The sequence below is a fragment of the Streptomyces sp. NPDC014891 genome (genome assembly GCF_043081085.1).
GTDB lineage: Bacteria > Actinomycetota > Actinomycetes > Streptomycetales > Streptomycetaceae > Streptomyces.
Genome location: NZ_JBIBWF010000017.1, coordinates 1 through 104,073, shown reverse-complemented (window position 1 = coordinate 104,073; position 104,073 = coordinate 1). Strand labels below are relative to the sequence as shown.

Below are 104,073 nucleotides of genomic sequence, written 5' to 3'. Positions count from 1 at the left end.
CACCCCGGCCCCCGCGCCCACCCGGGTCACTACCCCCCGCCCCGGCCTCCCCCCCGCCCCGGTCCCCCCCTGCGGGCGGCGGGCGGGGCGCCCCGGGGCGCCGCGGCCCCCACCGCTCCCCTCAGCGGGCGCCGAAGACCTGGGTCCAGTACGGGCCGCCCTGGGAGTGGATGCCGACGCCTATCTCCTTGAAGTCGCAGTTCAGGATGTTCGCGCGGTGGCCCGGGCTGTTCATCCAGGACTCCATGACCTGCTCGGGCGAGCTCTGCCCCATGGCGATGTTCTCGCCGTACGTCGACCACGGGTACCCGGCCGCCGTCACCCGCTCCCCCGGGCCGGCGCCGTCGGGGTTGGTGTGGTCGAAGAAGTCGCGGGCCGCCATGTCGTCGGAGTGGCCCTGCGCCGCCCGGGTGAGGGTCGCGTTCGCGCTCAGCGGGCCGCAGCCGGCCTTGGCGCGCTCCGCGTTGACCAGGGCGACGACCTGGTCGGCCTCGGAGCTCGGGCCCTGGTCGTTCTGACCGGCGCCCGTCCCGGTCCCGGCCTCGTCGCCGGAGCCGGTGCCCGAGCCGGGCCTGCTCGGGCGGGTGTCGGGGGTGGGCGCCGCGGTGCGCGGCGGGGTGGTCTTCACCGGGGCGGGCTTGGCGGTGCGGACCGGACGGGGGGAGGCGGTGGTGGGACGCGCGCTGGGCGTGGCCGACGCGGAGGGGCGCGCGGTGGCGGACTTCGAGGCGGACGGCGAGCCGCTCGGGGTCGCCTCGGTCGGCGTCCCGGAGTGGGTGGACGGATCCTGGTCGAGGGGCAGGTCGAGCTCGGGTGCGGTCACCCGGTTCGCCTCCAGGACCTCGTCGTCCCCGCCGCGGCCTCCCGACAGCGAGAACGCCCCGCCCGTGACCGCCATGACGACGACGCCGGCCGCGATGACGGCGCGGCGCCGGCTCCGCTCCTGCGTCTGGCGGCGGCGCCGGAGGGCCGCGCGCGTGCCGTGCCGGCCGGGCGCCGCGGAGGCGGGGGCCGAGCGCGGCGGGTGGGGGCGTCCGTGGCCCGCCTGGCCGGCCAGGACGAACGGCTCGGTCAAGTCGGCCGTCTGCTCGTGCCCGGACCCGCCGAGGGGGGCGGTCGCGGAGGGGTCGGCGTACTCCGGGGCGGGGTACGGGGCGGCATCGGCGGCCACGTACGCGTCGGGGGCGAAGCCGTGGGCGGCGGGCGCGGCGGCGGAGGCGGCCGCCCGTCCGCGCGCGGCCTCGTCCGCTCCGGCCGCCCCCACGGGGGAGGCGGCGGACAGCAGGACCTCGGCGGGGACCAGGGCGTGCCAGCGGGGGGCGCAGTGCCCGCAGCCGAGGGTGTGGTGGGCGAGGTGGTCGCGCCACGGGGCGGAGGGCCGGCCGTCCCAGTCCGCGGCCTCCCGGCCGAGGAAGGGGCAGGCGGGGTTCCCGGCGAGGGCGGCGGCGACGACCCGGCCGGCGTCGAGCCGGGCCCGTACGGCCTCGAACCGGGCCGGCGCCTCCTCGGCGGGCCACCTGAGTGCGGCCGCCGTCTCGTAGCGGGTCAGTTCGCCCGCGCACTCCAGCCACCACAGGGCCAGCAGTTCCCCGTCGTCCGGGTCGAGCCAGCGGGCCGCCTCGGTGATCTCGTGGGCCGGTCCGTGCCCGGGCCCCTGCCCGCCGGGCGTGCCGTCCCCGTGGGCGTACCCGGCCGGCTGCTGGTGCCGGTGGCGCCGGATCCCGTCCACGGCGATGGCGACCAGCCAGGGCCGGAAGACCCCGGGGTCGGTCAGGGCGGGGAGGCCGTCGAGGGCGCGCAGCATCGTCTCCCGTACGACGTGCTCGACGTGATCGGCACCGTGGCGGCCGTTCATGGCGACCGCCACGGTGGTGTGGACCAGGGGCAGGTGGGCGGTGACCAGCTGCTCACGCGCCCACGGGTCGCCGTTCCGCGCCGCGAGGACCAGCTCCGTGTCCCGCTCGATTCCTGTGCTCTGCCGCACGCCGACCGTCCCGTTCGTTGGAGGTGATTGCGCATGGGAGAGCCTGGAGCGGGACGCGGATAACGGAAACCCGGGAGACGGCGAAAGTGACGTGAGTCACTCGGGCCCCATGGGACCTGTGGGGTCGGCCGGGTCAGTGGTGGTGGGCGCCCCCGGAGGTCCCGGCGGCGGGTTCGCCCGCCGCCTCCGTCCTCGCCGCCCCGTGCGTCCCGTGGTCGCCGTGACCCGGCACGGTGCCGTCCGGCTTGGCCACCAGGAACAGCCCGGCCATGCCCATGTCGGAGTGGCTCTGGACGTGGCAGTGGTACATCCAGGCGCCGGCGCCGACGTGTTCGCCGGCGATGACCTGGAAGCCGAACGAGTCCGCGGGTCCGGTGATCTTGTTGTCGATGATCCGGCTCACGTCCTCGGGGCCGGCGAGGAGCCCGGTGCGGTTGTCGGCCCACCGGTGACCGTGCATGTGGAACGTGTGGTAGTACTCGCCGTGCGTGATCATGACGATCTCCACCCGGTCGCCCACGGTGGCCAGGAAGTCGGGCGGCTCCGCAGCCGGCCGGTTGTTGATCGTCATGTCGTTGAAGACGATGGTGAACTGCCTGTCCGGCAGGATGTCGCCCTTGCGGCGCACCACCAGGCCGCCGTAGAGGCCCTTGCGGATGCCGCCGGTGCCGTGGTCCGTGCCCACGACGTGGTCGTGGTAGTGCCAGTAACCGGCACTCCCGGGCCGCCAGGTTCCGTCGGGGCGGCGGCCGGGGGCATGGGTCCGCCAGGTGTACGTGCGGGTGGCGCCCGCCTCGACGTGGCTCCCGCTCATCCGGGTGCCGTCGTTGTCGATGTCGTAGTCCACGCCGTGCGCGTGGAGGCTGACGGGGACGTCCATCAGGTTCTCGAACGCGATGTGGAGGGTGTCGCCCTCGTTGAGCTCGATGAGCGGGCCGGGCACGGAGGCCTTGCCCTTCTCCAGGCCGTACCCCATACGTCCGTCGGCCAACTTCTCGGCGTACAGCGTGAGATGGCGTACCTGGCCGCCGGCCGGGGCAGTCCTCAGCGGGGCCGCCGCGGCGGTGGCGTCGGGTGCGGCACTGGAGGCGGATGCGAGGGACAACGATGTCACGCCGGTCGCGGCGACGGCCCCGCCCGCGAGCAGGCGGCGGTTGAAGCTGCGTCTGTCCATGTCGAACTCTCCGGTCTTCAGAGGAGATTGACGGGCTGCGGGGCCGACGGGGGCTCCTGGGGACGGCCCACACCGTAGCGGGGCGCCGACTGTTTATCCACACTCAGGACAAAGTTCGTCCGGTTGCGGTCATAGCCCTTGGCGAACCGTGCAAAGAGGTCTAGCTTCAACGGCTGTCGTTGTGACCTCAGAGGGATGGGTGACCCATGAAGCGCACACCACATCACCGGTCGAGAGCGAGAACGGGCCTCTTCGTGGCGGCACTCGGGGCGGGAGCCCTGACCGCCTCGCTGCTCGGCGGCGGCCCCGCCGCCGCCAAGCCGGATCCGGGCCCGCCGTCGGCCGAGGCGGCGACAACGTTATCGCTGCCGTCGCCACCCGGCGGCGCGAACGTCCGGGTCCTCGTCTTCCACGGGTCCGCGACGGCCGAGTCCCCGACGGTCGACGCGGGCATCGCGGCCGTCGAGAGCATCGGCCTCACCGGCCCGGCCGCCGGCCGCTTCCGTACGGTGGCCACCGACGACCCGGCCGTCTTCACCGACGCCGAGCGGCTCGGCACGTACAACGCGGTGGTCTTCCTGACCGGCGGCGGCGATGTGCTGGACCCCGAGCAGGAAGCGGGCCTGGAGGCCTACATGGAGGCGGGCGGCGGCTTCGTCGGCGTCCACGAGGCCGCCCGCACCGAGCCCTACTCCAGCTGGTTCACCGGCCTGATCGGGGCCCGGCCGACCGGCGCGCCGAGCGGCACGCAGCGCGCGGTCGTGGAGGTCGGCGACCGGCAGCACCCGGCGACGAAGTCCCTTCCGCTGGAGTGGAAGCGGCCCGACAAGTGGTTCAACTGGGACCGCAACCCGTCCGGCACCGTGCACACCGTCGCACGCGTCCGGGAGGCCTCCTACCAGCCCGCGGCCCGACCCAACGGCTGGGACCACCCGGTCTCCTGGTGCCGCGACTACGACGGCGGCCGGTCCTTCTACACCGCCATGGGCGGCACCGTCGACAGCTACGCCGAGGCGGACTTCCGCGACCACCTGCGCGGCGCGATCGCCTGGACCGCGCGGATCTCCCGGGCGGACTGCAAGGCGACCATCGACGCGAACTACACGGCGGAGCGCGTCACCAAGCCCAACCAGCCCGGCCAGAACGACCAGATCGGCGAACCGCACGGTCTCGTCGCCGCTCCCGACGGCCGCGTCCTGTACATCGGCCGCGGCGGCGCGGACGCGAGCGTGCCGGTGGTCACCGACTGGAACGACCCGGACATCGGCAAGGGCAACGGCGAGATCCACGTCTACGACCCGAGGACCAAACAGGTCACCAAGGCCGGGGCGCTCACCGTCTTCGGCAACAAGGGCGGCGGCGACGAACTCGTCAAGAACGAGGAGGGGCTGCTCGGCATCGAGCTCGACCCCGCCTTCATGACCAACGGCTGGGTCTACCTCCACTACACACCGCACTCCCGGATCGACCGCGTGGAGCACATGGGCGAACGACGGGTCTCCCGCTTCACCCTCGACCTCGCGACGAACCGGCTCGACCTGGCGAGCGAGAAGGTGCTGCTGAGCTGGCCGGTCCAGATCCACAGCTGCTGCCACGCGGGCGGCGGGATGGCCTGGGACTCCAAGGGCAATCTGTACATCGCCACCGGGGACACCAACTCGTCCGGTTCCAGCGGCGGTTACTCGGGCAACAACCCCGCCCCGAACTTCCGGGGCGTCTCCTTCGCGGACGCCCGCCGCACCGCGGGCAACACCAACGACCTCAACGGGAAGATCCTGCGGATCCACCCCGAGCCCGACGGCACGTACACCCTCCCCGCCGGCAACCTCTTCACCGGCGAGGAGAGCGACGAGGGCGGCGGCAGGACCCGGGGCGAGATCTACGTGATGGGGGTCCGCAACCCCGCGCGGATCTCCGTCGACCGGCAGACCGACATCCTCTACGCGGGCTGGGTCGGCCCCGACGCGGGCGCGCCGTCGACGACCTGGGGCCCGGCGAAGTACGACACGTTCGCCGCGATCACCAGGGCGGGCAACCACGGCTGGCCGTACTGCATGGGCAACAAGCAGCCGTACCGCGACCGGGGCCTCGCCGACCCGGCCAAGCCGCTCGGCTGGTACGACTGCGACGCCCCGAGGAACGAGTCGCCGAACAACGACGGCCTGGTGAAGCTGCCGCCGGTGACCGGGAACACCATCTGGTACTCGCCCCAGGGCGGCGGCGTCGACTACCCCAGGGACGCGAACGGCGTCCCGAGCTACAAGCAGGAGGAGCAGAGGCTGCTGCTGCCCTGGCTCAAGGGCGGCGGGCAGGCGACCATGAACGGTCCGCTGTACCGGTACGACGCGGCGAGCGACTCGACGGTCAAGTGGCCCTCGTACTGGGACGGCAAGTGGTTCGTCGGCGACTTCTACGACGGCGACCAGCCGCGGCACGCCGTGCTCACCGATCCCAGGACCGTCGGCAGGGGCGGGCTGCCGGTGCACGCCGAGTCCCTCAAGAAGATCATCCCGGTCGGGCAGGGCGGCATCCGCAACCTGATGGACTGGAAGTTCGCCCCGGACGGTTCGCTGTACGTCCTCGACTACGGGCGGGGCTTCTTCACCTCCCACCCCGACTCCGCGCTATGGCGCGTGACCTACACGGGCGGCGGGCCCACCCCCGCCGCGGACCAGCTGGCAAGGAGGGCGGCGCGGTGATGCTCACGAGAAGCGGAGGCGCGAGGCTGTGGGCGGCGCTGCTGGCCGCCGTGGCGATGGTCGTCGGCCTGACCTCGGCCGCCGCCTACGGCAGGGCGGACGACGCCCGCCGCGGCGGGGACGGGACCCGGGCCGCCGCCCAGGTGCTGACCTGGAAGGCCGGCGACCCCATCGACCACTACCTGGAGTTCCCCACCACGGCGACGGCCGGTCCGACGACCATCGTCTTCGAGAACAGCACGACCACGGGCAACACGACCGGCATGCCGCACACCCTGACGTTCGACGTCTCCGACCCGGAGTACAACAACGACGTCCCGCTCAACATCCTGGCCAACCCGGGCGACGCGAACGGCGGCCGGCACACGGCCGAGGTGACGCTGACCCCGGGCCGCTACCTGTTCAAGTGCACCATCCCCGGGCACGGCCAGATGCAGGGCGTCCTCACCGTCACCGAGGGCGGCGGAGAGGACACCACCGCACCGGACACCACCGCGAAGGTCGAGGGCGACCGCAACGCCGACGGCGCCTACGTCGGCCAGGCGACGGTCACCCTGGCCGCGACGGACGCCGGGTCGGGCGTGGAACGGGTCGAGTACGCGGTCGGCGCGGACGGCCCGTGGCAGCCGTACACGGTCCCGGTCGTCGTCGACACGGTCGGCGCGCACACCCTGCGCTACCGGGCCACCGACAAGGCGGGCAACACCGCCGCCGAGAAGACGGCCGTGTTCTCGGTCGTCGCCCGGCCCACCGACGACACGACCGCGCCGGAGACCTCGGCGACCGTGTCGGGCGAGCGCGACGACCAGGGCCGCTACCTCGACATGGCGACCGTGACGGTGACCGCCTCCGACACCGGCTCGGGCGTCAACACCATCGAGTACGCGATCGGCGACGGCGCCTGGCAGCCGTACACCGCTCCCGTGATGGTGCACCAGGTCGGCGACCACACCGTCCGCTACCGGGCGACGGACAAGGCTGGCAACAGCGCCGCGGTGAAGTCGGCGGCCTTCACGGTCGTCGCGCAGCCCGATCCCGACACCACCGCACCCGAGGCGGCCGCCTCCGTCACCGGGACGCGCGACTCCGGCGGCGCGTACCTCACCAGCGCCACCGTCACCGTGTCGGCGTTCGACGCGGACTCGGGCGTCGACCGGATCGAGTACTCGCTCGACGCCGGCCCGTACCTGGCGTACACCACCCCGGTGATCGTCGACCGCGTCGGCCACCACACGGTGCTGTACCGGGCGACGGACAAGGCCGGCAACACCTCCGCGGCCCGGAGCGCCTCCTTCACCGTCGCCGAGGGCGGCGGGGTGCCGGCGCCGGACTGCCCGGAGTTCGACGAGCGCCCGACGGTCTCCGTCGGGACGGTCGACACCGGTGTCCCGAACCGGATGACCAACCGCCGCTGCACCGTCAACGAGCTCATCGAGGACGAGAAGGACTGGTCCTCGCACGCGCTGTTCCTCAAGCACGTCGACACGGTGGTCGACCGGCTCCTCGCCGACGGTGTCATCGACACCCGCGAGCACCGCAGGATCTATCGCGCCGCCAAGGAGTCGGGCATCGGGAAGCCGGGACGGACGGAGGGGTACCGCGACCTGTTCGACGGCTCCGCGGCGAGCTTCTCGAAGTGGCAGCACGTCGGCGGCGGAAAGTTCGGGCTGAGCGCGGACAGGGCCATGACCAGCAGCACCACGGTGCCGGGCATGGGCATGCTGTGGTTCCCGCAGCGGCAGTACGGCGACTTCTCGCTCAAGCTCCAGTGGCGCGACGACGCCCCCGGCGCCGGCAACGCCAACGGCGGGGTCTTCGTCCGCTTCCCGTGGGTCCACGACAACCCGGAGGAGCCCCGCCCCGAGTGGGTCGCCATCAAGTACGGCCATGAGATCCAGGTCCTCGACCGGCCCGACGGCGACATGTACAAGACGGGCTCGCTGTACGGCTTCGACCGGGTCGGCCTCGCCGGTGCCGGGGTGACGCCCAAGGGCACCTGGAACGACTACGAGATCCGGGTGGAGAGCCAGCACTACTCGGTCTTCCGCAACGGCCGGCTGATCAACGAGTTCGACAACACCGGCGGCCGGGTCTTCGAACCGCCGCGCGGCGACGACCCGGGCACCGACGGCCGGCGCTACGCCTCCGGCTACATCGGGCTCCAGGTCCACGGCACGACGGACGTGATCTCCTACCGCGACATCCGGATCAAGGAACTCTAGAAGGAGCGACCGCGCGAGGGCCCCTCTCCCGGACGGGAGGAGGGGTCCTCGTGGTGCGTGCGTCACGTGGGCAGGTTCTGCTCCGCCCACACCACCTTCCCGGAGACCGTCCGGCAGGAGCCCCAGCGGCGGCACAGCATGTTGATGAGCTGGAGGCCCCGGCCCCCCTCGTCGCTGAGATCGGCGTGCTGGATCTGGGGCAGGTCGGGGCCCGTGTCCGAGACCTCCACGACGAGGCGCTCCCCGCGGAGCAGGCGGAGGCGGCCGGGTCCGTTGCCGTAGCGCAGTGCGTTGCCCACGAGTTCCGAGACGACCAGTTCGCAGACGTCGGCGAGCTCCGCCAGGTCCCAGGCGTCCAGCTGGTCGGTGACCAGTCCGCGGGCGACGGACGCGGCCCGGCCCTCCCGCGGCAGCTGCCATTCGCGCAGCTCGCCCGGGGTGGATCCGGCCGTGGTCGTCGCGACGAGGAGCACGGCCTCGTCGAAGCGGCTGGAGTCGGTCGGGGCGCGGTCGGTCAGACCGCCGCGTTCCAGGGCCTCGGGGGTGAGGCCGCGGGCCGCCGAGCGCAGCAGCTCCAGCTGGTGGTCGAGGTCGGCGTGCCGGGACTTGACGAGGCCGTCGGTGTACATGACGAGATGGGCGCCGGCCGGGACCTCCAGGCGGACCGGGTCGTACGGGATGACCCCCGCGCCGAGGGGCGCGCCGATCGGTACGTCCACGAAGGCCGCGGATCCCTCGCCGTCGACGAGCAGCGGGGGCAGATGGCCGGCGCTGGCCAGCGTGTAGGTGGAGTCGGCCGGGTCGTGGACCGCGCAGAGGAAGGTGGCGACCTGCTCGTCCTCCAGGTCGCGGGTGGCGAGGTCGAGCCGGGCGAGGACGCGCTCCGGCGCCATGTCGAGGGTCATCAGGGTCCGGGCGACGGCGCGCAGCCGCCCCATGGTGGCGGCGGCGGGCAGTCCGTGGCCCATGACGTCGCCGACCATGAGGGCCGTCCGTCCGCCGGGCAGGGCCATCACGTCGTACCAGTCGCCTCCCACTCCGTGGTGGGCCGTCGACGGGGTGTACTCGGCGTGGATCCGCAGGCCCGGCGTCACCGGGGTCGCGCGGGGCAGGAGGCTGCGCTGGAGGGAGACGACGTGCTCGCGCTCGCGTCCGTACAGCCGGGCGTTGTCGATGTAGACGGCGGCCTGGGAGGCGAGCTGCTCGGCCACGGCGAGGTCCGTCGAGGAGAACGGGGGCGTCCCCCGGCCGCGTACGAAGTCCGCGCTGCCGAGCAGCAGCCCGCGGGCGATCAGCGGCACCGCCAGGTAGCTGTGGACGCCCGCGGCGCGCATCTTCGCCGCGGCGCTCTCGGTGGGCGCGACGCGCAGGAAGTCCTCGTGGCGCATGCGGCTGAGCAGGACGGGCCGGCCCTGTCGCAGGCAGTAGCGGTGGAGGAGGGTCTCGTGGGCCTCCTCGGTGCGGACGAAGGTCTCGCCGACCGGGGTGGGCTCCAGGGAGGCCAGCTCGTCGACGAAGCTGAGCGCGGTGGCGCGGAGGACCGGGATGCCCGTCCCCGTCCAGCGCGAGCCCTCCTCGCCCCGCAGGACGCTCTCCAGGATGTCGACGGCGGCGCCGTCGGCCAGGACGGGCACGGTGAAGTCGGCCAGTTCCCGGGCGGTCCGCTCCAGGTCGAGCGTGGTGCCGATCCTGGCGCCCGCGGAGTTCAGCCAGGCGAGCCGGCCGCGGGTGGTGAGGCGGTCGAGGGGGACCTCGCCGTGGCTGCGGCCGAGCCGTCCGCGGGCGCCGGCCGAGCGGAGGACCGAAGCGCCCTTTCCGGCCGAGGCACGGCGGGCAAGGCTCCGCCGTCCGTTGCCATCGTTCACTCTTTCGGCCTCCAGACAGAAACTCGTCCGCTGTTGGTGCACATCATGCACCCGCCTCCCCCTCCTGGCCGATCATCGCGACACGTCCTTTCACTGCCTTGCGGCGCAAGACAGTGCCCGACTACCATGCACCGCATGACAAAGGAGCCGTCGAACGCCGGTGACCAGCGGCGCAGCCAGCTCCTGCGCGGCGTCCTCGACCTGTGCCTGCTGTCGCTCATCGCCGAACGGCCCCGGTACGGATACGAGTTCGTCGAGGCGCTCACGGAGAGCGGGCTGGAACTCGTCGGTGAGGGCAGCATCTATCCGCTGCTGGCCCGGATGGAGCGGGCGGGGCTCGTCGAGCCGTTCCGCGCGCCGTCGTCCAGCGGCGGGGCGCCGCGCAAGTACTACCGGCTGTCCGAGGCGGGCCGGGCCGAGCTGGAGCACGGCCGGGCCGTGTGGCAGGGATTCACCGCCCAGGCCGACCGGATCCTCACTCGAACGACCCACGGGGGAACGACACCATGACCAACGAGCACGTCCTCGCGGTCTGCCGCAGCAACTGGGAGTACCGGGGCCTGGACGACGCGGCGGTCCGCGAGATGCTGGCCGAGCTCCGGGCCCACCTGGAGGACGCCGAGGCCGCCGGCCGCACCCCGGAGGACGTCGTCGGACAGGACGTCAAGGCCTTCGCCGCGTCCTGGGCCCGGGCCCGGACACCGCTGCGCCTGCGGCTGCTGAGGATGGCGGCGCTGGTCCCGCTCGTCGTCGGCGTCCTGCTGCTGCTCTCCCACCTCGTGCACCGGACGACGGTCGTGGACATCGACGCGGGACGGCTCGCCTTCTGGCTGAGCATCGGCGCGGCCACCGTGGTCCTCGAACTGCGCCGGGGCAGCCTCGGCTTCGGCAAGGGGTGGCTCGTCGCGCTGGCCGTGGGACTTCCGGTGCTGTTCCTGACGCAGCGCCTGGTGGGCGAGGAGACGCTGTTCCTGCTGCCCCTGTGGGGCACCGTCCTGCTGACCCTGCCCGGCCTCGCGTACCTCGTCGCCGAGCGGCGGAGGCGCGCGCCCCGCACCGCGGCGTCCTGAGCCGCCCCCGGGCTCACCCGCACGGCCCGGCAGGGATGCCCGACGGCCGCCCAGCGTGAACGCTGGAGGCACGGGCCGGGCCGAGAGGTGGGACACGGGATGAGCCAGGACGGCAGCGGCGGCAAGCGGGCGACGGGATCCGGCAGGCGTGCCGCCGCGCGGCTCCTGGCCCGGATCGCGGTGCTCGCCGCGGTCGGCTCGCTGGTCCTCCTGGGGTTCGCGATCGGCGACGGCGGCCTCGTGGTCCTGCTGGCCGGTCTGCTCGGGATCGTCCTATGCGCCGCCGGAGCCTGGTGGTTCGTGGCGCACCGCGGCGCGGTCCGTCTCCTCGGCGCGTTCGTCGCGATCGCCGCGCCGGTCGGCTTCGTGACGCTCCTCTCCCATGACGGCCTCTGGCGCCCCGCGCTGGCGCTGGTCCTGTGCTGGGGCGTCGTGGTGGCCTGCGCGCGGGCCGCGCTCCGCAAGGCCCGCCCACGGCGCAGGACCCGCGTCTTCCCGGCCTCCCCGCCCCGTCGGGCCTTCCTCATCATGAACCCGAGGTCGGGGGGCGGGAAGGTCGGCCGCTTCCAGCTCGTCGAGCGGGCCGAGGCCCTGGGAGCCCGGGTGACCGTGCTCGATCCCGACGCCCCTGCCGACGTGGCCGAGCTGGCCCGCGAGGCGGTGGCCGGGGGCGCCGACCTGCTCGGCGTCGCCGGCGGCGACGGCACCCAGGCCCTGGTCGCGGCCGTCGCCGCCGAGCACGACCTGCCGTTCCTCGTCATCTCCGCCGGGACCCGCAACCACTTCGCCATGGACCTCGGCCTCGACCGCGCCGATCCCGCGCGCTGCCTCGACGCGCTGACGGCCGGCGAGGAACTGCGGGTCGACCTCGGCGACGTCGACGGCCGGCCGTTCGTCAACACCGTGTCGTTCGGCGTCTACGCCGACGTCGTGCAGCACCCCGACTACCGCGACGCCAAGGCGGGCACGGCCCTGACCATGATGCCGGACCTGCTGGTCGGCGAAGGGGTGCGCCGCCTCGACGCGCGGATCGACGACGCGCCGCTGGCGTCCCAGCAGGCGCTCCTCGTCAGCAACAACGCGTACACCTCGCCCGACGTGCTCAGCGGCGGCGGCCGCCGGCCCAGCCTCGACGACGGCGAGCTGGGCGTGCTGGGCATCAGGGTGGAGGGCGCCGCCGAGGCCGCGGACCTCGCGGTGCGCGGCGCGCAGTCCACCGGGCTGACCGTCACGACCGCCCGCCGCGTCGAGGTGACGGCCACCGTCGCGGGCGACGAGGGGACGGGCGGCGCGGAGACGGACGCCGCCGCGGCGGAGGACCCGGGGCCGGACCGCGCCGGTGCGGACGGCCCGGGCTCCGGCGGGTCCGGAGCGGACGTCTCCCGTACGGACGAGATCCCCGTGGCGGTCGACGGCGAGGCCCTGCGCATGGCCACACCGGTCGTCTGCACCCTGCGCCCGGGCGCCCTGCGGGTCCTCGTGCCGCGCGACCGTCCCGGCGTCGCCGATCCCGCCCCGCGGGTGGACTGGCGGCGGCTGGTCGACCTCGCCTTCGGCCGCCCCGTGCCGGACGTCCCGGGGCGGGACGGCTGAGCATCCGCGGAGACCGCGGGCCCCCGCGTCGCCCCGCACGGTACGGCCCGGGAGAATGGCCGCCCGGGTGTGCCGCGGACGGACGCGGTCGTGGCCCGGTCGAGCGGAGAGACGAAGGATCGATGACGCTGACAGTGGGCCGGCGCGTGCGGCTGGCGGTGGAGCTCGCCCTGGCGGGGCAGGCGGCACCGGTCGGGGAGGACCCCGCGGAGCCCGCGGCCGCGGTGGGCTTCCTGGCCCTGCCGGCGGGGACGGAGGGCACCGTGGAAGAGGTGGCCGACGACCGCCGGGAGAGCGAGGAGGTGCGTGAGTACGCACGGCTCGCCTCGCTGCTCGACTCCTTCGGCCACCAGATGCCCCCGGCCAGCAGGGCGCAGCTGGAGGAGAGGATCGCCTCCCTGGAGCCGGCGTGGACCGCCCACCAGGAGGCGGAGGTCCCCGTGCGGGTGCGCGTCCGGCTGGACAACGGTTTCGTCCTGCGCGACACGGCCGGGCACGTCTTCGTCGCGCTCTGACGCCCCGACACCCACTGGGGGGTCGGCTCCGGCGTCCCCGTCCGCCGGAGCGGTCACCGCCCGCCGGTCGGCACGGGCCGCCTGATCAGATAGGCGGCGGCGGAGGCGACGAGCACCAGCATGCAGGCGATGAACACCAGCCCCGCCCCCTCCAGGCCGAGCGGGTCGGCCAGCACGCCGACGCCGATCACCGGGATGGAGATGCCGGTGTACGCGACGACGAACAGCGTCGAGATCACCGCCGCCCGCCGGTCCGGGGGCGCCGCGGCGGCGACCGAGGCCAGGGCCGCGCGGAAGGCGAGGCCCTGGCCCACGCCGCCCACCACCGCGGCGAGGACGACGAACGCCAGGACGTCCGTGAAGAGGGCCACGGCGAGGAGGACCAGTCCGCCGAAGAGCACCGCGCACCCCAGCGGCAGCGAGCGGGCCACCCCGACCCGGTCGACGGCGAGCTGCCCGGCGGTGGACGCGAAGAACGCGAGGGCGACGACGACCCCGCTCACCGCGTGGTTGTCGACGTGCAGGTAGCGGGCGAGGAACGCGGGGCTCACCGAGGTGAAGACCCCGAACAGGGCGAATCCCACGAACGACGCGATCGCCGCCGGCACGAACACCGCCCGCACCTGCGGCGGCAGCGCGGGCGGCCGGGGCCTTACGGCCGCCGGTCCGCGCCGGTCGCGTACGGTCTCGGGGAGCCACACCAGCACGCCCAGGGAGACCGCCACCAGGCCGAGGTGCACGGCGAACGGCAGGACGAGGGGCTCGGGGGCGTACTCCGCGAGCAGTCCGGCGAGCAGCGGCCCGCACCCGAGTCCGCCCATGTTGGCGGCCGTCGCCACCAGGGTCGCCCGCGACCCGCCGCCCTGAGGCGCGAGTTCCATGACGTACGCCGTGGCGGCCCCGGTGAAGAGGCCGGCCGATAGACCGGAGAGGAGCCGGCCCGCGTACAGCCAGCCCAGGGCGTCGGCGATCAGGAAGCAGACCGCGCTGGCCGCCGCGAACCCCAGGCCGAGGAAGAGAGCCGGGCGTCTGCCGACGGTGTCCGAGGCGTTGCCCGCGAGGAGGAGCACCCCGATGACCCCGAAGGCGTACACGGCGTAGACGACCGTCACCGTCAGCTCGGAGAACCCGAACTTCTCCTGGTAGAGCGGATACAGCGGGGTCGGCAGCGTGGTGCCGGCCATGCACACGACGAACACGGCACCGGCGAGCAGGCAGCGCAGCCAGCCCCGGCGGTCCTCCTCCGTGCCCCGGTCGTCCGTCGCCCCACGATCGCGCTCCACGTCCCGCTCACCTTCCATGCAGCGGACCGTATCCCCGACGGCGGCCGCCCCGCGGGTGCGAACTGCGGCAACCGCGCGGACGTCACCCGGTCGAGGAGCCGGCGCGGTGACGCGGAGGTGCCGCACCGCCCGGCCCCGGAGGGATCGGGGCGGTGCCGCGGACCCGCCGTCGCCGCCGCCGGACGGCCGCTCCGGCGGCGTGCGGCGGCCCCTCGGCGCCGGGGTCCGGCCGGTCCGCTACGAGGCGGCCGGCTCGCGCTCGCGCGGGATGCGCTCCCCGGCCTCGACCGCGACCGGCAGCCGGTTCTCGGCCGGCGGCAGCGGGCAGGTCGCGAAGTCGGTGTACGCGCACGGGAGGTTGGTGGCGCGGTTGAAGTCGAGCAGGACCTCGCCGTCGGGTCCGGGCGCGTCGATCCGCAGGCTGCGGTTGGCCGCGTACGTGGTGACGCCCGAGGTCTCGTCGGTGAAGAGGACCGTGAAGCCGCCGGGGGTGTAGCCGTTGAAGGCGATCAGTTCCAGGTCCCGTCCTGCCAGCCGGAAGGTGATGCTGCCGGGTGCGTCGTAGACGTGCTGCAGTCCCTCGACGGAGGCGCCGACCGTGGTCGGCCGGGGCGCGTCGAAGGGGACGTAGCGGCCGGTGACGGCCCAGCGCGGTGCGGGCGCGTACGCCGGGGTCCCGGCGAACGCGACCCGCAGCGGGTGCCCGGGGTGCCGGGGCCGGACGATGTCGTGGCCGCCTCGCCGGGCGACCTCGATCACGGCGACGCCCCAGACGGCGTCGACGCCGCCGCGTTCCGGGATGGCGCCGAAGGCGTACCGCCCCCGCACGACCGCCCCGTCGACGACGAGTTCCTCCCCCTCGCCGAGCTCCACGGTCACGCCGTCGGGGCCGGTCGACCAGAGCCCGGGGGCGTCCGGGAGGCGCTGTGCCTCGTCGGTGAGCCAGTGCAGGCCGGTGATCGCGAGGAAGCCGTGCTCGGCGGCGAGCCGGGCGTCCTTGTCGCGGTGCCACTCCTCCCATGCCGCGGTGAAGGCCTCGGCGTCGGGGTCCGCCGCCTCGGTGGCGGGCGCGGGGGTGTCGTTGACGGTCATGGGCGGGTCCTCCTGGTGTCGTCTGCTGCGTCGCGAACGGGGGTGCACCGGGAGGCCCTCGCGCCCGCCCGTGGCGACGGGCCGGGACGGGCGGGTCGCACGGTGGTGCTCGGGGGTGACGGGGGCTCGGAGGTCGCGCGGGCGACGGCCGGCTGCCGGGACGAGGGCCTCGGGTCAGCCGGAACAGGACGTGGTCGTGACGCGCACGTAGTCCACGTGGCGGCGCGTCACGAGCAGGGTCATGCCGCAAGCAAAGCACAACCGCCCGGCCCCGGACCAGTGGTCCCCGTCGCGGGATGGCCGGGCGGGTGGCCGGCGTAGGCCGTACGGGGGCCGGTACCGCTCCTGTCCGGCCCCGCCCGGACAGCAGCGACCGGAGCCGCCGGTCCGCCCGGCGGCTCCGGCGGCTCCGGGGGCTCCGGGGGCTCCGGCGGCTCCGAGGGCTCCGGGGGCTCCGGCGGGTGCTAACGGCCCTGGAGTGCCTTCACGTTGTCGCCGAAGGTCCAGCCCTTGGACCCGTCCCAGTTCGCCGACCAGGTCATCAGGCCCTTGAGCGCCCCGCCGTAGTGGTTCCACGCCTGCGCCACGAGCGACGGGGCCATGTGGCCGCCGCCCGCGCCCGGCTGGGCGGGGAGGCCGGGGACCTGCTTGTCGTACGGCACCCGGATCGTGGTGCCCTGGATCACGAGGCCCCGGTTCAGGCAGTCGGTCTGCGCGACGAACCCGGCGACGGTCCCCGCCGCGTAGGAGTCGCCCGAGCATCCGTACATGCTGCCGTTGTAGTACTGCATGTTGAGCCACCAGAGGCGCCCGTTGTCCGCGTACTTCTTCACGATCGGCAGGTACGCGCCCCAGATCGAGCCGTAGACGACGCTGCCTCCGGTGACGTACGCCGTCTCCGGTGCCATCGTCAGCCCGAACCCGGCGGGCATGCGGGCGAGGACGCCGTCGATGATGTACACCAGGTTGGCCTGCGAGGTGGACAGGGTGCCGATGCTGCCGCTGCCGACCAGGCCGGTCTCGATGTCGATGTCGATCCCGTCGAAGTTGTACGTCTTGAGGATCGGCACGACGGTCGCGATGAACCGGTCGGCGACGGCACGGGAGTTGAGGTCGATGCCCGCGGTCGCCCCGCCGATCGACAGGAGGAGCGTCGCCCCCGCCGCCTTGGCGTTGCACATCTGCGCCGGGGTGGAGACCCGGACCGTGCTGTCCATGCCGTCCTCCCACAGCACCGTTCCGTCCGAACGGATCACGGGGAAGGCGGCGTTGATGACGTTGTAGCCGTGGGCCTTGAAGCGCGGGTCGTCGATGGGCGCCCAGCCGAAGGGCGGGTGGACGCCGTTGGCCGCCCCGTCCCAGTTCTCCCAGTAGCCCTGGAGCACCTTGCCGGTGGGCTTCTGCTTGAGGGCACAGGTGTCCGCGGTGGGGGCGGACGGGGCGGCCGTGGCGGAGGGCGCCGCGAGGGCGGCGGCCGCGAGCAGGGTGGCGAGGCCCGCTCCGAGGAGTCGGGCGATCCGGGGCGCTGGCATGCGTGCTCCTGGGGACGTGGGGGGATGGTCCTGGGCGATGGCGCGCGCTCCAGCAGACCGTAGGTTGGTCCAGACCATTCGTCAACCACCCTCGCGGTCAGCGGCGTTGGACCGGAGCCCCCCACTCCCCCGCCCCGTCAGCGCGTCACGCGGTGTGCAGGGTCAGGCCGTAGCGGCCGAGGATCTCGTTCACCGGCTGGAACCACGTCTCCCCGCCGGACGAGCAGTTGCCCCAGCCGCCGGAGGTGACGCCCTGCGCCTGGTCGCCGCTGATGAACGCGCCGCCGGAGTCGCCGCCCTCCGCGCACACACTGGTCTTGGTCATCTGGTGTACCGCGCCCTGGCTGTAGTTCACCGTCTCGTTCTTGGCCAGCACGCTGCCGCAGTGCCACTTGGTCGTGGAACCGGAGCGGCAGATCGACGCGCCGATCGGGGCCTCGGCCGAGCCCCTGACGAGCCGGTCCGACGTCACCCCCCAGCCGAACACCACGGGCACCGTCCACCAGCCGCTGTGGATGCTCACGTACGCGTAGTCGTTCCCGGGGAACGAGGAGCCCTGGAAGGTGCCCATCGCGGAGCCGTCCCACCCGCGGACCGCCGCACCGGCGCCGCCGCAGTGCCCCGCGGTGACGAAGCCGCCGTGCACGGAGAAGCCGATGGAACAGCGGACGTTGCCGGTGTAGTAGGGGTCTCCGCCGACGGTCCCGGCGGCGTAGGTGCGGGGTGCCGCGGCCGTCTCGGCGACGGTGACGGGTCCGGTCGCGCGGGCCCGCTCGACGAAGGCGCGGACGGCCGGGGCGTTCCGGTCGGCGCGCACGACGGTGACCACGACGCTGTTGGAGCGCGGGTCCACGTGCCAGCCGGCCACGCCGCTCGGGGCGGACCGGGCGTCGAGCCGGGCCTTGGCGCGGTCGAGCGCGGCGGCGCTGTGCCGGACGAGCCTGGTGTCGGCGCCGAGCGCCTCGACCTCGGCCCGCTCCGCGCGGTCGGTGAGGGCGACGACGAGACGCCCGGTGCCGGCGTCGAACCACGAGCCTCCGTAGCTGCCGCCGGCGGTCTTCCTGGCCGCCGACTCGACGCGCGTCGCGGTGCGTTCGGCCGCCAGCCGCTCCTCGGCCTGCCGCTCGGTGAGCCCGAGGTCCTGGCGCATGGCGTCGAGCAGTCCCGCCGAGGCGGTGGGCGGGGCCGCGGTGGGGACGGCGCTCGCGGGCATCGCCTGGGCGGCGCCGAGTCCGACGGTGAGCAGCAGGGCCGCCGCGGCGGCGCGCAGGGCGGACGTTCGTTTCACAGGAGCCTCCTAGTGGGGTGAGCAGGCGCTGAGAGCGCTCTCAAGCGAGCGCGGAAGCCACCGTAGCGATACTCCACTTGTCAGGTCCATACCATGACCGGAGATTCCGGCCCTGCACCGTCCCCGCGACCGGGAGCGAGGCCGCCGACCGCGCGGGGCGGCTCGGCGGCCTCGCGGCAGGCCGGAGGGGCCCGGCCCGTCACGACGACGGACCGGGCCCCCCTCGGTTCCCCGGGGACCGGCCGGGTCAGACCCGGTCGGCCGCGATCAGGACGTACTGGAAGGAGCCGTCCTTGTACGAGTTGATGAACGCCTCCTCGATGCCGGTGACCAGGGACGAGGTGGCACGCAGCTCCCAGTAGGGCAGCGTGTCCGGGGTCAGGTCGATGACGGCCTGCGGGACCAGCCGGTTGTCGGCCATCGCGCGCAGGTACTCGCGGCGGGAGTGGATGTTGCACTCGAAGTGCGCGTTGATCTGGGAGACCCACTTCGAGGGCTGGCCGTACCGCGGGTTCCAGCAGCCGGTGATGGTCACGTAGCGGCCGCCGACCTTCAGGAACCGGGAGTGCTCGGCGAAGAGGTCGTCGAGGTCGACGTACATGCTCGACTCGTTGTTCCACGAGGCGGCGATGCTGCCCTTCTCGAACGGCGTGTCCAGCATGTTGCACACCTGGGCGTGGACGTGGTCGTCGATGCCCAGCTCCTTCGCGCGCCGGTTGCCGAAGTCGGCCTGCGTGGAGGAGAGCGTGACGCCCTCCACCTTGCAACCGAAGCGCTGGTGGGCCATCACGCTCGAACCGCCGCGCCCGCAGCCGGCGTCCACGAGCGTGTCCTCCCGGCCGATGACCCCCAGGTTGTCCAGGAGGACCTCGGTCTGCGCCGACTCCAGCCGGTGCAGCTCGGCGATCAGCCGCTTCTCGTAGGCGCCGTCCTCGGTGCTGCCGAGGGCGGCGTGGTCGACGTCGCCGATGCCGTAGTGGTGGTGGTAGAGCCCGTCGACGTCGCCCAGGCGCAGGTTGACCGGCCTGGCCTCGTCGTTCCAGTAGCGGGCGATGTCGCCCTGGTACGGCGTCGCCGGGGACGGGATGAACGCGGAGGTGCCGGAGACGGAGGTGAACTCGGTGCTGGTCACAGATAATTCCATTTCTTACCAGAAGTCGGGCAGGCTGTAGCGGTAGGTGTTGGTCTGGTGCCAGTAGTGGTTGCCGTCGACCCACACGGCCACGCCCCGCAGGAACCGCTGCACGGTCGGGACGGGGCAGGCTGCGGCGAGGGCGGCGGCCTCGGCCTCGAAGTCGCGCATGAGGTCGTTGTGGACCTCCACGGCCTTCAGATAGCCCTCGCGGTCGGAGACGCCCTCGCGGTCGGCGATCACCACGGGCAGGTTGAGGTGCCGGCCGGGGCTGTCGAGCTCCTTCATGTACGAGTACAGGTCGTTCACGATGGTGGTCGCGTTCCCGGCGAGCGCGAGGACGCGCTGCATGGCGGGCTGGGCGTGCAGGTCCGCCGGCAGTTCGTAGCCGCCGACGGTGTCCGTGATGGTGGGGCAGGGGCGGAAGTTGTTGAACTGGCGCATCGCCAGGTACTCCCACACCTCCGGCATGTGGTCCGTCTCCGTCCAGGCCGCCTCGGCGAGGTACCCCAGGTGGAGCCGGGCCATGTCGTGCCGGTACCGGTCGGCCTGGGAGGGGCTCGCCCGGTCGACGAAGTAGCCCATGGCGGAGCGGTACGCGCGCCGCGGGGCGTCGGCGTGGAGCGACTCGGCCCACCGCGGCTGGTACTCGGCGGTCGTGTGGAGCGGGTCCAGGGCGGTGTGCGCCAGGAGGAGCCGTCCGCCGAGGCCGACGGGTGAGCCGCCGTGGTCCTCGCAGTAGCAGTCGTCGACGGCGTTCTCGGCGACCATCAGGCGGGTCGCGAGCATCAGGTGCTCGACGGACGGGGCGTCGGGGTGACACGCGACCATGTAGCGGCCGACGGAGAACCCGTCGAACTCCCCCTCCCAGTCGTCGGGGTAGAGCTGCACCTCGTCCAGCGCCCAGGCCTTGATCCGGCGGCTGACCTCGTCCACCCGCACCGGGTCGGGTTCGGGCACGGGGTGGTGGTAGAGCCCCGGGACGGGGCGCCCCGCGGCCGGCGCCGGGGGCTCCGGCAGGACGGACGCCCCCGCGCCGCGGGCCAGGGACAGCGCCGCCGTGCCCAGACCGGTGGGCCCCGGCAGGGCGAACCCCGGCAGGGGCACGGGCGGCGCGGACGCGGCCGGCGCGGCAGGTGCGGCGAGTGCGAGGGCGGCGGCACCCGGGGCCGTGGGGAGGAGCGTGGTCGCGGCGGGTGCCGGGGCGACCGGCGCGGGCGGCGCGGTTCGCGGGGTGACGGGAGCGGGCGCGGCGACACCGGGGGCGACCGGTGCGGCTCCGGCGGCGTCCGCCGCACCGGCCGCCCCTGCCGCGGCCGTCGGGGCGGCCGCCGACCCGAGGACATGGGCGCCGAAGTGGGCGGCCGCGCCGGGCAGGCTCGATGGCAGGGGCGAGGGCCCTGGTTCGGGCATCCGTGTCTCCTTGCTGGGGGGGGTGGGGGCGGTCCGGGGTGCCGGGGGGGCGGTCGATCGGTACGGTCCGGACCGGCGCGGCCTGCGGGGCGGCGGCCGCGGGAGAGCGGCTGGGCCGGATCCGGAGAGCGGCGCCGTCCGCCGGCGGGCGGGGCTCGCGGCGTGCGGTACGGGCGGCCACCGGGCGGGCGCCTTCGTGGGGGGCGACGCTCTCGCCCGGTGATGCGGACGACCCGGAGCGCGGGCCGTCGGGCCTCTCGGCCGGGCCGCACGGTCCGGATGCGGCCCGGGGCCCGTCGTCGCACTCCCGCCGCCGCCCGCGGGACGGACGGGAGTGATGCGCAACCCCTAGTGCCTGCGGGCGATCTCCACGTTCTCCAGCACGCCCAGCGCGTTCGGCACCAGGATCGCGGCGGAGTAGTAGGTCGTGACGAGGTACGACATGATCGCCTGCTCGCTGATGCCCATGAAGCGCACCGAGAGGCCGGGCTCGTACTCCTCCGGAAGGCCGGTCTGGCGGAGGCCGATCACGCCCTGGTTGTCCTCGCCCAGACGCATGGCCAGGATCGAGCTGGTGTTCTCCTTGGTAATCGGGATCTTGTTGCAGGGCAGCAGCGGGACGCCCCGCCAGCCGAGGACCTGCTGCCCTTCGAGCTCGACGGTGCCGGGGTTGAGGCCGCGCGCGTTCCATTCGCGCCCGATCGCGGCGATCGTCCGGGGGTGGGCCAGGAAGAGCTTGGTGCCGCGGCGGCGGCAGAGGAGCTCGTCGAGGTCGTCCGGGGTGGGCGGGCCGGAGTGGGTCTGGATCCGCTGCTTGAAGTCGGCGTTGTGCAGGAGCCCGAACTCCCGGTTGTTGATCAGCTCGTGCTCCTGGCGCTCGCGCAGCGCCTCGATGGTGAGCCTGAGCTGCTCCGCCGTCTGGTTCATCGGGCCGTTGTAGAGGTCGGCGACCCGGGTGTGGACCTTCAGGACCGTCTGCGCGACGGAGAGTTCGTACTCGCGCGGCTTGAGCTCGTAGTCGACGAAGGCGCCGGGCAGCGCGGCCTCGCCGACGTGGCCCGCCGACATCGCGATCTCGGCCTCCCCGTGGCGGTTCTGGCGCTGGAGCGGGAGCGAGCTGAAGGCCTCGATGTGGGCCTGGAGGGCGGACGAGGAGGCGAGCACCGCGGCGAACTCGGCGCGGGAGAGGGTGAGCAGCGTGCCGGCGGTCTCGGCGGTCGCGGTGTAGTCCCATCGGGCGTCGGCGTCCAGCAGGGCGTTCTCACCGAAGCGGTCGCCGTCGGCGAGGACCGCGACGGCCACCTCGTCGTCGTACTTGCCGAGCGAGGTCTGGTTGACGCGCCCGTGGGCGACGAGGTGGATCTCCTCGGCGGGGGTGCCGCGCGAGACGAGGACCTCGCCGGCGACGAAGTCGCGCTGCACGCACCGGGCGGCCAGCGCGTTCAGCACCTCGTCGTCCTCGAAGCCGCGCAGCAGGGCGAGTTCGCCGAGTTCGCGGGGGATGACCCGGACGCGGGCCCCGTCCTGCACGAACTCGATGCGCCCGTCGCCGACGGTGTAGCTGAGCCGCCGGTTGACCCGGTAGGCGCCGCCCTTGGTCTCCACCCAGGGGAGCATCCGCAGCAGCCAGCGGGAGCTGATCTCCTGCATCTGCGGGGCGGACTTGGCCGTGTGGGCCAGGTTCCGGGCGGCGGCGGTACTGAGGCTGGACTGCTTCGGGGTGTCCTGCTGTACGGCCGGGCCGGTGTCGACGGTCATGGAGCGGGCTCTCCTTCGCAGGGGGGTGGTGACCGGCGCACGGGCGCCCCGGTCGGTGAAAGAGGAGGGACACGGGAAAGACGAGGAGAAAGCAGAGGGCGAGAAGGCGTGAAAGCTCGGAAAGAGGTGTGAACAAGGAGGAAGGTCCGGGAATCCGTCCAGATCCCGGGGAACACTAACGGCCGTCGACCCGGGCGCACCCCACGAGTTCGAGGGCATTACCTCGAAGCGGCGATCTTGCTCCATTCGAGGTTTAACCCGATGATCTGCGGTATTCGGGCCACATGGCCGAGAGCTCATGGTTCCCGCCACCAGATCTCGCACATTCCGTTCGGGAGTGACGCCGCCGTTCGATTCGTTTGCGTGCGGACGCCCGCGCACCTCTCCGCCGGTGCGGCGCACCTTGCCGTACAGGGACAAAACGCCACCATCCGGCTAGATTCGGCTTTCAGTCGTCTCCCGTCGCTCCAAGGGGTGGGCATGCAGGCCGGCGAACCCGCCGCAGAGGACCGAACCCCGCGGGAGCCGACGCCCGCTCGGGCCCTCCCCACCCTTCCGGCGGCAGGCGCGCCGCACGCCGTGCGGCGCCTCCCCCGCACCGGCTCCGGCCGGAGCCGCCCCCTCCCGACGTACGCCCCTCCGGCAGCTCCCCCCACGTCGGCCCCACGGAAGGCAGGTCATGTCGCACGCTGATACCGGTCCAGGCGCCACCACCGCCGGGTCCCCGCCCACGGCCAAACTGACGCTCGTCACGCTGACCGCGATGGTCGTCGGCTCCATGGTCGGCGCCGGCGTCTTCTCGCTGCCCCGGCGGTTCGCCCAGGAGACGGGGGTCGCCGGCGCGCTGATCGCCTGGGCGATCGCCGGCTTCGGCATGCTGATGCTGGCCTTCGTCTTCCAGGCCCTCGCCGTGCGGCGCCCGGACCTGGACGCCGGCGTCTACGCGTACGCGAAGGCGGGGTTCGGCGAGTACCTGGGCTTCTTCTCGGCGTTCGGCTACTGGGCGAGCGCCTGCGTCGGCAACGTGACGTACTGGGTGCTCATCATGTCGACGATCGGCGCGATCTGGCCGGCGCTCGGGGACGGCGACACCGCCCTCTCGATCATCCTGTCCTCGGCCGGACTCTGGGCGTTCTTCCTGCTCATCCGGCGCGGGGTGAAGGAGGCCGCCGCGATCAACCGGATCGTGACGGTGGCCAAGATCGTGCCGATCCTCGTCTTCGTCGTCCTCGCCCTGTTCTGCTTCGACGCCTCCGTCTTCGCCGACAACTGGGGCGGCGCCGACTACGCCGGCTCGCTGTTCAACCAGGTCCGCGGGACCATGCTCGCCACCGTCTTCGTCTTCCTCGGGGTCGAGGGCGCCAGCGTGTACTCGCGGCACGCCAAGCGCCGCGAGGACGTCGGCCGGGCGACGATCCTCGGCTTCCTCAGCGTCTTCGCCGTCTTCGCCTCCGTGACCATCGTGTCGTACGGGATCCTGCCGATGAGCGAGATCGCCGAGCTGCGCCAGCCCTCCATGGCGGGGGTCCTGGAAGCGGCCGTCGGCAACTGGGGCCAGGTCTTCGTCAGCGTCGGCCTCATCGTCTCCGTCCTCGGCGCCTACCTGGCCTGGACCCTGATGGCGGCCGAGGTGCTCTTCGTGGCGGCCAAGGACGAGGACATGCCGCGCTTCCTGGGACGCTCCTCCGGCGACGACGTCCCCGTGCCCGCCCTGCTGCTGAGCACGGCCCTCAGCCAGGTCGTCCTCGTGGTGACGGCCTTCTCCGACGACGCCTTCAACTTCGCCCTCGACCTGACGAGCGCGCTCAGCCTGATCCCGTTCCTGCTCGCCGCCGCGTTCGCGGTGAAGATCGCGCTGCGGCCCGCGCAGGAGAAGGCGGTCGGCCGGTCCACCCGGGGCGAACTGGTGGTGGCCCTCCTCGCCACGGTGTACACGGCCTTCCTGCTGTTCGCCGCCGGGCTCAAGTTCGTCCTGGTCTCCTTCATCCTCTACGCGCCGGCGACGTTCCTGTTCGTCAAGGCCCGGCGCGAGCAGGGCAGGACGCTCTTCTCCCCGCGCGAGCTGGTGATCCTCGCCGTCTCGGTCGCCGGCGCCGTCGTGGGCGTCGTCGCCCTCGCGGCCGGCTGGATCAGCCTCTGAGCCGCCCCTCCGGCCCGTGCCGCTCCCCGGCCCGTGCCGCTCCCCGAACCCCGACCCTCGCCCGCCCCTTCGCCTCCGTACCCGAAAGGCCCCGCATGACCAGCAACGACGCGTCCGCCCAGCCCGCGCTCGGCGTGTACTCCGAGGTCGGACGGCTCCGCAAGGTCCTCGTCTGCTCCCCGGGGCTCGCCCACCGCCGGCTCACCCCGACCAACTCGGACGACCTGCTGTTCGACGACGTCATGTGGGTGGAGAACGCCCAGCGCGACCACGCCGACTTCGTCGACGAGCTGGTCCGGCGGGGCGTCGAGGTCGTGGAGCTGCACGACCTGCTCACCGAGACCATGGCCCTGCCCGAGGCGCGCTCCTGGCTGCTCGACCGGAAGATCGTCGCCAACGAGGTCGGCCTCGGCCTGATCGACGACACCCGCGCCTTCCTGGACTCGGTGTCGGCCCGCGACCTGGCCGAGTACCTCATCGGCGGGCTGGCGACCACCGACCTCCCCGACGCGTACCGCTCGGGGTACCTCTCCCTCGCCCGCGAGGCCACCGGGGTACGCGAGTACCTGATGCCGCCGCTGCCGAACACCCTCTACACCCGGGACACCACGTGCTGGCTGTACGGCGGCGTCACCCTCAACCCGCTCTACTGGCCGGCGCGGCACGGCGAGACCCTGCTCATGAAGGCGGTCTACCGCTTCCACCCCGACTACCGGGACGCGACCGTCTGGTGGGGCGACCCCGAGCGGGACTGGGGCCAGGCCACCTTCGAGGGCGGCGACATCATGCCCGTCGGCAACGGCGTCGTCCTGATGGGCATGAGCGAGCGGACCTCGCGCCAGGCCATCACCCAGGTCGCCGCCTCCCTGTTCGAGAACGGCGCGGCCGACCGGGTCATCGTCGCGGGGATGCCGAAGCTGCGCTCCGCGATGCACCTGGACACCGTCTTCACCTTCGCCGACCGGGACATCGTCACGCTCTACCCGACGATCATGGACTCGGTGCACACCTTCACCCTGCGGCCCGGCGGCAAGCCGTCGGGCGTGGACATCACCGACGAGGGCGCCACCCCGTTCGTGGACGTGGTGGCGAAGGGCCTGGGACTGCCCGGGCTGCGGGTCATCGAGACCGGGGGCGACGTGTACGCCTCCGAGCGGCAGCAGTGGGACAGCGGGAACAACGCGGTCGCCCTCGAACCCGGCGTGGTCTTCACCTACGACCGCAACACCCAGACGAACGCGCTGCTCCGCAAGGCGGGCGTCGAGGTCATCACCATCGTGGGGGCCGAGCTCGGCCGGGGCCGCGGCGGCGGGCACTGCATGACCTGCCCGCTGATCAGGGACGCGGTCGACTTCTGACGGCGCGCCCGGGACCCGGCACCGCGGCGCGGTGCCGGGTCCCGTGACGTTCCGTGCGGCCGGCCGGCGGCAGGGCGCGGTGGCCGGCCCGCGCGTCCCGGGCGGTCCCGGTCAGGCGGCCGGGTCCGGGCCGGCCAGCTGCTCGGCCAGCTCGCGCTCGCTCTCCTCCGGCAGGGTGGTCTTGAGCACGGTGCCGCCGAACGGCTCGACCGCCGCGGCGAACCTGTCCTCGGCCAGCCGCGAGGCCATCACCACGACGGCGGACGAGCCGGGCGCCAGCAGCTCCTGGACCTTGTCGCGGAAGGCGTTGTCGACGCCCATCCGGTTGAGCCTGCCGATGAGCCCGCCCACGGCGGCACCCACGACGCCGAGCCCCGGCGTCAGAACGATCATGCCGAGGACCAGGCCCCAGAGGGCGCCGGCGGTGGCCGAGAGCGCGGTCTCCCCCTTCCGCCGGGCCGGGGTGTCCACATGGGTCCTGCCGTCCTCGTCCACCGACACGACGGCGAGTCCGGTCAGCTCGACCGCATCGCTCTCCCCGAGCTCCTGCACCGCGGCGAACGCCCGGTTCGCGACGGCCTGGTCGTCGTAGCCGAGGACGATGAGTTCGGACATGCGGCTCTCCTCCTGTGTCAGTACCGCTGCGCCTTGACGAGCTTCGGGGTGAGCACCGGGTCGGCCGGCTGGCGGCTGATGACCAGCGGCTGCCTGCGTTCGCCCGGTTCGAGGTCCTCCTCGCCGACGAACTGCGTCTCGACGACCTTGCCCGAGGGGTCGAGGAAGTCGACCTGCACGGCGTACGAGGCCTCCTCGTCGGTGGTGTTGGTGATGTTCAGGACGACGGTGAGCACGCCGCCGGTCTCCGCGCGCGGCTTGCCCGTCATCGCGACCTCGTCGCCCGCGTTCCCCGGGGCCCGCACGTCCTTCAGCTCCTCCTCGGCCTCTTGGCGGCTGCGCTCGGCCTCGGCCCCGATGGACGCCTTGCGCTCGGCCTCGCGTGCGGAGGCGGAGGCCGCCGCGGAGGACGCGGACGCGCGGGCCGACTCGATCGCCGCCTGCCCGGAGGAGGCGACGGAGGAGGGGAGTTCGCCCGTGAAACCGGCCGTGTCGGGGGCGGTGGGGCGCTCACTGACGGCGGTGCCTCCGGTGTCGTCGTCGCTGCCGCAGGACACGAGGCCGACGGCGCCGAGGGCCGTGACGACGACGGCCGCGGCCGCGCTCACCGCGCGTGCGCGGACCGGCCTGCGGCCGCGCTCCGATGTGGGGTTCACAGGATCCGTCCTCTTTCTCGTGGGCGTTCGTGGTGGGGCCGGACGGTGTCCGGAGGGTGTCGGCCGTGGCGCCGGTGCGCGGCCGCGGCGCGGGGCGTGGTCAGTACCGGAGGACTCCGGCGATGCGGCCCATGTCGAGCAGGGCGTCGTCGTGGACGAACTGGACCTCGGCGCCGGTGTCGAGGGCGCGCTCCACGATCTCGTCGACCATGTCGTCCCGGGTGCCGGGCTCGGCGGGCTCCGCGGGTTCCAGGTGGCCGCCCTCGTCGCGTACGACGGTCCGGTAGTGGTCCTCGACGGCGAGCAGCCGGATCCGGCCCTCCTTGACGGCCTGCCACACCTCGTCGATGCCGCCGGCGAACTCGCGGCGTCCCCGGGCGGCGTCGAGTTCGGCCAGGACGGTGGTGGCCGTGGCGGCCTCCCGGGCGGCGCGGGCGGGCTCGACGGCCTCGTGCACCGCGGCGGCCGGGCCCTTGGCGAGGCCACCGTGGTGCAGGGTCGTGGCGCCCCGCGGGAGCGGCCCGGTGTCCTCGAGGAGCGCGACGGCGGCGGGTTCGCCGAGCACGTAGAGCGGCCGGGGGGCGAAGGCGAGGACGGCGCGCAGGGCCGTGTGGGCCTCGCGCAGGAACTGGCGGGTGGCCTCGTCCTGGAAGGTGCTCGGCAGATCGCCGATGCGCTCCTTGCGCTCCGCGTCCGGGTCGTCGAGGCCGCGGGTGAGCGGGAAGCCGTTGCCCGTGTGCTCGGTGAACCGTTCGGGGCTGCCGCTCCAGAGCGAGACGCGGTCGGCCGAGACCGCGAGCGCCCAGGAGGGCTGTTCGGCGGCGTGGCCGGCGACGAGGTTGCGGGTGAGGAAGGTGTCGGCGAGGACGACGCGTTCGGGGACCGACCGGCCGACGGTCCACACGTGGTGTTCGCCCGGGGCCGCGAAGAGGACCAGGCCGTCCTCGGCGTGGGCGAGGTCGGTCTCGGCCACCGCGCGGTGCAGCTGGTCCATGACGTCGGCGCGCCGCTCGCGGGGGATCGCCGGGTCCTCCTGGATCGCCTTCTCCGCCGCGGCCACCAGGTTGCGGAGCCGTACGGGGTCCTGGGCGTTGTCCGGCTCGCGGCGGTGCGTCGGCATCGCGAGGGACACGGCGGGGTACGGGCGGGGCTGGCGCAGTTTCGCCAGTACGTCGCTGCTGAGCGCGGGGTCCATGGGGAGGCCTTCCTGGCGGGTTCAGGCGGTTCTGCGGGACGGGCGGAGCGGGGAGGGGCCGGGCCCTATCCGGGTCCGGCGAGCTGCTCGGCCAGTTCCCGCTCGTCGGCGTCGCTGAGCGAGGTCTTGAGGACGGTGCCGCCGTGCGGCCGCATGGCCACGGTGAACTTGTCGTCGGTGACCTTCGAGGCCATGATCACGAGCGCCGCCGAACCGGGCTTGAGGAGGTCCTCCACCTGTTGGCGGAACCGGTCGTCGACCCCGGACTTGCTGATCTTCCCGACGAGGCCGCCGAGGGCGGCCCCGGTCAGGAGCCCCAGGCCGGGGAAGAGGAAGAGCAGGCCGAAGATGGCTCCCCACAGGGCGCCGGAGGCGGCCGAGACGCCGACGACACGGCTGTCGGTGTCGACGTGGGTGGCGCCGTCGGCGTCGACGGACACGATCGCGAGGCCGTTGAGGTGCACGACGTAGTCGCGCTGCAGCGCGTGCACCGTGTCGTACGCCTGCTCGGCCACCCGGGGGTCGTCGTACCCGATGACGATCAGTTCAGCCATTCCCGCCTCCTGGGAGAAGGGGCCGTGAAGTGTCATCGTGTCCCGATATGTCCGCCCTCGCGACTCGGTGATCCCCTCGACGGGCGTACGACGACGACCGCCGGGTGCGCGGACGCGCGACCCCGGCGGTCGGGATTCCGGTCGTCCTCCCCTTTACGGGCGGGCGAGTGAGGCCAGCTCGACGGCGATGGCCTCGCGCAGCAGGGTGCGCGCGTGCTCGATTCCGATGCCGCCGCTCAGCCAGCGCATGCTGAGGCCCTCCAGGAGGGCGGTCAGCCGCTCCGCGGCGGCGGCGAGGGCGGCCGCCGGGGCCATCGGCTGGACCTGTCCCAGGAGGGCGGCGACCTCCTGCACCCAGACCAGGGTGGCCCGGGCGAGGTCCTCGCGCAGGATCGGGTCGAAGACGGCGCTGGCCCGCAGTTCGCCCCAGGCCGAGCTGTTCTCCCGCACCTCGGGGATGTCCTGGAGCTCCAGGAGGAGGACCTCGTCGAGCTCCTCGCGCGGGCCGAGCGGTTCGGCGTCGGGGTCGCGCTGGTTGGTGTACCGCTCGGCGCGGTCGTTGATGAACTCCAGCGTGTGCCGCAGGATCCCGGTCCGGTCCTTGAAGTGGTAGTAGATGAGGCCGGTGGAGACACCGGCCTCCGCGGCCAGTTCCTCCACGCGCAGGCCGCGCACACCGCGCCGGGCGATCACCCGGGCGGCGGCTTCCAGGATCTGAGTACTGCGAGACGACATGCCCCGAACCCTATCGGCTCCCCTGACCGGGTCCTGAGGCCGAGGTCCGCGAGGCGGGGTGCCGACCGGGGGCGTCGCACGGGACGGTCCGGGGCGAGGGCGGCCGCACCCCGGCCCACCGGTTGACCTTCTTTTCAGATTCGACCGCTCAGGGGAGCCCTGAGAGCGGCTCCGCACCCTCTCGCGATCTGCACTGCCCAAGTCCGCCATGCCCCGCCTGAGCTTGACTGAAAATCCAGTCAGTGCCAGAGTGGCGGCACGGCCCGCCCCCACGCACGTCCGGGCCGCCGGCCCCGCAACCCTCCGGGCGCCCGTGCGCAGCCCAGGCCCGCGAATCCGGCATGCGGCGCGTTTCACCACGATCCGCCCGCCACCGCCGGATACTCTCGCCAGCCCATGAACGGAGCACAGCGTGTCCCATCCCGTCCTCACCCGCCGCACGGCCCTGCTCTCCTTCGCCGCCGTCGGCGGCACCCTCGCCTTCGGCGCCGCGGGCTGCGGCCCCGGTGACTCCACCCCCGCCGGTGCCGCCGGCGCCACCACCGGCCCGGCCACCGGCTCCACCCGCCCCTCCGCCGCGGGCGGCGAGCGCCGCTTCGGCGCCGAGTGGGACAGCCACACCCGCACCTTCATGTCCTGGCCCGCGCTCGCCTCCGTCTGGGGGGACGAGCTCCCGTCCGTCCGGGAGGACATCGCCCGCATCGCGCGGGCCGTCTCCGCGTACGAGGCCGTCGTCATGATGGCCCGCCCGGCCCAGGTCGCCGCGGCCCAGCGGGCCTGCGGCTCCCAGGTCGAGGTGATCGCGATGCCGGTCGACGACCTGTGGGCCCGCGACACCGTGCCCGTCTTCGTGGAGGACGGGGACGAGCTCGTCGGGATCGACTTCAACTTCAACGGCTGGGGCGGCAAGCAGGAGCACACCAACGACGCGCAGGTGGGCCGGCTGCTGCTCCGTAAGTACGGCATCCCCCGCGAGGTGGCCCCCCTCGTCGCCGAGGGCGGCTCCTTCGAGACCGACGGCGAGGGCACGCTCCTCGTCACCGAGAGCTCGATCGTCAACGACAACCGCAACCGGGGGAAGACCCGGGACCAGATCGAGGACGAGCTCATCGAGACCCTCGGCGTCGAGAAGGTGGTCTGGCTCGCGGGCGTCCGCGGCGAGGACATCACCGACGCCCACGTCGACAGCCTCGTCCGCTTCACCGCCCCCGGCGTCGTCCTGCTCGACCAGGCCTTCCCCGGCACTCCCCCGGACTCCTGGTCCCGCTCGGCCGACCAGGCCCGCTCGGTCCTCAGCCGGGCCACCGACGCCCGCGGCCGGCGCTTCGAGATCATCGACCTCCCGCAGCCCGACCTCGACCGGATCACCGGCGAGGGCGACGACTTCGTCTCGACGTACGCCAACTTCTACGTCGCCAACGGCTCGGTCTTCATGCCCCGGTTCGGCGACCGGACCGCCGACGACCGCGCCCGGGGCATCCTCCAGGACCAGTTCCCCGACCGCGAGGTCGTCCAGGTGCAGATCGACACCATCGCCTCGGGCGGCGGCGGCATCCACTGCGCGACGCACGACCAGCCGGGCAGGCCCGCCGCCTGACCTCCTCCTCTCCCCCGCCCGCCGTCCCCCGTCTCCCGTCTCCCCCTGGAGCCCGTCCGTGTCCACGAAGCGACGTCAACCACGGCCCCCCGGCGGGCCGCTGAGCGCCGGGCTCGTCCTCCTGGCCGTCGCGGCGGCCACCCTCTGCGGCCTCTGGCTCCAGTTCGGCGAGCGCCAGGACCTGGACACCCGCTACACCGCCGGAGGACAGGCCCCCGACCGGATCGACATCGACGCCTCCGTCCAGCGCGTCGACGCCGCCGGCCGGGAGCTGGTCCTGCGCCTGCTCGTCACGCCCCGCGGGGCGCTCGCGGAGGCGGGCGGCATCTCCCCCGCCGAGAACCTGACCCTCCAGACCTCCTCGTCCGTGCGGGGGGACCTCGGCTTCCCCGCGCACAGCAGGATCGCCACGGTCGACGTGCCGGTCGCCCTGACCGGCGGACCGATCACGGACTACCCCTTCGACGTGTACGACGCGGACATGGAGTTCGGCGCCGTGCAGGGCGGCGAGCCCGTCCCCGTCCGCATGACGCTCACCAACCGGGACGCCCTGTTCTCCCTCGCCGTCGACACCGCGGAGATCAAGGGCGCGGCCGTGTTCACCGCGGAGGTGGCGCGCTCCCGCAGCGTCCTCGTCTTCTCGGTCTTCATGATGCTGGCGATGTGGGCCCTCGCCGTCGCCGTCCTCCTGGGCGGCCGGCACCTCGTACGGCGGCGCATGGGCCTGACCTGGCCCGCGCTCGGCTGGATGGCGGCCACCCTGTTCGCCCTGGCCGCCTTCCGCAACACCGCCCCGGGAGCGCCGCCCATCGGCAGCCTCCTGGACTACCTGGCCTTCTTCTGGGCCGAGATGCTCATCGCCTTCTGCGTGATCGTGGTCGTGGTCCGCGCGGTGCGGGCGGAGGGCCCGCCGCCGCCGCGCGACGGCACCACCGCCTGACCGCCCGGCCGCGCGCCGCGACGGCCGCCTCCGGACCGGGACCCGGCCGGACGGGGCCGTCGTCTGCCCCACACGGGCGGTACTCGCGCGGTCCGCGGAGTGTTCCCCCTCGGGCCGCCCCCTCGCCCCGAGATAGTGCGGGACATGACGCACACCCCCCACTTCCCGCGCACGCGCGCGCGGTTCCGCAGGGCCCTGCTCTGCGCCGCCGTCCTCGCCCTCGCCGCCCAGACGGCGGCCGTCGCCCCCGCGGCCGCCGGGAGTCCCGGCGGCCGCGGCTCCGACTGCGTGCGGACCCCGGGCCACCTCGGCGGCCAGGGACGAAGGGTCCTGGAGATCACCCGGCAGGCCAAGGAGGACCTCCGGCTCAACGCCGTACAGGTGCGGGTCACGGTCGACGGTCGCGAGGTCCTCACGGACGCGCTCGGCGAGTCCATGACCGGCGTCCCGGCCGAGCCCGCGATGCACTTCCGGGCCGGCTCCGTGGCCTTCGCCCACATCGGGACGGCCCTCCTCAGGCTGGTCGAGGAGCGGCGCGTCCGGCTCGACGACACCGTCGAGCGCTGGCTGCCCGACCTGCCCCAGGCGGACCGGATCACCCTGCGCATGCTGGCGTCCAACACCACGGGCCTCCACGACTACGTCACCGACCCCGCGTTCGGCGCGGAGCTGGGGACCCACCCGTTCAAGGCCTGGACCCCCGAGGAGCTGGTCGCGTTCCCGCTCCGCCACTCCTTCTGGTACGAGCCGGGCACGAGCTGGAGCTACTCGCACGCCAACTACGTCTACCTGGTCGAGGCCCTGGAGAAGATCACGGGCGTGCGGATCGACCGGCTGGTGAGGGAGAAGGTCACCGGTCCGCTGGAGCTCCGGAACACCCGGAACAACTTCACGCCCGACATCCCGAGCCCGGTCCTGCACGCCTTCACCTCGGACCGCGGTCTGTACGAGGAGTCCACGTTCTGGAACCCGTCGTGGACGACCGCCCCGGGCGCGGTCATCACCACCGACATCTGCGACCTGGCCCGCTCGGCGCAGGCCATCGGCGCCGGCGAGCTCCTCTCGCCCCGCTCGTACCGCACCCTGCTCGACCCGGGCACCGTCGGTCTCGGCGGCGAATCCGCCACCTGCCCCGCCACGATCTGCCTCAAGCAGACCGAGGCCAAGCACTTCGGTCTCGGGGTCATCGTGGTCAACGGGTGGATCGTGCAGAACCCGTCGTTCTCCGGGTACGCGGCCATCCAGGCGTACCTCCCGTCCGAGCGGCTCGCCATCGCGGTCTCGGCGACGCAGACGGCCACCACCCCCGAGGGCAACCAGGCCGAGGTGGTCGCCGAGCGGATCGCGGCCGCGCTCGCGCCCGGGGACCCGCTCGCGATCAGCTGACCCCGTCCGCCCGCCGCCGTCCGACCGCCGCCGTCCGTCCGCCCGCGCCGTCCCCCGCCGTCCCGCCGACCCGCCGTCCCCCGCACCGCCGTGGACGGCTCCGCGCCCCGATCTGAGTACACGTACTCATGGCCGGGGCCGGGGTCCGGCGGGACGATGGCGCCGGATGCGGACGGGCTCGGAGGGGGCGGCATGAGCAAGGTCGTGGGGGTCTTCCTGGCGGCGGGCTGCGCGGTCGGCGCACTGGTGCTGGCGTACGCGGTGGGAGCGCCGCCCGGTACGGTGCTCGCCGTGGGAGCGGGCGTCCTCGGGCTGCTCTGGCTCCTGCTGCTCCTCACCCTGCCGTGGAACCTGTACTTCCGGGCCCACTCGGTCCTCGCCGAGATCGCGATCAGCCGCGGCAAGGGCATCGACGTCCCCGGGGAGCGGGACGCCGAGGCGCGGCGCATCGCCCGCGGGATGCTGCGGCTCGCCGTCGCCGGGCACGTGGTGACGGCCGGCGCGGCGCTCGCCGTGGCCGCGGCGACCGGCCGCGCGGCGGGCCACTGGTTCGCCGGGTTCTTTCTCCTCAGCACCTTCTTCCGGCCGGCCGGGGCGTACTTCGGGCAGCTGCGCGGCCGCCTCGGGGTGCTCCTGGAGGACGTGACGTTCCCGCGCGACGACGTGGTGGCCCTGACCGGGCGGGTCGCCGCCCTGGAGGGCGGTGCGACGGCCATGGAGGAGAGGACGGAGGAGCAGTACCGGGCCCTGGCCGAGCTGCGCCGCACGGTGGACGCCGTCGCGCTCTCCGCGCACCAGCGGGCCGACGAGACCGACCGGAGGATCGCCGCGCTGGCGCGGGAGTTCGAGTCGACGGTGAACCGCCTCACCGACAACGAGGAGATCATCACCGGGCTCAAGGCCTTCCTGAGGCTGCTGCGCGCCACCGACGCACCCGGCGCGCCCGGGGCCGCCGGGGGCGCCACCGCCCCCTGACGCCGTGCGCCGGAGTCCTCACACCGCGCCCGGTGCCGCTGTGCGACCGGTGTTACGGGCCGAGATCGGCCCGGGTGACACGGGTGTCATCGCTCGTGCGTACGGTCGGGGCTCGAACGGTTCCACAGAGAGGCGCCCCGGTGACCCGACAGGACACGCCGACCCCCGGGGGCGGTACGGCAGGTACGCCCGACCGGATCCGGACCGTCTGCTCGTACTGCGGCGTGGGGTGCGGCCTGCTCCTCGACATCGGCGCCGGACCCGACGGACGCCGCACCGTCCTCAGGGCGAGCGGCGACCCGGACCACCCCGCCAACCGCGGACGCCTGTGCACCAAGGGCGCCACGACCGCCGACCTGCTCGCCGCCCCCGGACGGCTGACCACCGCGCTCGTCCGCGAGGAGCGCGGTGCCGACCCCGTCCCCGCCGACACCGGGCGGACCCTCGTCGAGACCGCCCGCCGGCTGCGCGCGATCGTCGACGAGCACGGGCCCGACGCCTTCGCGCTGTACGTGTCCGGCCAGATGAGCCTGGAGGCCCAGTACCTCGCCAACAAACTCGCCAAGGGGTTCATCGGCACCAACCGGATCGAGTCCAACTCGCGGCTCTGCATGGCGAGCGCCGGCACCGGCTACAAACTGTCCCTCGGGGCCGACGGCCCGCCCGGCTCGTACGACGACCTCGACCTGGCCGACGTCTTCCTCGTCATCGGCTCCAACATGGCCGACTGCCACCCCGTCCTGTTCCTCCGCCTGATGGAGCGGGTCAAGGCCGGCGCGAAGCTGATCGTCGTCGACCCGCGCCGCACCGCCACCGCCGAGAAGGCGGACCTGTTCCTGCGCGTCCGGCCCGGCACCGACCTCGCCCTGCTCAACGGGCTCCTGCACCTGCTGCACGAGAACGGCCGCACCGACCCCGCGTTCATCGCCGCGCACACCGAGGGCTGGGAGGCGATGCCCGCGTTCCTCGCCGACTACCCGCCGGCCGCCGTCGCCCGCGTCACCGGCATACCCGAGGCCGACCTCCGCACCGCCGCCGAGTGGATCGGCGCGGCGGGCGAATGGACCAGCTGCTGGACCATGGGGCTGAACCAGTCGACCCACGGCACCTGGAACACCAACGCCCTGGTCAACCTGCACCTGGCGACCGGTGCGATCTGCCGTCCCGGGTCGGGCCCCTTCTCGCTGACCGGCCAGCCCAACGCCATGGGCGGCCGCGAGATGGGCTACATGGGCCCCGGCCTCCCCGGCCAGCGCTCGGTCCTGGTGGCCGAGGACCGCGCCTTCACCGAGGAGCTCTGGGACCTCCCGCCCGGCACGATCCGCGAGGACGGCTCGGGTCAGGGCACCGTCGACCTCTTCCGTCGCATGGCGGACGGCGAGATCAAGGCCTGCTGGATCATCTGCACCAACCCGGTCGCCTCCGTCGGCAACCGCGCCACCGTCGTCGAGGGCCTGCGGGCCGCCGAACTCGTCGTCACCCAGGACGCGTTCGCCGACACCGAGACCAACGCGTACGCGGACGTGGTGCTGCCCGCCGCCCTGTGGACCGAGACCGAGGGCGTCCTGATCAACAGCGAGCGGAACCTCACCCTCGCCCGGCCGGCGGTCGACCCGCCCGGGGAGGCGCTCCCGGACTGGCTGATCATCGCCCGCATCGCCTGCGCGATGGGCTATGAGAAGGCGTTCGCGTACGACAGCGCCGAGGAGGTCTTCGAGGAGATCCGGCGCGCCGGGAACCCCAGGACCGGCTACGACCTGAGCGGAGTGTCGTACGAGCGGCTGCGCACCACCCCCGTCCAGTGGCCGGCCGCGAGCGGAGGCCCCGCGCGGAACCCGATCAGGTACGTCGGGGGGAACGGCGACGGGCCCGGCACGGGGCCGGTGTTCCCGACCCCCAGCGGCCGGGCCGTCTTCCACGCCCGTCCGCACGTCGACCCGGCCGAGATGCCGGACGACGTCTTCCCGTTCGTCCTCAACACCGGCCGGCTCCAGCACCAGTGGCACACCCTCACCAAGACCGGCAGGGTCGCCCGGCTGAACCGGCTGAACCCGGCGCCGTTCGTCGAGCTGCACCCGGGGGACGCCGCGCGGCTCGGGATCGCGGAGGGCGACGCGGTGGAGATCGCCTCGCGGCGCGGGAAGGCCGTCCTGCCCGCCGTGGTCACCGACCGCGTGGCGCCGGGCAGCTGCTTCGCGCCGTTCCACTGGAACGACCTCTTCGGCGAGGACCTGTGTGTCAACGCCGTCACCCACGACGCCGTCGACCCGCTCTCCTTCCAGCCCGAGCTGAAGGTGTGCGCGGTGGCCCTGACCCGGACGGCGGCCCCGGTGCGGGTCGGGTCCGTGCTTCCCGCGCCGGTCCGGGCCGTGCTTCCCGCGCCGGTCGCCCGGGAGGCCCCCGCTGCCCCGCCGGCGGCCGTCCCGAGCGGCGTCCTGCCTCCCGGGCCCGCGGCCGCCTTCGGCCTCGACACCGCCCCGCCGCCCGTCCTCTCCGCCGAGGAGCGGCAGTACCTCGTCGGCTTCCTCGCCGGGCTGGAGTCGGGCGCGCCCGGGGTGCCGGTGCTGCCGGCCGGCGCGCCCTTCCGCGAGGACCGCGCCCGGTGGGCGAACGGGGTGCTGGCCGGCCTGTACTCCCGCGTGCCGTCGCCCGCTCCCGCCGTCGGCGCAGGTGCCGCGGCGGGCCGGGAGGTCGTCGTCCTGTGGGCCTCGCAGACCGGCAACGCCGAGGACTTCGCGGCGGCCGCCACGGAGCGGCTCGTGTCGGCGGGCCACCGGGCCGCGCTCGCGGGCATGGACGGGACCGTCCTCGGGGCGCTGCCGCCCGCCGCCGACCTGCTGCTGATCACCAGCACCTTCGGGGACGGCGACGCGCCGGACAACGGCTCCGGGTTCTGGGACGCGCTGACCGCCCCCGACACGCCGCGCCTCGACGGCCGCCGCTTCGCCGTCCTGGCCCTCGGGGACTCCTCGTACGGCGACTTCTGCGGGCACGGGCGGCGCCTCGACCGGCGGCTGGACGAGCTGGGCGGGGTCCGCCTGGCACCGCGTACCGACTGCGAACCCGACTACGAGGCCTCCGCCCTGGCCTGGCTCGACCAGGTCCTGGCCGGGCTCGCGGGCGGGCAGGGGACGCCGGCGCCCGCCCCGTCCGCCGTCGTCCCGGGGGCCGTCCCGTCGTCCGCCGCGCCCCGGCGGTCCGGCCCGGCGAGCATTCCCGCCCGCCTCGTCGGGAACCGGCTGCTCAGCCTGCCGGGGGCGGGCAAGGAGGTCCGGCGGTTCACCTTCGACACCCGGGAGCACGGGGCGCCCCTCGGGTACGAGAGCGGGGACGCGCTCGGCGTGCAGCCCGTCAACTGCCCGGATCTGGTGGCCGAATGGCTGGCCGTCACCGGTCTCGACGCGGGGTCCCCGGTGGACCTGCGCGACCGGGGGACGGTCGCCTTCGGCGAGGCGCTCCACCGGCACCTCGACATCACCCGCGCCACGCCCGCCCTCCTCGCCTTCGTCGCCGAGCGGACCGGCGACCGCGAGCTCAAGCGGCTCCTGCGGCCCGACAACAAGGACGGTCTCGCCCGCTGGGCCTGGGGCCGGCAGGCCGTGGACGTCCTCGCCGAACACCCCGTCCGCACCGGCGCGCAGGAGTGGGCCGAGGTCCTGGGGCGGCTCGCGCCCCGGCTGTACTCGATCTCCTCCAGTCCGCTCACCGACCCGCACCGGGTGTCCGTCACCGTCTCGGTGGTCCGCTACGAGAACCGCCGCGGGCGTCCTCGCAAGGGTGTCTGCTCGCCGTTCCTGGCGGACGCCGACTCCGGTGCCGCGGTCCCCGTGTACATCCGGCGCGCCCCGCACTTCCGGCCGCCCGCCGACCCGTCGACGCCGATGGTGATGGTGGGGCCCGGCACCGGTGTGGCGCCCTTCCTCGGCTTCCTCGACGAGCGCCGCGCGCTCGGCCACCGGGCCCCGAACTGGCTCTTCTTCGGCGAGCAGCACCGGGCCACGGACTTCTACTACGAGGAGGAGCTCACCGCCCTGCTGGCCGACGGCACGCTCGACCGCCTCGACACCGCCTTCTCCCGGGACCAGCGCGCCAAGGTCTACGTGCAGGACCGGATGCGGGAGCACGGACCGCAGCTCTGGTCGTGGCTCCGGTCCGGCGCCCACTTCTACGTCTGCGGCGACGCGGCCCGGATGGCGAAGGACGTGGACCGCGCGCTCCGCGACATCGCCGTCGCGCACGGGGGCATGGACGAGGCGGAGGCGGCGGCGTACGTCAAGCGGCTCGCCGCCGACCGGCGGTACGTGCGGGACGTGTACTGACGCCCTGGGCGCCGGTCCCGGTGCTCAGGCGCCGTCCGCCGCCGCCCGCTGCGCGGCCGTCCGGGCGCCTCGTGCCAGCAGCCAGGCGGTGGTCTCCCCGGCGTTCCGGGCCCGGGCGACGTCGAGCGGGGTGAGGCCGTCCCAGCCGATCCGGTCGATGTCCGCGCCGGCGTCGAGCAGGCGGGCGGCGACGTCGGGCCGGTCGCCCTGGCAGGCGCCCCAGAAGGCCATGTCGATCTCGTCGGGCGACGGGGCGGGGCGGGCGGCGAGCCGGGCCTCCACCAGGTCGGGGAGGCCGAGTGCCGCGGCGTCCTGGAAGGTGGGGCGGGCGCCGTGCTCGAGCAGTCGGCGGGCGGCGCGCCACTGTCCGAAGGCGCGGGCGTCGGTCAGCGGGGTTCCGTCGGCGACGACCGCTCCGCCGGCCTCGATGTCGGCTCCGGCGGCGAGGAGCGCGTCGATCATGGGCACGTCGTCGTTGCTCGCCGCCCAGTGGAGAGGGGTCTCCCGGTGGGCGCCCGCGAAACGGGCGTCGGGATCGGCGCCGGCCTCGACGAGGAGGGCGACGGTCTCCGGGCCGCGCGGCCGGTGGCCGGGCCAGTCGGCGGCGATGTGCAGCAGGCTCCGTTCGCCGGGGCCGCGGCCCGGGCGGTCCTCGGCGATCCGCGCGGTGGCGAGTCCGGGATGCGCGGCGAGCAGTGCCCGCAGGGTGGCGAGGTCGCCGGTGACGACGGCCTCCGTGACGGCTGTTGCCAGCGGGTCACGGGAGCTGAGAGTCTGCGGGGTCGGCATGCCGCCAGGATGCCGCATCCCGGGGGCGGCCCGGGAACGGCTTCACCCGCTTGCCGGACCCCGGCTTGACGCTAATGTCGATATATAGGCCACATGTGCATCCTCCGTCCCGCGTTCATCAGGCGGCGGGAGGGCGGAGTACGGAAGGAGCCTCCCATGACCCGTAGATTGCGGGGCGCGATAGCCCTCGCCGGGGCCACCGCCCTCTGTCTGGGCGCGGTGGCGACCAGCGGGGCGGCCCAGCCCGGCGCGGAGTCGGCGCAGCGGCAGGACGTGCGGATCGGTCTGCTGCTGCCGGAGAGCAAGACCACGCGGTACGAGAAGTTCGACCGGCCGTACATCGAGGCCAAGATCAAGGAACTGGCACCGGACGCCCAGATCGACTACTACAACGCCGCCGAGAGCGCGACGACCCAGCAGCAGCAGGTGAACACGGCGCTCGCCAAGGGCGACAAGGTCCTCATCCTGGACGCCGTGGACGCCAAGTCGATCCAGTCGTCGGTGCAGAAGGCCCACGACGCGGGCGTGAAGGTCGTCGCCTACGACCGCCTCGCGCAGGGCCCGGTCGACTCGTACGTCTCGTACGACAACCGCAAGGTGGGCGAACTGCAGGGCCAGGCGCTCCTCGACGCCCTCGGCGACAAGGCCGGGAGCGGCGAGATCGTGATGCACAACGGGTCGCCGACGGACCCGAACGCGGCGGAGTTCAAGGCCGGCGCGCACTCGGTCCTGGACGGCAAGGTGAAGATCGGCAAGGAGTACGACACACCGAACTGGGACCCGAACAACGCCAACCAGCAGATGTCCGGCGCGATCAGCGCCCTGGGCAAGGACAAGATCGTCGGTGTCTACTCGGCCAACGACGGACTGGCCGCGGGCATCGCGACCGCCCTGAAGGCGGCGGGCATGAACGTGCCGCTGACCGGCCAGGACGCCCAGCTCGACGCGATCCAGCGGATCCTGCTGGGCACCCAGACGATCACGGTCATGAAGCCGTACAAGCCGGAGGCGGACATCGCCGCCACGATGGCGGTCGACTTCGCCGAGGGCAAGCCCCTGCCGGCCGACCTGGTCCCCACCACCGTCACCAGCGGGAGCGGCCAGAAGGTCCCGGCCAACCTGCTGACGCCGGTCGTGGTCGACAAGACCAACATCAAGGACACCGTCGTCAAGGACGGCCTGTACACGGTTCAGGAGATCTGCACCCCGACGTACGCCGCCGCCTGCAAGGAGGCCGGTCTCCAGTAGCCGCGCGCGGCGATTCCGTCCCGGCGCGCAGCTTTCCGCCCGGGCGCACGGCAGGTCCGCCCCGGACCCTCCGGTCCCGGGCGTTCCATCCCGGCGCGCGGTCCCTCCGCCCCGTGGGGCGGGGCGGTCCGCGCGGCCGGGCGAGCGGAGGAGGCGGTTCCCTTGCCGGAGCCACCCGTGCTCTCCCTGAGGGGGATCTCCAAGCGGTTCGGCGCGGTCCAGGCCCTGAAGGACTTCGACCTGGACGTCCATCCCGGTGAGGTGGTCGCGCTGGTCGGCGACAACGGCGCCGGCAAGTCGACCGCGGTCAAGTCGATCGCCGGGGTGAACCCGCCCGACGAGGGGGTCATCACCTGGGAGGGGCGGCCGGTCTCCATCGGCCGGCCGCACGACGCCCAGAACCTCGGGATCGCCACCGTCTACCAGGACCTGGCGCTGTGCGACAACCTCGACGTCGTCGCCAACCTGTTCCTCGGCCGGGAGCTGCGGCGGTTCGGTGTGCTCGACGAGGTCCGCATGGACCAGCGGGCGCGCGAACTCCTTGACACCCTGTCCATCCGCATCCCGAGCGTCCGCATCCCCGTGGCCTCCCTCTCCGGCGGTCAGCGGCAGACGGTGGCGATCGCCCGGTCGCTGATCGGCGCGCCGAAGGTCGTCATCCTGGACGAGCCCACCGCCGCCCTGGGGGTGGAGCAGACGGCCGAGGTGCTCGACCTCGTCGAACGGCTCCGTGAGCAGGGCCTCGGCACCATTCTGATCAGCCACAACATGGTGGACGTGATGGCGGTCGCCGACCGCATCGCGGTGATGCGCCTCGGCCGCAACAACGGCTTCTTCGACAAGCGCTCGACCACCACCGAGGAGATCATCTCGGCGATCACGGGGGCCACCGACAGCGCCGTCACCCGCCGTCAGGCACGCAAGCGGGAGCAGGAGGAGGAGCGATGAGACGCGACCGTGGCCGCGACCCCTCCGGCGGCTCCCCCGACGCGGGCAGCCAGGAACCGGCGCCCGGCGCCGTACCCGCCGTCGACACCCGGCTCCTCGTCCGTGAGGAGGGCATCAAGGGGTACCTCGGCGAGTTCCGGCGCAGGATGCGCAGCGGCGAACTGGGTTCGCTGCCCGTCGTGCTCGCCGTCATCATCATCTGGACGGTGTTCGGCAGTCTGAACAGCACGTTCCTGTCGGCGCAGAACCTGTCCGACCTCAGTCAGCAGATCGTCGGCACGGGCATGATCGCCGTCGGGATCGTCTTCGTCCTGCTGCTGGGCGAGATCGACCTCTCCGTCGGCTCGGTCAGCGGTCTGTGTGCGGCGATCTTCGCCGTGCTCAACGTCCTGAACGGCATGAACGAGTGGCTCGCGCTGCTCGTCGCGATCGCGGGGGGCGCGGCGGTCGGGCTCATCCAGGGGTTCTTCTTCGCGAAGGTGGGGGTGCCGGCGTTCGTGGTGACCCTGGCGGGCAACCTCGCCTGGAACGGACTCATGCTCCAGGTCCTCGGCACCAGCGGCACGGTCAACATCCCCAGCGAGAGCATCGTCTCCAAGCTGTACTCGACGATCTACCACAGCCCTGCCGCCGCGTACGTGGCGGCGGCGGTGGGGGTCGGACTGTTCCTGGCGGCCTCACTCCTGGACGCCCAGCGGCGCCGGGCGGCCCGGGTGCCGTTCCGGCCGCTCTCCGAGATCGTGCTGCGGACGGTCGTCATCGGCGCGCTCGCCTTCGCCACCGCGTACATCCTCAACCAGTACCAGGGGCTGCCGCTCGCGCTCCTGATCTTCCTGGTCCTGCTGGTGGTGCTGGACTTCGTGCTGCGGCGCACCACGTACGGCCGCCGGATCTTCGCGGTCGGCGGGAACATCGAGGGTGCGCGCAGGGCGGGCATCAGCGTGCCGTTCATCCGGATGACGGTCTTCTCGATCGCCGGGACCATGGCGGCGGTCGGCGGTCTCTTCCTCGCCGGGCAGATCCAGTCCGCGAGCCAGACCTCCGGCGGCGGGAACCTGCTGATGAACGTGATCGCCGCGGCCGTCATCGGCGGTACGAGCCTCTTCGGCGGCCGCGGCACGGTGTGGTCGGCGCTGCTCGGCGCCCTGGTGATCGGCTCCATCCAGTCGGGCATGAACATCATGGGCGTGAGCAACGCCGTCCAGTTCATGATCACGGGTGCGGTGCTGCTGGCCGCGGTGGTGGTCGACTCCCTGTCCCGCCGCACCCAGAAGGCGGCGGGCAGGGCGTGAGCGCGCCGGAGCGGCTCAGGGCGTGTCGGAGTCCTGGCCGCCGGGGCCGATGCGGAGTTCGAAGTCGCCGTCGTACTGCTCGTGGCCGGCGATCACGGCGAGTTCGACGACCTCGGTGCCGACCTCGCCGCGGACGATCAGCGGGTCCTTGCGGAGGTCCCGCATCAGCGCCACGCACATGCCGATCATCACGAGGACGAACGGGGCCGCGACCAGGATCGTGAGGTTCTGCAGGCCCGCGAGGGCGTCGCCCTGGCCGTCGCCGATGAGGAGCATGATGGCGGCGACCGCACCGGTCACCACGCCCCAGAACACCACCACGGGGCGGGTCGGTTCGAACGCGCCCCGCTGGGAGAGCGTGCCCATGACGATCGAGGCGGCGTCCGCGCCGGACACGAAGAAGATGCCGACGAGGATCATCACGAGCAGGCTCATCGTGCCGGTGATCGGGAACTGCTGGAGCACGCCGAAGAGCTGCCCCTCCGGCGTCGTCTCGCCCGCCAGGTCGCCCTGTTCGCTCAGTTTCATCGCCGTGCCGCCGAAGATGGCGAACCACACGAGGCTGACGGTGCTGGGCACCAGGATGACCCCGCCGACGAACTGGCGGATGGTGCGGCCCCGGCTGATCCGGGCGATGAACATGCCGACGAAGGGCGTCCAGGAGATCCACCAGGCCCAGTAGAAGACGGTCCAGCTGCCCAGCCAGTCGTGGATCTCGGCGCCGCTGGTCGCCTCCGTCCGCCCGGCGAGCTGCGGGAGGTCGTCGATGTAGGCGGCGATCGAGGTCGGCAGCAGGTCGAGCACGATGATGGTGGGGCCCGCGATGAAGACGAAGACGGCGAGCACCGCGGCGAGCACCATGTTGATGTTGGAGAGCCACTGGATGCCCTTCTCCACCCCGGAGATGGCGGAGAAGACGAAGGCCACGGTCAGGACGGCGATGATGGCGACGAGCAGTCCGGTGCCGGTCTTCTCCATCCAGTTCAGCTCCTCGAAGCCGCTGCCGATCTGGAGCGCGCCCAGACCGAGCGAGGCGGCGGAGCCGAACAGGGTGGCGAAGATGGCGAGGATGTCGATGACCCGGCCGGGACCGCCGTACGCCGCCCGCTCGCCCATCAGCGGGACGAACACCGCGCTGATGGTCTGCCGGCGCCGCTTGCGGAAGGTGGAGTAGGCGATGGCGAGTCCGACGACCGCGTAGATCGCCCACGGATGGAGCGTCCAGTGGAAGAGCGTGGTGGCCATGGCGGTCTGCATGCGCTCGGCCGAGTCGACGGGGTGGGTGCCAGGCGGCGGCGTGCCGTAGTGGGCGAGCGGCTCGCTCACGCCGTAGAACATCAGCCCGATGCCCATGCCGGCGCTGAACATCATGGCGATCCACGACACCGTGCGGAACTCCGGGCCCTCGCTCTCCTGGCCCAGCGTGATCCGGCCGTACCGGCTGACGGCCAGCCAGAGCGCGAACACGACGAAGCCGGACGCGGCGAGCATGAACGCCCAGCCGCCGTTGCGGATCAGTCCGTCGAGGAGGTCGCTCGACACGCTCTCCAGACTGTCGGTGGCGGTGGCGCCCCAGACGACGAACGCCACGGTCAGGACGGCGGTGACACCGAACACGATCCGGTCGGTACGGGCGCGCTGGTGTTCGGAGGGGTGGCCCGGGAGGTCGGCCGTCACCGGCAACGTCTCCCGCCCGCCCGGCTCGGCGCCTGTTCGGCGGCCGTCCGGCTCCTGGTCTTCCTGCGACACAGATCACACCTTTCACGGGAAGAGCGGCATTTCAGCCCAAACCTGACGATGTCTCTGTAAGGCAGTACCACAGCCGGGGCCGAACAGCGGGGACCAACAGACCCCGACGGCCCGGCCGGTGAGCGACGCGCGTTGCCGGGGACGGCTCCGGGGCGTCGTATCCTCGCCCCGGACACCCGCACGCGGGGACGGGCGGGCACGGCGGAGCAGGGAAGAGGGCGGCACGGGTGACGGACGGACGACGGGCCGACTCGACGGCCGCGACCCCGGACGGCAGGGCCGGCGGCCAGGCCGGGGTCCCGATGGGCACGCGCGCGCGTGAGGCGGTCCTCCAGCGCATCGTGGACCGGCGGTACGCCCAGGGCGCCCGTCTGGTGGAGCGCGAGGTCGCGGAGGAGCTCGGCATGTCACGCGTGCCGGTGCGCGAGGCGCTGCGCGCCCTGGTCTCCGAGGGTCTCCTGGAGCTGCTCCCGCACAGCGGGGTTCGTGTCCGCCGGCTGGAACGCGCCGACGTGGAGCACCTGTACGAGGTCTGGGAGCCGCTCACCGTGCAGGCGTCCCGGCTCGCGGCGCGGGCGCGCACGGGGGGCGACACCGAGGGGCTCGCCGCCCTGGAGGCGACGCTGCACCAGGCCGAGCGGGCGGCGGCCGCGGACGAGGCGACGCGGGAGGTGGCCGCCCACACCGCCTTCCACGAGAGCATGGTCGCCATGGCGGGCAATCCGCTGCTGGCGCGCACCATGGAGCAGCTCAGCTGGCAGCTGCGCCTGGTGTTCGGCCTGCGCGAGGAGCCGGCGCACATGAGGGCCCAGCACGCCGAGATGTACCGGCACATCGCCGCCGGGGACGCCGAGGCGGCCGCGGCGAGCACGCTGCTTCACGTGCGGGACAGCCGGGCGGTCGCCCTGCGGTCACTGTTCGGCGACGCCTGAGGGGGCGGCCTGCACCCGACTGGCGGCCGTCCGGCGGGCGACGGCCCGCGCTCGGCAGTCGGCGGCGCGGCGGGGCCGGCGGCGCGGGCAGCCGGCGCGCCATTCGTATACCAGGACCGCGCGATCATGCACTCCTGCTGCTCCATAACGGATGAAAGACGCATGGAATGCGTGTCTCCGATTCCTTCACCTCTCTCCCTTGTCCGCCGCCTTCAGCTTGGTATACAAAACGGGGAAGCCCTCGACCACTCCCCCAAGGAGCACCCATGTGCGTCGAAGCCATCCCCCCGCCCTCCCCCGCGGTGACCCGCCGCGGCGTCCTCGCCGGAGCGGCCGCCCTCGCCGGCACCGTGGCCGCGGCGGGACGGGCGACCGCCGCCGACGGCCCCGCCTCCGGGGCGGGGCGCCGGGCCCCCGGCGCGCCGCCACGCGCCGGTCGTCTGGTGATCCGGGGCGGCACCCTCCTGGACCCGGCGACCGGCGAGGTCACCGAGGACGCCGTCGTCGTCATCGAGGACGGCACCGTCCGGGCGGCCGGCCCCCGGGGCGCCGTCACCGTGCCGCAGGGCGTCGAGACGCTCGACGCGCACGGCCGCTGGATCCTGCCGGGCCTGGTGGACGCCCACATCCACCTCAGCACCGCGGCGGAGGCACGCGACGCGGTCCTCCGGGGCGCGACGAGCGCGCGCAGCGGATCGACCTCGTTCTACCAGGACATCGCCGTCCGCGAACTCGCCCGGCACAGCCCCGCCCTCGCGCCGCGGCTCCGGGCCGCCGGAGTGTTCGTCACCCCGGACCTCGGCGACACCGTGCTCGCCGACCCGGACCTGACCCCGCTGGCCCGCCTCAAGGGCGGGGTGCGCTCGGCGGAGGCCCTGCGACGGGTCGTGGAGGTGAACCTCGCGCGGGGCGCGGACGTCGTCAAGACCCGGGTCAACGAACGCGCCGGGCTCCCGGAGCAGGACCCGCTCACCCAGGTCTACTCGCGCGAGCAGCTCGCGGAGATCGTCGCGGCGGCCCGCCGGGGCGGTCGCGGTGTCCTCTGCCACAGCTACAGCGAGCAGGGCTGCCACGACGCCGTCATGGCGGGCATCCGCTCCCTGGAGCACGGCGCGTTCGTCGGCGAGCGCACCCTGCGCGAGATGCGGCGCCGGGGAACGTACTTCACCCCGACCCTCACCGCCGTCGCCGGCCTGGCGGAGTCACCCGACCCGGTCCTCGCCGAGCGCGGCCGCACCTATCTGCCGGTCCTCAAGCGCGCGGTCCTCGCCGCCCACGAACTCGGCGTGCCGCTGGCGGCGGGCACCGACTCCTCCGGCGGAACGGTGGACCCGATCGGCGGCGAGGTCGAACTGATGCACTCCGCGGGTCTGTCACCGCTCGACGCGATCCGCACGGCGACGACGGGCGCGGCCCGCCTGCTGGGCCTCGGCGGCTCGGTGGGCCGGCTCGCCCGCGGCTTCGCGGGCGACGCCCTGCTGCTGTCGGGCGACCCGCTCGCCGACCTGTCGGTCCTCAAGCGGCCCGTGACGGTGGTACGGGCGGGCGTCGCGGCCTGAGCACGGCCCGCCCCTCGCGTACACCCCGGCCGCCCAGCGCGCCCCCTCGCCGCCCTCCGCCCCGCCCCGCCCCGCGCCCGTCACGGCGCACGCGGCACCCGTCACGGCACCCGTATCACGCGCAGCACCCCGTTCCCGAGAAGGAGTTCCCCATGCAGTCGTCGTCCACCCCGGCGTCCCCGCCCTCGTCCGCACCCTCCGCCGGCGCGCTGTCGCGCCGGACGATGCTGGCGGGGGCCGCGGCACTGGCCGGAGCCACCGCCACCGGGGCCGCCGCGGCGGGGCCCGCGCAGGCGGCCGCCCCGGCCACCGCCGGGGCCGCGGCGGCCGGCGCCTCCGGACACCGGCCGAGGGCGGTCGTCTTCCGCGACGTGCGCCCCTTCGGCGCGGCGCGGGCCAGGGACCTGGTGGTCGTCGACGGCCGCGTCTCCGACCGCCCGGCGCCGCACGGCGCGAAGGTCGTCGACGGAGGCGGCCGGATCGCGCTGCCGTCCCTGGTGGACGCGCACATCCACCCCGACAAGACGACCTGGGGCGGTTCCTGGGTGTCGCGGCGGCCGGCGAGCGGCATCGGCGACTACGTGGCGCAGGACGTGGAACTGTTCCGCAGCCAGCGGCGCCCGGTCGCCGAGCGGGCGTACGGCCTGATGTCGCACGCCGTGTCCCGGGGCACGCGCGGCATGCGCGCCCACGCCGACGTCGCCCCGGCGTACGGCCTCGCCGGGGTGGAGGGGGTGGCCGAGGCCCGGGAGCGGCTGCGCCACGCGCTCGACGTCCAGATCGTGGCCTTCCCGCAGCACGGGGTGATCCGGACGCCGGGGACGGCCGCGCTCCTGGAGCGGGCCGCGCGCGAGGGTCTGATCGACATGATCGGCGGCATCGACCCGATCGGCTTCGACGAGGCGCTCGACGACCAGCTGGACGTCGTGTTCGGCATCGCGGAACGCCACGGCGTCGGGGTCGACATCCACCTGCACGACCGCGGGGAGAAGGGCATGAAGGCGATGCGGGGCATCGTGGACCGTACGCGGGCGCTGTCGCTCGCGGGCCGGGTCACGGTGAGCCACGTCTTCTGCCTGCCGGAGCTCTCGGACCGCGAACTGGGGGCGATCGCGGCCGACCTCGGGGACCAGGACATCGCGCTGACCACGGTCGCCCCCTCCGACTCGCTGGTCCTGCCGATCGAGCGCCTGCGGGAGCACGGGGTGCGGGTGGGACTCGGTTCGGACGGCGTGCGGGACTCGTGGAGCCCGTTCGGGAACGCCGACATGATGCACCGCGCCCACATCCTCGGCTGGGTGACGGACGTGCGTCTGGACGACGAGCTGACGGGCTGCTACGAGGTCGCGGCGCACGGCGGAGCCGACGTCATGGGCCTGGCGCACGCGGACTTCAGGGCCGGCGCGCCCGCCGACTTCGTCCTCGTCCGGGGCGAGTGCCTGCCGCAGGTGGTCGTGGACATGCCCCGCCGCGACCTGGTGGTGCACGGGGGTGTGGTGGTGGCCCGGGACGGCGTGTTCCTGGCCTGAGCCCCGCCCCGGTCCGGCCGGGCACCCCGTGCGGGTGTCCGGCCGGACCGGGGCGGCCGACCGGCGTCCGAGGGCTACAGATAGGGCCGCGTGATCAGCTCGAAGGCGTGGCCGCCGGGGTCCTTGAAGTAGACGCCGCGGCCGCCGTGGTCGGAGTTGGTCTCGCCGGGCCGCTTCATCTGGGGGTCCGCCCAGTGCTCGACGCCCTGCTCGCGGAGCCGGGCGTAGGCCCGCTCGAAGAGCTCGTCGTCGACGAGGAAGGCGTAGTGCTGCATCTGGATGTCCACCGGGGGCTCGGCGAACTGGATGAGCACGCCGTCGGCGAGCTGGACGTTGACGAAGGGGCCCCAGGAGGGGGCCTCGGGGAGCTCCAGGAGCTCCCGGAAGAACCGCGCGGACGCGTGGCGGTCCTTCGCGGCGATGATGGTGTGGTTGAACGTGACTGCCATGGGGACGACCTCGCTGTGGGTTCGACACGAAAGGGGACTCGTCGCAGTGCCGGGGCACCGGGGGGTCCGCGTGCGGAACCGCGGGGGTGCGGGGGACGCACCCACGGAGCGGTCAGTCGTCCACCGGATGGCCCGTCTGTGTGTGGCGTCGCAGCGCCGGTCCGGTGTTCACGTCGGAGGACGTTACGTGATCATCGGCGGGCTGACAAGCCGTCAGGGGTCCCGGGCTCCCGGGTCCACCGACCGAACCGGCCTCCTCCGCGGGGGAGTCGGGCAGCCGGCCGTGGCTCGGCTCAGCCGTTCGGGAGGATGACGGCGCGCCCCTCGACACGGCCCGCGTGCAGGCGCTCGTAGGCCTTCGGGGCGTCGTCCAGGCCGTAGGTCTCGGTGTGCACGTCGATCGCGCCGGCCCGGGCCAGGTCGAGGACCTCGATCAGCTCGGCCCGTGTCCCCCAGTACGGGGACGTGACCGAGACCTCGTACGGCAGGGCGCCGAACCCGACGGGCAGGGTGCCGCCGCCGAGGCCGACGATCGTGACGTCGCCCTCGATCGCGACCATGGCGCCGGCCGCCGTGACCGTCGGTGGGGCGCCCACGAAGTCGAGGACCACCTCGGCGCCGCGTCCGCCGGTCAGTTCGCGCACGGCGGCGGCCGCCCCGGCGTCCGACAGGACGGTCTCGTGCGCGCCGACGGCGCTGGCCAGGGCCAGCTTCTCCTCCGTGACGTCCAGGGCGACGACCCGGGCCGCCGTCATGGCCCGCAGGATCTGGATGGCGACGTGGCCGAGCCCGCCCGTGCCGATGACGACGACGGTGCTGCCGGGGACCAGCTTCGGCAGGGAGCGCTTGACCGCGTGGTACGGGGTGAGGCCGGCGTCCGTGAGCGGCACGGCTCGGACGGGGTCGAGCCCGCCGAGCGGGACGAGGTGGCGGGGGCTGTCCACGATCATGTACTCGGCGATGGCGCCGGGGGCGCCGAGCCCCGGCGGCCTGATGCCCAGTTGGGCGGCGCGCAGGCAGTAGTTCTCCCTGCCGCGGGCGCAGGCGGAGCAGCTGCCGCAGCCCCAGGGGCCGTAGCGCGTGCGACCCGAGCCGGCCGTCCCCGTGCCCTCGCCGGGGGTCTCCCCGGTCCGCGCCCCCTGCGGACCGTGCCGCCCGGTGGGGCCGACTCACCCCGCACCTATAGATGCATCATGCACCTATCACTGTCGTAACGGGACATTCTGCAAGTATCGCCACCTCACACCTCATCGCGGGTGTTCTGACGACTTGTCGCCAAGAGACTCTCCTCCACGTATGGAGGGAGCCGTTCCGGGCAAAACGTCGGCGGGCCGACCGGGCCCCGCACGAGAGGAGAGTGCCGTGCTGTCCGACCTTCTCGACCGATGGTTCCGACGCGGCGGCTCGGAGGGCCGCCCGGGGGCGGGCCCCCGGGGACCCGCACGCTCACCGGGGAGGGTGGTGCTCGACGCGGACTTCTCCTCCACCGCGCAGTGGGTCGCGGGCCGCTCCTGGGCCTATCCCGGCGGGGGCCCGACCAACCCCGGGGACAACAAGCTCGACCACCTCGTCGAGGACCCCGCCTACAGCAGGTCCGGGGTCTTCCGGGCGACCCGCCGCCCCGACGGCAAGTGGGACGCGGGACTGCTCACCACCGAGGGCAGTGCCGAGGCGTTCCTGGTGCGGGCCGACGACGTCCTGGAGGCGCGGGTGCGCCTGCCGGTGGAGACGGGGGCGTGGCCGGCGATCTGGACCTGGCTCGACGGCGGGCAGGAGATCGACGTCTTCGAGTACCACCCCGACAACCCCGACCTGCTGGAGCTGTCGAACCGGATCAGGTCCCGGCACCTCTACTACCGGAACCCGGCGATCCGCCCGGGGGCCTGGGTCGACCTGCGGGTCGAGTTCGGCGCCCGCAACGTGGTGTGGTGGGTGAACGGCGCCCGGGTCTTCGACGACCGCCGCGGGGTGGGGCGGTCCTGGCGGGCGCACCTCATCGTGAACCTCTCGGTCTGCGCGGGCCGCTACCACCCGGCGCCGGACCCCTCGGTGTCGGCGATGTCGTACGAGGTGGCGCAGTTGCGGGTGTACCGGGACTGATCCCCTCGCACCGGGTGGCGCGCCCGACGGCCCGCGCCCCTCGGCGCCGTCGGCGACGCGCGCGGGAGGAGGGGGGATGCGGGCCCCGGAGGAATCGTCGTTGCGTAGGCTCGAAGCGAGCGTTCCGCGCACCGCACCGTGCCGCCCGTACGACGAGGAGGACCCTCCCATGAACACCGCCGACGAGGGACGGCAGCAGCAGTTGGACGCGGCCAGCGTCCTCAACGCGAAGACCACCCTCCTCCAGCTCCTCGCACGCGCGGGGGTCTACACCGGCGACGCGGAGGAACTCATCGGACTCGTCGAGGCCGGCGCGCTCGCCCTCGCCCACCAGGAGATCGCCGGGGCCCGGCGGGACGCCCCTCCGCACGGGCCGGCGGCCGAGCAGGGGGAGCGATACGCGGCGGGCTGGTCCGACGGCGCCAGGGCCGTCACCGTCGAACTCGGCGCCGTCGCCGAGCGGGCCCTGCTCCACGCCGTCGCCACCGCCCCGTCGGCCGACTCCCCCGACGAGCCCTCCCCCGTCAGACGCGCCGAGATGGAGCGGGCGAAGGTCGCCGTCACCCCGCTGTACCTCTCGTTCGCCGACGTCTCCGAACTCGACCCGGAGGTCACCGAGCAGGTGCTCGGAGCGGTTCTGCGGACGATGAACCCGCGCCAGCGGGCCGGGTATCCGGGGCGGCTGACGCGGTTCACCTCCGCGCACCACGCGCACCTGGAGCGGCTGTACGCGCAGTACGGGCCGGGCAGTCCGATCGCGATCCACGGCCGCTACTCCCTCGTGCACTCCCCGGCGAGTGTGGCCGTGCTGGAGCGCCTGGCCGAGACCCCCTCGGCCCTGCACGAGGAATGGGACGCGGCCGAGCTGCCCCCGGCCTGGCTGGACGGTCTGACGACGGCCTGGGGGTCACCGGCCTGAGCCGGCCGGCCCTCCTCCCGGACCCGCCAGGGCGAAACTCCCGACCCGCCCCTTCCAACTCGGACCGGCCGCAGCAGCGTTGGAATCCTCCTCCCGAGCCGGAGGCGCGGATCCTCGATTCCGCCACCAGGACTACTTAGGTTAGGCTAAGTTTAGTTCGAGTGCGTCTCCTCGGGGTGTCCACCTCCGGGTGCGCGACACGTCCCCATCCTCAGGAGAGACGGAAAGCATGACCTTTCGGGTCGCGGTGGCCGGAGCCAGTGGCTATGCCGGTGGGGAGATCCTCCGCCTGATCGCCTCACATCCCGGTCTCGACATCGGCGTCCTCGCCGCGCACAGCAGCGCCGGCCGCACCCTCGGCGAAGTACAGCCCCAGCTGTCCGCGCTCGCCGACCGGGTGCTCACGGAGACGTCGGCGGACGCGCTCCGCGGACACGACGTCGTGTTCCTCGCCCTGCCGCACGGGCAGTCGGGCGCGCTCGCCGGGGAGTTGGGCCCCGACACCCTGATCGTCGACTGCGGCGCGGACTTCCGGCTGCGCGACCCGGCCGAGTGGAAGCGCTTCTACGGCTCCGAACACGCGGGCACCTGGCCCTACGGGCTCCCCGAGCTGCCGGGCGCCCGGGACGAGTTGAAGGGCACCTCCAGGATCGCCGTACCGGGGTGCTACCCGACCGCCGTCACCCTCGCGCTCTTCCCCGCGCACGCCGCCCGCCTCGTCGAACCCGAGGTCGTCGTCGTGGCGGCGAGCGGCACCTCCGGAGCGGGCCGCTCCGCCGAGCCCCGCCTGCTGGGCTCCGAGGTGATGGGCTCCATGACCCCGTACGGCGTCGGCGGCGGCCACCGGCACACCCCCGAACTCACCCAGAACCTGTCCCTCGCGGCGGGCGAGCCGGTCACCGTCTCCTTCACCCCCACCCTCGCCCCGATGCCCCGCGGCATCCTCGCCACCTGCTCCGCCCGGCTCCGCCCTCACATGGACGCCGACGGGGGCCTGCGCGAGGTCCGCGAGGTCTTCGAGGCCGCCTACGCCGACGAACCGTTCGTCCGGCTGCTACCCCGGGGCCAGTGGCCGTCCACGGCCGCGGTGCTCGGATCCAACACGGTGCAGGTGCAGGTGGCCGTCGACCCGGCCGCCCGCCGCCTCGTCTGCGTGAGCGCCGTCGACAACCTGACGAAGGGCACCGCCGGTGGCGCGGTGCAGAGCATGAACGTCGCCCTCGGCCTGCCCGAAGGGCTCGGCCTGCCCATGAATGGAGTGGCACCGTGACCGTGACCGCCGCCCGGGGATTCCTCGCCAGCGGGGTGGCCGCCGGGATCAAGACGTCCGGCGATCCCGACCTCGCCCTGGTGGTGAACCGGGGCCCCGCACCGGCCGCCGCGGGGGTCTTCACCTCCAACCGGATCCAGGCCGCGCCGGTCCGCTGGTCGCGGCGGGCGCTCGCCCGCGGTCCGGTCTCCGCGGTGGTCCTCAACTCCGGCGGCGCCAACGCGTGTACCGGGCAGACCGGTTCCGAGGACGCCCGGACCATGGCCGAGGAGACGGCCCGCGCCGTCGGCGTCGCCCCGGAGGCCGTGGCCGTCTGCTCCACCGGGCTCATCGGCGTCCCGCTGCCCATGGACCACGTCACGGCCGGGATCGCGCTCGCCTCGGACCGGCTCTCCGACGACGGCGGCGAGGACGCGGCCGTCGCCATCAAGACGACCGACACGGTCCACAAGACCGCCGTCGCCTCCCGGTCCGGCTGGACGGTCGGCGGCATGGCGAAGGGCGCGGGGATGCTCGCGCCCGGCCTCGCCACCATGCTCGTCGTCCTCACCACCGACGCCGCGGCGGACGGACCGGCACTGGACTCCGCCCTGCGGTCCGCCGTACGGACCACCTTCGACCGGGTGGACTCCGACGGCTGCATGTCCACCAACGACACCGTCCTGCTGCTCGCCTCGGGCGCCTCCGGCGTGACCCCCGCGGACGCGGACCTCGCCGGGGCCGTCCACGCCGTCTGCCTCGACCTCGCGCTCCAGCTGGTCGCCGACGCCGAGGGCGCGTCCAAGGAGATCGAGGTGGCGGTCGTCGGCGCCGCGTCCGAGGACGACGCCGTGACCGTCGGCCGCTCGGTCGCCAGGAACAACCTCCTCAAGTGCGCCCTGCACGGGGAGGACCCGAACTGGGGCCGGGTGCTGTCGGCCATCGGCACCACCGACGCCGAGTTCGACCCCGACCGCCTGGACGTGGCCATCAACGGCGTCTGGGTCTGCCGGGACGGCGCGGCCGGGGAGGCCCGGGAGAAGGTCGACATGACCGGCCGCCGCATCACGGTGACGGTCGACCTGCGCGCCGGCGAGGCGTCCGCGGCGATCTGGACCAACGACCTGACGGCCGAGTACGTGCACGAGAACAGCGCCTACAGCTCATGAGCCGAGGAGGTACGAGAATGAGGACGCTCCGCGAGCAGCCCGCCGTGCGCGGTGCGGACGGTGCGAGACGCGCGGGCGCCGGGCCGGGAGCGGACGCCGCCGCCCTGCCCGCCGCGGACGTCCCGTGGTCCGAGGAGCTCCAGGGCAGGACCGTCGTCGTCAAGTGCGGCGGCAGCACCCTGGAGGACCCCGCGCTCCGCAGGTCGTTCGCCCAGGACGTCGTCGAACTCTGGCAGGCGGGCCTCGACCCGGTCGTGGTGCACGGCGGCGGTCCCCAGATCAGCTCGATGCTCGACCGCCTCGCCCTGGAGGTGCGGTTCGAGGCCGGCATGCGGGTGACCACCCCCGAGGCCATGGACGTCGTCCGCATGGTGCTGACCGGGCAGGTCCAGCGGGACCTGGTCGGCGCCATCAACGCCCACGGCCCCTTCGCCGTCGGCATGTCGGGCGAGGACGCCCACACCCTGACCGCCGTGCGCCGCCCGGCCCGGGTCGACGGCCGGACCGTCGACATCGGTCTCGTCGGCGACATCGTCGGCGTCGACCCGGACACCGTGCGGAACCTCCTCTCCGGCGGCCGCATACCGGTCGTGTCCCCCGTCGCGCGCGGCGCCGACGGCCAGGTCTACAACGTGAACGCCGACCTCGCGGCCTCGGCCCTGGCCGTCGCCCTCGGCGCCGACCGGCTCGTGATGCTCACCGACGTCCCCGGCCTGTACGCGGACTGGCCGCGCAGCACCGAGGTCGTCGCCCGGCTGACGGCACGGGAACTGGAGACGCTGCTCCCCGGCCTCGCGGGCGGGATGCTGCCGAAGATGGAGGGCTGCCTCCGGGCGGTCCGGTCCGGGGTCGGACGCGTCCACGTCCTCGACGGACGCACCCCGCACGCCGTCCTCCGGGGCGTCCTCACCGAGGAGAACCCCGGCACCACGGTCCTGCCCGACGACGCCCCGGCCACCCCGGGGAACCCCGCGTGAGCGCCCCCGTGGCTCCCGCGGCGCCCGGGACGGGCACCGCGCCGGCGCGGACCCTCACGGACCGCTGGCGCGCCGTCATGATGGACACCTACGGCACTCCGCCGCTGGCTCTGGTCCGCGGTGAGGGCCGCACGGTCTGGGACGAATCGGGGCGCGCCTACACGGACTTCACCGGCGGGATCGCGGTCAGCACCCTCGGCCACGCCCACCCGGCCGTGGTCGCCGCCGTGCACGAGCAGCTCACGCGGCTCGGCCACGTCTCGAACCTGTTCGTCGCGGAGCCCCCGGTGGCGCTCGCGGAGCGGCTCCTGGGGCTGTTCGGCCGGGCGGACGGCCGGGTATTCTTCGCCAACTCCGGCGCGGAGGCGAACGAGGCGGCCTTCAAGGCCGCGCGGCGGACCGGACGCCCGCGGGTGGTCGCGATGGAGGGCGGCTTCCACGGTCGCACCATGGGCGCCCTGGCCCTCACCGGGCAGCCCGCCAAGCGCGAGCCGTTCCTGCCGCTGCCCGGCGAGGTCACGCACGTCCCCTTCGGCGACGTCGACGCCCTGCGCGCCGCGGTCGCGGAGGACACCGCCGCCGTCTTCATCGAGCCCGTGCAGGGCGAGGCGGGCGTGATCCCGGCACCCCCGGGGTACCTGCGGGCCGCCCGGGCGCTCACCCGTGCCGCGGGCAGCCTGCTCGTGCTCGACGAGGTGCAGACCGGGATCGGCCGGACCGGCCACTGGTTCGCGCACCTGGCCGAGGCGGGGGTGGACCCGGACGTGGTGACCCTGGCCAAGGGGCTCGGCGGCGGGCTGCCGATCGGCGCCACGGTGGCGTTCGGCGACGCGGCGGAGCTGCTCGCCCCCGGCCAGCACGGCTCCACCTTCGGCGGCAACCCGGTCGCCTGCGCCGCCGGTCTCGCCGTCCTGGACACCATCGTGTCGGAGGGGCTCCTGGAGCACACCGCGCGGATGGGCGCCCTGCTGCGGTCCGGTACGGAGGAGGCGAAGCACCCGCTGGTCGCGGAGGTGCGGGGCGCGGGGCTGCTCCTCGGGATCGTGCTGACCGAGCCGATCGCCGAACGGGTCCGGAGCGCGGCGCAGGAGGCCGGTCTCCTGGTGAACGCGGCCGGCCCCTCGACCGTACGCCTCGCTCCGGCGCTGACCGTCTCCGCGCGTGAGGTCACGGAGTTCGTGGAGGCGCTGCCGGCGATCCTCGACCGCGCCGCGGCCCACCGGTAGGCGCCCGGGGCCCGTACGGCCGCGCTCGCGACCCGGTTCGCGAGCGCGGCCGTCGTTATTCCCCGGGCCGGGCCGCCCGGGGCCGCCGCGCTCACCTTCCGCAGGGCCGTCCCGGGTACGCGTCGCTCTCCGGCACCCCGGCCGCCCGCATCCGGCGCAGGACCTCGTCCAGGAGGTGGCCGTCGATGTCCACCGGGAGGTTGAGCTCCCGGTCGAAGACCATCGTGTCCGGCTCCGCAGCCCAGATCACCCACCGCGGCGGCGAGGCAGGGGCCTCCCACAGCGGCGCGAACCGGTCGACGGTCCGCCCTGCGGCGTTCGGCGTGCTCACGGCCGGTCCTTTCCGGTACGGCCGTCGACGTACGTCGCCACGACCTCGATGTCCCCGATGCGCGAGGTGTCGACGGCCCGGGGGTCGTCCCCGAGGACCACCAGGTCGGCCCGCCTGCCGGGGGCGAGGACGCCCGCGCTGTCCTCCCAGTGGCAGGCGTGGGCGCCGGCCACCGTGTAGGCACGCAGGGCCTCGTCGACGGTGACGGCCTCCTCCGGGCCGATCGGCCGGCCGGAGAGCGAGGTGCGCTCCACCATGAACTGGATCGCGCGGAGCGGGGATCCGTCGGTGACGGGGCGGTCGGAGCTGCCGACGAGCGGGACGCCGTGGTCGAGGAAGCCCCGCCCCCGGTACATCCAGGGTGCCCGCCGCTCCCCCATGACGTCGGCGTAGTCGTCGCCGAAGGAGCGGAGGAAGTGGGGCTGGACCACCGCGCTGACCCCGAGCCGGGCGAAGCGGGGCAGCTGGTCCGGGCGGATCAGTCCCGCGTGCTCGATGCGGTGCCGGGCGGTCGGGCGGGGTCGGAGCCGCTGCGCGCGCTCCAGGGCGTCCAGGGCGAGGTCGGCGGCGCGGTCGCCGATGGCGTGGACGGCGAGCTGCCAGCCGGCGAGGTGCCCGTCGACGATGAGGTCCGCGATCCGCTCGGGGTCGTCCTGGAACTGCCCGGTGGTGGACAGTCCCTCGTACGGTTCGGTGAGCGCCGCCGTACGGGCCATCATGCCGCCGTCGGTGTAGATCTTGAGGGCCCCGAGGGAGAGCCAGTCGTCGCCGAACCCGGTGCGCAGTCCGAGGTCGAGGGCCCGCGGGATGCCGTCGTCCCGGTGGGAGGCGCGGGGGCGGAGGGTGTCGCCGGCCGCCATGACCTGGACGCGGAGGGGCAGTCGGCCCCGGTCCCTGAGGAGTTGGTACGCGCCGAGTTCGACGGGGCTGTGTCCGAGGAGGCCGCCGCCGATGCCGGCCTCGGCGCAGGCGGTGATCCCCTCGGCGAGGCAGGTGCGGCCGGCGCGCTCGATGGCGTCGGCCAGCTCCTCCTGGGAGTACGGCAGCCGCAGTCGCCGGACGGCGCTCATGGCGCTCTCGGCGAGGAAGCCGTCCTGGTGCGGGACCTCGGGCGGCAGGAGGTCGAGGACGGCGCTGCCGACGACGCAGGCGTGCCCGGAGTCGTGCATCAGGAAGATCCGGCGCCCCTGGGCGACCCGGTCGATCTCGGTGGCGGTGAGGTGGCGGCCCAGGGCCCGCTGGTCGTAGCCGGCGACGTCGACCCAGGCGCCGGGGGCCCGCCGGGAGGCGGCCTCGGCGATGACGTCGAGGACGTCCTCGACGCGCTCGCAGGGGGCGATGCTGGGGGTGGCGGCCTTGAGTCCGGCCCAGGCGAGGTGGACGTGGCTGTCGATGAAGCCGGGGAGCACGGTGGCCCCTTGCAGGTCGACGACCTCGCGGGCGGGGAGGTGGGCCACGGCCTCGTCGAGTCCCATGATCCGGCCCCGCCAGATGCCGAGGTCGTGGGCGACGGGATGGTCCGGGTCCATGGTGAGAATGCGCGCGTTCGTCAGCCTGGTGCAGAGCATGGGTGGTCCGCGTCCCCTCGTCGGGTGGTGTCGGCCGTCATGGTTCGCCGGTCGTGCCGGGCGTGATGATGCGTCAGGTGGTCTTGGCCATCACGGTGTCGTGGCCGGCGGCCCCGCCACCGCTCGGGCCCTCCACGGGCTCCGCGACGGCACCCGACGGGGCGGCCGCCCCTGCGGGGGCGTACCACGCGGGCGCGGCGGGGACCATCAGCGGCGTGCCGGTCTCGGGGTCGGGGATGATCCGGCACGGCAGTCCGAAGACGTCCTCGACGAGCTCGGCGGTCATGACGGAGCTCGGGTGGCCCTGGGCCGCGATGACGCCGCCGGGCCGCATCACGATGAGGTGGGTGGCGTACCGGCAGGCCTGGTTGAGGTCGTGCAGGACGGCGACGACCGTGTGGCCCTGCTGGGCGTGCAGCCGGGCGCAGAGGTCGAGGACCTCGACCTGGTGGGCGATGTCGAGGTAGGTGGTCGGCTCGTCGAGCAGCAGGATCGACGTCTGCTGGGCGAGGACCATGGAGAGCCAGACGCGCTGGCGCTGGCCGCCGGACAGGTCGTCGACGGGGCGTTCGGCGAGTTCGAGGACGCCGGTCCGGCTCATGGCCTCGACGACGGCGGCCTCGTCCTCGGCCGACCACTGCCGCAGCATGCCCTGGTGGGGATAGCGCCCGCGGGCGACCAGGTCGCCGACGGTGATGCCGCCGGGGGCGGTGGAGGACTGCGGGAGGAGTCCGAGGCGGCGGGCGACCTCGCGGGAGCGGTAGGAGGCGATGGCGGCGCCGTCGAGGTAGACCTGTCCGGCCTTCGGCCTGAGCATCCGGGCGAGCGCGGTGAGGAGGGTGGACTTGCCGCAGGCGTTGGGCCCGATGATCACCGTGAAGGAGTGGTCGGGGATGTCGACGGTGAGGTCGGTCGCCACCGTGCGCTGGTCGTAGGAGAGGGTGAGGTGCTCGGCCCGCAGGCGGGGCTCCGCCGCGGGTCGCGCGGGATCGCCCGCGGGGGACGTCGGCTCCGCCGCGGTGCGGGGGTGGTCGGCGGGGCGGTTCTTGGCAGTCATGCGCGGCTCTTTCGCGACTCGGAGACCAGCAGCCAGATGAGGTAGAGACCGCCGACGCAGCCGGTCGCCGTGCCCACGGGGAGGAGTGCGGGGGCGAAGAGCCGCTGGACGGCGAGGTCGCTCAGGGCGAGCATGACCGCGCCCATGAGGGCGGAGGGCAGGAGGGCGGGCCCGGACGATCCGGTGAGTCTGCGGGCCACCTGGGGCGCGGCGAGCGCGACGAACCAGATGGGTCCGGTGACGGCGGTGGCGAAGGCGGCCAGGGCGACGCTGATCACGAGGAGGACCGTGCGGGTGCGGGAGACGTCGACGCCGAGGGCCGTGGCGGTGGTGTCGCCCATCTCGACCATGGAGAGCCGGCGCGAGAGGAGGAGGGCGAGGGGCAGGAGCACGGCGACGGCCAGGCCGATGGCCTGCGCGTGCGTCCAGAGGCGGTTCCCCAGGCTGCCGATGAGCCAGGCCTGTGCCTCCAGGGCCTCCTGGAAGGTGGCACGGGTGATCAGGTACGAGTTGACGGCCAGGAGGAGGGCGCTGACGCCGATGCCGACGACGACGAGGCGGAAGCCCTGGATCCCGCGGCCGATCATGAGGAGGTGGACGGCGAGGGCGGTGGCGAGGCCGCCGACGAGGGCGCCTGCCGCGATCTGGGTCATGCTGCCGTGCAGGACGACGATGACGACGAGGGCGCCGACGGCGGAGCCGTTGGTGAAGCCGATGATGTCGGGGCTGCCCAGCGGGTTGCCGGTGATGCTCTGGAGGATGGCTCCGCTGACGGCGAGGGCCGCGCCGACGCAGAGCGCGGTGACGAGCCGGGGCATGCGGAGGGTGTTGACCACGAAGTCGGCGAGGCCGTTGCCGTTGCCGGTGAGGGCCTGGAGGACCTCGCCCACGGAGAGGTCGAAGTCGCCGGTGGTCAGGGTGATGCCGGCGACGGCGACGAGCGCGACGAGGAGGGCGGCCGTCACGGCGACGGCACGGCCGCGCACCCGCAGGGAGAGCGCGCCGGAACGGGTGCGGACCACCCGGCCGGCGACCACGCGGGGCCGGTGCCCGGCGGCCGCCGTCCCCGGGCGGGGCGGGGTGCCGTCCCCGGGGTCGGGCGCGGAGGCCTTCGCCTCCCGTACGGCGGTCACAGCATCACCAGCTTCCGGCGGCGGCACAGGGCGATGAACAGGGGGGCGCCGACGAAGGCGGTGACGATGCCGACCTGCACCTCGCCGGGGGCGCCGAGGACCCGGCCGGCGATGTCGGAGCCGACGAGGAGGACGGGTGCGATCAGCATCGAGTAGGCGAACACCCACCGCTGGTCGGGGCCGACGACGAAGCGGGCGATGTGCGGCACGGCGAGGCCGATGAAGCCGATCGGTCCCGCTGCGGCGGTGGCGGCGCCGCACAGGAGCATCACGGCGGCGGCGCCGAGGGCACGGGTCAGGCCGACGTTGACCCCGAGGGCCCGGCCCACCTGGTCGCCCATGGCCAGGGCGTTGAGCGAGGGCGCGAGGACGAGGGCGAGGACGAGGCCGGTGCCGATGAAGGGCAGGGACATCAGGACGATGTCGTGGTAGCGGCCCGCGAGGGAGCCGACGGTCCAGAAGCGGAACTGGTCGAAGGCCCGCGGGTCGAGCAGCAGGACGGCCCAGTTGAAGGCGTACAGGACGGCGGTGACCGCGGCGCCGGCGACGACGAGCCGCTCGGGGGAGGCGAGTTTCCGCCCCGAGGAGCCCAGCAGGTAGACGCCGACGGACGCGGCGGCGGCGCCGGCGAGGGCGAACCACACGTAGCCGAGGGGGGCGGCGACGCCGAAGAAGGCGATGGCGACGACGACGCCGGCGGAGGCGCCGAGGTTGACTCCGAGCATGCCGGGGTCGGCGAGGGGGTTGCGGGTGAGGGCCTGCATCAGGGCGCCGGCGAGACCGAGGGCGGTGCCGACGAGGATGCCGAGGAGGGTGCGGGGGATCCGGTAGTCGTGGATGATCACCGAGGTCTCGGATCCGTCGGGGTTCCAGAGGGCGTCCCAGGTGGCCGTGAAGGGGATGCCCCGGGTGCCGACCCAGATGCTCAGGAGTCCGACGAGGACGAGCGCGGCGAGGCCCAGGACCAGCCCTAAGCCCCGGTAGGCGTGGCCGGCGCGACCGATGCGCGGCGGGCCCGTGGGGACACCGGGGTCACCGGCCGTGCCCGGGGTGCGCACCCCGGGCTGCTGTCCCGACACCACCCGGGATTCGACGGACAACGACAACTCCCCCTGGCGGTGGTACAGATGTACGGCGCGATCCCGTGGTGCGACGGACCGGGACCACGACTTAGGTGAGGCTAACCGAACACTGTCGAGCGGTCAACGCGCGGAGCAGGACCCGCGGGGCCACGCCAGGAACACACCGCCCCACCGGCCCCGGGCGCCACACCACCCGAGTCGACGGTCAGAGTAGGCTTACCTAACCATCCTCTCCCCTCCGTGAAGGAGACACATGCCAACGGGCGTTCCTACGGGGGGACTTGTCCTCCGTCAGGCCATCAGAGGACAACGCCGCCGGGTGATCTCGGCATCCCTGCTCGGCATGACGCACCAGGGCTGCGAAGCCCTCGTCCCGGTGGTCATCGGCGCCACCATCGACACCGCCGTCGCCACCGGCTCCTCCTCGGCGCTGCTGAAGCTGCTGATCGTCCTCGCCGTGCTGTTCCTGGTCCTGTCGACCTGCTACCGCACCAGCGCCCGGATCGGCGAGGGGACCGGCGAACTCGCCGCGCACACGCTGCGGCTCGACCTGGCGGCCCGGGTGCTCGACCCCCGGGGCGGCGCGGACGCCAACCGGCTCCCCGGCGCGCTGACCAGCATCGCCACCAACGACGCCCGGCGCGTCGGCTCCGTGGCCACCGTCATCTCGTACGGGGTGTCCGCGGTGGCCGCCCTCGTGATCAGCGCCGTGGCCCTGCTGAACATCTCCGTGCCGCTCGGCCTGCTCGTACTGCTCGGCATCCCGCCGCTCCTGTGGCTGGGACACCGCATCAGCCGGCCGCTCGAACAGCGCAGCGAGGCCGAGCAGGAGCGCGCCGCCCACGCCTCCGGCGTCGCCGCCGACCTCGTCACCGGGCTGCGCGTGCTCAAGGGGATGGGCGCGGAGTCGGCCGCCGTGGACCGCTACCGCACCACGAGCCAGGACTCGCTGTCCGCCGCCCTGCGCGCCGCCCGCAGCCGGGCCGGGCACGAGGGCGCGATCCTCGCCCTGACCGGCGTCTTCATCGCCGTGATCGGAGTGGTCGGCGCCTACCTCGCCATGGACGGCAGCATCAGCGTCGGCGACCTGGTGGCCGCCGTGGGTCTCGCCCAGTTCCTCCTCGGCCCGTTCCAGCTCCTCACCTACGTGAACGCCGAACTCGCCCAGGGCCGGGCGTCGGCCAAGCGGATCGCCGAGGTCCTCGCCTCCCCCGTCACCGTCGAGGCCGGGCACGACGTGCCCGCCGACCCCGCCGGGCACGTCGCCCTGCGCGGGGTGTCGCTCGGCTCGCTGCGCGGCGTGGACCTCGACCTCCCGGCCGGCAGCCTGACCGGGGTCGTCGCCCGGGACCCCGCCGCCGCCAACGACCTGCTCGTCTGCCTGGCCCGCGAGGCGGACCCCGCCGAGGGGGCCGTCGAACTCGACGGCACCCCGCTGACCGCACTCGACCCCGACGAGCTGCGCCGCGTGGTCCTCGTCGCCCACCACGACGCCGACCTCTTCGAGAGCACCCTGCTCGACAACGTCCGGGCCGGGCTGGGGACCGCACCGGTCGACGGCCCGGACTCCGTCCGGCGGGCGCTGGAGGCGTCCGCGGCCGACGAGGTCGCCCGGCTCCTGCCCGACGGCGCGGACACCCTCCTCGCCGAGCGGGGCCGCTCGCTCTCGGGCGGCCAGCGCCAGCGCGTCGCGCTGGCCCGCGCGCTCGCCGCCGACCGGCCGGTCCTCGTCCTCCACGACCCGACCACCGCGGTCGACACCGTCACCGAGTCGCGGATCGCCGCCGGGCTGCGGGAGGTCCGCCGGGACCGCACCACCGTCCTCGTCACCACCAGCCCCGCGCTCCTCGCGGTGACCGACCGGGTGGTGGTCCTTGAGGACGGCGCGGTGCGGGCCGCCGGCCACCACACCGAACTCCTCGCCGCCGACGCGACCTACCGAGCGGCGGTGCTGGCATGACGGCCACCGTCGACCACGACACGAAGGCGGGCGAAGGACGCGAGAGAAGGACGGACCAGACCATGGGCGGAACCAGCCCCGACCGCGAGCTCCTGCCGACCGCCACCGGCGCCGAGTCGCTCACCGCCCTCCGGGGCATGCTGCACGGCCACCGGCTCCTCGCCCTCGGGGCGATCGCGGTCCTGGTCGCGGGCACCGCCATCGGTCTGCTCACCGCGCCGCTGCTCGGCCACATCGTCGATCTCGTGGTGGCGCACCGGGGCGCCTCCGCACTCACCCTCCCCCTGGTCCTGCTCGTCGTCGTCGCGGTGGCCCGGGGCGCGGCGGCGGCCGTCGGCAGCACCCTCGTGGCCCGGCTGGGCGAGACCGTCCTGGCCGCCCTGCGCGAGCAGTTCATCGAGCGGGCGCTGCGGCTGCCGCTCGACCGGGTCGAGGCGGCCGGCTCGGGCGACCTCGTCTCCCGGGTCACCAGCGACGTGTCGATGATCGGCAAGTCGGTGCGGCAGGCGCTCCCGGAGTTCAGCCGCTCCGCCCTGACGATCCTGCTCACCTTCGCCGGCCTCGCGGTCCTCGACTGGCGGTTCCTGCTCGCGGCCCTGGTCGCCGCGCCGGTCCAGGTGCTCTCGGTGCGCTGGTACCTGCGCCGGGCCGCCCCGGTCTACGGCGAACACCGCATCGCCACCGGTGCGCTTCAGCACCAGCTGCTCGACAGCGTCGGCGGCGTCAGGACCGTCCGCGCCTTCCGGCTGAACGGGACCCACACGGGCCTCCTGGAGCAGCGGTCGGAGGCGGCGCGGGACCTGGGGCTGCGGGGCATCCACATCGTCACCGGCTTCTTCTCCCGGCTCAACGCGGCCGAGTTCATCGGCCTCGCGGCGATGCTCGGCACCGGGTTCGTCCTGGTGGACCGGGACGCGGTCAGCATCGGTACGGCCACGGCCGCCGCGCTGTACTTCCACAGCCTCTTCAACCCGATCAACGCGACCCTGTTCCTCCTCGACGACGCCCAGTCGGCGGGGGCGAGTTTCGCCCGCCTGGTCGGTGTCTCCGGGCTCCCCGCCGAGCGGGCCCACGACGAGCGGCACGACGTCTCGGACGGATCGGTCGAGGTGTCCGGGCTCAGCCACGCGTACGGCACCGGGGCTCCGGTGCTGCACGGGGTGGACCTCCGGGTGCGCGCCGGGGAGCGGGTGGCGCTCGTGGGGGCGAGCGGTGCCGGCAAGACCACGCTGGCCAAGCTCATCGCCGGCGTCCACAGCCCCGCGGAGGGTTCGATCGCGCTCGGCGGGGTCGACGCCCGGGACCTGGGACCGGCCGGGGTCCGGCGCGCGGTGGCGCTCATCAGCCAGGAGGTGCACGTCTTCGCCGGGACCCTCGCCGACGACCTGCGCCTGGCCCGGCCCGGGTCGTCCGAGGAGGAACTGCACGCGGCGCTCGACCGGGTCGGGGCGCTGGAGTGGGCGCGGGGTCTGCCCGAGGGCCTGGACACGGTCGTCGGCGAGGGCGGGCACCGGCTGACGGTCACCCAGGCGCAGCACCTCGCGCTGGCGCGGCTGGTGCTGGCGGATCCGCCGATCGCGATCCTGGACGAGGCCACCGCGGACGCGGGCAGTGCCGGAGCACGGGTCCTGGAGGACGCGGCCGCGCGGGCCCTCGAAGGGCGCACCGGGCTGCTCGTCGCGCACCGGCTGCCGCAGGCGGCGGCCGCGGACCGGGTCGTCGTGCTCGACCAGGGGCGGGTCGTGGAGACCGGCACGCACGAGGAACTCGTGGCGGCCGGCGGCCGGTACGCCGACCTGTGGGCCGCGTGGTCGGCCAGCCGCCGGGAGCCCGGGGAGACCGTGCCGCACCCGGCGGCGGACAAGGACGCCCGGGTCTCGCCGGCCGTCTGAGCGCGGAGCCGGAGGACGGAACCGCCCGAAGCCTCGGGCGCCCGAGGACACGGGCGTCCGAGCACGCCGGGTGGAACGCCTGAGGGGGCGGTACGACGAGAGTCGTACCGCCCCCTTCGTGCCGCCGGCGGGCCGGTCAGTCCTGGGCCGCGACGAGGCTCGCCGGGCGCAGGTCGGTCCAGTGGGTCTCCACGAAGGCCAGGCACGCCTCGCGGGTGTCCTCGCCGAACACGGTCCGCCATCCGGCGGGGACCTCGGCGAAGGAGGGCCACAGCGAGTGCTGGTTCTCCTCGTTGACCAGGACCAGGAAACGGCCCTGCGGGTCCTCGAAGGGGTTGGTGCTCATGCGTTCTCACTCCTCTTGTGGGTCACTCCGGACAGCTGGGACAGGCGCTGTCCGGCATCGTCCGCGACGGTGCGCAGCAGGGTCTGCAGTTCCTCTGCGAGGCGGCGGGCCTTCGCCGGGCCGAGCCGGTCCAGCGCGTGGATCAGGCCGCAGTGCACGGGGCCCTCGCCCCGGGGCTCGTAGAAGCTGAGGGTCAGCTCCGCGCGGGTGGTTCCGGTCGGTACGGCGACCAGGTCGCCGACGCCCCCCTGGAGGCGTTCCAGGTCGGCCTGCTCGTGGTGGACCACCATCACCTGGGGTCCCTCCGGTCGGAGCCCGGCCGCGCGGACGACCTCGTCGAAGGGGACGTCCTGCTGGTCGAGGGCGCTCAGTGTGGTCTCCCGCACCCTGGTCAGGAGCTCCGCGAAGGAGGGGTCCCCCGCCGTGTCGGTGCGCAGCACGACCGTGTTCAGGAAGCAGCCGACGAGGTCGGCGAGCTGGTCGTCGCCGCGGCCGGCGACCATCGTGCCGATCGGCAGGTCGGTGCCCGCCCCGTGGCCGGTGAGGAGGGTCGCGAGGGCCGCGTGCAGCACCATGAACATGCTGGTGCCGGTGGACCGCGCGAGCCGGTCCACGTCCGCGTGCAGCCGCTCGTCGAGCACGAACTCGACGACTCCGGCGGCCCGGCTCCCCCGCTGCGCGGGGATGGCGGCGGGCGCCTCGGCGGGCAGGGCGAGCTCCCGCGGGGCGTCGGCGAGCGTCCGTCGCCAGTAGGCGAGCTGGCGGCCGCCCCGGCTCTCGGGGTCGGCGGGGTCGCCGAGCACCTCCCACGCCCAGCGCGCGTAGTCGCGGTAACCGACGGGCAGCGGGGCCCAGTCGGGGGCCCGGCCGGCCGCCCGTGCGCCGTACGCGGTGGTGAGGTCGCGGAAGAGCGGGACCACCGACCACTCGTCGACGGCCAGGTAGTGCAGGGTCAGCAGCACCGCCTGCGCTCCCCCGCCGCCGGTGAGCAGCCGGGCCCGCAGCGGGGCCTCCCGCTCCAGGTCCGGCGCGGCGGCGGCCAGTTCGGCGAGCCGGGCGTCCAGGTCCGCGCACTCCTCCACGGCCAGGCCGGGGGCTCCGACGGGCCGGTGGACCAGGGTTCCGTCGACCTCGGCGAAGGCGGTGCGCAGCGGTTCGTGGCGGGCGGTCACGTCGGCGAGCGCCGCGGCGAGCGCGTCGGCGTCGAGGCCGCCGGGTGAGCGCAGGACCAGGGCGTGGTCGAAGCCGGGGGCACGCCGGTACGCCTGCCACTGGGGGCGCTGCACGGGGGCCGCCGGCGGCTCTGTGCCGTCGGCGTCTCCGGGGCCGGCCGGGCGCAGGGCCGGACGGGCGGCGCCCGCGCCCTCCAGCTTGCCCGCGATGCCGGCGACGGTGAGGGCGTCGAAGACGTCGCGGATGCTCAGCTCGACGCCGAACTCGGCGCGGATGCGGCCCAGGAGGCGCATCGAGGCCATGGAGTGGCCGCCGAGGGCGAAGAAGCTGTCGTGGACGCCGACGGCGTCCAGCTTGAGGATCTCGCAGAACAGGTCGGCGATCCGCGCCTGCGTCCCGGTCGCGGGTGCGGCGTCGCCGGTCATCGCGGACCAGTCGGGGGCGGGCAGGGCCTTGTGGTCGAGCTTGCCGTTCGGGGTGAGCGGCAGCGGGCCGACGAGCGGGACGACGAGGGCGGGGACCATGTACTCGGGGAGCACCGCGGCGACGTGCGCGCGGAGTTCCTGCGGGTCGAGGGCGGGCTCGGCGCCCGGCTCGGGGACGGCGTAGCCGACGAGGCGGACGATGTCGCCGTCGCGGTCGGGCAGGACGGCGGCCTGGGCGACCGAGGGGTGGCCGGCGAGGGCGGCCTCGATCTCGCCCAGTTCGATGCGGAAGCCGCGGATCTTGACCTGGGTGTCGACGCGGCCGAGGAAGTCCAGGTTCCCGTCGGCGCGCCAGCGGGCCCGGTCTCCGGTGCGGTACATGCGGCTGCCGGGGGTTCCGTACGGGTCGGCGACGAACCGTTCCGAGCTGAGCCCGGGCTGTCCCAGGTAGCCGCGGGCGAGGCCGCGTCCCGCGACGTACAGCTCGCCGATGACGCCCGGCGGGACGGGCCGGAGGCGGTCGTCGAGGACGTAGCAGCGGGTGTTGGGGTCCGGGCGGCCGATCGGCACCCGGCCGGTGGCCCGGCCGCCGTGCTCCCGCGCGGGCCACAGGGTGGAGTTGACCGTGGCCTCGGTGAGTCCGTAGGCGCAGATCAGGTGCGCGGTCGTGCCGAAGCGCTCGAAGAGGTCCGGCGGGACGGTCTCGGTGCCGACCAGGACGGTCGATCCCTCGGGCAGCCGGCAGCCGGGCGGCAGGGCCGACACCAGCGAGGGCGGCAGGATCATGTGGGTGATCCGCTGGTCGGCGAGGAAGTCGGTGAGGGCGGGTCCGGCGACCCGGGCCTCGTCGGTGATCAGGACGAGCCGGCCTCCGTGGCAGAGGGCCATGGCCAGTTCGAAGGCGAAGACGTCGAAGCCGATGGAGGCGAACTGGAGGACCCGGCTGTCGTGCTCCAGGCCCATCCGGTCGACGGCGGTGGCGACGAGACTGGCGATGCCCTCGTGCGGGACGACGACGCCCTTGGGGCGGCCGGTCGAGCCGGAGGTGTAGATCACGTACGCGGCCTGGTCGAGGCCCACGGGGCCGCCGGTGGGGGCCGTTCCGGGCAGCGCGTCGAGTGCGGCGGCGACGTCGGGGGCGTCGAGGAGCACCACCGGGACGCCGCCCGCGGCGGGGATCTTCCCGGCGACGGGCTCGGTGCCGACCACGACGGCGGCGCCGGAGTTCTCGACCATGTAGCCGAGGCGGTCCTCGGGGTGGACGAGGTCCAGCGGCAGGAACGCCGCCCCCAGCTTCAGCGCGGCGACGACCGTGGCGATCATGTCGACCGAGCGCGGCACGGCCACGCCGACGACGCTCTCCGCGCCGACGCCGCGGGCGGCGAGCAGCCGGGCGATCCGGTTGGCGCGGGCGTCGAGCTGCGCGTACGTCACCGAACGGGAGCGCTCGACGACGGCGACCGCGTCGGGGCGCTCGGCCACCCGGCGGGCGAAGAGGCCCGGCAGGGTCTCCTCGTCGACCTCGCGGGGCGTGCCGTTGAAGCCCTCCAGGACGAGCCGGTGCTCCTCCTCGGTGAGGATCCCGGCCTCGGACAGCGGCCGGTCGGGGGCCGCCGCCAGGGATCCGACCAGGCGGCCCAGGCGTTCGCCGATGCGCTCGGCGGTCTCCCGGTCGAAGAGCTCGGTGGCGAACTCCAGACGGCAGCCGAGCGCGTCGCCCGAGCCGTCGGCCGAGGTGTGCTCGGTGAAGCTGAACACGAGGTCGAACTTGGCGGTGCCGACGCCGTACGGCAGGTGGCCGGCCTCGGCGCCCGGCAGCCGCAGGGCCTCGTCGGTGCGCGCGTGGTAGCCGACCATCACCTGGAACAGCGGGTTGCGGGCGAGGGAGCGGGTGGGGTTGAGCTTCTCCACGACGGCCTCGAAGGGGACGTCCGCGTGGGAGAACGCGGCGAGGTCCGTCTCCCGCACCCGGCCGAGGAGTTCGGTGAAGGTGGGGTCCCCGGCGAGGTCGGTGCGGAGCACGAGGGTGTTGACGAAGAAGCCGACCAGCTCGTCCAGGGCCTCGTCGCCGCGTCCCGCGATGGGCGCGCCGAGCGGGATGTCGGTCCCGGCGCCGAGGCGGTGGAGCAGGGCGGCCACGGCGGCGTGCGCGACCATGAACATGCTGGCGCCGGTGGAGCGGGCGAGCCGCCGCAGGTCCTCGTGGACCGTGCGGTCGAAGGCGATGTCGAGAGCGGCGCCGGTGAAGGCCGGCCGGGCGGGCCGCGGCCGGTCGGTGGGCAGCTCCAGTTCCTCGGGGGCTCCGGCCAGGACCGTGCGCCAGTGCTCCAGCTGCCGGGCGGCCAGGCTCGCGGGGTCGGCCGGGTCGCCCAGGAGCCTCTGCTGCCAGAGGGCGTAGTCGGCGTACTGGACGGGGAGCGGCTCCCAGTCGGGCGCGGTGCCCGCGAGGCGGGCGGTGTAGGCGGTGGTCAGGTCGCGCAGGAAGGGGCGGTCGGACCACTCGTCGGTGGTGATGTGGTGGAGCAGCAGGACGACGACGTGGTCGTCGGGCGCCACCTCCGCGACGGTGGCGCGGATCGGCAGCTCGGAGGCGAGGTCGAACGGACGCCGGACGGCGGCGTCCACGATGCCGGGGATCTCCTCCTCGGTGGCCCGCAGCTGCTCCACGACCGGAGCGGCGGAGCCGGCGGGCAGGATCCGCTGGTAGGCCTGGCCGTCGCTCTCGCCCGCGGCGAAGAGGGTCCGCAGGGCCTCGTGGCGGTCGGTGACGTCGGTGAGGGCGGCGCTCCACGCGGTGGGGTCGAAGGTGCCGCGCAGCCGCATGACGAGGGGGAAGTTGTAGGCCGCGGAGGTGCACTCGATCTGCTGGATGACCCAGAGGCGCTGCTGGGCGTGGGAGAGGGGCAGTTCGGCGGGGCGCTCGGCGGCGACGAGCGCCGGGCGTGCGGCGCCGCGGGCGGCGGTCGCCCGCTCGACGAGTTCGGCGACGGTCGGCGCCTCGAACAGGTCGCGGATCGCCAGTTCGGCGTCGAGGGCGGTGCGGGCCCGGCTGACGAGGCGGGTGGCGAGGAGCGAGTGCCCGCCGAGGTCGAAGAAGTCGCTGTCGATGCCGACGTTCTCCGCGGCCAGGCCGAGGACCTCCGCGAAGAGCCCGCACAGGGTCTCCTCCTGCGGGGTGCGGGGCGCCCGCACCGGGCCCGCGGCGGTCAGGTCGGGGGCGGGCAGCGCCTTCACGTCGAGCTTGCCGTTGACGGTCAGCGGCAGGGCCGCGACGGGGACCAGGGCGGCCGGGACCATGTAGTCGGGGAGGCGGGCCTTGAGGTGGTCGCGGAGCCGGTGGCCGAGGTCGTCGTCCTCGGCGGCGGGCGCCGCGGACTCGCGGACGACGTAGCCGGCGAGGCGCTTCGTCCCGGCGGACTCGTGGACGACCACGGCGGCGTGGGCGACCTCGGGGTGGTCGGACAGGGCGGTGGAGATCTCGCCGAGTTCGATGCGGTAGCCGCGGATCTTCACCTGGTCGTCGGTGCGGCCGAGGAAGTCGAGCAGGCCGTCGGGGCGCCGGCGCACCAGGTCGCCGGTGCGGTACATGCGCTCGCCGGGCTCGCCGAACGGGTCGGCCACGAACCGTTCTGCGTTCAGCGCGGGCCGGTCGTGGTAGCCGCGGGCGAGGCCGGTTCCGGCGATGTACAGCTCGCCGGGGCAGCCCGGCGGGACGGGCCGCAGCATCGTGTCCAGGACGTGGGCGCGGGTGTTGCGGATGGGCCGGCCGACGGTCGGGCCGGCGCTCTCGGCGGTGGAGCCGCCGAGGGTGTTGATCGTGTACTCGGTGGGGCCGTACAGGTTGTACCCGTACGTGCCCTCGGTGCGCCGCAGCTGCGTCCAGACGGTGTCGGAGACGGCCTCGCCGCCGAGCAGGACGAGGGCGGGGCGGTGCCTGCCCGCGGCCTCGTCCTGGTCGAGGAGGCCCTCCTCGATGAGGAGCTGGGCGTAGGTGGGGGTCACGTTGACGACGTCGACGCGGTGCGCGTCGCAGTAGGCGACGAGCGCCTCGGCGTCGCGGCGGAGGTCCTCGTCGCAGACGTGCACCTCGTGGCCCTCGACGAGCCAGAGCAGCTCCTCCCACGACATGTCGAAGGCGAAGGAGACGGTGTGCGCGATCCGCAGGCGCCGGCCGCCCGCGGAGGCGATGGCCGGGTCGAAGATCTCCTTCTGGTGGTTGAGCTGCATGTTCGTCAGGCCCCGGTAGGGCGTGACGACGCCCTTGGGACGGCCGGTGGAGCCGGAGGTGTAGATGACGTACGCCGGGAACTCCAGCCGGTCGGGCACGCCGCGGGCGAACGCGGGCCGTTCGGCGTCGGTGACCTCGTCCCCGGACAGCGCGGCCAGCTCGGCGAGCACGGCCGGGTCGTCGAGGAGGACCTCGGGCGCGACGGGCCCGTCCTCGCCGCGCAGGGTCGGGGCGACGGCCGTCGTGGACACCAGGCAGAGCGGTCCGGTGTCCTCGGCCATCAGGCGCAGCCGGTCGGCGGGATGGTCGAGGTCGAGCGGCAGGTAGGCGGCGCCGGTCCGCAGGACGGCGAAGAGGGCGGCGACCATCTCGATGGACCGGGGCAGGGCGAGGGCCACGACCTGCTCGGGGCCGGCGCCCCGGGCGAGCAGCAGCCGGGCGAACCGGTTCACCTGCGCGTCGAGTTCGGCGTAGGTGAGGGCGCGCCCGCCGAAGACCAGGGCGACCGCGTCCGGGGTGCGGGCCGCCTGGGTGGAGAGCATGTCCGCGACGGTCTCGTCCGGGACGGGCTCGCGGCCCGACCGCCGGGCAGTGGCCAGGGCGGCGCTCTCCTCCGGGAGCAGCAGGTCCAGGCCGACCGTGCGGGCCGATGCGGCGGCGGGGCCCGCGAGGGCCTCCCCGAGGCGGTCGAGGACGGTGGTGAACCGGGCGAGGAGGGTGCCGGCGGCGGCCGCGTCGAAGAGGTCGGGGCGGGCGGCCAGGGTGACCTTCAGGCGGGCGCCCGGGGTGACGATCAGGGTGAGCGGGAAGTGGGTGCCGTCGACGTTGGACACCGCGGTGATGCCGTGGCGTGCGCGGAGGGCGGCGGCGCGGTCCTCGCCGTCGGCCGAGCGGAGCACGAACAGGGTGTCGAAGAGGCGGCGGTGGCCGGTCTCCTGCTGGAGCGCGCCCAGGCCCACGTGCTCGTACGGCATGACGGCGGCGCGCTCGGACTGCATGCGGCGCAGCAGCGCGAGCAGCGGTTCGTCCGGGGCGAACGCGACCCGTGCGGGCACCGTGTTCAGGAACATGCCGATGATGCCGGCCACGCGGGGGACCTCGGCGGGGCGTCCGGCGACGGCCGTGCCGAAGGCGACGTCGGCACGGCCCGTCATGGCCGAGAGGACCAGGGCCCAGGCCGCGTTGAGGACGGTGTTGAGGGTCAGTCCGTGCTGCCGGGCGACGGCGCGGAGCCGGTCGCCGGCCTCCCGGGTGAGGAACGCGTCGAAGTCGACCGGGATGACGGGGCCGGTGTCGCGGCCGGTCGGGGCGAGCAGCGTCGGTTCGTCGAAACCGGCCAGGGCCCCGCGCCAGGCGTCCAGGGCGGCCTCGGTGTCCTGGGCGCCGAGCCAGGCGAGGTGGTCGCGGTACGAGCCGGGCTCCGGGAGGCCGGCGGCGTCGCCGGCCCGCTCGTAGAGCGTGAACAGCTCCTCCAGGAAGAGCCAGGCGGACCAGCCGTCCCAGAGGATGAGGTGGTGGGTGACGACGAGCTTGTCGCGGCCGTCGCCGAGGCGGATGAGGAGCAGGCGGCAGAGGGGCGCGGCGGAGAGGTCGAAGCGCTGCCTGCGGTCGGCGGCGAGGAGCTCCTCCGTGCGGGTGCGCCGCTCCTCCTCGGGCAGCCCGGAGAGGTCCTCCTCGACGAGCGGGATCTCGGCCCCGTCGACGATGAACTGGACGGGGCCGGGCAGGCCGTCGCTGGTGAATCCGGCGCGGAGGCCCGTGTTGCGGTCGAGGAGGGTGCGGCAGGCCGCGCGCAGCCGGTCGGCGTCGATCCGGTGGTCGAGGTCCAGGGTCTCCTGGGACTGGTAGACGTCGAGGGCGTCGCCCGTGTCGTAGGTGGCGTGGAAGTACATGCCCTCCTGGAGCGGGGAGAGCGGCCAGACGTCGGTGACGGGGAGCCCGGCGGCGGTGTGGACGCGGGCGGTCTCCTCCAGGTCGAGGTGCGGTCCGTCGAGCGGGGCGGGCGCCGGGGGCCCGGGGGCCGGGGGCGGCGTCGGCGCGGCGGCGGTCAGCTGGTCGAGGAGGGCCCGCAGGGCGGGGTCGACGGCGGCGCCGGACTGCTGCTGGAGGGCGAGGACGGCCTTGAGTGCGGCGGCCGCCTGGCCGGCGTCGGAGGCGGAGACGGTCACGCCGTCGGAGTGCACGGGTACCTCGGTGGAGTCGGGTGCCGGGGGCGCCGCGGGGTCCCCGTGGGGGGCGGCGGCCGCGGCGAGGGCGGCGGGGGTGCGGTGCTCGAACACGTCGCGGGGACTGAGGGCCAGGCCCGCGTCCCGCGCCCGCGTGGCGACGGCGATGGAGCTGAGGCTGTCGCCGCCGAGGACGAAGAAGTCGTCGTCGACGCCGGTTCCCGGGACGCCGAGGACCTCGTCGAAGATCGCGCAGAGGGCGCGCTCGCGGTCGTCGCGGGGTGCGCGGCCGGCGGCCCGGGGCGCGGCCTCGGGGGCGGGCAGGGCGTTCTGGTCGAGCTTGCCGCTGGGGGTCAGCGGCAGTTCGGCGAGGACGACGACGGCGCTCGGCACCATCGCGGCGGGCAGCGCCCCGGCGAGGGCGGCGTGCAGGTCCTCGGGCGCGGGTGCGGCGCCGGGGGCGGGTACGGCATAGCCGACCAGGGCTCCGTCGCGGACGATCACGGCCGCGCGGGCCACGCCGGTCAGTGCGGCCAGGGCGGTCTCGACCTCGCCCGGTTCGACGCGGTTGCCGCGGATCTTGACCTGCCGGTCGGTGCGGCCGAGGTACTCGACGGCGCCGTCCGCCCGGCGGCGCACCAGGTCTCCCGTGCGGTACATCCGCTCCCCCGGGCCGCCGAACGGGTCGGCGACGAACCGGTCGGCGGTGAGGGCGGGGCGGTCGTGGTAGCCGCGGGCCAGCTGGACGCCGGCGAGGTAGAGCTCTCCGGCCACCCCCTCGGGGACCGGGCGCAGGAACGGGTCGAGGACGTGGAGCCGGGTGTTCCAGACGGGCCGCCCGATCGGCACGGCCTGTTCGGTGCTCCCCTCGTAGGGGAAGTACGTGACGTCGACGGCGGCCTCGGTGGGGCCGTACAGGTTGTGCAGCGGGACGGGTGGGCGCCCGGAGCGCGCGGTCAGCTCCCACCAGCGGCGGGCGTCGGGACCCTGGAGGGCCTCGCCGCTGCAGAACACCCGGCGCAGGCTCGCCGACCAGTCGGGGGCGTCCGGGGACGCCTCCATGACCCGGACGAACGCCGCCAGCATCGAGGGGACGAAGTGGGCGGTGGTGACGCCGCGTTCGGCGATGAGGCGGGCCAGGTACTCCGGGTCGCGGTGGCCGTCGGGGCGGGCGAGGACGACGGTGGCGCCCTCGGCGAGCGCCCAGAAGAACTCCCACACCGACACGTCGAAGCTGGACGGGGTCTTCTGGAGGACCCGGTCGTCGGCGGTCAGCCCGTACGCGCCCTGCATCCAGGCGAGCCGGTTCACGATGGCGCGGTGGGTGACGGCGACGCCCTTGGGGCGGCCGGTGGAGCCGGAGGTGTAGATGAGGTAGGCGGGGTGGTCGGGTCCGGCGGCGGGCGCGGGGGCGTCGGTGGGCGCGGGGGTGTCGGCGGGGGGCTCCGCCGGTTCCCCGGCGTCCACGAGGAGCTGTTCGAGCCCGGCCTCGGCGGGAAGGCGACCGGCGGCCCCGGTGGTCGTGACGACGAGCCGCGCGCCGGAGTCGGCGAGCATGAACGCCACCCGGTCGGCGGGGTAGTCGAGGTCGAGCGGCAGGTAGGCGGCGCCTGCCTTGAGGACGCCGAGCAGCGCGACCATCAGCTCGGCCGAGCGCGGGACGGCGACGGCGACGTACCGCTCGGGTCCCGCGCCGCGGGCCCGGAGGCGGTGGGCCAGTTCTTCGGCCCTCCGGTCGAGTTCGGCGTAGCCGAGGGTGGTGTCGTCGAAGACGACGGCCGGGGCGTGCGGGGTGCGCGCCGCCCGGTCGGCGATGAGCGAGGTGAGCGTGGCCTCGGGGACGGGGTGGGCGGTGGCGTTGAGCTCGGGGAGGTGCGCGCGCTCGCGGGCGGACAGCAGGTCGGTCCGGGCGACGAGGCGGTCGGGCTCGGCCACCAGGGTCCGCAGCAGTGCGGTGAAGCGGTTGGCGAGGACCGCCACGTCGACCGGGTCGATCCGGGCCGCGTGGTGCTTGAAGCGGAGCAGGAGGCCGTCCGCGGTGGGCTCGACGATCAGCGCGAGGGGGTAGTGCACGGCGTCGAACACCTCGGCGCCGGTGACGAGGGGCGCCGGGTCCCGGTCGGCGGGGCCTCCGGGGTAGTTCTCGAAGACCACGAGGGTGTCGAAGAGTTCGCCGCCGCCGGCGGTCCGCTGGATGTCGGCGAGTCCGAGGTGCTGGTGGTCGAGGAGCGCCGCCTGCTCGTCCTGGACCCGGCGGAGCAGCTCGGTCAGCGTCTCCTCGGGACGGAGGGTGACGCGGGCGGGGACCGTGTTGATGAACAGGCCGACGGCGGCGTCCAGTCCGGCGACCTCGGTGGTGCGGCCGGAGACCGTGGTGCCGAAGACGACGTCCCTGCTGCCGGTGAGGCCGCCCAGGAGCAGCCCCCAGAGTCCGTGGAAGACGTTGCTCAGGGTCAGTCCGCGGGCCCGGGCACAGCTGCTCAGCGCGTCGGTGAGGTCGCGGGGCAGGCGGGTGTCGACGTGTTCGGGGCGGGCGGGCTCCCCGGCCTCGTCCGCCGGGGCGGCGAGCGCGGGGAGCCGGGTCGGGCCGTCGAGGCCGGCGAGCGCCTGCCGCCATGCCTCGCGCGCGGTGTCGCGGTCGCGGCCGGCGAGCCAGGAGAGGTACGGCTCCGGGGCCGGGGCCTCGGGGAGCGCGGCGCCCCGGTGGGCGTCGGTGAGTTCCCGCAGCAGGACGGCGACGGACCAGCCGTCGGCGACGATGTGGTGGAGGGTGAGGAGGAGCCGGTGGCGGCGGCCGTCCTTGACGAGGGTGGCGCGCAGGAGCGGCGGCCGGTCGAGGGCGAAGCGCTCGGCGCGGTCGGCGCGGAGGATGTCCGCGAGCTCCGTCCCGGCGGTGTCGGCCTCGCGCCACGGCAGGGTCACCCCGTCGGCGATCCGCTGGACGACCTCGCCGCCGGGGAGCTGGCGGAAGGAGGCGCGCAGCAGCGGGTGGCGGTCGAGGAGGCTCTGGAGGTCGCTGCGGAGCCGCTCCGGGTCGGCGTCCTCGGCGAGGTCGAGGAGTTCCTGGACGACGTAGAGGTCCTGGGTCCCGTGGTCGAACTCCGCGTGGAAGAAGAACCCTTCCTGCAGCGGGGAGACCGGCAGGGCGTCCTGGTCGAGCTCCGCCTGGCGGGACCGCGGGGACGCGACGGGCTCGCGGGCGGTCCTGGCGAGGGCCGCGACGGTACGGCTCCGGAACACGTCGCGCGGGGTGAGGGCGAGCCCGGCCGCGCGGGCGCGGTTGACCAGCTGGATGGCGACGATGCTGTCGCCGCCGAGTTCGAAGAAGCTGTCGTGGACCCCGACCGCCGGCAGCCCGAGGACCTCGGCGAAGAGGCCGGCGAGGGTCGACTCGACCGGGGTGGTGGGGGTGTCGGTGCCGGTGAGGGAGGTCCAGTGGGGCTCGGGCAGGGCCCTGGCGTCGAGCTTGCCGTTGGGCGTGAGCGGCAGCGCTCCGTCGAGGACGACGACCGCGCTCGGCACCATGTGGTCGGGCAGGGCGTCCGCCACGCGGGCGCGTGCCGCGGTCACGGCGGCGCCCGGGTCCGCACCGACGCCCGGCCCGGCGGCCGGCGAGTCCGTGTCGGCGGCCGTGCCGGGACCGACGGCCGGGGCCGTGCCGGTGGCCGAGGCGGGCCCGGTGGCCCGGGCCGTGCCCGTGGCCGTGCCCGGGCCGGTCCCGGCCTCGGGGGCCGTCGCGCGGTCGGTTCCGGCGGCGGGGGCGGCCGTCGCCTCCGGGACGAGGTAGACGACCAGCCGCTTCACCCCGCGGTGGTCCTCGCGGGCGAGGACGGCTGCCTGGGCGATGCCCGCGCAGGCCATGAAGGCGCTCTCGATCTCGCCCGGCTCCACGCGGTGTCCGCGGATCTTGATCTGGCCGTCCGCCCGGCCGAGGAACTCCAGGTTGCCGTCGGCGCCCCAGCGGACCCGGTCGCCGGTCCGGTACATGCGGGTGCCGGGTGCGCCGTACGGGTCGGCGACGAACCGCTCCGAGGTCAGGGCGTGGCGGCCGAGGTAGCCGCGGGCGAGGCCACGCCCGGAGACGTACAGCTCGCCCTCCGTACCGACGGGGACGGGCCGGAGCGCCGTGTCGAGGACGTACGCGCGGGTGTTGGGGTCGGGGCGGCCGATGGGCGCGGGCCCCGGGCGGTCGGGATCGGCGAGCCAGAGCGTGGAGTTCACGGTGGCCTCGGTGAGTCCGTACGCGACGACGACCCGGAGCCGGTCCCCCCAGCGGGCGATCAGCTCGCTGGGGACCGCCTCGGTGCCCACGACGAGGACGGCGCCCGGCGGGAGCTCGCACTCCGGCGGGAGCGCGGAGACGAGCGAGGGCGGCAGGATCATGTGGGTGGCGCGGTGGCGGGCGATGTACTCGGTGAGCGCGGGGCCCGCGACACGGCGCTCGGCGGGGACGACGATGATCCGCCCGCCGACGCAGAGCGACATGATCAGGTCCCAGACGGTCACGTCGAAGCCGACGGAGGCGAACTGGACGACCCGGCTGTCGGCGGTGACGCCGATGCGGTCGGTGGCGGTGGCGATGAGGCTGCCGACGCCGTCGTGGGAGACGACGACGCCCTTGGGGCGGCCCGTCGAGCCGGAGGTGTAGATGACGTAGGCGGCCTGGCCGAGCGCGACCTCGGGCGCGGGTCCCGCCGGGGTCGCGGCGGCGAGGGCCGCCTCGGTGTCCGGGTCGTCGAGCAGCAGGTGTGTGACGCCCGCGGTGTCCGGGACGGCGGCGGCGAGGTCGCGGACGGTGACGACGGTGCGGGCTCCGGCGTCGGACAGCATGTAGGCGATGCGGTCCTGCGGGTGGTCCGCGTCGAGCGGCAGGTAGGCGGCGCCGGCCTTCATCACGGCGAGCAGGGCCGTCACGAGCTCCGGAGAGCGGGGCAGGGCCACGCCCACCACGTCCTCGGCGCCGACGCCGCGGGAGCGCAGGAGGCGGGCCAGCCGGTCGGCGGCCTCGTCGAGGGCGGCGTACGTCAGTTCCCGGTCCTCGCAGACGAGTGCGACGGCCTCGGGGCTGCGGCGGACCTGGCGCTCGAACGCCGCGGGCCAGGACAGCTCCGGGGTCTCGCGCGGCGAGACGCCGAACGTGTCGAGCAGGAGGCCGCGTTCGTCCCCGGAGGTGAGCTCGATGCGGCCGACGGGGCGGTCCAGGTCGTCGGCGAAGGCGTCGAGGAGGGCGAGGAAGCGGCGCTCGTGGTCGGCGAGGACGGCCGGGTCGCAGACGTCGGCGTCCGCGTCGAGGTGGAGGGTGTGCCCGCGGCCGTCCTCGCCCTCGGCGAAGCCGAAGGCCAGGTCGCTGACGGGGCCGAGCCACTCGGGGCGGAGTTCGGCCCGGTGGTCGGCGAAGCGGAGGCCCTCCGAGCGGGGCAGGATGTTGACGGTGGGGCCGACGAGTTCCGGGACGCCGTCGACCAGGCCCAGCTCCCTGGCCAGGTCCTCGGCGCGGTAGCGCCCGTGGGCGAGGGCGTCGGCGACGGCGCCGCGCACCTGGGCGACGAGGGCGGCGCCGGTGGTGCCGGGGTGGACGGCGAGGCGCAGCGGGACGATGTTGGACACCATGCCGGGGACGGTCGCGGAGACCTCGTCCGCGCGGGCGGCGACCGGCAGGCCGAGGACGAGGTCCTGTTCGCCGCGGGCACGGTGGAGGTAGGCGGCGACGGCGGCGAGCAGGACGCGGGAGGTGCGGACGCCCGCGGTCCGGGCCGCGGACTCCAGCCGTCCGGCGGTCTCGGGGGACAGTTCCGCGGTCCGGCGCAGGCGGCGGGTCATGGGGACCGCCGCCCGCTCGACGAGGCGTACGGGCTCGGGGCGGCCGGCCATCCGCTCCAGCCACCAGGCGCGGTCGGCGGCGTGCCGGTCCGAGGCGCGGTAGGAGCGGTCGGCGGTGACGAGCCGGGACAGCGACCAGTCGCGGGGCGCGGCGGCGTCCCCCGCGGTGTACAGCTCGCCGGCCCGCCGGGTGATGAGCGAGACGCCCATCCCGTCCACGGCGATGTGGTGGTAGCGCTGGCACCAGACGACGCGGTCGTCGGCGAGGCGCAGCAGGGTGTGGGCGAAGAGCGGGTCGAGCGCGAGGTTGACGGGCCGGTCGCGGTCGGCGGCCACCCACGCGGCGGCGGCCTCGTCGGGGTCGGCGGCCTCGCGCAGGTCGACGACGGCGAGGTCGACGGGGTGGGTGCGGGTGCGGGGCGTCTGGCGGGGTCCGTCCTCGCCGGGGGCGATCCGCACGTGCAGGCACTCGGCCTCTTCGACGGCCTGGCGGACGGCGGCGGTCAGCCGGTCGAGGTCGACGGCTCCGCGGAGGTGCAGCGCGAACACGATGTTGTAGGCGGAGCTGTCCGGTTCCAGCTGCTGGGCCAGCCAGATACCGGCTTGCCCGCCGGTGACGGGGAGGCCGGAGGGGGTGTTCCGGTCCGACGGCTCGACGTCAAACATCGTACGAAGTGGCCTTTCCCTGGGGGTGCGTGGCAAGCGGGTGGCGACGTGAACCACCGGCGGCGCGGCGAGAGGTTCCGCCGCGCCGCCGGTGGGTCAGCTGGGGGCTCCGGTGCGCGTCAGCGACCGGGCCTCACTTGACGGCCGCGAGGAGCGGCTCGATCTCGTCGATGGCGTACGGGATCGACAGGACGGTGTTGAAGGAGAACGCGGCGCCGATGTCCGGGTCCTGGTAGGGCACGAAGAGGTCGCGCTTCTCCTGGTTGACCTTGAGCTTCTTGTAGAGCGGCTCCGCCTTGATGCGGTCGTTGGCCTCGGTGCTGGAGGTGACCCAGACGAGCCGGTCGACGTCGAGGACGTTCAGCTTCTCCGCGCTGAGCTCGGCGACGTTCCAGCCCGGCTTGGCGAGGGTGTCGATCTCCGGCTTGAGCTTGAAGCCGAGCTCGGAGAAGAAGATCGCCTTGGGGTCGGTCTTGGTGAACGCCGAGTACTTGCCCGCCTCGAAGCTGTCGGCGACGGCGAGGGTCTTCGTGGCGAACTCGGGGTGCTTCTCACGGACGGCCTTGAAGCGCGTGTCGATGTCCGCGATCAGCTGCGCGGCCTCGGCGTCCTTGCCGAGCGCCTTGCCGATCTGCTGGGTCATCAGCTGCCAGGGGGCGCCGTAGTCCGGGTGCTCCTTGGGCTGGGCGACGACCTTGGTGAACTTGGAGAGCGTGTCGTACTGCTCCTTCTTCATCCCCGAGTACTGGGCGATGACCAGGTCCGGCTTGAGCGCCGCGATCTTCTCGATGTTGTACTCGTCGCGCTCGCCGACGATCTCCGGCTGGGTCGAGCCCCACTTGTCCTTGGCCCAGGGCCACTTGCCGTACGGCTTCTCCTTGAACCAGTCGACCGCGCCGGCCGGCTTCACGCCGAGCGCGAGGACGGCGTCCTGGTCGGAGAGGCCGAGGGTGACGATCGTCTTGGGCTCCTTGTCGATGGTCGTGGAGCCGTACTTGTGGGCCACCGTGACGGGGAACGCGGCCGGCTTGGCTCCCCCGTCGGCGGCCGAAGTGGTGGACGGGGACGGCGAGTCGGACTTCTCGGTCCCGCCGCCACAGGCGGCGAGGACGAGGGCCGCCACCGCGAGGACGGCGACGCGGGGAGCGGATCTGGCGAACCGCGCCAGAGCGGGACGTGCACCAGCGGACACGGACGTTCCTTTCGGTGATTCACAGTGCTGCCCTGCCCGCCGGGACACGCGGAAGCGCCGCGCGGCGGGTGTGGCGATGTCGCGTGGGGGGTGGAACGGGGGGTGACGCTAGCGTGCCGTGCCCACGCCGTCGACCACGGACCTGACCTCGTCGGCGGAGGCAGGGGCGGGGACGGAGGCGGAGGACGCGGACGCCGCCGGGGTCCGGGACAGGACCGAGTCGAGGATCTCGCCGACCCTGATCGCGGTGTTGGAGAGCAGCGACGACGTGATGCCGTGGGTGTGCTCCGTGCCGCCCTGGAGGTAGATGCCGCAGCGCAGTTCCGGGTCGGTGGCGAGCCGGTAGTCCCGCTGCACGCTGACCCGTCCCCGGTCGTCGCGGTGGCAGCGGTCGGCGACCGGCCCGAGGAGGCCGAGGGGTTCGGCGGGGCTGTATCCGGTGGCGTAGACGACGACGTCGGCTTCGAGGACGGTCTCCTCGCCGGTGACGAGGGAGGTGACGAAGGCGCGGACCTTGTCGGGGCCGTCCTCGACTCCGGTCAGCCGGGAGATGTTGATGAAGCGCAGCCGCTCGGTGCCGAGGACCTTCTCCTGGTACGCCTGGCGGTAGAGGTCGTCGATGAGGTCGATGTCCACCACGGAGTAGTTGGTGTTCCCGTGGTAGTCCATCAGCTTCTGCTTCACGTCGTCGGGAGCGGTGAAGTACTCGTCGACGGCGTCGGGGTCGAAGATCCGGTTGGCGAAGGCGCTGTCGTCGGCGGGGCTGTAGCCGTACCGGGAGAAGACGGCGCAGATCTCGGCCTCGGGGAAGCGGCGGTGCAGATAGGCCACGTTCTCGGCGGCGCTCTGCCCGGCCCCGACGACGACGATCCGCTCGGGGGCCGTGCCCTCCAGGCTCTCGACCTTGCGGAGCAGGTCGGAGTTGTGCCAGACGCGGTCGCTGCGCTCGACGCCGGCCGGCATCTTCGGGCGGAGTCCGGTGCCCAGGACGAGATTGCGGGCGCGGTGGACGACCAGCTCGTCCCCCGCGCGGGCGGTCACGTCGAGGTACTCGACGACGCCGCCGCGCTCGACCGGCTCCACGGAGACGATCTCGTGGCCGTAGGAGACCATGTCGTCGACCTTGGACGCGGCCCACTCGAAGTAGTCGTGGAACTCGACGCGCAGCGGGAAGAGGTTCTTGTGGTTCACGAAGTCGATCAGGCGGCCCTTGCTCTGCAGGTAGCAGAGGAAGCTGTACTCGCTGGTCGGGTTGCGCAGCGTCACCAGGTCCTTGAGGAAGGACACCTGCATGGTCGCGTCGTCGATCAGCATGCCGCGGTGCCAGCCGAACTGCGGCTGGCGCTCGAAGAAGTGAGCGGTGACCGCTCCCTCTCTCCCGACGCGTGCGTTGTGCTCGCTGAGCGCTATCGCCATGGCCACATTGGACGGCCCGAAGCCGATGCCTATGAGGTCGTGGACCAGAGGTGCGTCATCAGGAGAACCCTGCGACATGTCACTCCCATCGTGCGGGAAAGATGCTGGGGGACGGGGCATCGAGCACGCCGGTGTCACCGGCAGCCCCGCATAACTTAGGTAAAGCTAACCTGATTGGACGCGACTGTCGACGGGACGAAACGGACACGAGGTGAGGCGCCGACACTAACGGGCCTGCATATCAGGCTAGTTGCGTCGTTAGGTAAGGCTTGCTTTACTTACTGACGGTCATTCGCTCTGCCAAGGAGGAACCACATATGCGGGTCGTCATGTTCGGTTACCAGACCTGGGGCCATCGCACCCTCCGAGCGCTCCTGGACTCCGAACACGACGTGGTGCTCGTCGTGACGCACCCCAAGAGCGAGCACGCCTACGAGAAGATCTGGAGCGACTCCGTCGCCGACCTCGCGGAGGAGCACGGCGTCCCCGTCGTGATCCGCAACAGGCCCGACGACGAAGAGCTGTTGACCCGCCTCAAGGAGGCGGACCCGGACATCATCGTCGCCAACAACTGGCGGACGTGGATCCCGCCGCACATCTACAACCTGCCCCGCCACGGCACGCTGAACATCCACGACTCGCTGCTGCCCAAGTACGCCGGCTTCTCGCCGCTCATCTGGGCCCTCATCAACGGCGAGAGCGAAGTCGGCGTCACCGCCCACATGATGGACGAGGTGCTCGACGCCGGCGACATCGTGCAGCAGCACGCCGTCGCCGTCGGCCCGACCGACACCGCGACCGACCTCTTCCACAAGACGGTCGACCTCATCGCCCCGGTCACGATCGACGCGCTGGACCGGATCGCCACCGGGCGCGCCGAGTTCACCCGGCAGGACCGCTCCCAGGCCAGCTTCTTCCACAAGCGCGCCGAGGAGGACATCCGGATCGACTGGAGCTGGCCTGCCGAGGTCCTCGAGCGGCTCGTCCGCGCCCAGTCCGCGCCCTACCCGAGCGCCTTCACCTTCCACCGCGGCAAGCGGCTGGAAGTCCTCACCGCGGTGGTCTCCGAGGGACGTTACGGCGGCACGCCCGGCCGTGTCTTCTACCGCGAGGGCGAGGGCGTCGTGATCGTCGCCGGCGCCGACGCGCGCACGGGCCGCAACCACGGCCTGGCCATCACCCGCGTCCGGACGGAGGACGGCCGCGAACTGCCCGCGACCGAGTACTTCACGTCCATGGGCGGCTATCTCACCAGCCGCCCCTGACGCACACGGGCAGCGCGTACGCCGACGGGGGGCGCACGCCACACCCGGGCTCCACGGCCTCCCCCGTATCGGACATGGGTAGGTTAACCCAACCTATCGGCGAGTCCCGGCGGTCCTCCCCGACCGCCGGGCAGTGAGGCACAGCGATGGAACAGCCGATCGTCAGCGGTACGGCGTGCGACTCCTCGGGAACGGCGTTCGCCGTCATCGGCATCTCCAACATGCCCGCCGACTGGGCGCGGATCTTCCGCTCCCTCGCCGACGCCGACCTGCGCCCCGGGGCCGGACCGGAGGCGGGCGGCGAACAGGCCCTGCTGCGTGCGGTCGTCGAGGCGGCCGGCTCCGGAGCGGAGCGCGGTGACGACGCCGCCACCGCCCCGGCCGCCTCCACCGCCTCCACTCCCTCCATGAGCATGACCCCGCCGAGCGTCCTGAACCTCAACGCGTATCTGATGTACGCCCTCGGCAAGGTCGCCCGCCGAAGACTCGCGGAGCGGCTGGAGGGTCGCGGTCTGCGCCTGTGGCACCTGACCGTGATGACCCTGCTCGCCGACCTCGGCCCGCAGATGAAGACGGCCCTCGCCGCACGGCTCGACATGAACGCCAGCGACCTGGTGAAGATCGTCAACGACCTCGCCCGCATCGGGCAGGTGGACTGCGTCCGCGACGACACCGACCGGCGCCGCGTCGTGGTCCGGCTCACCCCGGCGGGGCGGACCTACCTCGCCGAACTCAACGCGGAGATCGCCACGGCGGACGACGAGATCCTCGCCCCGCTCGACCCGGCCGAGCGCGAGCAGCTCACCGCCCTGCTGCGCCGGGTGCACAGCCACCTGGAACGGCCCGCGGCGGGCGCGGGACGCGGTCGCGGCGGCGTCCCGCAGGCTCGACGCGGCGGCTCCTGAGCAGCGCCGGTTCCGCCGGCACGACCAGAGCCCCCGCGCCCTTCCGGGCGCGGGGGCTTCGGCGTACCTCGGCGACCCCTCGGGTCAGCGGCGGCCGAGGACCCAGAGGCGGTGGTCCCACCCGATGTCCCTGCGCTCCCGCACGACCAGGCCCGCCCGCTCCGCCAGCGCGGAGACCTCGTCGGCGGCCCGGACGCCGGAGCCGAAGGCGCACTTGAGGCGGAGGTGGTGGAGGACGGCGTCGACGTCGTCGGCGTCGGCCCCGGTGACCATCTCCACCAGGATCAGGGTGCCCTCCGGTGCCAGCCCCGCCGCGGCCTCGGCCAGGGTGTGGACGGCGTCCTCGTCGGCCAGCCACTCCAGCTGACGGGACATCAGCAGCGTGTCGGTGCCGTCCGGAACGCCCGCGGACCGGGCGACCAGCTCGACCCTGGGGAGCACGTCCGTGTCGAGGACCTGGTCGCTCAGCACGCGCAGCACCGACGGCATGGCCGCGATCCGGGCGCGCAGCGCGGGGAACTCCTTGAGCAGCGCGTTCACCACGGTCGCCGAGCCGTGGCCGGTCGCGGTCACCTCGGTGACCGCCGACCAGTCGTGGGCCTTGAGGACGCCGGGAGCGATCCACATGGCCTCCTCCTCGACGGCGGTGCGGGCGGTGCCCGCGAGCCTCGGATCGTCCTCCATCGCGGCGGTCAGGGTCCGCCCGGCCGGCGTGCGGTACCCCGCCTCGCCGGTGCGGACCGTGTGCAGGAGTCCGGAGAGCGAGGCGTCGAAGGCGGCCTGGGCGCCTTCCAGGTGGTACTCCTCGGCCGAGTGGTCGTCCTCGACGAGCTCCTCGCTGACCGGGGTGAGGCGGTAGCCGTCCTCGCCCACCGCGAGGAGGTCGATCGAGACGAGGTAGGCGAGCAGCGCCTTCAGGGTGGGAGCGTCGGCCCCGGCCCGGCGGGCCAGCTCGCCCGCCTCGCGCACCCCGCCGTCGACCAGGTCGAAGAGGCCGAGCGTGACGGCCGTCCGGATGGCGTAGCCGGGGGCCAGGTCCGTCAGCTCGTGCAGTCGCTCGTGCGCGTCGCCGTCCTCCTCCGTCTCGGCGGCGGTGACCGTCTCGGCCCCCTCGGCCGGGGCGGCCGGCGCGTGCTCGGTCCGCCGCCAGTATCCGGTGATGTGGGTGTGGTCGCGCGGGATCTGACGCTCCGCCACGAGGTAGCGGCGGATGCCCTTGAGGGTGAGGGTCTCGCCGGCCACCCAGGCGAACACGGTGCCCGGCAGCCACTCCGCCGCGCGCACCGCCTGTTCGAGGAGGTCGGTGGTGCCGGCGGGGGCGCCCTCGCGCGACAGCCAGACGATCTCGGCGTCGGCCCGGGTGGGCAGTTCCTGGCGGTGCGAGTCGTCGCCGATCTCGATGAAGACGCGGGCCCTGGTGCCCTCGGGCATCTCGGCGAGCCAGCGGCCGATGGCGGGCAGGGCCGTCTCGTCGCCGATCACGAGCAGCCAGTCGGCGCCCTCGGGGTGGCTGTGCGACATCTTCGGTCCGGCGATCCAGGCGCTGTCGCCCGGCTCGGCCCGCTCGGCCCAGGTGGAGGCGACGCCGCCGTCGTGGCGGACGAAGTCGAAGTCGATCTCCCCGGCCTCGGGGTCGTGGCGGACCGGGGTGTAGTCCTTGGCGACGGGGCGGCCGTCGGCGGGCCAGTCCAGGCTGCTGACGTTCTGGCCGGGGAGGATCAGCCGTCCGGTCTCGTCGGCGAAGAAGAACTTGACGTGGTCGTCGAAGCCCTCGGTCCGCAGGGCGGGGAGTTCGAGGCCGTTCTTCTCGAAGGCGTCGAGCTGGGCTCCGCCCAGGGTGAGGCGCCGCATTCCCGGGGTGATGTTCTCGGCGCGCAGGACGGTCAGTTCCCTCAGCACGATGGGGAAGGTGACGACCGAGCGGGGGCTGCGGGTGGACATGGAGGGGGCTCCTTCTGGCACTGCGGTGGTCCGGGAACCGCGGCCGGGCGGACCGGTGGCGTGGTGACGCCGTCCGGTCCGCCCGGCCCGCCGGTGACGGGTGGGTGGTGCTCGGTGGTGCGGGGTGGTGCGGCTCCCTGACGGGAGCGGGGATCACTTGCCGGCGACGGCCTGGGCGAGGATCGGGGTCAGCTTCTCGACGATCCAGGGGAAGCTCAGGGCGTCCGGGTAGGCGACCGCGGAGGAGAGGGTGTTCTCCGAGGGGATCACCGCGTAGTGCTTGCCCTTGACGACCGTGAGGGACTGGAAGAGCTTGTTGCTCTCCAGCTCGGAGGCGCTGAGCAGGCCGTTGTCACCAAAGGGGTACGTCATCAGCAGGACGTCGGCCTCCAGTTCGTCCAGGTTCTCCAGGCTGACGGCGTTCTTGTCCGCCGTGTAGGCGGCGGCCTTGGCGGTCTTCTTCAGGCCGATCTGCTCGAAGATGCCCGGGTCCTGGTCGGCGTGGGACATGAAGGTGAGCTGCTCGGGGTGGACGACCGCGTAGGTGTACGTCTTGCCCTTGAACTCGGGGTGGGCGGCGGCCGCGTCGGCGATGGCCTTGCCGTTGGCGGCGATGACCTTGTCCGCCTCGGCCGTCAGACCGAGGGCCTTGGCGGCGTTCTTCAGGCGCTCCTGCCAGGTCAGGGTGTCGGCACCCTTCTTGTCGGCGTAGGTGACGACCGGGGCGATCGGCGCGAGCTTGGCGTAGTCCGTGTCCATGGACCAGGTGTTCATGCCGAGGATGATGTCCGGGGCCTCGGCGGCGATGGCCTCGAAGTCGGTGCCGTCGGTGTCGTCGTACGTCTTGAGCTTGCCGGCGCCGAGCTTGGTGAGGGCGCGCTGCTTGTACTCGGGGACGGGTCCGCCGTCCTCCGCGTCCGGGGTGATGACGGGGACCAGGCCGAGGGCGAGCGCGATGGAGGTGTCGCCGTCGGAGACGGTGGCGACCTTCAGGGGCTTCTTGGTGACCTCGGTCTTGCCCCAGGCGTTGGTGAGGGCGACCGGGAAGGCGGCCGGGGCGGCGCTGGAGCCGGTGGTCGGCTTGTCGGAGCCGGCCTTGTCCTCCGTACCGGAGCCGCAGCCGACGAGCAGCGTGGCCGCCGCGGCGGCGGCGATCAGGGTGCGGACGGCGGAGCGTCGGGCGGCGGGTCTTGCGAGGCGGTTCATGATCAGTTCTCCTGCGAGTGGTGGCGGCCGAGAGGGAAGATCTGCGGCCGTGCCGTGAGGGGGTGGGGGACGACGACGCACTTGAGACCGAAGACCTCGGCCACGGTGTCGGCGTCGAGCACCTCTGCGGGCGTGCCCTGCCGGATGACGCGTCCGTCGCGCATGGCGACGATGGTCGAGGCGTAGAGGGCCGCCTGGTTGAGGTCGTGGGAGACGAGCACGATGGTCTTGCCCGTCTGTTCGTTGAGGTCGGCGAGGAGGTCCATCACCTCGATCTGGTGGGCGACGTCCAGATAGGTGGTGGGCTCGTCGAGCAGCAGGGTCGGGGTGTCCTGGGCCAGGGCCAGGGCGATCCAGACGCGCTGTCGCTGTCCGCCGGAGAGCTGGTCCACGGGGCGGTCGACGAGTTCGGCGGTGCCGGTGGCGCGGAGGGCCTCGGCGATGACGGTGTCGTCGTGGGCGTCGCGGCGCCGGCCGAACTGGCGGTGCGGGTGCCGTCCGCGCCACACCAGGTCGCCGACGGTGATGCTCTCCGGGGCGATCGGGGACTGGGGCAGGACGCCGAGCCGGCGGGCCACCTCGCGGGTGGGCAGGCGGTGGATGTCGGCGCCTTCGAGGAGGACCGATCCGGCGGTGAGCGGCAGCAGCCGGGCCAGCGACTTGAGGAGGGTGGACTTGCCGCAGGCGTTGGGGCCGACGAGCGCGGTGATGCGGCCGGCCTCGATCCGCAGGGAGAGGTCCTCGATGACGGGGTTGCCGCTGTAGCCGGCGTGGATGCCGCGGGCTTCGAGCCGGTGGGCCGCCGTCTCCCCGCCGTCCGACGGCGGGGTCGGGGCCTTGGGCGCCCGGGGGGTGAGGTCGGTCTGTGGTGTCACGGCGTGTGTCACGAGGCTCCCTGCCTGCGTCGAAGGATCAGCCAGACGAAGTAGGGCGCGCCGAGCAGCGCGGTCAGGACGCCGGTGGGCACCGGACTGATCACCGGTGCGTGCTGCGCGAGGACGTCGGCGCCGAGCACGACGACGGCGCCGACGGCCGGGGCGACGGCCGTCGAGCGGTCGACTCCCACGAGGCGTACGGCGATGGGTCCGCTGATGAGCGAGACGAAGCCGATCGGCCCGACGACGCTGGTGGCGAGGGCCGCGGCGGCGGCGCCGAGGAGCAGGACGCCCACCCGGACCGTCGTCACCCGGGTCCCGAGGCCCGCGGCGAAGCCGTCGCCCAGCCCGAGGGTGCCGAGGGAGCGGCCGACCAGGAGGGCGGCGAGCAGACAGACGCCGAGGCCGAGGGCGAGGGTGCTGACGCCGTCCCAGTCCGCCGCGTTGGTGCTGCCGACGGTCCAGCGCATGGCGATGGCCATGCTCTGCTGGTCGGCGACGGTGAACAGGTAGTTGGTGTAGGCGGTGCAGACCGCGCTCAGCCCGATGCCCACCAGGACGAGCCGGTAGGTGTCGACCCCGCCCCGCCAGCTGAGCAGTTGGACGGCGGCGACCAGGACGAAGGAGCCGATCACGGCGGCCGCGGGGACGCCGATGCTGAAGGCGGCGGGGGCGTAGAGCAGCGCGGTCGCGGCGCCGGCTCCGGCGCCGGCCGAGATGCCGACGATGTCGGGGGTGGCGAGCGGGTTGCGGATGAGCCGCTGGTAGAGCGAGCCGGCGAGGCCGAAGAGGGCTCCGGCGAGGAGCGCGGCCAGCGCCCTGGGCATGCGCAGCTGGAAGATCATGTAGTCGGCGAGGCCGGTGCGCAGGCCGAACATGGCGGGCAGGACGTCGGCGGGTTCGACCCGGCCGATGCCGCCGACGAGGACGGAGGCGGCCGTGAGGGCGAGCAGCGCGGCGGCGAGCACGGTGGCGACCACGAGGGTGCGGCGGTTGCGGGCTCGCCGGTCGGAGCGCAGGTGCGCGACGACGGCGGAGGTGGTCGGGGTGTCCAGCCGCACGGGCCGGATGTCGGTCGCGGCCATCACACCTTCACCAGGTCCCGGCGGCGGGCCAGCCAGACGAAGAAGGGGGTGCCGACGATCGCGGTCATGAGGCCCACCTGGATCTCCCCGTGGTCCAGGATGAGCCGTCCGGCCGTGTCGGAGGCGGTGAGGAGGACGGCGCCGACGGCCATGGAGATCGGCAGCGACCAGCGGTGGTCGGGGCCGGTCAGGAGCCGGGCGCAGTGCGCGGCGACCAGGCCGACGAAGGCGACCGGGCCGACGGCGGCGGTGGCCGCGGCGCAGAGCAGGACGGCGACGGCGGCGCTGAGGAGCCGCGCCCGCTCGACGCGTACGCCGAGGGCGCGGGCGGTGTCGTCGCCGAGGCCGAGGATGTTGAGGGTGCCGCCGAGCGGCAGTGCGAGCAGGAGCCCGCAGAGCACGAACGGCATGATCTGTTCCATGACGTCGGCCCGGCCCGTGAGTTGGCCCACGGACCAGAACCTCAGGTGGAAGAAGGCCTCCTTGTCGCGGACGACGAGGAGGGTGATGAGGGAGGACATCACGGCGGCGAGGGCGACTCCGGCGAGCACGAGCCCGACGGCGGAGCTTCCCGCGTCGGTGCGGGTGCCGATCAGGTAGACCAGCGAGGCGGCGAGCGCGGAGCCCGCCAGGGCCAGCCAGAAGTAGCCGTTCACGTCGGTGACGCCGAGGAACATGATGCCGAAGACGACGAACATGGCGGCGCCCTGCTCGACGCCGAGGATGCCGGGGTCCGCGAGGGGGTTCGCGGTGAGCGCCTGCATGATCATTCCGGAGGCGCCGAGGGCGGCGCCGACGGCGATGCCGAGCAGGGTCCTGGGGATGCGTTCGGTCCACAGGACGTGGGAGTTGTACGCCTCGCCTCCCGGGTGGAGCAGGATGCGGACGACGTCCAGCGGGGAGATGTCCCGGGAGCCGAGCGCGATTCCGGCCAGCAGGGTCGCGATCAGGGCCGCGGTGGCGATCACCGCGACGGTCGCGCCGCGCGAGAGCCGGGTCCGGACCGGTGACAGCGGAGCTCTCACCGGTGGGGACGTGTCTGTCATGGGATGTTCCTGTTCCTCACGGGTCGTGCGGTGACTTAGGTTACCCTTACCTAAGCTCGGGCGATCCAAGCGGGAGTCCGACCGATCACACCGAGGGGTCAGGAATCCGTCCTGCCCCCCGGCCGACCAGGGGGGTGGGCCATGGCCCAGGGAAGAACGACCGCGCCCGCGGACGAGGACGTCATCACGGCGGGGGGCCACCAGCCCCACGCGCACGACTTCCACCAGTTGCTCTACGTGGCACTGGGCCGGATATCCGTCTCCACGCCCGGCGCCGTCCACGAGTTGACCCCCTCCGTGGCGCTCTGGATCCCCGCCGGGGTCTCGCACAGCGCACGGTTCCACCCGGACTCCCTGGTGCTCGCCGAGCCCTTCGACACGCGGTCCCACGAACTGCCGTACGCGGAGGCCACAGTGGTCCGCATCGACGAGACCCAGCGGCGCCTCCTGCTCGCCCGCACCCGGGGCGCGGGAACCGGCGCGGACGAGGCTTCGGCCTTCGCCACACTGACCGGACTCCCGTACGCCGCACTGCCGGCGCCCCGACCGAGGAGCGAGTCGGCCCGGGCCGTCGCCGGCGCGCTCCTGCGCCGGCCGGACGACCAGCGGACGGCTTCGGAGTGGGCGGAGAGCCTGCACACGAGCTCGACGAGCCTGCGCCGCGCCTTCCGCAACGAGACGGGGCTCGCCTTCTCGGAGTGGCGCACCCGGGTGCGACTGAACCGCTCCCTCGACCTGTTGGACCGGGGGCACCTGGTGAGCGCCGTGGCGGCGCGGGTGGGCTTCACCAGCACGAACGGCTACATCCTGGCCTTCCGGAGGCATTTCGACTGCACTCCCGGAGCCTGGGCGAAGCGGCGCGTGAACGGCGCCCGTCCCCTGCGGGACCAGGTGGCGTGAGCCGCGATCCGGAGGGATCGACTCCCCCGGAGCGGGCGTCGCGTCCACTTGACACCCAATCATCCCTCCAGGATCTTAGGCTAGCCTTACCTAATCGTTCAGGTGTCGCGAGCCCGGCCCACGACCGGACGGCGGCCGTCCCCTCCGGGACGACCCCCCACACCGCACAGCCAGCCCCCGCAAGGAGATCCAGCATGACCGCGACCAACCCCTTCGAGGACGCCGACGCCCGCTACCTCGTCCTCGCCAACGCCGAGAACCAGCACTCGCTGTGGCCGGCGTTCGCCGAGGTCCCGGACGGCTGGACCACCGTGCACGGCGAGGACTCCCGCGAGGGCTGCACCCGGTACGTCGAGGCCCACTGGACCGACATGCGCCCGGCGAGCCTCGCCGCGCGCGGCTGACCACACCCCGACGCGGACCCCCGGCGCCCCCGCGGCACCGGGGGTCCGCGTCGGGGCGGGCGGCTCGCGCCCGCCCCGACGCCACCGGACGGTCAGGCCAGGGAACGCACCAGGACCCGGGAGCCCCGCGCCGGGTCGAGGCGGGCGCGCCACCGCGGGGGAGCCTCCTCCTCGCCACCGGGAGCGAACCCGTGGCGCAGGAAGAGCTCCCCTCCGCCCGCCGTCGCGGTGAAGACCCGGGACACCCCCCGGGACGTCGCCTCGCCGAGCACGGCCCGCAGCAGCGCGGAGCCGACGCCACGCCCCTGACTCCCCTCCGCCACGCAGAAGTTGTACAGAACGGCGGCCGCCCGGCCGTGCGCGTCGGACCGAAGGCACAGCGCGACACACCCCTCCAGACCTCCCTGCGCGGCCTCGGCCACCAGGAAGTCGGCCGCGTCGCGGGCGTACACGCCCGGGGGGCGGTCCCGCAGCGCGCCCTCACGCACGAAGGGCGCGGACAGCCGGTGCAGGGCGGCGGCGTCGGACCGGCCGGCGGGCCGGACGGAGACGGCGGCGGGCTCCGACCGGACGCCCGGGCGGGGCGTGACTGTGGTCAACGGCTTCTCACTCTCGCACTCTCGGGGGAGCGGCGGGGGTCACGGAGACCACCGCCGCTTGACTCCCCCACACCATAGAGAGTTAGGTAAGCCTTACCTAACCAACCTGCTCACTCACTACATCCGCAGCACCTCGCATGCCGGACGGGAAGAGGACACGACGATGGTCGACACGGCCGGACATCAGGCGTTCACACGCGAGCGGCTCACGCGGGACGTCGCCGACGTGCTCTACGTCGATCCCGCGGAGATCGAGCCGGAGGAGAGCCTCGTCGAGCAGGGGCTGGACTCGATCCGGCTGATGACCCTGGTCGAGGGATGGCGCGCGGAGGGAGCGGAGGTCGGCTTCGTGGAACTGGCCGAACGCCCCACCCTCGACGCCTGGGTGGAGCTCCTGAACACCTCGACGGGAGCGACCCGTGCGCGCCGGTGACTTCCTGATCGACATCGGCCCGCTCCGGACCAGCCCCGACTTCCGGGCGATCTTCATCGCCCGCGTGGTCTCGCTGTTCGGCCTCGGCATGGCCACCGTCGCCCTCGCCGCCCAGGTCTTCGGCATGACGCGCTCCAGTTTCGGTGTCGCCGTCGCCAGCATGATCATGAGCGTCACGGTCCTCGTCGGCTCCCTGTGGGGCGGCTGGATGGCCGACCGCACCGACCGCAGGACGCTGATCCTCTGGGCCCGCGGTTCCGCCGCGCTCGCCTTCGCCGGTCTCGCGGTCAACGCCTTCCTGCCCACCCCGGAACTGTGGGCCGTCTACCTCTGCGTGGCCTGGGACGGACTCGCCACCGGAGTGAGCGTCACCGCGCTCATGGCGGTCGCACCGACCCTGGTCCGGCCCGACCAGCTGCCCGCCGCCGGCGCCCTGATCTCCCTCACCGGCGAGATCGGCTCCGTCGCCGCCCCGCTCATCGGCGGCATCCTGCTCGCCGCCTCCGGCCCCGGCCCGGTCTACGCCTTCACCGCGGTCACCACGGCGATCACCACCCTGCTGCTGCTCCGGCTGCGCCCGCTGCCCCCGTTCAAGGACGAGGACGACGAGGACGGCCACGAGGACTCCGGTTCGCCGGTCGCCGCCTTCCGGTTCGCCGTGCGCAACCGCGTGGTCGGCGCCCTGCTGGCCCTCGGCGGCATCAACGCCGTGTTCAGCCTGCCCGTCGTCCTCTTCCCCGAGCTGGTCTACACCGAGTTCGGCGGCGGCGACTTCATGCTCGGCGTGCTCTACACCGCTCCGGCCGTCGGCGCCATCGCCGTCTCCGCGACGAGCGGCTGGATCACCCGCGCCGGACGCCCCGGACGCCTGCTCCTGACCGCCGCGTTCACCGGCGGCCTGGCCATCGTCGGCTTCGGTCTCAGCGGCAGCGCCGTCGTGGCCTACGCCATGCTGGTCGTGGGCGGCGCGGCCGGGACGGTGTACGAGATCCTGGAGTACGCCCTCGTCCAGCACAACACCCCGGACCGGCTCCGTGGCCGGATCGTCAGCGTCGTCACCGCCCAGGGCACCGCGGGCGGCATCGCCGGCGACGTCGAAGTGGCCCTGATCGCCCGCTGGTTCAGCCCGGTCGGCGCGGCCGTCGTGAACGGCGCGATCTGTGCCGTCGCCGCCGTGGTCGTGGCCGTCACGGTCCCCGGGCTGCGCAAGGCGACCCTCCCCCGCGACGAGCCCGACGACGAGACGCCCGCGGCGGGCGAGGGCGACCCTCCCGTCCCCGCCGTGGACGTCCGGTCGGCCACCGCCTGACCCGGCCGGGGAACCGCGCCGCCGGGCGCAGCCACCGCGCGCCCCGCGTCCTCCCCGGCCCTCCCCTCCCCCCGAATCCCCTCCTCGCCTTTCCTTCCCACGGGCGGACTCCGATCCGCCGCGGGTGAACCTGGAGCAAGATCCATGACCGAGCGTGCTTTGCGGCGTCTCCCCCTCACCGGGGCCCAGACCGGTGTCTGGTACGGGCAGCGGCTCGCCCCCGACTCCCCGGTCTACAACGTCGGCCAGTACGTCGAGATCGACGGCCCGGTCGACCCGGACCTCTTCGAGGCGGCCGTCCGCCGGGTCGTCGACGAGTGCGAGGCCCTCACCGTCCGGTTCGAGGAGGACGCGTCGGGGACCCCGTGGCAGATCCTCGCCGAGGAACCCCGCCGGGGGCCGGTCCTGGAGACGGTCGACCACCGCGCGGAGGCCGACCCCGAGGCCGCCGCGCTCGCCCGGATGCGCGCCGACATGGGGACGCCGGCCGACCCGGCCACCGCCCCGCTCTTCGCGTTCGCCCTGCACCTCGTGGCCCCCGGCCGCACCCTCTGGTACCAGCGCGTCCACCACATCGCGCTCGACGCCTACGGTTTCTCCCTGGTCTCCCGCCGCACCGCCGAGGTCTACTCGGCGCTCGCGCGCGGCGAGGAACCCGGCCCGACCCCGTTCGGCCCGCTCTCCGCCGTCCTGGACGAGGAGAGCGCCTACCGCGCGGGCGAGCGGTACGCCGAGGACCGCGCCCACTGGCTCGCCCGCCTCGAAGGCCGCACCGCCCACGAACCGCTGTCCGGCGCCTCGTTCCCCGCGGCGCCCGACTTCCTGCGCGCCGAGGCCGTCGTCGGACCCGAGGCGACGGCCGGGATCCACGCCCTCGCCCGGGCCTCCCGTGCCACCTGGGCCGATGTCGTGACGGCCGCGTTCGCCGCCTTCCTGCACCGCTCCACCGGCGACCGCGACGTGCTCCTGTCGCTGCCCGCGATGGCCCGGCTGGGCTCCGCCGCCCTCTCGGTCCCGGCGATGGTCGTCAACGTGCTCCCGCTGCGCGTGGCCGTACGCCCCGGGCAGCCGCTGGCCGCGGTGGTCGCCGACGTCGCGGACGGCGTCCGCGGACTCCGCCGCCACCAGCGCTACCGCGCCGAGGACATCCGCCGCGACCTCGGCCTCGTCGGCCGCGACCGCGGCCCGCTCGGCCCGATGGTCAACGTGAAGGCCTTCGACAACGCCCTCGCCTTCGCCGGCGCCCCCGGCTCCGTGCACAACATCGCCGCGGGACCGGTGGACGACCTCACCCTCGCCGTCCACCACGACGCGGCCGAGGGCCGCATCCGCCTGGAACTCGACGCCAACCCACGGGCCTACGACGCCGCTTCGCTGGCCGCCAGGACCGCCGAGTTCGCCCACTTCCTCACCGAGGCCGCCACCGCCGGACCCGACACCCCCGTCGGACGCCCCGACCTGGTCGACGCCGCGCACCGGCGCGCCCTCGCCGAGGCGGCGGACGCCACCGCCCGGGAGACCGAGCCCGGCACGGTCGTGGACGCCTTCGCCGCGCGCGCCCTCGCCCACCCGGAGGAGACCGCGCTCCTGGCTGGCCCGGACGCCCTCACGTACGCGGAACTGGACGCCCGCGCCAACCGACTGGCCCGGCTGCTCGTCTCGCGCGGCGTCGGCCCGGAGTCCTTCGTCGGCCTCGCCCTGCCGCGCGGCACCGACCTCGTCGTCGCCCTGCTCGCCGTCCTCAAGGCCGGCGGCGCCTATCTGCCGCTCGACCTGGACTACCCGGCGGACCGCCTGGAGTTCATGGTCCGCGACGCCCGCCCGGTCTGCGTGCTCACCACCCTGACGGGCGCGCCGGACGCCCCGGACGTCCACGGCACCGAGACCCTCGTCCTGGACGCGCCCGACACCCTGGCGGCGCTCGCCGACCTCTCCGCCGCCCCGCTCGACGGGGCCGAGGCCCCCGCGCTCTCCGGCGACCACCCGGCGTACGTCATCCACACCTCGGGCTCCACCGGACGCCCCAAGGGCGTGGTCGTCCCGCACGCCGCGCTCGCCAACTTCCTGCGGATGCAGGCCCACGAGCTGGCCATGGCCCCCGGAGACCGGCTCGTCGCCGTCACCACGATCTCCTTCGACATCGCCGCGCTCGAACTCCACGTCCCGCTCATCTGCGGCGCGACGGTGGTCCTCGCCGACCGCGACACCGTCCGCGACCCGGCCGCGCTCGCCGCCCTCGTCGACGCCCACCGCCCGGCGGTCATGCAGGCCACCCCGTCCCTGTGGCACGCCCTCCTGGAGGACGGCCGCCCGACGGCCCTCGGCACCACGAAGGTCCTCGTCGGCGGCGAGGCGCTGCCCGCCGCCCTGGCCGAGCGCCTGACCCGGACGGCCGGCTCCGTCACCAACGTGTACGGGCCGACCGAGGTCACCGTCTGGGCCACCTCCGCCGTCCTGCCCCCGGACCACACCGGCACCCCGGACATCGGCCTCCCCTTCTGGAACACCCGCGCCCACGTCCTCGACGGGGCGCTGCGCCCCGCGCCCGACGGCCGCCCCGGCGAGCTGTACCTCGCGGGCGCCCAGCTGGCCCGCGGCTACCTCGGCCGCTTCGCGCTGACCGCCGAGCGCTTCGTCGCCGACCCGTACGGCCCGCCCGGCAGCCGCATGTACCGCACGGGCGACCTGGTGCGCCGCCGCCCCGACGGCCGCATCGACTTCGTCGGCCGTGCCGACGACCAGGTCAAGGTCCGCGGCTTCCGCATCGAACTCGGCGAGATCGAGAGCGTCCTGACGGACCGTCCGGAGGTCGGGCGGGCCGTCGTCGTGGTCCGTGAGGACGTGCCGGGCTCCCAGCTCCTCGTCGGCTACGTGACCGCCGCCGAGGGCGGCGCACCCGAGGCCGACGCCCTGCGGCAGGCCACCGCCGAGCGGCTCCCCGCCTACATGGTGCCGTCCGCCGTGGTCGTCCTCGACGCCTTCCCCCTCACCTCCAACGGCAAGGTCGACCGCCGGTCCCTGCCCGCCCCCGACCTGGCCGGCCTCACGACGGCGGGCGGGCGGGCCCCCCGCGACGCCCGCGAGGAGATCGTCGGCGGCGTCTTCGCCGACGTCCTGGAACTGGAGTCGGTCGGCCCGGAGGACGACTTCTTCGACCTCGGCGGCCACTCGCTGCTCGCCGCCCGTGTGGCCGCCCGGGTCCGCGGCGCCCTGGGCACCGAGTGCGGGGTCCGGGACGTCTTCGAGGCCCGCACCCCCGCCGCCCTCGCCGAACGCCTCGGAGCCCGCGGGGAGTCCGCCTCCCGCCCGGCGCTGGCCGCGGCCGGACGCCCCGAGGTGCTGCCGCTCTCCCACGCGCAGCGCCGGCTGTGGTTCCTCCACCAGATGGAGGGTCCGAGCACCACGTACAACATCCCGTTCGTGGCCCGCTTCGCGGAACGACTCGACACGGAAGCGCTCGACGCGGCCCTCCGCGACGTCGTCGCCCGGCACGAGACCCTGCGCACCGTCTTCGCCGACCACGAGGGCGAACCGCACCAGCGGATCCTCGCCCCCGCGGACGCGGGCGTCTCCCTCCGCGTGGAGGAGACCGGCCGGGAGCACCTGGACGCGGCGGTGGAGCGTGCCCTCGGGCACCTCTTCGACCTGGCCTCCGAGGCTCCCGTGCGGGTCACCCTGGTGCGCGACACCGAGGGCGGGTCCGACGCCCTGGTGGTGGTCCTGCACCACATCGCGAGCGACGAGTGGTCGATGGGACCCTTCCTGCACGGCCTGGAGCAGGCCTACGCGGCCCGACGCGAGGGCCACGCGCCGGAGTTCGCCCGTCCCGGCGCCGGACTCCCCGTCCAGTACGCCGACTTCGCGCTCTGGCAGCGTGACCTCCTGGGCGACCCGGCCGACCCCGGTTCCCTGGCCGGCCGCCAGGCCGCCTACTGGCGCGAGGTGCTGGCCGACCTCCCCGCCGAGCAGACCCTCCCCACCGACCGTCCCCGGCCCGCCGTCGCGGGCAACGCGGGCGGCATGGTCCACCGCGAGGTGCCCGCCTCGCTCGCCGCGCACGTCCGCGCGCTGGCCCGCGAGTCCGGCACCAGCGTCTTCATGGTCGTCCACGCGGCCGTCGCGACCCTGCTGCACCGCCTGGGCGCCGGCGACGACATCCCTCTGGGCAGCCCCGTCGCCGGTCGCTCCGACCCGGCGCTCGACGAGCTCGTCGGCTTCTTCGTCAACACCCTCGTGCTCCGCGCCGACCTCTCCGGCGACCCCGCCTTCGCGACGCTCCTGGAGCGCGTCCGCGCCGCCGACCTCGCCGCCCTCGACCACGCCGACCTGCCGTTCGACACGGTCGTGGAGACCGTCAACCCGGTCCGCTCCCTGACCCGGCACCCGCTCTTCCAGACCATGGTGTCGCACAGCACCGTCACCCAGGACGTCCGCGCGCTCTTCGGGCTCGACGCGCGCGTGGACCGGGTCGACCCCGGTGTGACCAAGTTCGACCTCGACATCACGTTCTCAGACACCGCCCACGGGGACACGCTCGACCTGGAGGTGTTCTACTCCTCCGCCCTCTTCGACCGGCGGACCGCCGACACGCTCGCCGACCGGCTGCTGCGCGTCCTGGAGCAGGCCGTCGCCGACCCCTCGGCGCCGGTCTCCTCGTACGAGCTGCGCTCCGCGGCCGAGCGGGACCTCCTGGAGCGGTGGAACGACACCGCCGTCGCGCACCCGGGCGAGAGCGTGGTCGAGGTGCTCGACCGGCAGATCGCCCGCACCCCCGACGCCGTCGCCCTCGTCTGCGGAGACGAGCGGCTGACCTTCGCCGAGCTCGGCGACCGGGTCTCCCGGCTCGCCCTGCTCCTCGCCGCGGAGGGCGTGGGTCCCGACGCGGTCGTCGCCCTCGCCGTGCCCCGCTCGGCCGACTCCGTCGTCGCCGCCTTCGCCGTCCTCAAGGCCGGCGGCGCCTATCTGCCGCTCGACCTCGACCACCCCGCCGACCGCCTCGCGTACATGCTCGGCGACGCGAGACCCGTCTGCGCCGTCACGACCGCCGACGTCGACGGCGCGGTGCCCGACCGGCCCGGCATGCGCCGGCTCGTCCTGGACGACCCCGCGGTACGGGACCGGCTCGCGGCCGCCTCGGGTCCCGCGCCGCGCGCGCCCCGCGGCGACGACCTGGCGTACGTCATCTACACCTCGGGGTCCACCGGCCGCCCTAAGGGCGTCGGCCTCCACCACGCGGGGCTCGCCAACCTCTACCGGGACCACGAGCGCACGCTGTACCGCCCGGTCGCCGAGCGGCTCGGGCGCCGGGTCCGCGCCCTGCACACCGCCTCGTTCTCCTTCGACTCCTCCTGGGAGCAGCTCCTGTGGCTGATCGCCGGGCACGAGCTGCACGTCCTCGACGAGTACGGCCGCCGCGACGCGGACGCCGTCGTCGGCCACGTGCGCGAGCACCGGATCGACGCCCTCGACGTCACCCCGTCGTACGGCCGCCACCTCCTCGACGCCGGCCTCCTCACCGGCGACCGGCGCCCCCCGCTGTTCCTCCTCGGCGGTGAGGCCGTCCCGCCCGCGCTGTGGTCCGAGCTCCGGGACGTCGACGGGGTCGAGACCGTCAACTACTACGGTCCCACCGAGTTCACCGTCGACGCGCTCGTCGCCCGCGTCACGGACTGCCCGACGCCCGTCGTCGGCCGCCCGCTGGACAACACCCGGGCGCACGTCCTGGACGCCGGTCTCCGGCCGGTCCCGACCGGCGTCCCGGGAGAGCTGTACCTCGCGGGCGTGCAGAACGCGCGCGGCTACCTGGGGCGGCCCGCCCTCACGGCCGAGCGATTCGTCGCCGACCCGTACGGCCCCTCCGGCACCCGCATGTACCGCACCGGCGACGTGGTCCGCCGCCGCGCCGACGGCCTGATCGAGTTCCTCGGTCGCGTCGACGACCAAGTGAAGATCCGCGGCTTCCGCGTCGAGCCCGGCGAGGTCGAGGCCGCCGTGACGGCCCTTCCCGGGGTGGCCTCGGCCGCCGTCCTCGTCCGCGAGGACACCCCCGGAGTCCCCCGCCTCGTGGCGTACACGACCGGCGGCGCGGACCCGGCGGAGGTCCGCCGCGCGCTCGCCGGGGAACTGCCGGAGTACATGGTCCCGGCGGCGGTCGTCGCCCTGGACGTCCTCCCGGTGAACGTGAACGGCAAGCTGGACCGGGCGGCGCTGCCCGTGCCCGCGCCGACGGCGGCCGAGCCCACGCGCGCCCCGCGCGGACCGCTGGAGGAACGTCTCGCCTCGGTGTACGCCGAGGTCCTCGGGCTCGCGTCCGTCGGGGCCGAGGACGACTTCTTCGCCCTCGGCGGCCACTCGCTGCTCGCCACCCGGGTCGTCGCCCGCGTCCGCGCCACCGGCACGGCCTGCACGGTGCGCGACGTCTTCGAGGCGCGTACGGTCGCGGCCCTCGCGGCCCGCCTGGCGGATCGCACGGCGTCCGCCCGCCCCGCCCTGGCCCGGGCCGCCGAGCGGCCCGAACTGCTCCCGCTCTCCTCCGCGCAGCAGCGGCTGTGGTTCCTGCACCGCGTGGAGGGACCCTCCGCCACCTACAACATCCCGCTCGCCCTGCGGCTGCGCGGCGCCGTGGACACCCCGGCGCTGCGCGCGGCCCTCGGCGACGTGGTCGCCCGGCACGAGGTCCTGCGGACCGTGTTCGCGGAGACCGACGGGGAGCCGTACCAGCGGATCCTGGCGCCCGGCGCGGCCGAGGTGCCCTTCGCCGTCCGCCGCGTCACGGCCGCCGAGCTGCCGTCGCTCGTGGAGGACGCCGCCACCGAGGTCTTCGACCTCACGGCCGAACTCCCGTTGCGCGCCGTCCTCTTCAGCGTCTCCGACGACGAGCACGTCCTGTTCGTGCTGCTGCACCACATCGCGACGGACGAGTGGTCCACCGGACCGTTCCTCGCCGACCTGGACACCGCCTACGCGGCCCGCGCCGCCGGTCACGCGCCGGAGTTCGCGCCGCTCGCCGTCCAGTACGCCGACTACGCCCTCTGGCAGCGCGCGCTCCTCGGAGACCCGGGCGACCGGGACTCCCTGGCCGCCCGCCAGTCCGCGTACTGGCGCGACCGGCTCGCCGGGCTCTCCGAGGAGCTGGCCCTCCCCACCGACCGGCCCCGGCCCGCCTCCCCCTCGTACCGGGGCGACACGGTCACGGCGGAGCTGCCCGCCGCGCTGGTCACCGCGCTCGACGGGCTGGTGGCGGCGTCCGGCGCGACGATGTTCATGGTGGTGCACGCCGCCGTCGCGACCCTGCTGCACCGGCTCGGCGCGGGCGACGACATCCCCGTCGGCACCCCGGTCGCGGGCCGCGGCGACAGCGCCCTCGACGAGCTCGTCGGCTTCTTCGTCAACACGGCCGTGCTGCGCACCGACCTCGGCGGCGACCCCACCTTCGGGGAACTCCTCCGCCGGGTGCGGGCCACCGACCTCGCCGCGCTCGACCACGCGGACCTGCCCTTCGACGCCGTCGTCGAGGCGGTCAACCCGGCCCGCTCCCTGTCCCGCCACCCCCTCTTCCAGACGATGGTGGCGTACGAGGGCGGCGGTCCCGACACCTCCCGACTGCTCGACACGGACGCCGCGGAGTACGAAGTCCGCGGCGGTGCGGCCAAGTTCGACCTGGAGATCCTCTTCCGGCGTACGGAGCGGGCGGGCGTGCCCGGCATGACCTGCGGCGTCCGCTACGCCACCGACCTGTTCGAGCGGGCCGGTGCCGAGCGGCTGACGGAGCGTCTGCTCCGGCTGCTGGCGGCCGTGGTGGCGGCCCCGGACGCTCCGGTCGCCTCGATCGAGCTGATGGACGAGGCCGAACGGCGCCAGCTGGACGTCTGGAACGACACCGCGCGCGTCCTCGACGGACCGGCCGACCTGGCCGACCTCGTCGCCGCCGGAGCCGACCGCGCCGAAGGCCCCGCGCTCGTCTTCGAGGGCGAGGACCTCTCCCGTACGGACTTCGACGCACGCGTCAACCGGCTCGCCCGCCTCCTCATCGGACGCGGCGTCGGACCCGAGACCGTCGTCGGCGTGGCCCTCCCTCGCTCCTTCGACCTGCTCGTCGCCCTCCACGCCGTCGTCCGCGCCGGCGGCGCATACCTCCCGCTCGACCTCACCCTCCCCACCGACCGCCTCACCCACATGACGGACACCGCCGCGCCGATCTGCGTGCTGACCGATCTCGAAGGGCTCGGGGCGCTGCCCCCGGCGTGCGAGGCCGAACCGGTCGTCCTGGACGCGCCCGAGGTCCGCGCGGAGCTGGAGGAGCTGCCGGACGCCGAGGTGACCGACGCCGAGCGGCTCGCTCCGCTGCTGCCGCACCACCCGGCGTACGTCATCTTCACCTCCGGCTCCACCGGCCGCCCCAAGGGCGTGATGGTCGAGCACCGCGC

The 104,073-nt window shown here is 74.1% G+C and carries 67 protein-coding genes and 1 pseudogene; 34 read left to right on the top strand and 34 right to left on the bottom strand.

Annotated features, from left to right (window positions below; translation table 11 throughout):
* Window positions 1–121: 121 nt before the first annotated feature.
* Both ACF09E_RS34480 and ACF09E_RS34475 read right to left on the bottom strand, forming a co-directional pair.
* A complete protein-coding gene (locus ACF09E_RS34480) occupies window positions 122–1,984 on the bottom strand; it encodes a CAP domain-containing protein (protein ID WP_392210084.1) in 1,863 nt (620 codons plus the stop codon).
* A gap of 133 nt (window positions 1,985–2,117) precedes the next feature.
* Window positions 2,118–3,158 (bottom strand): multicopper oxidase domain-containing protein, encoded by a 1,041-nt coding sequence (locus ACF09E_RS34475; RefSeq protein ID WP_392210082.1) that lies wholly within the window; start codon window positions 3,156–3,158, stop codon window positions 2,118–2,120.
* Between the two features lie 206 nt (window positions 3,159–3,364).
* Between ACF09E_RS34475 and ACF09E_RS34470 the strand changes: the two genes are divergently transcribed.
* Together ACF09E_RS34470 and ACF09E_RS34465 are read left to right on the top strand one after the other, a co-directional pair.
* Window positions 3,365–5,857 (top strand): ThuA domain-containing protein, encoded by a 2,493-nt coding sequence (locus ACF09E_RS34470; protein ID WP_392210080.1) that lies wholly within the window; start codon window positions 3,365–3,367, stop codon window positions 5,855–5,857.
* Window positions 5,857–8,079 (top strand): OmpL47-type beta-barrel domain-containing protein, encoded by a 2,223-nt coding sequence (locus ACF09E_RS34465; protein ID WP_392210078.1) that lies wholly within the window; start codon window positions 5,857–5,859, stop codon window positions 8,077–8,079. The genes ACF09E_RS34470 and ACF09E_RS34465 overlap by 1 nt, the downstream gene beginning before the upstream one ends.
* Window positions 8,080–8,141: 62 nt before the next feature.
* On the opposite strand, the gene ACF09E_RS34460 is transcribed toward ACF09E_RS34465, so the two are convergent.
* A complete protein-coding gene (locus ACF09E_RS34460; RefSeq protein ID WP_392210076.1) occupies window positions 8,142–9,944 on the bottom strand; it encodes a SpoIIE family protein phosphatase in 1,803 nt (600 codons plus the stop codon).
* 135 nt (window positions 9,945–10,079) lie between these two features.
* Between ACF09E_RS34460 and ACF09E_RS34455 the strand changes: the two genes are divergently transcribed.
* From ACF09E_RS34455 to ACF09E_RS34440, 4 genes are all read left to right on the top strand, one after another.
* Complete coding sequence (locus tag ACF09E_RS34455; protein ID WP_392210073.1) at window positions 10,080–10,454, top strand: PadR family transcriptional regulator; 375 nt, start codon at window positions 10,080–10,082, stop codon at window positions 10,452–10,454.
* Window positions 10,451–11,014 carry a hypothetical protein gene (locus ACF09E_RS34450; RefSeq protein WP_392210072.1) on the top strand — a complete coding sequence of 188 codons (564 nt, stop codon included), beginning with the start codon at window positions 10,451–10,453 and terminating at the stop codon, window positions 11,012–11,014. Before ACF09E_RS34455 ends, ACF09E_RS34450 begins: the two co-directional genes overlap by 4 nt.
* A gap of 99 nt (window positions 11,015–11,113) precedes the next feature.
* Window positions 11,114–12,607: a diacylglycerol/lipid kinase family protein gene (locus ACF09E_RS34445; RefSeq protein WP_392210070.1), complete on the top strand. Its 1,494-nt coding sequence runs from the start codon at window positions 11,114–11,116 to the stop codon at window positions 12,605–12,607.
* 122 nt (window positions 12,608–12,729) lie between these two features.
* Entirely contained in the window at window positions 12,730–13,122 is a 393-nt protein-coding gene (locus tag ACF09E_RS34440; RefSeq protein WP_392210068.1) for a hypothetical protein, read from the top strand.
* A 53-nt stretch (window positions 13,123–13,175) separates the two neighbouring features.
* Here ACF09E_RS34440 and ACF09E_RS34435 read toward each other — a convergent pair whose 3' ends face one another.
* From ACF09E_RS34435 to ACF09E_RS34405, 7 genes are all read right to left on the bottom strand, one after another.
* The gene (locus ACF09E_RS34435) at window positions 13,176–14,306 is read right to left on the bottom strand and encodes an MFS transporter (protein ID WP_392210090.1); all 1,131 of its coding nucleotides are present in this window, start codon (window positions 14,304–14,306) and stop codon (window positions 13,176–13,178) included.
* A 336-nt stretch (window positions 14,307–14,642) separates the two neighbouring features.
* Window positions 14,643–15,497: a DUF1684 domain-containing protein gene (locus ACF09E_RS34430; RefSeq protein WP_392210066.1), complete on the bottom strand. Its 855-nt coding sequence runs from the start codon at window positions 15,495–15,497 to the stop codon at window positions 14,643–14,645.
* A 464-nt stretch (window positions 15,498–15,961) separates the two neighbouring features.
* Window positions 15,962–17,029, bottom strand: coding sequence for a chitinase (locus ACF09E_RS34425; RefSeq protein ID WP_392210064.1), 1,068 nt, complete (start codon window positions 17,027–17,029; stop codon window positions 15,962–15,964).
* A gap of 145 nt (window positions 17,030–17,174) precedes the next feature.
* Window positions 17,175–18,317, bottom strand: coding sequence for a S1 family peptidase (locus tag ACF09E_RS34420; protein WP_392210062.1), 1,143 nt, complete (start codon window positions 18,315–18,317; stop codon window positions 17,175–17,177).
* Window positions 18,318–18,564: 247 nt separating this feature from the next.
* Window positions 18,565–19,461: a geranyl diphosphate 2-C-methyltransferase gene (locus ACF09E_RS34415; RefSeq protein ID WP_392210060.1), complete on the bottom strand. Its 897-nt coding sequence runs from the start codon at window positions 19,459–19,461 to the stop codon at window positions 18,565–18,567.
* Window positions 19,462–19,464: 3 nt separating this feature from the next.
* Window positions 19,465–20,862 (bottom strand): family 2 encapsulin nanocompartment cargo protein terpene cyclase, encoded by a 1,398-nt coding sequence (locus ACF09E_RS34410; RefSeq protein WP_392210058.1) that lies wholly within the window; start codon window positions 20,860–20,862, stop codon window positions 19,465–19,467.
* A 348-nt stretch (window positions 20,863–21,210) separates the two neighbouring features.
* A complete protein-coding gene (locus ACF09E_RS34405; RefSeq protein WP_392210056.1) occupies window positions 21,211–22,620 on the bottom strand; it encodes a family 2B encapsulin nanocompartment shell protein in 1,410 nt (469 codons plus the stop codon).
* 679 nt (window positions 22,621–23,299) lie between these two features.
* On the opposite strand from ACF09E_RS34405, the gene ACF09E_RS34400 reads away from it, so the two are divergent.
* Together ACF09E_RS34400 and ACF09E_RS34395 are read left to right on the top strand one after the other, a co-directional pair.
* Window positions 23,300–24,760 carry a basic amino acid/polyamine antiporter gene (locus tag ACF09E_RS34400; protein ID WP_392210054.1) on the top strand — a complete coding sequence of 487 codons (1,461 nt, stop codon included), beginning with the start codon at window positions 23,300–23,302 and terminating at the stop codon, window positions 24,758–24,760.
* A 95-nt stretch (window positions 24,761–24,855) separates the two neighbouring features.
* Window positions 24,856–26,118, top strand: coding sequence for an arginine deiminase (locus ACF09E_RS34395; RefSeq protein WP_392210052.1), 1,263 nt, complete (start codon window positions 24,856–24,858; stop codon window positions 26,116–26,118).
* Between the two features lie 111 nt (window positions 26,119–26,229).
* Here ACF09E_RS34395 and ACF09E_RS34390 read toward each other — a convergent pair whose 3' ends face one another.
* From ACF09E_RS34390 to ACF09E_RS34370, 5 genes are all read right to left on the bottom strand, one after another.
* Window positions 26,230–26,733 (bottom strand): DUF1269 domain-containing protein, encoded by a 504-nt coding sequence (locus ACF09E_RS34390; RefSeq protein WP_392210050.1) that lies wholly within the window; start codon window positions 26,731–26,733, stop codon window positions 26,230–26,232.
* 17 nt (window positions 26,734–26,750) lie between these two features.
* Window positions 26,751–27,389, bottom strand: coding sequence for an FxLYD domain-containing protein (locus ACF09E_RS34385; RefSeq protein ID WP_392210048.1), 639 nt, complete (start codon window positions 27,387–27,389; stop codon window positions 26,751–26,753).
* A gap of 100 nt (window positions 27,390–27,489) precedes the next feature.
* A complete protein-coding gene (locus ACF09E_RS34380) occupies window positions 27,490–28,584 on the bottom strand; it encodes a chemotaxis protein (RefSeq protein ID WP_392210046.1) in 1,095 nt (364 codons plus the stop codon).
* A 65-nt stretch (window positions 28,585–28,649) separates the two neighbouring features.
* Complete coding sequence (locus ACF09E_RS34375) at window positions 28,650–29,138, bottom strand: DUF1269 domain-containing protein (protein WP_392210044.1); 489 nt, start codon at window positions 29,136–29,138, stop codon at window positions 28,650–28,652.
* 153 nt (window positions 29,139–29,291) lie between these two features.
* Window positions 29,292–29,873 (bottom strand): TetR/AcrR family transcriptional regulator, encoded by a 582-nt coding sequence (locus ACF09E_RS34370; protein WP_388794713.1) that lies wholly within the window; start codon window positions 29,871–29,873, stop codon window positions 29,292–29,294.
* 412 nt (window positions 29,874–30,285) lie between these two features.
* Between ACF09E_RS34370 and ACF09E_RS34365 the strand changes: the two genes are divergently transcribed.
* The 5 genes from ACF09E_RS34365 to ACF09E_RS34345 all read left to right on the top strand — a co-directional run bounded on the left by ACF09E_RS34365 (window position 30,286) and on the right by ACF09E_RS34345 (window position 39,090).
* Window positions 30,286–31,470 carry an agmatine/peptidylarginine deiminase gene (locus ACF09E_RS34365; RefSeq protein ID WP_392210042.1) on the top strand — a complete coding sequence of 395 codons (1,185 nt, stop codon included), beginning with the start codon at window positions 30,286–30,288 and terminating at the stop codon, window positions 31,468–31,470.
* Between the two features lie 58 nt (window positions 31,471–31,528).
* Window positions 31,529–32,410 (top strand): DUF4436 domain-containing protein, encoded by an 882-nt coding sequence (locus ACF09E_RS34360; RefSeq protein WP_392210040.1) that lies wholly within the window; start codon window positions 31,529–31,531, stop codon window positions 32,408–32,410.
* A 144-nt stretch (window positions 32,411–32,554) separates the two neighbouring features.
* On the top strand, window positions 32,555–33,796 hold the full coding sequence (locus ACF09E_RS34355; RefSeq protein WP_392210038.1) for a serine hydrolase domain-containing protein: 1,242 nt from the start codon (window positions 32,555–32,557) through the stop codon (window positions 33,794–33,796).
* A 192-nt stretch (window positions 33,797–33,988) separates the two neighbouring features.
* Complete coding sequence (locus ACF09E_RS34350; RefSeq protein WP_392210036.1) at window positions 33,989–34,771, top strand: hypothetical protein; 783 nt, start codon at window positions 33,989–33,991, stop codon at window positions 34,769–34,771.
* A gap of 140 nt (window positions 34,772–34,911) precedes the next feature.
* Entirely contained in the window at window positions 34,912–39,090 is a 4,179-nt protein-coding gene (locus tag ACF09E_RS34345; protein WP_392210034.1) for a molybdopterin-dependent oxidoreductase, read from the top strand.
* A 24-nt stretch (window positions 39,091–39,114) separates the two neighbouring features.
* On the opposite strand, the gene ACF09E_RS34340 is transcribed toward ACF09E_RS34345, so the two are convergent.
* On the bottom strand, window positions 39,115–39,879 hold the full coding sequence (locus ACF09E_RS34340) for an ankyrin repeat domain-containing protein (protein ID WP_392210032.1): 765 nt from the start codon (window positions 39,877–39,879) through the stop codon (window positions 39,115–39,117).
* Between the two features lie 156 nt (window positions 39,880–40,035).
* On the opposite strand from ACF09E_RS34340, the gene ACF09E_RS34335 reads away from it, so the two are divergent.
* From ACF09E_RS34335 to ACF09E_RS34325, 3 genes are all read left to right on the top strand, one after another.
* Entirely contained in the window at window positions 40,036–41,127 is a 1,092-nt protein-coding gene (locus ACF09E_RS34335) for a sugar ABC transporter substrate-binding protein (RefSeq protein WP_392210030.1), read from the top strand.
* A gap of 162 nt (window positions 41,128–41,289) precedes the next feature.
* A complete protein-coding gene (locus ACF09E_RS34330; protein WP_148002691.1) occupies window positions 41,290–42,075 on the top strand; it encodes an ATP-binding cassette domain-containing protein in 786 nt (261 codons plus the stop codon).
* Window positions 42,072–43,367, top strand: coding sequence for a sugar ABC transporter permease (locus ACF09E_RS34325; protein WP_392210028.1), 1,296 nt, complete (start codon window positions 42,072–42,074; stop codon window positions 43,365–43,367). The genes ACF09E_RS34330 and ACF09E_RS34325 overlap by 4 nt, the downstream gene beginning before the upstream one ends.
* A 15-nt stretch (window positions 43,368–43,382) precedes the next feature.
* On the opposite strand, the gene ACF09E_RS34320 is transcribed toward ACF09E_RS34325, so the two are convergent.
* Window positions 43,383–45,116 carry a BCCT family transporter gene (locus tag ACF09E_RS34320; protein ID WP_392210026.1) on the bottom strand — a complete coding sequence of 578 codons (1,734 nt, stop codon included), beginning with the start codon at window positions 45,114–45,116 and terminating at the stop codon, window positions 43,383–43,385.
* Between the two features lie 302 nt (window positions 45,117–45,418).
* Here ACF09E_RS34320 and ACF09E_RS34315 point away from each other — a divergent pair, with 302 nt between their 5' ends.
* The 3 genes from ACF09E_RS34315 (at window position 45,419) to ACF09E_RS34305 (ending at window position 49,136) form a co-directional block, all read left to right on the top strand.
* The gene (locus ACF09E_RS34315) at window positions 45,419–46,048 is read left to right on the top strand and encodes a GntR family transcriptional regulator (RefSeq protein ID WP_392210088.1); all 630 of its coding nucleotides are present in this window, start codon (window positions 45,419–45,421) and stop codon (window positions 46,046–46,048) included.
* Window positions 46,049–46,314: 266 nt separating this feature from the next.
* A complete protein-coding gene (locus ACF09E_RS34310) occupies window positions 46,315–47,607 on the top strand; it encodes an amidohydrolase family protein (protein WP_392210024.1) in 1,293 nt (430 codons plus the stop codon).
* Between the two features lie 152 nt (window positions 47,608–47,759).
* Entirely contained in the window at window positions 47,760–49,136 is a 1,377-nt protein-coding gene (locus tag ACF09E_RS34305; RefSeq protein ID WP_392210022.1) for an amidohydrolase, read from the top strand.
* 74 nt (window positions 49,137–49,210) lie between these two features.
* Here ACF09E_RS34305 and ACF09E_RS34300 read toward each other — a convergent pair whose 3' ends face one another.
* Both ACF09E_RS34300 and ACF09E_RS34295 read right to left on the bottom strand, forming a co-directional pair.
* Window positions 49,211–49,585, bottom strand: coding sequence for a VOC family protein (locus ACF09E_RS34300; protein WP_392210020.1), 375 nt, complete (start codon window positions 49,583–49,585; stop codon window positions 49,211–49,213).
* A gap of 293 nt (window positions 49,586–49,878) precedes the next feature.
* Window positions 49,879–50,700 (bottom strand): annotated as a pseudogene (locus ACF09E_RS34295) (zinc-binding dehydrogenase); the annotation flags it as partial.
* Window positions 50,701–51,043: 343 nt separating this feature from the next.
* On the opposite strand from ACF09E_RS34295, the gene ACF09E_RS34290 reads away from it, so the two are divergent.
* The 6 genes from ACF09E_RS34290 to ACF09E_RS34265 all read left to right on the top strand — a co-directional run bounded on the left by ACF09E_RS34290 (window position 51,044) and on the right by ACF09E_RS34265 (window position 57,225).
* Window positions 51,044–51,685, top strand: a complete 642-nt coding sequence (locus tag ACF09E_RS34290) for a beta-glucanase (protein WP_392210018.1) — start codon at window positions 51,044–51,046, stop codon at window positions 51,683–51,685.
* 169 nt (window positions 51,686–51,854) lie between these two features.
* Window positions 51,855–52,604, top strand: coding sequence for a hypothetical protein (locus ACF09E_RS34285; protein ID WP_392210015.1), 750 nt, complete (start codon window positions 51,855–51,857; stop codon window positions 52,602–52,604).
* A gap of 229 nt (window positions 52,605–52,833) precedes the next feature.
* Window positions 52,834–53,874 carry an N-acetyl-gamma-glutamyl-phosphate reductase gene (gene argC / locus ACF09E_RS34280; RefSeq protein WP_392210013.1) on the top strand — a complete coding sequence of 347 codons (1,041 nt, stop codon included), beginning with the start codon at window positions 52,834–52,836 and terminating at the stop codon, window positions 53,872–53,874.
* Window positions 53,871–55,022, top strand: a complete 1,152-nt coding sequence (gene argJ, locus ACF09E_RS34275; RefSeq protein WP_392210011.1) for a bifunctional glutamate N-acetyltransferase/amino-acid acetyltransferase ArgJ — start codon at window positions 53,871–53,873, stop codon at window positions 55,020–55,022. Before argC ends, argJ begins: the two co-directional genes overlap by 4 nt.
* A 17-nt stretch (window positions 55,023–55,039) precedes the next feature.
* Window positions 55,040–55,999, top strand: a complete 960-nt coding sequence (argB, locus tag ACF09E_RS34270; RefSeq protein ID WP_392210009.1) for an acetylglutamate kinase — start codon at window positions 55,040–55,042, stop codon at window positions 55,997–55,999.
* Window positions 55,996–57,225 (top strand): acetylornithine transaminase, encoded by a 1,230-nt coding sequence (locus ACF09E_RS34265; protein ID WP_392210007.1) that lies wholly within the window; start codon window positions 55,996–55,998, stop codon window positions 57,223–57,225. The genes argB and ACF09E_RS34265 overlap by 4 nt, the downstream gene beginning before the upstream one ends.
* 91 nt (window positions 57,226–57,316) lie before the next feature.
* Here ACF09E_RS34265 and ACF09E_RS34260 read toward each other — a convergent pair whose 3' ends face one another.
* From ACF09E_RS34260 to ACF09E_RS34240, 5 genes are all read right to left on the bottom strand, one after another.
* Complete coding sequence (locus ACF09E_RS34260) at window positions 57,317–57,556, bottom strand: hypothetical protein (RefSeq protein ID WP_392210005.1); 240 nt, start codon at window positions 57,554–57,556, stop codon at window positions 57,317–57,319.
* A complete protein-coding gene (locus ACF09E_RS34255; protein WP_392210003.1) occupies window positions 57,553–59,124 on the bottom strand; it encodes an amidohydrolase in 1,572 nt (523 codons plus the stop codon). Before ACF09E_RS34255 ends, ACF09E_RS34260 begins: the two co-directional genes overlap by 4 nt.
* Window positions 59,125–59,197: 73 nt before the next feature.
* On the bottom strand, window positions 59,198–60,181 hold the full coding sequence (locus ACF09E_RS34250) for an ABC transporter ATP-binding protein (protein ID WP_392210002.1): 984 nt from the start codon (window positions 60,179–60,181) through the stop codon (window positions 59,198–59,200).
* Entirely contained in the window at window positions 60,178–61,314 is a 1,137-nt protein-coding gene (locus ACF09E_RS34245; RefSeq protein ID WP_392210001.1) for a FecCD family ABC transporter permease, read from the bottom strand. Before ACF09E_RS34245 ends, ACF09E_RS34250 begins: the two co-directional genes overlap by 4 nt.
* Window positions 61,311–62,420 (bottom strand): FecCD family ABC transporter permease, encoded by a 1,110-nt coding sequence (locus ACF09E_RS34240; protein WP_392210000.1) that lies wholly within the window; start codon window positions 62,418–62,420, stop codon window positions 61,311–61,313. The genes ACF09E_RS34245 and ACF09E_RS34240 overlap by 4 nt, the downstream gene beginning before the upstream one ends.
* 229 nt (window positions 62,421–62,649) lie before the next feature.
* Here ACF09E_RS34240 and ACF09E_RS34235 point away from each other — a divergent pair, with 229 nt between their 5' ends.
* Window positions 62,650–64,356 carry an ABC transporter ATP-binding protein gene (locus tag ACF09E_RS34235; RefSeq protein WP_392209999.1) on the top strand — a complete coding sequence of 569 codons (1,707 nt, stop codon included), beginning with the start codon at window positions 62,650–62,652 and terminating at the stop codon, window positions 64,354–64,356.
* Complete coding sequence (locus ACF09E_RS34230) at window positions 64,353–66,248, top strand: ABC transporter ATP-binding protein (protein ID WP_392209998.1); 1,896 nt, start codon at window positions 64,353–64,355, stop codon at window positions 66,246–66,248. Before ACF09E_RS34235 ends, ACF09E_RS34230 begins: the two co-directional genes overlap by 4 nt.
* Before the next feature lie 136 nt (window positions 66,249–66,384).
* Here the strand turns inward: ACF09E_RS34230 and ACF09E_RS34225 are convergent, their stop codons facing one another.
* The 4 genes from ACF09E_RS34225 to ACF09E_RS34210 all read right to left on the bottom strand — a co-directional run bounded on the left by ACF09E_RS34225 (window position 66,385) and on the right by ACF09E_RS34210 (window position 83,757).
* Window positions 66,385–66,594 (bottom strand): MbtH family protein, encoded by a 210-nt coding sequence (locus ACF09E_RS34225; protein WP_361858890.1) that lies wholly within the window; start codon window positions 66,592–66,594, stop codon window positions 66,385–66,387.
* Window positions 66,591–81,071: an amino acid adenylation domain-containing protein gene (locus ACF09E_RS34220; RefSeq protein WP_392209997.1), complete on the bottom strand. Its 14,481-nt coding sequence runs from the start codon at window positions 81,069–81,071 to the stop codon at window positions 66,591–66,593. The genes ACF09E_RS34225 and ACF09E_RS34220 overlap by 4 nt, the downstream gene beginning before the upstream one ends.
* 133 nt (window positions 81,072–81,204) lie before the next feature.
* The gene (locus ACF09E_RS34215) at window positions 81,205–82,263 is read right to left on the bottom strand and encodes an iron-siderophore ABC transporter substrate-binding protein (protein ID WP_392209996.1); all 1,059 of its coding nucleotides are present in this window, start codon (window positions 82,261–82,263) and stop codon (window positions 81,205–81,207) included.
* A 108-nt stretch (window positions 82,264–82,371) separates the two neighbouring features.
* The gene (locus ACF09E_RS34210) at window positions 82,372–83,757 is read right to left on the bottom strand and encodes a lysine N(6)-hydroxylase/L-ornithine N(5)-oxygenase family protein (RefSeq protein ID WP_392209995.1); all 1,386 of its coding nucleotides are present in this window, start codon (window positions 83,755–83,757) and stop codon (window positions 82,372–82,374) included.
* A gap of 239 nt (window positions 83,758–83,996) precedes the next feature.
* Between ACF09E_RS34210 and ACF09E_RS34205 the strand changes: the two genes are divergently transcribed.
* Together ACF09E_RS34205 and ACF09E_RS34200 are read left to right on the top strand one after the other, a co-directional pair.
* On the top strand, window positions 83,997–84,944 hold the full coding sequence (locus ACF09E_RS34205) for a methionyl-tRNA formyltransferase (protein WP_392209993.1): 948 nt from the start codon (window positions 83,997–83,999) through the stop codon (window positions 84,942–84,944).
* A 146-nt stretch (window positions 84,945–85,090) separates the two neighbouring features.
* On the top strand, window positions 85,091–85,849 hold the full coding sequence (locus tag ACF09E_RS34200; RefSeq protein ID WP_392209991.1) for a winged helix DNA-binding protein: 759 nt from the start codon (window positions 85,091–85,093) through the stop codon (window positions 85,847–85,849).
* 84 nt (window positions 85,850–85,933) lie between these two features.
* Here the strand turns inward: ACF09E_RS34200 and ACF09E_RS34195 are convergent, their stop codons facing one another.
* The 5 genes from ACF09E_RS34195 to ACF09E_RS34175 form a co-directional block, all read right to left on the bottom strand.
* A complete protein-coding gene (locus ACF09E_RS34195; RefSeq protein ID WP_392209989.1) occupies window positions 85,934–87,790 on the bottom strand; it encodes an SIP domain-containing protein in 1,857 nt (618 codons plus the stop codon).
* A gap of 153 nt (window positions 87,791–87,943) precedes the next feature.
* On the bottom strand, window positions 87,944–88,996 hold the full coding sequence (locus ACF09E_RS34190) for an ABC transporter substrate-binding protein (protein WP_392209987.1): 1,053 nt from the start codon (window positions 88,994–88,996) through the stop codon (window positions 87,944–87,946).
* A gap of 2 nt (window positions 88,997–88,998) precedes the next feature.
* The gene (locus ACF09E_RS34185) at window positions 88,999–89,772 is read right to left on the bottom strand and encodes an ABC transporter ATP-binding protein (protein WP_392210086.1); all 774 of its coding nucleotides are present in this window, start codon (window positions 89,770–89,772) and stop codon (window positions 88,999–89,001) included.
* A gap of 107 nt (window positions 89,773–89,879) precedes the next feature.
* A complete protein-coding gene (locus ACF09E_RS34180) occupies window positions 89,880–90,956 on the bottom strand; it encodes a FecCD family ABC transporter permease (RefSeq protein ID WP_392209985.1) in 1,077 nt (358 codons plus the stop codon).
* Window positions 90,956–92,002 carry a FecCD family ABC transporter permease gene (locus ACF09E_RS34175; protein ID WP_392209984.1) on the bottom strand — a complete coding sequence of 349 codons (1,047 nt, stop codon included), beginning with the start codon at window positions 92,000–92,002 and terminating at the stop codon, window positions 90,956–90,958. Before ACF09E_RS34175 ends, ACF09E_RS34180 begins: the two co-directional genes overlap by 1 nt.
* Window positions 92,003–92,143: 141 nt before the next feature.
* Here ACF09E_RS34175 and ACF09E_RS34170 point away from each other — a divergent pair, with 141 nt between their 5' ends.
* Both ACF09E_RS34170 and ACF09E_RS34165 read left to right on the top strand, forming a co-directional pair.
* A complete protein-coding gene (locus ACF09E_RS34170) occupies window positions 92,144–92,902 on the top strand; it encodes a helix-turn-helix domain-containing protein (RefSeq protein ID WP_392209981.1) in 759 nt (252 codons plus the stop codon).
* A gap of 194 nt (window positions 92,903–93,096) precedes the next feature.
* Window positions 93,097–93,306, top strand: a complete 210-nt coding sequence (locus ACF09E_RS34165; RefSeq protein ID WP_361860842.1) for an MbtH family NRPS accessory protein — start codon at window positions 93,097–93,099, stop codon at window positions 93,304–93,306.
* A gap of 92 nt (window positions 93,307–93,398) precedes the next feature.
* Here the strand turns inward: ACF09E_RS34165 and ACF09E_RS34160 are convergent, their stop codons facing one another.
* Window positions 93,399–93,905, bottom strand: a complete 507-nt coding sequence (locus tag ACF09E_RS34160; RefSeq protein WP_392209979.1) for a GNAT family N-acetyltransferase — start codon at window positions 93,903–93,905, stop codon at window positions 93,399–93,401.
* A 163-nt stretch (window positions 93,906–94,068) separates the two neighbouring features.
* Here ACF09E_RS34160 and ACF09E_RS34155 point away from each other — a divergent pair, with 163 nt between their 5' ends.
* From ACF09E_RS34155 to ACF09E_RS34145, 3 genes are all read left to right on the top strand, one after another.
* On the top strand, window positions 94,069–94,338 hold the full coding sequence (locus tag ACF09E_RS34155; protein WP_392209977.1) for a phosphopantetheine-binding protein: 270 nt from the start codon (window positions 94,069–94,071) through the stop codon (window positions 94,336–94,338).
* Entirely contained in the window at window positions 94,325–95,647 is a 1,323-nt protein-coding gene (gene entS / locus ACF09E_RS34150; protein WP_392209975.1) for an enterobactin transporter EntS, read from the top strand. Before ACF09E_RS34155 ends, entS begins: the two co-directional genes overlap by 14 nt.
* A gap of 144 nt (window positions 95,648–95,791) precedes the next feature.
* The coding region (locus ACF09E_RS34145) for an amino acid adenylation domain-containing protein (protein ID WP_392209973.1) at window positions 95,792–104,073 on the top strand (8,282 nt) is incomplete at its 3' end.

Excerpts from the sequence above, each read along its gene's own strand:
- ACF09E_RS34475 (WP_392210082.1), bottom strand. The coding sequence starts at position 3,158 with ATGGACAGACGCAGCTTCAACCGCCGCCTGCTCGCGGGCGGGGCCGTC.
- ACF09E_RS34470 (WP_392210080.1), top strand. The coding sequence starts at position 3,365 with ATGAAGCGCACACCACATCACCGGTCGAGAGCGAGAACGGGCCTCTTC.
- ACF09E_RS34465 (WP_392210078.1), top strand. The coding sequence starts at position 5,857 with ATGCTCACGAGAAGCGGAGGCGCGAGGCTGTGGGCGGCGCTGCTGGCC.
- ACF09E_RS34455 (WP_392210073.1), top strand. The coding sequence starts at position 10,080 with ATGACAAAGGAGCCGTCGAACGCCGGTGACCAGCGGCGCAGCCAGCTC.
- ACF09E_RS34450 (WP_392210072.1), top strand. The coding sequence starts at position 10,451 with ATGACCAACGAGCACGTCCTCGCGGTCTGCCGCAGCAACTGGGAGTAC.
- ACF09E_RS34445 (WP_392210070.1), top strand. The coding sequence starts at position 11,114 with ATGAGCCAGGACGGCAGCGGCGGCAAGCGGGCGACGGGATCCGGCAGG.
- ACF09E_RS34440 (WP_392210068.1), top strand. The coding sequence starts at position 12,730 with ATGACGCTGACAGTGGGCCGGCGCGTGCGGCTGGCGGTGGAGCTCGCC.
- ACF09E_RS34435 (WP_392210090.1), bottom strand. The coding sequence starts at position 14,306 with ATGGCCGGCACCACGCTGCCGACCCCGCTGTATCCGCTCTACCAGGAG.
- ACF09E_RS34430 (WP_392210066.1), bottom strand. The coding sequence starts at position 15,497 with ATGACCGTCAACGACACCCCCGCGCCCGCCACCGAGGCGGCGGACCCC.
- ACF09E_RS34425 (WP_392210064.1), bottom strand. The coding sequence starts at position 17,029 with ATGCCAGCGCCCCGGATCGCCCGACTCCTCGGAGCGGGCCTCGCCACC.
- ACF09E_RS34415 (WP_392210060.1), bottom strand. The coding sequence starts at position 19,461 with ATGGAATTATCTGTGACCAGCACCGAGTTCACCTCCGTCTCCGGCACC.
- ACF09E_RS34410 (WP_392210058.1), bottom strand. The coding sequence starts at position 20,862 with ATGCCCGAACCAGGGCCCTCGCCCCTGCCATCGAGCCTGCCCGGCGCG.
- ACF09E_RS34405 (WP_392210056.1), bottom strand. The coding sequence starts at position 22,620 with ATGACCGTCGACACCGGCCCGGCCGTACAGCAGGACACCCCGAAGCAG.
- ACF09E_RS34400 (WP_392210054.1), top strand. The coding sequence starts at position 23,300 with ATGTCGCACGCTGATACCGGTCCAGGCGCCACCACCGCCGGGTCCCCG.
- ACF09E_RS34395 (WP_392210052.1), top strand. The coding sequence starts at position 24,856 with ATGACCAGCAACGACGCGTCCGCCCAGCCCGCGCTCGGCGTGTACTCC.
- ACF09E_RS34390 (WP_392210050.1), bottom strand. The coding sequence starts at position 26,733 with ATGTCCGAACTCATCGTCCTCGGCTACGACGACCAGGCCGTCGCGAAC.
- ACF09E_RS34380 (WP_392210046.1), bottom strand. The coding sequence starts at position 28,584 with ATGGACCCCGCGCTCAGCAGCGACGTACTGGCGAAACTGCGCCAGCCC.
- ACF09E_RS34375 (WP_392210044.1), bottom strand. The coding sequence starts at position 29,138 with ATGGCTGAACTGATCGTCATCGGGTACGACGACCCCCGGGTGGCCGAG.
- ACF09E_RS34370 (WP_388794713.1), bottom strand. The coding sequence starts at position 29,873 with ATGTCGTCTCGCAGTACTCAGATCCTGGAAGCCGCCGCCCGGGTGATC.
- ACF09E_RS34355 (WP_392210038.1), top strand. The coding sequence starts at position 32,555 with ATGACGCACACCCCCCACTTCCCGCGCACGCGCGCGCGGTTCCGCAGG.
- ACF09E_RS34350 (WP_392210036.1), top strand. The coding sequence starts at position 33,989 with ATGAGCAAGGTCGTGGGGGTCTTCCTGGCGGCGGGCTGCGCGGTCGGC.
- ACF09E_RS34340 (WP_392210032.1), bottom strand. The coding sequence starts at position 39,879 with ATGCCGACCCCGCAGACTCTCAGCTCCCGTGACCCGCTGGCAACAGCC.
- ACF09E_RS34335 (WP_392210030.1), top strand. The coding sequence starts at position 40,036 with ATGACCCGTAGATTGCGGGGCGCGATAGCCCTCGCCGGGGCCACCGCC.
- ACF09E_RS34325 (WP_392210028.1), top strand. The coding sequence starts at position 42,072 with ATGAGACGCGACCGTGGCCGCGACCCCTCCGGCGGCTCCCCCGACGCG.
- ACF09E_RS34315 (WP_392210088.1), top strand. The coding sequence starts at position 45,419 with ATGGGCACGCGCGCGCGTGAGGCGGTCCTCCAGCGCATCGTGGACCGG.
- ACF09E_RS34310 (WP_392210024.1), top strand. The coding sequence starts at position 46,315 with ATGTGCGTCGAAGCCATCCCCCCGCCCTCCCCCGCGGTGACCCGCCGC.
- ACF09E_RS34305 (WP_392210022.1), top strand. The coding sequence starts at position 47,760 with ATGCAGTCGTCGTCCACCCCGGCGTCCCCGCCCTCGTCCGCACCCTCC.
- ACF09E_RS34300 (WP_392210020.1), bottom strand. The coding sequence starts at position 49,585 with ATGGCAGTCACGTTCAACCACACCATCATCGCCGCGAAGGACCGCCAC.
- ACF09E_RS34285 (WP_392210015.1), top strand. The coding sequence starts at position 51,855 with ATGAACACCGCCGACGAGGGACGGCAGCAGCAGTTGGACGCGGCCAGC.
- argC (WP_392210013.1), top strand. The coding sequence starts at position 52,834 with ATGACCTTTCGGGTCGCGGTGGCCGGAGCCAGTGGCTATGCCGGTGGG.
- argB (WP_392210009.1), top strand. The coding sequence starts at position 55,040 with ATGAGGACGCTCCGCGAGCAGCCCGCCGTGCGCGGTGCGGACGGTGCG.
- ACF09E_RS34255 (WP_392210003.1), bottom strand. The coding sequence starts at position 59,124 with ATGCTCTGCACCAGGCTGACGAACGCGCGCATTCTCACCATGGACCCG.
- ACF09E_RS34250 (WP_392210002.1), bottom strand. The coding sequence starts at position 60,181 with ATGACTGCCAAGAACCGCCCCGCCGACCACCCCCGCACCGCGGCGGAG.
- ACF09E_RS34235 (WP_392209999.1), top strand. The coding sequence starts at position 62,650 with ATGCCAACGGGCGTTCCTACGGGGGGACTTGTCCTCCGTCAGGCCATC.
- ACF09E_RS34230 (WP_392209998.1), top strand. The coding sequence starts at position 64,353 with ATGACGGCCACCGTCGACCACGACACGAAGGCGGGCGAAGGACGCGAG.
- ACF09E_RS34225 (WP_361858890.1), bottom strand. The coding sequence starts at position 66,594 with ATGAGCACCAACCCCTTCGAGGACCCGCAGGGCCGTTTCCTGGTCCTG.
- ACF09E_RS34220 (WP_392209997.1), bottom strand. The coding sequence starts at position 81,071 with ATGTTTGACGTCGAGCCGTCGGACCGGAACACCCCCTCCGGCCTCCCC.
- ACF09E_RS34210 (WP_392209995.1), bottom strand. The coding sequence starts at position 83,757 with ATGTCGCAGGGTTCTCCTGATGACGCACCTCTGGTCCACGACCTCATA.
- ACF09E_RS34205 (WP_392209993.1), top strand. The coding sequence starts at position 83,997 with ATGCGGGTCGTCATGTTCGGTTACCAGACCTGGGGCCATCGCACCCTC.
- ACF09E_RS34200 (WP_392209991.1), top strand. The coding sequence starts at position 85,091 with ATGGAACAGCCGATCGTCAGCGGTACGGCGTGCGACTCCTCGGGAACG.
- ACF09E_RS34195 (WP_392209989.1), bottom strand. The coding sequence starts at position 87,790 with ATGTCCACCCGCAGCCCCCGCTCGGTCGTCACCTTCCCCATCGTGCTG.
- ACF09E_RS34190 (WP_392209987.1), bottom strand. The coding sequence starts at position 88,996 with ATGAACCGCCTCGCAAGACCCGCCGCCCGACGCTCCGCCGTCCGCACC.
- ACF09E_RS34180 (WP_392209985.1), bottom strand. The coding sequence starts at position 90,956 with ATGGCCGCGACCGACATCCGGCCCGTGCGGCTGGACACCCCGACCACC.
- ACF09E_RS34175 (WP_392209984.1), bottom strand. The coding sequence starts at position 92,002 with ATGACAGACACGTCCCCACCGGTGAGAGCTCCGCTGTCACCGGTCCGG.
- ACF09E_RS34170 (WP_392209981.1), top strand. The coding sequence starts at position 92,144 with ATGGCCCAGGGAAGAACGACCGCGCCCGCGGACGAGGACGTCATCACG.
- ACF09E_RS34165 (WP_361860842.1), top strand. The coding sequence starts at position 93,097 with ATGACCGCGACCAACCCCTTCGAGGACGCCGACGCCCGCTACCTCGTC.
- ACF09E_RS34155 (WP_392209977.1), top strand. The coding sequence starts at position 94,069 with ATGGTCGACACGGCCGGACATCAGGCGTTCACACGCGAGCGGCTCACG.